The following is a 114,373-nucleotide window of genomic DNA, read 5'->3' on the forward strand; positions in this document are numbered from 1 at the left end:
TTTGCCAATCGATATCGGGCAAGTGCAGGATACATTCCTCAAAGCGCCAGCCGGTGGCATGCACGAAGTTGAAGGGGGGCGATGGCCTGCCCCGTTCGCCAGGTATAGCCACGGGCTATCGGTCTGCTTGCGCCGGCGGACACACTCCATCGGCTCATTGAGCCGATGGTTGCACCAGTTCGGTCCGAGCGGGAATTCGTAGCGCCGCTTGCGCTTTGCCCAGGTCGAGTTCGCGGCCGACACAAGGCACATCGGCACGTCGTTTTGCGACCAGTTGGTCGGTCATGCGCTGCAGACTCTGCCCGAGCTTTTTGCGCCGTCATGGACCAGAAATACGACTAAGTTCTTGGACTTTTCAGTCGCGGCTGCAAACGTTCACCCTCCGGATTCATTCGGAGCAATTGGCGTAATGAGGCCAAGGTCGCGCAACTGTTGCGAGCCGGTAAACTTCACGGATGCACCGGACTGCGGTTTAAGCGTCTTTATTTCAGCGATGACATCAGTGATCTTCGCGTATGCCGGCGTATTGTCGAAATATCGCTCTCTGCCTGCAGCTTCCCTTGTTTCGTTCTCACGATCCGAGAAGAAATCGAAGCGGAGCAAGGCACCCATCATGCTCGCGAAGTTTCTGCGATATGGAAGCGGTTGGTGTATGCTCGGGCCGAAGCGACAGTCATCGTCCCAGTATATCAGGGGGTATTTGATGAGTTCGAGGTCGGCATCGAACTTTCGTTTGCGCGCGCCGCCCTTGATTGAAATCGCCCGGTTGGTTGTAGACAGCGTGTACCCGGAGCTATCGAGGTGATCGGCGATTTCCCAAGGCGCGCGAGAACTCAGCAGGTTGGCGTCCGCCTGCGATAGGCCGACGGGATACATATCGAGCATGGGCGCCGGCAGCCTCAGCGCGCCGACCTTCTCAAGACAGTGTAGAACGGGCCAGAGTGTTTGGGTCTCGAACCCGTCGTAGACCAGGAATTCGTCGGAATCGACATTGACGTACCATCTTTGGCCCCCATAGAGGCTAAAGAGCGTCTCCCGCCATGCTCGACCGCGGCGTGCATCTTTGTACCGTACGGGAGAAACCCATAAATCCACGTCCTCCTGTTCGAGGAGGAATTCCCTTGTCCCGTCCGTGGAGGCGTCGTCTACGCAAATGAAGCGCGTTACACCTAGCTGCCGGTAGTGAGTTAGGAATGCCGGGACCAGCTTTGCGTCATTGCGTGTCAAGAAAACCAGCGGCAGCTCGTCGGGATAGAGTGACGTTTGGCCGTGATGGCTGACGCAACGCAGGCTGACTGAAATTGCTCTGCGACGTTCGCGCCGCTCGACCTTCAAGGTCTCATACCAGGTGAAGAGCTTCTCCAGCACCCCGCGGTCAGCGATTGATATCGCGTCGGTTCGGGCCCTGAAGGGATAGTTGATTTCGGCCATTGCTGCCCCGGTATAACTGTCCATATCATTTGGGCTTAGATCAAAAGCTCCAGCTTCGCAATGTTGCGGTAATGCTTGTGCGCCTGCGGCCCCGTCGGCTTGGCCGAACGGCTGCCCTCTGGTGACGGTGAAGCCGGCTGCTTCTGATCAATCCTAGCTTATGCACCGAGAGGTCGATGCGGATACCGAACACATTTTTGCCTGAGCTGCTGACGCAGGGATCGAAAGTCCTGGGGTGGAACGGGTCTTGGGCTTGTCGCGCTTGTGGCGTCGCGGTCTGCCGGGGACGAACTGCTCCGCGTTGCGGATTTCGGCTCCTCACGGGACAGTCTGGTCGAACTGCAGCCGGCTCGGTGCTTGTCCGTTGACGTCCGTCTAGGCCATTGCCGCAGTGCGTCGTCGTTCGGCAAGCTTCCAGTAGAGCATCTCCGTCCGGTCCAGCATCGCATCGAGCGTGAAGCGCTCCTTGAGGCTGTCGGCTGCCGCTGTAAGCGTCTTGAAAGTGGCCGGTGCTGTGGCCGCGGCCATTGTCTTTGCGAGTTGGGAGATGTCGTCTGTATTCGGCACGATGAAACCGTTGTGACCATCTTCGATCACGGTTCGAGCGCCACCGATATCGCTGGCGATAATCGGCTTGCCGGCTGCTGCCCCTTCCAGCATGACGTAGGACATTGCCTCGTAACGACTCGGCATGACGAGCACATCGAAGGCAGGGGCAGCTTGCGGGCCGGTGAATGCGGATGTCAGGTGCATCCGGTTCTGCAGGCCGCTTTCGGAAATGGCTTGGCGTAGAGAGCCCTCCAACTCGCCGGCGCCGACCATGACGAGGTGGCTGTTTTTCACCGACCCGGCGATATGCCTGAAGGCGGCAATGAGCCGCTCGGGCGCCTTCTGGGCGGTCAGTCGGCCAATGAATCCGAAGACGAATGCGTCCGGCGCAATACCGAAGCTGGCACGGATGGTCGTTGCCATATCGGGCGAGGGCGGGGCGACACCATTGACGATGACCGACATCCGCTCTTCCGGCATGCACAACGATAGGGCGTGGGAATGCTCGTCGTCCGACACGCAGATGAGGTGGTCGGTATAGAACCAGGCGAGGCCCCATTCGATCGCGCCATAGATCAGCCTGCCGCCGCGCCCGAGTGTCGGGTCCAGCGTCCGGAACGCGTGCGGTGTGTAGATGCGCGGTACATGGCGACCGGGTAGGCGCAGGCGCGTCAGTGCCCCGGCCTTGGAGCTGTGGCCGTGAACGATGTCGAACGGATCATGATCGCTCATGATCCGACGCAGCGCCAGGAAGGCTGGGATATCGGAGGGGCCCGGGGCACGCTTCATATCGACAGCATGCACAGCGGGGAGGCCGACGGCCTTCAGTTCGTGAACGAAACTTTCCTCGGCGCGTACCGGCGAGTAGACCGCCTCGACATGATGTCCGCGGAGATGCATGCCGCGGCAGAGATCGATGAAATGCCGGCCCGATCCGCCGCCGCTCGGCTCGAGCACTTCGAGCAAGCGCAGTGGCGTGGGCGCGGAGCGCTGTGGCAAGGGATATTCCATGTTCATTGCTGCCATCCGGCCCGCGCGGTTCGACGATGGCGGTATTCGAGGGCGGCACATCCCCAGATGATGCCGAGAAGCATGTAGAAGTGGCGCCAGTGATCGGTATCGATAACGTTGCCGACGCCGACATGACCGATCAGCGCGACCCAGGCGATCATCAGATAAACCTGCCAGGGGCGCTCAAGCAGCAGGAAGCGGAAACCGAGCGACAGCGTCCAGATGATCAGCGTTGCATAGCTGACGAAACCGAGCCAGCCATAGGACGTCAGCGACTTCAGCCAGACATTATGTTCGTCTTCGGGAAAGATCGTGCTGAAGACCATCGGACCGATACCGAGCGGTTTCTCCATCGACATCAGGAATCCGATGCGGTGACGGTCGAAACGGCCGAGATGGCCGCCGTCATAGTCCTGCACGAGCTGTGAGCGGCTGGAGAAGAGCGTGGCGACCTGCTCCGATTGCAGCGCCGCCAAGAGGGCGCCGACGACAAACACGCCGCCGACCAGCGCTATGACGAGGATGCGCAGGCGGAAGAGGCCGTTGCGTTCCTTGAGCAGCATCACGAAGACGAAGGCAACGACGCAGAAGAGGTTGAGAGCCCAGGCGGCGCGTGAGAACGACAGGAAGACACCGAGCGCCAGCACCAGAAGCGCCGCAATCTTCGGCGGCGCCTTGTGGATCGGTTGCGTCAGCAGTCCGTGGATCAGATAGAGCGCAGGGACCGACAGGAACGGACCGAAGACGTTCGGATCCTGGAAGGCGCCCTTGGCGCGGTCATAGAGCGTGAAGTTTTCAGCGCCCGGTATCGCGCCGAAATAGCCAAGAATGCCGAGAAGCGCGGTCAGGACGGCAGCCGTGACCCAGGCATTGAAGATCAGCCTTAGCCGCTGGTAACGGTCCTCGATGATGGCGGCGTAAAAAACCGCCGACAGCGCCAGAAAGCCGGAGACCGCCATGTACATCGGCCCCTTGGTCAGATCGACCATCGTCATCAGCGACAGGATGCCGCCAATGATGAAAAGGGTCAGCAGAGTAAGCAACGGCGCGACGTAGCGCGAGATCTTCAAGCCGAAGAGTGCCCAGAGACCGATGAGCGCCACCATGAACAGCTCATAGGGCGCCGGTTCGGCAATGACGAAACCCGACAGAAACACAGCAAGCGCGACCAGCCACGAACTGAAGAGAGAAAGCGCGGCGAGCTGGGGTCGAAAGACGATCGGCTGTGATGTGTCGACGGTGCTCAATAGGCATTTTCCGTGTTGAGCAGTCGAAACGGCGTCAGGAACAAGATCCTCAGGTCGAAGAGTAGCGACCAGTTTTCAATGTAATGAAGGTCGAAAGCCGTGCGCAGACGGATCTTTTCGTCATTGTCGATCTCGCCACGCCAGCCGTTGATCTGCGCCCAGCCGGTGACGCCGGGCTTGACGCGGTGGCGGGCGAAATAGCCTTCGACGACGTCGGAATAGGTGCGGTTCTGCGTCTGCGCCGCCACGGCATGCGGGCGCGGGCCGACAAGCGAGAGCTCGCCCTTGAGAACGTTGAAGATCTGCGGCAATTCGTCAATCGAGGACTTGCGGATGAAGCGCCCGACTGGCGTTACGCGCGGGTCGCCCTTGGTCACCGCGTTACGTGCGCTCGGATCGCTCATATGCGTGTACATCGAGCGGAACTTGTAGACCTCGATCGTCTCGTTGTTGAAGCCGTGGCGCTTCTGCTTGAAGATGATCGGGCCGGGCGATGTGACCTTGACCGCGATGGCGGTGCCCAGCATCACCGGCCACAACAACACCAGGGCGACGATGCTGAAGAAGATGTCGAAGCCGCGCTTGGCGACGGAATCCCAATCGGCGATCGGCTTGTCGAAGATATCGAGCATCGGCACGTCGCCGACATGGGAATAGCTGCGCGGCCGGAACCTCAGGTTGTTGGCATGGGCAGCAAGGCGGATATCGACCGGCAGGATCCAGAGCTTCTTGAGCAACTGCAGGATGCGTTTTTCAGCCGTCAACGGCAGCGAGATAATCAACATGTCGATGCGCGCCAGGCGCGCGAATTCGACAAGCTCGTCGACGGTTCCGAGTTTCGGATAGCCGGCAATGACATTCGGCGACCGACGTTCGTCGCGATCGTCGAAGATACCGCAGATGCGAATGTCGTTGTCGGTCTGATGCTCGAGCGTGCGGATCAGGTCCTTGGCCGGCTGGCCGCCGCCGACGACGACGGCGCGGCGTTCCATCGTGCCGTTGCGGGCCCAATGGCGAATGGAATAGGCGATGAAGGCCCGTTCCGCGACGAGGAACACCGCCCCGGAAATGAACCAGCCACCGAACCAGACACGCGAATACTGGTGACCGGACTTGAGAAAGAACAGCGCGATGGCAATGCCGCCGAATGCGATCGCCCAGGAGGCCAGGATCCGTGGGGCGAAGCGCAGCCAGGCGCGCAGGGCGGGGACCTGGTAGGTATCGGCGATCTGCATGGCGGCAACGGCGAGCGCGGAGCCGCCGATGAGGATCGCGAGGTAAAGCGGCAACTGGCCGAAACCCGGCTGCACATAGAGCGCATTGATCGCGTAGCCGATGGCGAAAAGCGCGCAGAATTCGAACAGGCGCATCAGCCCCATGATCATGGCGGGCGAATAGGTGTCGGCGCGAAACTGTTCGGCAATTTGTCGGGCGAGGGGGTTGAGCTCCGTCGACGCTTCGCCGCCGACCTTTTCGTCCGGCGCACGGGTACGGATCTCCGAAATCTTCTTGCGAAACGCTTCGGGGTCGAAGGCTTCCGACCGCTTAAACTCGTTCATGGCTTCCTTCCGGCACTGAAGTCCTCAGCCGGGATAGCAGAAAGCCACTAAGAAACGCTTACGTTGCAGCCTGCGGCCCGGCAGGAGCCGAGTGGTTTCGACACAAATCACGATAGAGCCGCAGCACCTCGGCCGTCATGACCGAGGCGGCAAATCGGGACTTGAATGTCTTCGGGTCCGGCATGACGCGGGCGGACCAGTCCTTCTCGACGATTGCCGAAGCCATGATCGCGGCAAGTGACTGCGCGTCTGCCGGGTCGGCAAGGGCGGCGCTATGCTTGCCGAGGATTTCGGGTATGCCGCCGACCCGACTGGCGATCACCGGCTTCTGCGCTGCCAGCGCTTCGAGAACGATGTAGGGCATGGATTCCGCTCGAGACGGAATGACGATGTTTCGTGCCAGCGCAAAGGCCTCGCGGGCATTCATGGCCGGGCGCATGGTGATCCGGCGCCCGAGGCCTTGCTCAAGCGTGAAGTCGCGGTATTCCTGCTGCTGCGGGCCGTCACCGACCATCAGCGCCGAAAGCGGCCGCCCGACAAGCCGTTCCGTACGAGCAAAGGCATCCACAAACAGATCGGGACCCTTCAGGTCCCGCATCATGCCGATATAGAGGAAATCGACCGCATCTGGCAGCGCCTCCACGGCCTCGAACTCGCGATCGTCGATGCCATTGTAGATCAGCTCGTAACGCTCGCGCGGCTCGCCGACCTTGGTAAAATAGGTTTGGCGTTCGAAGTCGCAGACGAAGACGAGCGCGTCTGTGAGGCGCTCCTGAAGCCGTTCCAAGGGAAAGACGATCCGCCCGATGAACGACTTCGGGCTGTAGTGGAGACTGCCACCGTGAGGGGAGTAGAGGCGGGCTACGCAATACCTGTTGACCCGCAAGGCTGAACCGATGAGGCGAGCTATGGCGCCACCTTTGGCGCCGTGCCCATGCAACACATCCGGTCGCAAACTTCTGATTTCCTTGTAACCGCGCCACAGCGCGGCAAAATCCCTTGGGCTGATCGAGCGATGGATCGGCATGCGCACGAGACCTAGTGCCAGATAGGGCCGGATTTCGTCAAAGAGCGAATCTTCATATAATCCGCCGGTTGTACTGTCGCAAAGAATGCCGACCTGGTGGCCAGCCGCCGCGTGCGCTTCCACCAGATCGCGCACATGGCGGAAAATGCCGCCGACCGGCGATCTGAAGCAGTGAATGATGCGCAAGGGACGCTGCGGCTGCATCGAGATCAGAACAGCCGTTCGCGAATGTAAATCGTATCTCCAGCCAGTACGGCGTCGGTGATCGGCACGCGGCCGGTGATGATCCGGCCATTGATTTTGCGCGTGACGTCGGCGCTGGCCTGATTGGCGCGCGGTGAGAATCCGCCAGCAACCGCGATCGCGTTCTGAACCGTCATTCCCGGCACATAGGCATATTGCCCTGCCTGGCCAACTTCGCCCATGATGAAGACCGAGCGATAGCGGTCGACTTCGATAGTGACGTCCGGATCGCGCAGATAGCCCTGTTTCAATTTTGCGGCGATCATGCCCTCGAGTTCGGGCAGCGTGTGGCCGCGCGAGGCGACGGTGCCGATCAGCGGGAAGGCAACGTAGCCTGCCTGGTCGACCGTATAGGTGCCGCTCAGGCCCGCCTGCTCGAACACGTTGATGCGCAGCCGGTCACCGCTGTCCAGCCGGTAGGGCTGGATCGTTGCTTCACTGAAAGCCTTGGGTGCCGGCTGATAGCTTGTGCAGCCGCCGAGCAAAATCGACAGTGCTGCCACCGTAATAGCGAGACCCGTCTTCATACCTGCGGTTGACATGCTGCTCTTAGGCTCCGGAAACGACCACCTCTTTCGTCGTTATCGATCCGTTAGGGTTAATAGCTGGTAAACTCGCGGTAGAATTTTCAACTGGGTGCCTGGGACGGAGGAGGGGCGAAATCGCGCAGAGGTTGAGCGGCCATTAACCCTTGCGTTACCATGTTCATTTACCTTCCAGCGAGATTTTAGGGTTCGGAGCCAGAAGCATGTCGGGAAACGGCGGCGGACAACAGGATGTGGATATCGATCTCGGCGGGCTGTTCCGCGCCGTGTGGGATCGACGCGTCAAGGTATTGCTCGCCACTGCATGTGTTGCAGCGCTTGCTTTCGGCGCCGCGAGGATGATCGCGCCGGACTATCAGAGCGAGACGCGCGTCCTCATCGAATCGCGAGAGCCTGAATTCAGTGGCTCCAACCAGAATGCGCAGACCGGGTCCGACCGGGTTTTCGACGAATCCGGCATTCTGAGCCAAGTTCAAGTGCTGCGCTCGGCCGACCTGATCAAGCAGGTCGCGCGCAACATGAAGCTATATGAGTTGAAGGAGTTCGATCCTTCGGCGGATCCTTCGGCGGTTTCCGATCTGATGGTCATGCTGGGCCTGAAGAAGAATCCGTTGGAGATGCCCCCCGAGGAGCGCGTGCTGAAGGAGTTCACTTCGAAGCTGCAGGTCTATCAGGTCGAGAAGTCGCGCGTGATCGCGATCGCCTTTACCTCGAAGGATCGACAGCTTGCGGCGGCGATCCCGAACGAAATGGCAAAGGTTTTCCTTTCGCTGCAAAGCGGCGCGAAGCTCGACACCAATTCCGAAGCGAGCCGTTGGCTGGAGCCTGAGATCGCCAATCTGCGCGAGAAGGTGAGGGATGCCGAAGCCAAGGTGGCGGCCTACCGTTCGTCATCCGATTTGCTGCCGACCGGCGAGACAACGAACTTCGCGACGCGGCAACTCACCGACATATCGAGCGAGCTGACACGCGTGCGTGGCGAGCGGGCCAATGCCGAGGCACGCGCCGAGGGTGTGCGCGCGGCGCTGGCCAGCGGCCGCGAGGTGGATACCATCGCCGACGTCGTCGGTTCGCCGATGATCCAGCGCCTCAAGGAGACGGAGGCAAACCTGCAAGGGCAAGTGGCAGACCTTTCGACCACGCTGCTTGACGGCCATCCGCGGCTGAAGGCCCTGAAATCGCAGGTCGAAGGCATCCGGGCGCAGATCCGCTCCGAAACCCGCAAGATCCTCAGCAGTCTTGAAAACGAGGCAAAGGTCGGCGAATTGCGCGAGCAGCAGTTGATACAGCAGTTGAACGCGCTCAAGGCCAAATCGGCCCAGGCCGGCGAGGAAGAGGTGGGCCTGCGTGCGCTCGAGCGCGAAGCGACCGCCCAACGGCAACTGCTCGAGACCTATCTGGCGCGCTACCGCGAGGCAACGTCGCGAACGGTCGAGAATGCAACGCCCGCCGATGCCCGTGTCATTTCGAGCGCGGTCGTTCCGACGGGTGCCAGCTTCCCGAAAGTGATGCCGATTACCATCGTCGCAGCACTCGCGACCTTCCTTCTGAGCTGCATCATCATCATGCTCGGAGAGTTGTTCAGCGGTCGTGCGTTGCGGCCGGTGTCAGTCGGTGCCGAGCGGCCGCCGGTCCGTTCGCGGCCGGCAATCGCCGCTGTTGCGGCTGCTGATGTTCCCGACGAAACGCTCGAGATATCGCCCGCATTGAGCGACGCCATCGCCCTCCCGCCGCTGGCGCCACTGGCGGCAGCCGAAGCGGGCGATGTTAGCGACGATCCGAGCGGTGAGGCAATCGAACCGGATTTCTCGATCGAGGCGGTTGCCGATCACCTGCGTGAAAGCGGAGTGCGGATCGCAATCTCGGTTTCGCCCGGTGGCGACGAGGGATCGACCGCGACGGTCATGCTGGCGCGCCTGATCGCCGAGGAAGATCGCAAGGTCGTGCTGATCGACCTGACTGGCTCTGCCTGCCCGACCCGCCTGATGGCGCGCTCGGCGCAACTGCCTGGTATCACCAACCTGCTGGCAGGTGAGGTGGCATTCACCGAAACCATTCATGCCGATCGTTTTTCCGACGCGCATATCATTCCGCAAGGGGATGCCGATCCGAGGCTCGCGATGCGCGGCATCGAGCGGCTGCAGATGATCATTGATGCTTTGACCAATGCCTATGATCTGGTGTTGGTCGAATGTGGACCGGCAGACGAGGGGGCTGTCGACAAGATCGCCCGTCGCGACGGCGCGGAGATCATCCTGTCGGCGCCGGCAGTCACCGACGAAAGAATCGTTGAGGTCCTGACCGGCTTCGGCGAGGCCGGCTATCGCGATATCGTGCTGATGACTGGCCGCGGTGAACCCGGCCCGGACTATCCCGACCGTCACGCGGCGTGAGCAGAGGCAATACCGTCAGCATGTCGCGCGAAGCGACGCCTGGGCGAGAGTGCTTATTCGACGTCTCCGGTCTTTCTACCGGCGTGCGTCTTACGACTGCGTGCGCGCTGAAAGAAGGAGTAGGCGGCCCTGTTCGCCTTGATCACCACTTTCGCCCGCACCAGTGCCCGGTGATAGCCGGCTGCGAACCGGCCGCGTAACGTTAGCGGCACGACGATGTCTCTCAGCGGTGTCTCGATCGTGCACCATGAGCGCTTGTAGGGCTGGTCGCCGACACCGAAGTCAAACAGCGCCGCACCTTCGCCACAGAGCCTCTCGACCATCCTGTAGAACAAAAGCTCGCCGGGACTGGCATCGCCTGCCAGATCCTCGTCGATAGACCCGAACTGGCAGATGACATGGTCGGCCTTTCGCGAAAGACCGGCGACAGCAACGACCCGCCCGCCATGTTCACCTTTCAGGCGGATGGCATTGAGTTCGAGCAGCGGATTTCCAGCCTCGCCGCAGCGACCGGCGAGCGCGTGAAAGAATGCCCGCGTCTGCGCCTCATGGAAAACGTCGGGAAGACCAAGAGCTGCAAAACGGATTGCCTTCTGTCGCAAGAAGACGTCGAGCAACGCCTGCGCTTCCGCGGGGCTTTGCGCAATGACGTAGTCGTAGCCCCCGAGAGCCTCGAGCCTTCGCTCGGAGATACGCATCTTCTTGCGCCGCCGTTTTGCATTGACCTGTGCCAGCGTGCGTTCGAAGCTCGCTAACAGGGGCAGCTGAAACGAGGCATTCTGGTTCTTGATGCCAGGCAGACCCGTCAACGGGCTTGCGGTTCCGTGCCAGTGATACGGGGTCTTTTCGAGCGTGACGAGATCGACCTTGTGGCCCGGACGGTGATTGAGCTCGCGCGCCAGCAGGTCAGAAACATCGACCTGGGGAAGGGGCAGCGCATCCGCTGCAAACAGGCCGGTATTGAGATTGCTGTGGGGCGCACCGATAAACCGGGCGGTGTTGAATAGGCGGCCAGGCACGAATTCGAGGGGCAGAATGAACTGCAATTCGCCATCAAGGGTGCCGCGAACGATCAGCAACTCGCTGCCATGGGTCTGCGCCCATGCCGCGCACCAGTCGTAGCCATTGTGCAACGAGTTGAAAGGCAGCGCTTCCAGCGATCGCCATTCCTGCTCCAGCGGCGCCATCGTGTCATGGATGGAGATCTCGAACCGGCTCGCGGCAGCATCGGACCGGGACGCAGCTTGTGCATCTCGATGGCCCGATCGGCCGATGGTCAGATCTGTATTCATCATCGGCAAGGCCGTCCGGATGCTGGTTGCGGCTGCCATTGAACGGCAACTCCGCTACAATCCGCTTAACTCCTGAAACACGACCGCCGCCTCCAGGCAATAACCGGCGAAAGCAGTTAGCAAAGCGTGAAGCTCGGACAGCTACGCGCTGAGAAAACCCGTTGCAAGAGCTTCTGCCCACTGCAGCCGGTTTCGCTCCGCCGCCAGCATCGACATCGCCTTATGGTCGTAGGGGATCGTGCGGAACGTGACGCTCCAGTCATTGCCGGCATTTTCGACGACGGCGTAGCGCGCATCCGGCGAGCCGACTTCCACCTTGTGCGCGACCGGGCGGTCGTCGTCATAGCCAGGGCAGCCGACGCTGCCGGGATTGACCACGAGCCGGCCGTCCGCCAGGCGGATCGCTCGGGGAATGTGCGTGTGTCCGCAGAGAATGACCGGTTGTTCGATCCCTGTCGCAAAGGCTTCGATGGCGCTGCGCGCTGCCAGATGGACCACGCCGTCGGCGGTTAACGCTTCGAGCCAGTAGGTCTCGTCGCTTGCAGGCGTGCCGTGGCAAAGAAAGAGTGCATCGCGATAGACGAGGGTGGCCGGTAGTGTCGCGAGCCAATCGAGATGTCGGGGCTGCAATTCCCCATGGGCCGCGCGGTCGGACAGTCCCATGTCGGCCGGATCGATCGTCAACAGATATCGGTCATGATTGCCGGCGATCGCAGGGATGTTGCGCGCCATCAGGATATCGGCGGTGCGGGCGGCATTCAGCGGACCGCTGACATGGTCGCCGAGATTGACAATATCGGTGATCCCCAGCGCGTCGATATCGGCAAGCACCGCCTCGAGCGCGAGGTCGTTGCCATGGATATCGGAAATGATCGCAACCTTCATCGGCGTGTCCCCTTGGGCTCAGCGGTCCTTCGCCGGCTTTTCCATCCACTTGATGATCAGCATGGCCGGCAGCACCCAGAGCAGGCCGGTAAAGAAGAAGTACATGAGATGCACCCACCAGGGTGCAGCGCCCAGCAGCAACGATGCAAAGGTGACGGCGGCGAGCGCATAGACGATGACGAGGATAATGATCAGGATCGTGCCGATCAGCTTTCTGAGACGTACGGGCATTTCATTTCTTTCAAATGGCGCTAGGTCCTGACCCTAGATCTGGCCGCGACGGCATGCCGCAAAGGGTTCGGCCTTGTTTTGCATGCCGCTCTGGTGCAAATCAACGGCTTTCCGGCAGGCGCGGCGATGAACCGCTCGATCTCCCTGCCGCCAACCCCGCGAACCAGAGGGAAAGCCATGGCAGGCGTCGAATTGGCGACAGAACAGATGCTCCGAAGCGAGATCGGCAGGACCGATCGCAACCGCCGGCAGATCCGCGGCTGGCTCGTTGTCGTTCTCTTCACGCTTTTCGCGCTGGTGCTTGTCGGTGGTGCGACGCGCCTGACGGAATCCGGCCTGTCGATCACCGAGTGGAAGCCGATCCACGGTGTCATCCCACCGCTGACGGCCGAGGAATGGGAAGAAGAGTTTCAGCTCTATCAGCGCATCCCGCAATACCAGCAAATCAACAAGGGCATGACGGTCGGCGAATTCAAGACGATCTTCTGGTGGGAATGGGCGCACCGGCTGCTGGCCCGCAGCATCGGCGTGATCTTCGCGGTGCCGCTCGCCTTCTTCTGGCTGACGGGTCGGGTCGAACGCCGGCTGCGCTGGCCGCTTCTCGGCATTCTGGCGCTCGGCGGCTTCCAGGGTTTTATCGGCTGGTGGATGGTTTCGTCCGGTCTGGTTGAGCGGACCAACGTCAGTCAATACAGGCTGGCGACCCACCTCGTCATCGCCTGCCTGATCTTTGCCGCCTGCATGTGGATCCAGCGCGGCCTTTGTCCGCACTCCGACGATGCTGCGCCGACGGATCGCTCACGCAGGATGGCGGCCATCATCGCCATCATGAGCCTGTTCCAGATCTATCTCGGCGCGCTGGTTGCCGGGCTCGATGCGGGTTTCAGCTACAATACCTGGCCGCTGATGGATGGCGCATGGATCCCGTCCGATCTTTTCCTGCAGCACCCCTGGTGGATCAATGTCTTCGAGAACCCGAAGACCGTGCAGTTCATCCACCGGATCGGCGCCTATGTGCTCTTCGCGCTGGCGCTGATGCATGTGATTGCCTCGGTGCGGGCAGCGCCGGAATCCACGCATGCGCGCCGCTCGGTGTTGCTGTTCGTGCTCGTCAGCATTCAGGCGGTCATTGGCATCACCACGCTCGTGCTGCAGGTGCCGGTCGGCTGGGGCGTCCTGCATCAGGGTGGCGCGCTGGTGGTACTCGGCTTTGCCATTGCGCATTGGCGCGGCTTCATCGGCGAGTATCCAAAGCCGGCCGCGATCGAGCTGCGCAGCTAAAGCCGGCAATCGGACATACAGAAAGACCCCGGCGAGCATCTGAACAAACCCCCGAAGTTGGAGGTCCAGCTTTCGGGGGTCAGTTCAGCATCTCTCCGGGGCCTTTCTTGTTCGTTCCGATGGCTGCAAGCGATTAAGCAGACAGCATCAAATCCATGTTCTGGACGGCGGCGCCCGAGGCACCCTTGCCAAGATTGTCGAGCAGGGCGACGAGGTTCACGTGAGTTCCGCCTGGCGTGCCGAACACGAACAGTTTCATCGTATCTTCACCGGCAAGTTCCGTGGCATCGATGCGGCCGAGCTTTTCGCTGGCGGCAAGCGGGACCACTTCGACGATCGACTGGCCGCTATAATGTTCGACGAGCGCCGCATGAATGCTCTCGACCGTCGCGCCGGAGGCGAGATCGTCGAGATAGAGCGGAACCTGCACGATCATGCCCTGCGGGAACTTGCCGACCGAAGGCGCAAACACGGGCGCGCGGTCGAGAAGGCCGTGCATCTTCATTTCGGGCACATGCTTGTGCTTGAGTGTCAGCCCGTAGAGGAAATGCGGCGCACTGATGTGATCCGGGTTTGCCTCGTCCTCCATCTGCGCGATCATCTGCTTGCCGCCACCGGTGTAGCCGGAAACGGCGTTGACCGTTACCGGGTATCCATCGGGTAGGATGCCGGCCTGGCGCAGCGGCCGGATCACGCCGATCGCACCCGTCGGGTAGCAGCCGGGATTGGCGACATGACGCGCATCGCGGATCTTGGCGGGCTGTGCCTTGTCCATCTCGGCAAACCCGTAGGCCCAGTCCGGTGCGATCCGGTGCGCGGTCGAGGTATCGATGATGCGCACCCGGTTGTTGCCGGCAACCATGGAGACAGCCTCGCGCGACGCATCGTCCGGCAGGCAGAGGATTGCGATGTCGGCGTTGTTCAGAAGGTCTTCACGCATCGCGGCGTTGCGTCGCTCGGCTTCCGGTATCGACAGGAGTTCGAGATCGCTGCGGCCGGCCATGCGGGTGCGGATCTGCAGCCCGGTGGTGCCGTGTTCGCCATCGATGAAGATCTTCGGTTTCATGATTTTCCCGTTCTTCCAGAAGGTTACGAGTCATTCCGGAATCAATCTGGCACAGATTTGATTCAGTTTCTCAACGCCCCGTTCGCGCGTGAAGCGCCCGCCCGGTGGCGCGGTCGTATTCATATATAAGCAGCGGCCGCAGCCCGCAACCGGGCAGCCCGCGCTAGCAACGGTTCGGCGACGCGTGACGCCTGCGATGGCCGCTATCACGCGTGCCACTGATCGCGCGCTCGTCGATCAGCATCTGCGCCAGCGTCAGGATGCGGGTCTGCTCAATCTCGATTGATGCCGGCCAGGCGTCAGCGAAGTGTCGAACGCTCCGCCAGCTTTTCGGCGTGCAGGCCCAGCATGTACATGGCGACAGTCGCGCCGGCGATGGCGGTGACGTCGGCGTGGTCATAGGCAGGCGCGACTTCGACGACATCGCTGCCGACGACGGTCAGGGCTCCGAGCTTACGCAGGACCGAAAGTATCTTGGCGCTGGAAGGCCCGCCGGCAACCGGGGTGCCGGTGCCGGGGGCATAGGCCGGATCGAGGCAGTCGATATCGAAAGTCAGATAGGTCTTGCGCTCTCCAACCTGCTGGATGATGACGTCGGCAATGTCTGTGACGCTCATTTCCTCGACATCGTATCCATAGAGAATGCGGATGCCGCAATCCTCCGGCGCGTGGGTGCGTACGCCGATCTGGATCGATGCGTCGGTATCGATCAGGCCAGCGCGCGCCGCACGGCCGACAAAGGAGCCATGGTCGATGCGGCCGCGTTCGTCCGGCCAGGTATCCTGATGCGCATCGAACTGGACGAGTGCGAGGGGGCCGTGGATCGCGGCGTGAGCCTTGAGGATCGGGTAGGTGACGAAATGGTCGCCGCCGAGCGTCTGGAGATAGGCGCCGCTCTTCAGGATCTTTGCGGCTTCGCGCTCGATCGTCGCCGGCGTTTTCGAGTGGTTGCCATAGTCGAGCAGGCAGTCGCCGTAGTCGATCGTTGCCATTTCGGCAAAGAGGTCGCGCTCGAACGGGTATTGCGGATCGTTGTCGAAGATCGCCGACGCGCGGCGGATCGCCTGCGGCCCGAAACGCGCGCCGGGACGATTGGAAGTCGCGGCATCAAAGGGGATGCCCCAGACGACGGCATCGACGTCCCTCAGCTGCTTGGAATATTTGCGCCGCATGAAAGAAAGGATGCCGGCATGCGTCGGGTCCGATGCCGCCGATGTGAGTGTGCGCGCCGTCAGCGCGTGATCGATCGTCCTGTTCGCCATATCCCGCCTCCCGTGTATGGCGGAACGTTGGACAATCGTCGCCGGCAAGGCAAGTCCCTGCCGGCGAATTCTACTGCATAATTCCTTAAATCCGTTCCGATTTAAGGATAAAATTATGCAGCAGATTCAAAGTGTTACAGCGTCCTTTGCGCGTCATATTTGACGCGCGGCGCTGTAATGCTGTCAGGACGCCTTGGCTTCGAAGGTCGGCGCGAAGTCGCCGAGCGCCTTGGCCTCGGTGATGCGCGCGCCGATGTCTTCTTCGATGATGGACTCAAGCTGCGCGAAGCTGTCGATGACGTAGTAGATCGGCTGGACGATATCGATGCGATAGGGGGTGCGCAGCACCGTCATCAGGTCGAAGGGGCGAAACTCGCTGGCCGACGGTTCCATCGCCGTGCGGGTCTCGTTCGGCGACGACACGATGCCGGCACCGAAGCAGCGGCGCCCTTGCGGCGTGTTGATCAGCCCGAACTCGACGGTGAACCAGAAGATCCGGAACATATGCCAGGAATAGCCTTTGCCGAGCGCGACGGCCTTTTCGCCGAAGCGGCGGACGAAGTTGGCGTAGCTTTGGTTGGTCAGGAGCGGGCAGTGGCCGAAGACCTCGTGAAAGATGTCGGGCTCTTCGATATAGTCGATATGTTCACGTCGGCGGATGAAGGTTGCGAGCGGAAACTTGCCCTCTGACAGAAGTTCGTAGAACCGCGATGGCGGGATCAATGCCGGTACGCCTTCGACACCGAAACCGGTGGTCTCCTGCAGGCGGCGGTTGACGTCTCGCAGCTGCGGCACGCGGTCTGGGCCAAGGCCGAGTTTGCGCGCGCCTTCCAGATACTCGTCGCAGGCCTTGTCCGCGAGCAGCTTCATCTGTCGCTGGTAAAGCTCGCCCCAGATCGCATCCTCCTCGGGCGTGTAGTGATAGCTGCCATCCGGCTCGGGCAGTTTCGCGGTGTAGCTGCTTTCCATGGGCATGACGTCTCCTCATTCGTCAAAACATCCAGTTGTTGCAATTGTATCGCGAATGGCGCGAGTATTTGTTTCACAGTTGCCGGTGGAGTGCGCTGTTGCGGGAGGAAATTTCGAAATGTCGTCAGATTTGAAGGAAACTTCCCACCCATTGCGCAAGCTGCTGCGGTTGATCCAGGCCGATAGCGGTCAGTCGCTGTCTGAGCTCGCGGAAAGGGCGGGCATGTCGCAAAGCTCGGCCTGGCGGCGGCTGCAGGAGCTGGAGGCGGACGGCGTGATCCGCAAGCGGGTGGCGCTGCTCGACCCGTCGAAGCTCGATCTGAAACTGTGCATCATCGCCCATGTGACGCTGGAGGATCATCACGACGAGGCGATCGCTGCTTTCTCGGCGGTTGTGCGCGACCGACCGGAGATCATGGAGTGCTATGCGCTGTCGGGAACCTTCGACTACATGCTGAAGATCCGGGCGAACGACGTCGACAGCTACGATGCCTTCATGACGCGTTATCTCATGCGCAATCCGCATGTGCGCACGGTGGTTTCGAGCTTCGTGCTGCGCGAGCTGAAATCGACGACCGAGCTGCCGATCTGACACAAAAAAAGGCCGGGCGAACCCGGCCTTCCAAAATGCAGTGTCTGCCAGCGATTAACGCTTGGAGAACTGGAACGAACGACGGGCCTTGGCCTTGCCGTACTTCTTACGTTCAACGACACGGCTGTCGCGGGTCAGGAAGCCGCCCTTCTTCAGGACCGGGCGCAGGCCCGGTTCGAAGTAGGTGAGCGCCTTGGAGATACCGTGACGAACGGCACCGGCCTGGCCGGAGAGACCGCCACCAGCGACCGTCGCGTCGATGTCGAACTGGCCATCACGGGCAGCTGCGACGATCGGCTGCTGCAGGATCATCTGCAGAACCGGACGAGCGAAGTAGTCGAGGTACGGCTTGCCGTTGATGGTGATCTTGCCCGAGCCGGGCTTGACCCATACGCGGGCGACAGCGTTCTTACGCTTGCCGGTCGCGTAGGAGCGGCCCTGAGCGTCGACCTTCTTGACGTGAACCGGAGCTGCCGGTTCCGCAGTCGTGGCGATTTCCTTGAGAGCGGAAAGGTCGGCCATTAGGCGCTCCTTGTGTTCTTGCTGTTCAGCTTGGCGACGTCGAGGACGGCCGGCTGCTGTGCTTCATGCGGATGGTTCGTGCCTGCGTAAACGCGCAGGTTCTTCATCTGGCGACGGCCGAGCGGGCCGCGGGGAACCATGCGCTCGACGGCCTTCTCGATGACGCGCTCCGGGAAGCGGCCTTCGATGATCTGGCGCGCGGTGCGCTCCTTGATGCCGCCGGGGTAGCCGGTGTGCCAGTAGTACTTCTTGTCGGTGTACTTCTTGCCCGTGAGCACGGCCTTCTCGGCGTTGATCACGATGACGTTGTCGCCATCGTCAACATGCGGCGTGAAGGTGGCTTTGTGCTTGCCGCGCAGGCGGTTCGCGATGATGGAAGCGAGGCGACCAACAACGAGGCCTTCGGCATCGATGATGATCCACTTCTTCTCCACCTCTGCAGGCTTCTGAACGAAGGTTGCCATAACAAAACTCTTTCTTTGGACCCGAACGGCGAACCGCTGGGCGTTTCTTGTTGCTTGGTTTTGGCTGAAATTCAGCCAAAAGAAGAAAGCGGCCCGAGAGGGACCGCGATCTGAGGGTGCTTATACGCAAGCGCTAAACCGGCGTCAACAACGTGAATTTCGCCGACGTGAAATAAAACAATGCAAAAACAATATGTTATCTATGTGGTAGTTTGTTACCCCAATTCAGTGCGGCGGAATCGAATAGGTCGCCGTCGCATGCGCCACGAGATCGTCGCTGCCGACCATGGCAACCGAGGCGTCGAGAACGGCCAATCGCTTGCCGAGCTTGAGGAGGCGGCAGGTGCATTCGAGCGGCTGCGGCTCCGGCTTGCGCAGGAAATTGATGTTGAGATTGGTGGTGACGGCGAGCGCCACCGGGCCGATATGGGCGATCAGCGCGATATAGGCCGAAACATCGGCAAGCGCGAAAAGCGTCGGGCCCGATACGGTGCCGCCCGGCCGGATATGACGCTCGTTCGGATCGAGCCGCATCTTCGCAAATCCGGGGCCGGTGGCAGTGACGTGGAACACCTTGCCGTCCGTGTGGACCTGGGGGAAGTCCGTGTCGAGAAACCGGTTCAGCTCTTCGACCGTCATGATGGGCTGGAATTTCATCGGCAGCTTTTCCTTTGCGCAGGCTTTGGCACACTTAGTGAAGCCGACATGTGCTTTTGCGCAAGGCGGAAAAAGGTCTTAGTCGCTGCGCCCACCACCGACTTGAAAGGTCGCAAGAGGCGGCGTACCACGGATGCCCATTTACTGGGATAGACAAGACAGCAGGAGAAAAGCATGGCGGACGTTGTTTCATTTCGGAAGGAGGAGCCGAGTGGATTGCTGGTACGCGAGCTTTCGGGGCCGGTGCTCCGGCTGACGCTCAACAATCCGCCGGCCAACGTGCTGTCGATTGAGCTGATGGAGGCATTGCACACGGCACTCGACGCCATTGCCCATTCTGGGGATATCAGGGTTGTGGTGCTGGCGGCATCCGGCAAGCTGTTTTCTGCGGGCCATGACCTCAAGGAAATGACGGCGCATCGGGCTGATGCCGATGGGGGCAGGGCGTTCTTCGAAACGACGATCCGTCTTGCTGCAGACCTGATGATGAAAATCACGCGACTGCCCCAGGCGGTCATCGCAGAGATCGACGGTCTCGCGACGGCTGCCGGCTGCCAGCTCGTTGCCAGTTGCGATCTGGCGATCTGCACCGACAGCTCCACCTTCTGTACCCCGGGTGTGAACATTGGCCTGTTCTGCTCGACGCCGATGGTGGCTCTGTCGCGCGCCGCACACCGCAAGCAGGCGATGGAAATGCTTCTGACGGGCGAGACGATCGATGCATCGACCGCCAAGGATTTCGGCCTCGTCAATCGCATCGTGCCCCAGCAATATCTTCGCCAGGTCGTTGACAAATATGCAGCCGTCATCGCCTCGAAGTCGCCGCAGGCGCTGAAGATCGGCAAGGAAGCCTTCTATCGCCAGGCGGAAATGAGCCTTCCCGAGGCTTACGATTACGCGGTCGGCGTCATGGTCGAAAACATGCTGGCCGGCGACGCCGAGAACGGCATCGGCGCCTTCCTCGGCAAGCGCATGCCGGAGTGGACAGAGGAATAGCGGTCAGGTCAGTTTCAGGAGAAGGGCGCCGAGCGCGATCACGCAGGCGGCGGCAATGCGCCAGACGCTGACGCGCTCCTTCAGAAACACGACCGAGATGACGACGGCGAACAGGATCGAGGTCTCACGCAGAGCCGCGACGCTGGCGACCGGCGCCTTCGTCATCGCCCAAAGCGCCAGACCGTAGGCGCCAATGGAGCCAGCACCACCGATGAGGCCGCGCCACCAGTGCTTGTAGACGTGGCGGGCCACCGGCTTGATGCCCCGCCGAGCAAAAGCCCAGGTAAACAGCAACACCGGCGGAAGCAGCGCCATCCACAAAGTGTAGGAGATCGCGTTGCCCGAAACACGGGCGCCGATGCCGTCGACAAAGGTATAGCATGCGATCACGCAGGCATTAAGCAGCGCCAGGATGATCGCATGCTTGCCGCCCTTGCGCGCTTCGAACGCGAGCGTCAGCACGCCGACGCTGATCGTCAGCACGCCCGCCATTGCGCCGGTTGTCAGCTGTTCGCCGATGATGACGCTGCTGGTGGACGCGACGATAAGGGGCGCTACGCCGCGCATCAGGGGATAGACGAGGCCGATATCGCCGGCACGGTAGGAGGCCGCGACCAACTGGAAATAGGCAAACTGGAAGAGTGCCGAAACCAGAATGAACGGCCAGGCTTCCGGCTGCGGCAATGGCAGGAATGGCAGGAAGGGGATGGCGACGACCGCTGCGCCGAGCGCAATCATTGCCGCATCGAGCGATTTCTCCGAACCAGCCTTGACCAGGGCATTCCAGGTCGCGTGCAACAACGCCCCGAAAAGGACGAGCGCAATGACATCAAGGGGCAAGATGAAACCTCGGTGGACGATGGGGCAGGCCGTTGCCAGCGTTGTCGCGCCACTGTACGGGAAAAGCAACCGGAAACTGGCCGGATGATGCCCCATGCAGGGTCACCGCCGAGATCGGGCGTTCGATTGACACGTGCCGTCACCGTGCCAACTATACACGCGTTTAACAGATGAGTTCGGATCAAAACATGAACCACGACGCCTACCCGGATTATTACCTCGCCGACATCCTGCGTTCGACAAAGACGATCGCCCTCGTCGGCGCATCGCCGAACGCCGAGCGGCCGAGCCATCGGGTGATGGCCTTCCTTCTGCGCAAGGGCTATCGCGTCATCCCCATCAATCCGGGTCATGTCGGCAAGACGATCCTCGATCAGCCTGTCGTGGGCCGGCTCGCCGACATCAAGGAGCCGATCGACATGGTCGACGTCTTTCGTGCGGCCGCTGCGCTGCCGGCGCTCGTCGACGAGATCCTGGCGCTCGAGGCCTTGCCGAAGGCGATCTGGGGTCAGCTGTCGGTGAGGCATGACGCCGCCGCCGCCAAGGCGGAGGCAGCCGGCATCAAGGTCGTCATGGATCGCTGTCCGGCGATGGAATATCCACGCCTGATCAGTTGAGGCAGCATCGGGGCGAGCGATGTTTCGCTCAACCGTCAGTTTTGAAAAAATCTTTCTTTGACCATGCGTGGCGGCTCTGGGATAGTGCCGCCGCTCCAGCGCATGAGGCCGAAATCGAAGCTGGTCTTCGACGCGCAAGATGCCTGGAATCAACGCGATAGGGTGCCCTTGGCGCCTCCACGGGAGGTGCGGTGTCCTGGTCATGGGAGGGATGAATGACGAAAGACAATCCTGGTTTCAGCACGCTCGCAATCCACGCCGGAGCGCAACCAGATCCGACGACGGGCGCCCGGGCGACGCCGATCTACCAGACGACCAGCTTCGTCTTCAACGACACCGACCATGCGGCAGCGCTCTTCGGCCTGCAGCAGTTCGGCAATATCTACACCCGCATCATGAACCCGACACAGGCGGTGCTGGGAGAGCGCCTCGCAGCACTGGAAGGCGGCACCGCGGCACTTGCGGTTGCTTCCGGGCATGCGGCCCAGCTTCTCGTTTTCCACACGATCATGAGCCCGGGCGACAACTTCGTCGCCGCCAACCGGCTTTACGGCGGTTCGGTCAATCAGTTCGGCCATGCCTTCAAGTCCTTCGATTGGCAGGTTCGCTGGGCGGACCCGAGCGATCCTTCGAGCTTTGAGGCCAAGATCGACGCGCGGACCAAGGCGATCTTCATCGAAAGCCTGGCCAACCCGGGCGGCACCTTCGTCGATGTCGCCGCGATTGCCGAGGTCGCACACAAGCACGGCCTGCCGCTGATCGTCGACAACACGATGGCGACACCCTACCTCTTGCGTCCGCTGGAACACGGTGCCGATATCGTCGTGCATTCGCTCACCAAATTCATCGGCGGCCACGGCAATTCGATGGGCGGCGTCATTGTCGACGGCGGGACCTTCGACTGGTCGAAGTCAGGCAAGTATCCGATGCTGTCGGAGCCGCGTCCGGAATATGCCGGAGTCGTGCTGCACCAGGTGTTCGGAAATTTCGCCTTTGCGATTGCCGCGCGCGTTCTCGGGCTTCGCGATTTCGGACCGGCGATTTCGCCCTTTAACGCCTTCATGATCCTGACCGGCGTCGAGACGCTGCCGCTGCGCATGCAGCGCCACTGCGACAATGCGCTTGCCGTCGCCAAGTGGCTCAAGGGCCACGACAAAGTGTCCTGGGTCAACTATGCCGGGCTTGAGGACGATCCGAACAATGGGCTGCAAAAGCGCTATGCACCGAAGGGTGCCGGCGCCGTCTTCACCTTCGGTCTCAAGGACGGCTACGAGGCAGGAAAGCGTTTCGTCGAAGGGCTCGAGATGTTCTCTCATCTGGCCAATATCGGCGACACCCGTTCGCTCGTCATCCATCCGGCCTCGACCACCCATCGCCAGTTGACGCCGGAGCAGCAGGTTGCGGCGGGGGCAGGCCCCGACGTCGTGCGTCTGTCTGTCGGTATCGAGGACGTTTCCGACATCATCGCCGATCTCGAGCAGTCGCTCGCAAAGATCTGATGTGTTTCATGGAGGCCGCCGCTGGACGTCTGCGAACGATTGGCCCTGAGGCGATCGACTTTGCGTAAATGTACTGCCGCCATGACAGGAGCCAGGCGAGGTCGCGCCTGGCTCCTGTACCAGCTTGCACTGTGGCCGCTTTGACCGCATTCCAAGACGGCGAAGATGATATCGCCCGGTCGAAGACGGTTTCAGTGGGCAATGAGCAGGGGAATTGTGACATTTGCGAGCAGGGCGCGCGTCACCCCACCAAAGATCGTCTGTCTGGACCGGGAATGGCTGTACGCGCCGACGACGAGCAAATCGCTGTTATTTCGCTTCGCTGCCACCTGAAGCACTTCCGCAACGGGGTGTCCTGACGATTGCACGTGCTCTACGATAACGTTTGCGCCATGCCTGCTAAGATACAGCGCAACATCAGCGCCAGGCTCCTCGCCGTGACGTGGATTGCCGTCGGAATCGACGACGACGACGGAAACCGATTGTGCCGCGGTCAAGAGTGGAAGCGAATCCGCTATCGCCCGGCGTGCCTCGCGACTGGCGTTCCAGCCAAGAAGTATGCGCTCCGCGATCGAATCTGGATTCCATGTATCGGGGACGATGAGCAACGGCACCCCTGTCGCCAGGAGCATATCTTCCGGCGACCAGTTCTCCGGCAGCCCTCCCGGTGCTGGGAAGCCTGCGATGGTGAGATCGGCATGCAACGAATGCAGCTTCGCGTGCTCGTTCGCGTCGCTTTCTCGAATGATGCGGAAGTCGAAGTTTATGTCCTCGCGCTGAGTTGCCGCCTTGAAGCATTGCATCGCTGCATCCGACGCAGTCGCCTCCTCGGACTTACGCTGTTCGATCAATTGCCGGATCGCATCTTGCCCCCGGACATAGCATCCCGCCCGGTCCCCTCGCCATCCAGACGGGGCGACATATACCCCGGTCAAGTGAGCGCCGTGTCGAAGCGACAAATTTACGGCGTAGCGCGTGCGCACTTCACCTGCTGGCGAGAAATCAACAAATACGAGGATCGTTTTGAGAGACATGTTCGGCCCTTGATGCGGTGTAGCAGCGTACCGCCCCACCAGGGGCTAGCGGTGTGTCGGAGGCGGGCGATCAAATGTCATGAGCCTGGTCGACAATTGCCTGGTAGAAAATATTCGCTGCATGCTGAGCGGTTCTTGCCTTGATCCACAATGGTCTCGTGGCTGCATTCGAAAAACGGCGTGAAAGCGGGCGGCTCGGGCGTTTGGCTTCGTATATGGCGCAAGCGCATTTTGACCGCCGGTTCAGGGCAAATTCCATGATCCCCGAGGGCGGAGCCGACGTCTCGTCGAAGATCATCAGCAGGTAGGCCTCGAATGCACGGCTATCCTCGCGCCCTTCGATCTCGTGAAGCAGAGCGGGGTGAAGCTCAAGCTTGTTGATGGGCAGCGGCGAAAATGCCGTTCCTGCCGATCATTTGCGGTCCTCACCTTCATCTCGGCTGGTCCGTTTGACAGCTTTCGGCTATTTCAAGCTTTGCGCGATCTCCAGCGCCAAGCTTTCGATCATGCCTTCAAACTCGGCCCGACGCTCGTCACGCAGGTGGGCTGGGAAGCTGTCCACGGAAGCCAAGGCGCTTTCAGCGGCAGCCAAGTCTGCACAGATTCCCCTGAAATTCTCGTCTCTAAGTACCCGTCTTCTGATTTCCAGCGACTGCATCGGAAAGCGGCGTGTTGCCGCCACCAGGCCCTGCCTCTCCTCTGTTTCGTGGGAATTCTTGTCCATCTCGGTCCTCCGGCCGAAGCGGCGACACGATATATACGTGATATACGTGTATTCTTATATTGTGTTATCTTGCGATGGCGCACGTAGTTTACAGGAGCATACGTGACCCCTGGCGCCTGCGCGCCCATCGGGACATAGGGGGAGGGCATGCCTCTTGCCATAAGAGCGAGTGCCGTTGACGAACCGACAACGCTCCCGAGCGAACACGAGATACGCGCGCAACTCGACCGAATTCGATCCAGTCCCGAGTTCGACACGCCCGAACGCGCTCGCAAGTTTCTAGGTTACGTCATCGAGGAAGCGATCGCAGGCAGGGCCGGGCGAATAAAGGCATACACCATTGCGACCGAAGTCTTCGGCAGAGAAGCGTCCTTCGACGCTCAAGCTGATCCAGCCGTGCGTATTGAGGCCGGGCGGGTGCGCCGAGCCCTCGAACGTTACTATTTGGTCGCTGGGCGCGACGATCCGATCATTATAGCGATACCGAAAGGCGGATATGTTCCTACATTTACGCGGCGGATGCCGGCTGAGAGGATTGGTCACGGCGAGTTTGATGACGCGCGACGACCGCTGCGGCGTGGCTGGCGTTGGCTGACGTTCGGCGTCGCCGCATTGGCGTTGATCGTCTTCATCATGACCATGTTGCCCCAACTGACCGAGTTGCCTGCGGGACGCGAAAACGCGCTTACAAAACAGAACGAAGCCCAGCCGGATATTCCGCGACTACTGGTAGAGCCCTTTGAAGATCTGTCTGATGGTCAGCTTTCGTCCATAATCGCCCGCGGGCTGACCGATGAGGTGATCAGCCAAATCGTCAAATTTAAAGAGATAGCGGTGGTGGCGGGGCGCGCCTCTGACCTGCCTGCTGCGAAGACACTTGGCTTCAAACCGCCGCTCTACGCGTTGCACGGAACCGTCCGCGTCGACAGCACCAAATTGAGACTAAGCGTCCGCCTGGTTCAAAGATCCGATCAGTCCATCATATGGGCAAGCAACTATGACGAGGTTCTCGATGTTCGTAACCTCCTCACAATTGAGGCGGAAGTGGCGAGATCGGTTGCAACGGCGTTGGCCCAGCCTTATGGGATCATTTTTCAGGCCGATGCCACAAACCTAACACAATCGCCGCCTCAGGATTGGGAGGCATACGCATGTACGCTTGCCTACTATGGCTATCGGGCTGACCTCGATCCACAAACGCACGCCTCGGTGCAGACTTGCCTGCAGAAAGCAGTCGCGCGATTCCCGAACTACGCCACCGCGTGGGCACTCCTTTCCCTGACCTATATCGATGAGCTTCGCTTTCGCTATCGTTTCGACGAGGCGGCGCCAGTCTCTCTGGACCGTGCTGTCGAGACCGCAGCGCGTGCTGTTGAACTCGATCCGCAGAACGTGCGGGCGCTTCAGGCGGAAATGCTCGGATTATTCTTTCGTGGGGAAATCGATACGGCGTTGAAGGTTGGCGCACGCGCCATGACGATCAACCCGAACGATACAGAACTTGCGGGTGAGTATGGGTTCCGACTTGCCTTGTCGGGTCAATGGCCGGAAGGCTGCAAACTGGTAAGCGGGGCTGTCGAACGGAACCCTGGACCGCTTGGCTACTTCGAAACGGCCTTGGCGGTCTGTTCCTACATCTCGGGCGATTATCCGGCGGCGGAACGGTGGGCCCGGCTGGCCGATATGCAGGCGAATCCGATCTACCATCTGATACTGCTCGCGATCCTCGGCCGCTCCGGGCAGACCGAGGAGGCCGCGCTGGAGTTGCAATGGCTTCGCACCAATGCGCCCGAACTCGTGCGCAATATCCGTCGTGAAGTTGCCATTCGCGTTTCCCGCCCGGTCGACCAGGCGAAATTTATAGACGGCTTACGTCAGGCAGGCCTCGCGGTATCCGAAGAGTAGGCCGGCGAAAGTTCCGATATGGGTGCGGCCAGGAGCACCCGATACTACACGATGTTACAAGCCCTTTTATTGTTTGAGCGATATATTTGATCGGTTGGCGAGACTCCTCGGTCTTGGCGAAGGTTCGACACCACGCTCCCAAAGTGTTGCCGACTTCATCGAGCGAGAGAGACCTCCTTGGCCGGGAACGCGCACGGGCGCGGGGAGGGGAGTGCGCAATAGACCGAACACATGTCGTTTGACCGGTGAGGGAGTGCGCAATGAGTGATCGCTTTCACCTGCCGGTCTTCTCTGGTTTCGGTGGTTTTCGCGCCGCGTGGCTTCCAAACGATATCTCGGCAGGGTTGGCGATAGCGGCGGTTGGGCTGCCAAGTGCCATTGCCTATCCAGCGATTGCCGGTCTTCCTCCCGAGGTTGGGCTCTATGCCAGTATTGCGGCACCGGTCGCTTATGCTGTCTTTGGTCCGTCGCATCGAATGATCGTCGGACCGGATGCGGCCAGTATGACGGTGCTCGCGGCGGCGATTGCGTTGATCATAGCGGCAATGCCGACGGCTGCCTCGCACGACCGTGTCGCTATCGCGGCGGTCCTGGCCCTGGCCGTTGGCGGGTTTTGTCTTGCCGCGCGTCTCCTGCATCTCGGCGTACTGGCGACATTTCTTTCCCGACCCATCCTGGTCGGCTTCTTCGCCGGGATTTCCCTCTCGATACTTGTCGGTCAGATCGGCCGCTTTACCGGCGTCTCCATCGAGGCTGACGGGCTTTTTGCGCCGCTCTTCGAGCTTCTGCAAAAGAGCGGCGACATCCATTGGCCGTCACTGATGCTCGCGGGCTCGATGTTCGTGCTTTTGCAGATTGCGACGGCGCTACGGCTTCCTGTCCCCGGTCCTGTCATTGCAATTGTCATTTCGGTGGCATTATCGGCTGTGCTTGATCTCAAGGGCATGGGCGTTGCGGTGGTCGGCGATATACCCTCTTCCATCCCCAGCCTTTCACTGCCTCCGATTTGGGCCTTTCCCTTGGACAAGGTGCTGCTCGGTGCCGGGGCGATTTTCCTTGTCAGTTTCGGATCAGGTATCGTGGCGGCGCGCAGCTTTGCAACACGAACCGGCGAACACGTGGACGCAGACCAGGAACTTGTGGGCCTCGGTGCTGCCAACGTGATGGCGGGAATGTTCGGCGCATTCCCGGTCAGTATGTCCGACTCCAGGACCGCCATCAATTTGTCGGCGGGCGGCAAGTCACAACTGGCCGGCCTGGTGTCGGCCGCCGCACTCGTGATCACCCTGCTTTATCTGGGCCGCGCTCTGACCATATTGCCAACGCCAACCCTCGGCGCAATTCTGGCAGCAGCGGCCATCAGTCTCATCGATGTGAGAGAACTTCGACAAATCTGGCGGGTAAGTCGTGCGGAATTCGCATTTGCACTTGTCACCATGTGGGGTGCAATCAGCCTCGGCGTTCTGAACGGGGTTGTCATCGCGATCGCCGCCACCCTCATCTACCTCCTGCTGAAGATGATGTTTCCGCGCGATGCGCTGCTTGGCCGGCTTGCCGGGCGCGATGGGTTCTACAAGCTTCATCGCACGCCCGACGCGCTCCCCGTGCCGGGTTTCGCGGTCTGCCTTATCCAAGGCAGCCTTCTCTTTTTCAATGCCGACTACGTGCAATCACGCATCCGGACAATTTTTGAGGAACTGCCTGCGGACACGCGTTGGTTTGTCCTCGACGCCAGCGCAATTGTTCAGATCGATAGCACTGCCGCCGTGATGCTGGCGGGGGTTCGCGACGATCTCGCCAACCGCGGCACGACGCTGGCGGTCGCAGAACTCCACGCCGAAGTCAAGGAATTGCTGGAACGAGCCGGGGTGCTGCAACAGATCGGCGAGGCATTCGTGTTCGCTGATCTCGATGATGCTTTTCGCGCTTTCCAGGCATGTGATTCAAAGCATTTCCCACAAGAGGCGACCGCCGCGGCAGGCGTGCGGGGCCAGCATCAGGAGGAATGAAAATGGATAAGAAGGTCGATAAGGCGACGCACCAAAACGGTGAAAGCAAGAAACAGAATACGGCACGTTATGAAAAGGAAATGGCGCGCTTGCAGGTCGAACTCGCACATCTTCAAGCCTGGGTGAAAAAGTCGGGCGCACGAGTGGTGATCATCTTTGAGGGGCGCGATGCGGCAGGCAAGGGCGGTGTCATCAAACGTCTCACCGAGCGCGTCAGCCCCCGTGTCTTTCGCGTTGTCGCATTGCCGGCTCCGACCGATCGCGAGAAGACCCAGATATACATGCAGCGCTATATCGCATTGCTACCAGCTGCTGGTGAAGTCCTCATCCTGGATCGCAGCTGGTACAACAGGCCGGGCGTCGAGCGCGTCATGGGGTTTTGCACCGACAAGCAGGCGCGCCGGTTCCTCGAACTCGCCTCAAGTTTCGAGGCTGCGATTGTCGAAAGTGGCGTGACTTTGCTCAAGTATTTTCTGACAGTCAGCGAGGACGAGCAGGAACGTCGTTTTCGCCGCAGGATTGAAGACCCGTTGCGTCAATGGAAACTGAGCCCGATGGACGTTGAATCCTATCAGCGGTGGTGGGACTACACGCGGGCCTACGACGACATGATCCGAATGACGGATAGCCAGCACGCGCCCTGGTGGATGGTTCCGTCGGACAACAAAAAGAGCGCACGGATCAACTGCATCACGCATATTCTGAAGTCGATTCCCTACGAGAAGGTCAAATTCCAGAAACCCGATCTGGGGAAACGGCAGAAAAGGCCTGACGGATGGGTCGACGACACGACGCCACGCAATTACGTGCCCGACGTATTTGGCGCGCGCCAGTGAGCCTGGAGGTGGGGCTTCCCGTCAGCGCCACCTCTGAAGGAACGCTCAGGATCAGGCCGTAGGCCCTTGTTGCTGCGTCTCGCTTCCGGCTCGCAGCCAGACGAGCAGCAGATCGTAGAAGACACTTAGGACGATCGGCCCCAGGAACAGGCCGATGAGGCCATATGACAGTGTGCCGCCAAGCACGCCGATGAGGATAACGAGCATCGGCGTCGAGAGGCCGCGAGCGACCAGAATTGGCTTCATGATGTTGTCGATCAATCCGATGGGGACGAGCAAAAGCGTGAGCGCGAGCGCGCTGCCCGTATCAAGCGCAGACCAACCCCAAATCGCCAATGGCAGCAACACGGGCGCTGGACCGATTTGAACGATACAGAGGATGAGGACTGCAAAGGCGATCAGACCGGGCAAAGGCACGGCGAATATGTGAAGCACAATCGCGCAGAGAAATGTCTGGATGAGGGCAACGCCGATGACGCCTCTCGCCACGTTTCGGATTGTCGAGGTTGTCATCTTGACGAAGCCGAGGCCCCTTTGGCCGGCGATCCGGTCTGCAAACGTCATGATCACGTTGCCGATGCGGGGCCCAGGCTGGAACAGGAAGCCTGCAACAATCACCGACGCCACAAAACTCAACAGCCCGATTCCTATGCTCGCAATAATGCCGACCGCGGAACTGCCCACATGCAGGAGGGACGGTTCGAGTTGTTTGATCAGGGCGTCGAGGTTGCTGGAGGCAAGCACCCAGCTTGCGTAGAGACGTTCGCCAACCAGTGGCCAGTGACGCACGCTTTCGGCAGGCAGTGGAACGGTGATGCCGCCGTCCTTGAATCTTGTGAAAAGCACTTGAGCTGCTTCCGCCGAGCCAAAGACAATGGCGGCCAACGGGCCGATGATGATGCCGAGATTGAGCAGGGTAATAATAAGCGCTGCAAGCCGGCCGCGACCGCCCAACATGAGACGGAGCCGCGCATAGGCGGGATAGAGTGCGACCGTTAGAATGGCGGCCCAGATTGCTATAATGGCAAACGGCGCTACGAGCGTGAGCGACCAATAGGCAAACAACCCAACGATGCCCAGCCTGACAAAATCGGTGATCCGCGTCTCGATCGCTGGGAGTGTACTTTTCGCAGTATCGATGCGCTCGTCATTGCGAGTTCGGTTCTCGTCCATGCTCGCGCTCCCAGCGGCTTTTCATGCACGAACAGAAATCGACCGCAGCACTGAAGGTCGGGCTGCGCGCTGCAACTGCCATCATTGTGCGTTGCGCTAGGCGATCGGCTGCTCCCAGTTCAAGATGAAGCCTATATCACCCGGCACGCCACCGGGAAAATTGATAACCATCGCTTTCAGCCGGTAGCCCTGTGGCTGCGCTACCAGTTTGAAGCGGTCGTAAAGTTCCTTGGCCTTGCCTTGTAGCGTCTCGGGCCAATCGGGTTGGCTGTTGTTGATTGCACGACCGCTATCAGTGCAGAAATCCGATGGGAAACTGTATACAAGCGCCTCCATTTTCCCGTCGGAAACCGCTCTCATCACGACCTTGCGGATAATTGCTCGCTCTTCGTCGCTGACGTGCGACTTGAAGAATTCATCGGCGAACTTGGCACGCTCCTCCCGCTGCCGCGACCTGATCGCGTCTTCACGATCCATCGAGGCCAATTGCTTTTCTAACAGGGCTTTTCGCAAATCTGCCGCGCTTGGAACCGGGGCGTTGGGGTCTGGCTGTTTTACTTCGCTCATGTCACCACTCCCTTGCGAAAACGATCGCCCCGAGGATAGTACCGGTATTGGCGCAGCCAGAGTAAAATACCGTAGTTTACTGAGAGATGGAGAAGATCGCCTTTCGGAAGCCTCCAGGAGCGACGCCCCATCAATTCAAGCCGAACCGGAATGTGATGGCGGACGAAGAGGTTTATCAAGCTATCGCATTGTCTGCCGTGTCGCGACCATGCTCATCGAGGGAAGCGATCCGCGATCAGAAGTCCAGGCCGCCGAAAACGGGTCGGTGCCAAAATGGCCTGCCAGAGTAATGAACGTATTTAGGACATCCAAATGATGGGTAGCTTATTCCCGTCCCCTTCGGAGCTGTTGATCTATGGTGAAGATGCAGAAATTCGACCTCGCGGCGGTCGAGCCCGAAATCGGCGAGCCCGCCGCCGATCGGCTGATCGCCGGCACGCCCCGGTTCCGCACCTGGAACGTCGAAGAGGCCGATGGCGGGCTTTATGCCGGCGTCTGGGAATCCACTCCGGGCAAGTGGCGCATCAGCTATGACGAATGGGAGTATTTCCATATCCTGTCCGGCCACTCGGTCGTCACCGAAGACGGTGGCGCCGAGATGCATCTTCGTGCCGGCGACAGCATGATCCTCAGGCCCGGTTTCAAGGGAACTTGGGAGGTTATCGAGACGACCCGCAAGGATTACGTCATCCGTCTCTGATCGACGTGTTATCCGGTCGCGCCCGGCTCGGTACTGTCCGACGCCCGTGCAAACGCTTCGGCGAACGCGGCTTCCGAGATCCCGTTCAGCGCCCGCCGCAGCGCTTCGGCTTCCTGTTTGCCGAGGGCATTTTCGAAGCGCGCCTGCGCCTTGCGCCAGAGATCGGTCGTTTCCTGCTGTTTCTTGACGCCGAATGGCGTCAGCTGCACGCGCTTCACCCGCCGGTCCGACGCGTCGGGTACCAGCTCGACATAGCCGTCGCGGATAAGCGGCTTCAGCGTGTGGCCAAGCGCCGATAGATCCATCACCAGCAGATCCGCGAGTGTGCGCAGCGACGCATTCCTGCTATGGGCGATCTGGCTGAGCAGCGAATACTGCGTGCCGCGCAATCCGCTCGGCGCGAGCACATCCTCATAGAGCTGTCCCAACTGTCGCGAGGCGCGCTTCAGCGCGCTGTTGGTGCAGAAGTCCCAGATACCCTTCGGTGTGTCGTCCATCGTTTCCTCCACCGGGCTACGGCACCGGTTTTCGACTTTGGTAGCGCCACTCTTGTGCAGCGTCCAGTTTACTGTATATTTAATGGCATATACCACTAAATTGAAATCGGAACAGGAAACCGACAATGAGTGCAGTGGAGAAAAAGGGTAAGGCACTGGTGACGGGCGCTTCTTCGGGTATCGGCGCGACCTATGCGGACCGGTTGGCACAACGCGGCCATGACCTGGTTCTGGTGGCGCGCGACGAAAAGCGTCTTTCCGACCTCGCCGCCAAGCTTTCGGCGCAATATGGCGTCGCCGTCGATGTGCTGAAGGCGGACTTGACGCTACGGGATGACGTAAGGGGCGTTGAGAAGCGCCTGCGTGAAGACGCGGCGATTGAACTCCTCGTCAACAATGCCGGGATCGGCCCGAAGGGCCCGCTGCTCGCCGATGACCTGGATTATCTCGAAGCCATGATCGACCTTAACGTCGTCGCAGTGAACCGGCTGGCGATTGCCGCCGCCCAGACGTTCGCAGCGCGCGGTAAGGGATCGATCATCAACATCGCCTCTGTCGTGGCGCTGGTGCCCGAGCAGTTCAACGGCACATACAACGCCACCAAGGCCTTCGTGCTCAACCTGACCCAGTCGATCAACGCGGAAGCTGCAGGCAAGGGCGTCAAGGTCCAGGCGGTGCTGCCCGGGCTGACCCGCACCGAAATCTTCGATCGGGCCGGCGGCTCGATCGACCGGCTCGATCCATCGATGGTGATGGACGCCACCGATCTCGTCGACGCGGCACTTGCCGGTTTCGACCGGGGAGAACTGGTCACCATCCCATCGCTGCCCGACGCTGCCGACTGGGAAGCCTTCACCGAGGCGCGCCTGGTGCTGGCGCCCAATCTTTCGCATGACAGACCGGCGGCTCGCTACGGTATCGAACCGGCGGCCGCCGCCGTCTGAGGCTCAGGCGCGTTCTCCTCCACAACTGGGATCAAACGGCTTTGGCGGTCGCGTCGAAGCCGTTTTGTTGGCGCAACCGGGCAAAGCGTGCCGTCACCAAACGAGGTCCAGCCGCTCCAGTCCATGGAAATGGAAACTGTCCCTGACCTCCGGCTGGTGTTTCAGCCGCATGCCGGGCAGGCGCTGAAACAGGATCGGCAGCGACAGCTTGAGTTCGAGCCGGGCGAGCGGCGCTCCGATGCAGAAATGCAGGCCGGCACCGAATGAGACGTTGGCGCCTTCGTCGCGCGCGGGCTTGAAGCGGTAAGGGTCGCTGAACTTTCGGGGATCGACATTGGCGGCGCCAAGGAGCAAACCGATCTTGTCGCCCTTGCGAAGCGCGATTCCTTCCTCGAGTTCCACATCCGACAGCGCGTAGCGCTGAAAGATATGCAGCGGGGCCGCAAATCTCAGGCATTCCTCGATCGCAAGCTCGGTCGTCGCCTCGGTTGCGAACAGATCTCCAGGCGCGTGGCCCGACTGCAGGATCGTTCTGACCGCATTGCCGATCTGATGCACGGTCGCCTCGTGGCCGGCGTTGAGAAGCAGGGCGGCCGTGGAGGCCAGCTCTGCCTCTGACAACCGTTCACCGTCCTTCTCCGACGTGATCATATGCGTCAGCAGATCGTCGGCCGGCCTAAGGCGTTTCTCGGCGATGATCGCCTTCAAGTAGTCGGCGAAGTCGGCAGATGCCTGGTTGGCGTCGAGTTCGGTTTCCTGGCTTGGATTGAAGACGTACATTCGCACCATGCGATGCGACCAGTCGAGAAGGTTTGGCGCCGCCTCGACGGGAATGCCGAGCATTTGGGCGATGATCGTCACGGGAATGGTTTCGGCATAGGTCTTGAGCAGCTCGACTTCGCCGTCACGCTCGAAACCATCGATCAACGTATGCGACAGCCGTTCAATGTCCGGCCGCAACTGTTCGATCTGCCTTGAGACGAAGGCGCGGTTGACGAGGGTGCGAAGCCTTGTGTGGGCAGGCGGTTCGAGTTCCAGCAGCGAATGCTCCTCGAGTGCGTCGAAATCCTTCAGATGCGGCTTCGGTGCCGGCATGCCGAGTTCTTCGCGGGTCGCCACGTGCAGGATCTGCCGCCCAAAACGCCGGTCGCGCAGCAACGCATTCACCTGATCATAGCCCGCAAAATACCATTGCTCGCGCTCGCTCCAGTAAAATGCCGGGCAGTGAGCGTGAATCTCTGCGTAGGCCGACGATGGCGAACGATAGAAATCCGGGTTGTGCACGTCGATCGAAACGCGCCGCTCGGCACTGTCGATGGTGATGGCGGGCTTTGGCGGCATGGTGCTGGCTCTTTGCAAGGCGGGTAAGACAGCTATTTCTAAGGGCGTCCGGGTTCGGCCCGCAAGAGCACAAGTTGTGTGGGACTGGCTGATCAGCGGTGCAATCAAGCGGTTCTGGCAACAGGTTTCGGCTTGCGGTGTCAGCGCGTTGACAACATGGCTCTCTGCGAGTCAATGTTTTGACGCTGCGTAGGGCGCATCGGTGCAAGGTCGAAAGGGCAACGCCCACCTACGGTAGATAGACCTTAGTTGCGCCCATGCCGAACCTGGAAAACCTCAAGAAGCAGGCCAAGCAATATCTGAGATGGCATCGCGAAGGATATTTTCCCGTCGCTGCCGAAATCAGGAATGCCTTGCCGCGCTTTCGCGACCTGGATGACCGGGAGATATTGAAGGCGGACTTCAAGCTTGCGGACGCCCAGGAGCTTGTCGCGCGGCAGATGGGGTTTGACGGCTGGCAGCCGCTCAAATCAGGAGCCCTGACAATGAGCATTCAAGCAAAGCAAGCAGCACCTCGCCCTGTTCTGCGATCGACTTCGGCGCAATTGTTCGTCGCCGATATCAAGGCATCTTGCGATTTCTTCACGGATAAGCTCGGTTTTGCCGTCGACTTCGTCTACGGCGATCCGCCCTTCTATGGTCAGGTGATGCGCGACAACGCGCTGCTCGCATTGCGCCTGGTGTGTGAACCCGTATTCGTCGGAGACATCCGGGAACGGGAACACCTGCTTTCCGCTTCGCTGACCGTCGGTACATCGCAGGAGATCAAGCGCCTGTTCCTCGATTATCAAGCCGCCGGCGTGCGTTTCCATCAGACCTTGCGGACCGAGCCGTGGGGTGCGCGGAATTTCATCGTCCTCGATCTCGACGGCAATCTGATCCTGTTTGCCGGCCCGGCGGATTGACGATTGCGCGTGCGATGGCGGGCTGCTGCCCGCCATCGCGTGCTAGCCTGAAACAGTTGGAAATTCTCGGCGGTTGGCTCGTCTTGGAGCGGCGTTGACACACGAAGCCTGAGCGCAAAAGTGCCTGCGTTGTGCCGCACAAAACGCCGCGCCCGTCATTTCAAGCGGAACAACTTTCTGTCCGAAACCTTTTTCAGTGGCGTCCGGCGACCTATTTGCGCATGATGCGGCAGCAAGCAGGGAGCGGCATGGCAAAAAACCAGAGCAGTCTATCGGCGGGCATCGTGGCGGCAATCCGCAAGCGCCGACCCACCGTCGTCAGCCGGGAGGCGGCGGTCAGCCGCGGTGATATCGTCATCGCTTCCTACAACATCCACAAATGCGTCGGCACCGATGGCCGCTTCGATCCGGGTCGTACAGCCCAGGTGATCGGCGAGCTCGGCGCCGATATCGTCGCCCTTCAGGAAGCCGACCAGCGCTTTGGCGAGCGGGCAGGGCTCCTTGACCTGGAACACCTGCGGCGTGAGGCGCATCTCGTATCCGTCCCGATCTCGGGCTTCTCCACCAAGGGCCATGGCTGGCACGGCAATGTGCTTCTTCTGCGCGAGGGGGCGGTTTCCGATGTCCAGCAACTGAAGCTGCCGGGCGTCGAGCCGCGCGGCGCGCTTGTTGTCGATCTGGACCTCAAGATGGGCCCATTGCGGGTGATCGCGGCCCATCTGGGGCTGCTGCGTCATTCCCGCGCCCAGCAGGCCGAGGCGATCATCGAGGCGGCATCCGATGCGGGCGGAAGGCCGACTTTGCTGATCGGCGATCTCAACGAGTGGCGCATGGGCAAACGATCGTCCCTGTCCTTCCTCAGCCCGGTCTTCGATCCGTCGCATGCGACCGTCGCGAGCTTTCCCTCCCGCTTTCCGCTGTTGCCGCTCGACCGCGTTCTCGGCAATCCGCACAGCCTGGTCACGTCGGTGGCCGTGCACGATTCCCCTTTGGCCCGCGTCGCTTCCGATCATTTGCCGGTCAAGGCATCGATCGATCTGAAGGTTGGCAAGCGGGAAGGCCATAACAACCAACGGATTGAAGTGAGCCGGGCCGGATCGGCCTGAGACACTTTCTGGCGGGCAGGTGATGTTGTCCTTTGTCATTGTTGCCGTTGTCGCCATCGGCGGTGCGTTCGGCGCAGCGATCTTCTATGTCTATGGCCGCTTCGGTCGTCGCCCCCACGGAGACCCGTCCTCCGCGCTTCCTGTCGCCGACGCCGATACTGAACTCGATCGAGCCATCGTCCCGCTGCTTCGCACCCATTCCGGAAAGAATGGCATATCGCTGGTCTCTGACAGCATCGAAGCCTTTATCGTCAGGGCGCATGCGGCTCGAACGGCTGGCCGCAGCCTCGACCTGCAATATTACTACTGGAAGGATGACCTGACCGGTTTCCTGCTCACGCGCGAAATCCTGGTGGCAGCGGATCGCGGCGTCCACGTGCGCTTGCTGCTCGACGATATCAATGCCGGCATCCACGACCGGATGTGCATCGCGCTCGATGCCCATCCGAACATCGATGTGCGGCTCTTCAACCCAAGTCGTGCCCGCACCGATCGTATCCGCCGCGGTTTCGAGATGGCCATCCGCGCCTTCAGCGCCACGCGCCGCATGCACAACAAGCTCTGGGTTTCCGATGCGCGGGTGGCCATCGCCGGCGGGCGCAACATCGGCGATGCCTATTTCGACGCGGCGGAGCTTTCAAACTTTCGTGACCTCGATGTCTGGATGATCGGGCCGGTAGTCGATCAGGCCTCGGCAATGTTCGATCGTTACTGGAACAGCACGTCGGTGCTGCCGATCGGGAAGCTGCGCACTCCGCGCAAGCAGTATCTGCCGGCGCTGAGGGAAGCGCTCGATATGCATGCGCGCACGCCTGCCGCCCGCTTCTATCTGGAACGCGTGACCGACGCGGTGGGCGAAGAGACGTTCTATCGCGGTTCGAGAAAGCTGTACTGGATAGACGATGTCCGTCTTGAGGCCGACCCGCCCGAGAAGGCGCTGATGCAGAAGCGGCAGAACTGGCTGCTGCGCGAACTCTTCCCGCTGATCCAGGCTGCCAAGCGGGATTTGCGCATCATTTCGCCCTACTTCATTCCAGGCACAGCCGGGACGCGCGAACTGACGGCCCTGGTGAACAGGGGCGCCCGGGTCTCGGTGCTCACCAATTCACTGGCTGCCACCGACGTGGCGGCCGTTCACGGTTGCTATGTGAAGTATCGTCGAAACCTCGTGCGCGCCGGTGTCGAACTTTTCGAACTGAAAGAGCAGGGCGATGCCGTCGAAAGCCATCGCATGTCGCTGTTCGGCCGCCGCAATGCCAGTCTGCACAGCAAAGCCTTTGTCGTCGATGGGCTGAGCGGCTTCGTCGGTTCGATGAATTTCGACCCACGATCGGCATCGCTGAACACCGAAATGGGCGTCGTGTTTGCGGATGCAGCACTTGCCGGTGAACTCGCCACGATGTTCGAGGAGGAGACGGCCCCGTCCGTCAGCTACCAGCTGAGCCTCGAAGGTGCGCGGCTCGTCTGGCGCGACCGAACCAACGGGACCGAGCGGCTGCTGCGGCGCGAGCCCGACGCCAGCTTACTGAGGCGCGTCATCGCCGGGATCATCCGTATTCTGCCGATCGAATCGCAGCTCTGACGTCAGTGGCGGCGCGCGCCCCGTTTACCGTCCGTTTACCCAGCGGTGGCGAATGCTGTGCGGAAAGCGCAAAAGCCAGGGCGTTGGCAAAGGCGGCGGCGAAAAAATGTTCTATCAGCAATCACGTGTGGAGGACCGATGCTCTTCGGTCGGAAGGGCGCCGCCGATTAAGGTTATCGGATGTTGGCGACTTGAAGTGAAGGGTGTTGACACTCTATGTAGGGGCAGAAGGCTAATCCTGTGATTCCCGGTTCGCAAAGGTATGCGGGCCAGATTGATGAAGGTTCGATATGAGAAATCCAGTTGATACCGCCATGGCGCTGGTGCCGATGGTTGTGGAGCAGACCAACCGCGGCGAACGTTCCTACGATATCTTTTCGCGCCTTCTGAAAGAGCGCATCATCTTCCTGACCGGCCCGGTTGAAGATCAGATGGCAACGCTCGTCTGCGCCCAGCTTCTTTTCCTTGAAGCGGAAAATCCGAAGAAGGAAATCGCGCTCTACATCAACTCGCCGGGTGGCGTGGTTACCGCCGGCATGGCGATCTACGACACCATGCAATTCATCAAGCCGGCGGTTTCGACGCTCTGCATCGGCCAGGCCGCGTCGATGGGGTCGCTCCTGCTGGCAGCCGGTCACAAGGACATGCGTTTCGCCACCCCGAATTCGCGCATCATGGTGCACCAGCCGTCCGGCGGTTTCCAGGGCCAGGCCTCCGACATCGAGCGCCATGCCAAGGACATCCTCAAGATGAAGCGTCGCCTGAACGAGGTTTACGTCAAGCATTGCGGTCGGACCTATGAAGAGGTTGAACAGACGCTCGATCGCGACCATTTCATGAGTTCCGACGAAGCGCTCGACTGGGGTCTGATCGACAAGGTCATCACGTCGCGCGAAGCGATCGAGGCTGCAGAGCAGGCGTGATAACGCGCTTTTGTGTCACGGTAGATGCAATTGTGACACAATTGTAATGGTGAAAGGGCTTTATCGAGGGGGTAAAGCCGCTAAGATGAACCCTTAATGCTATGTTGAGCTGTGAAGGCATAGGGTTCAGAGTTAGGTGGGAGAGTCGTTGCGGCCGAATCTTGGGCAAAATGCCCTGATACGGTGGGTACTCCCGGAAGCCCTCTTAATGCGGCGCAGGTCTTTGCGCGGGGCGAATTGAGTGGACCGTGATATCTTTCCGAAGGTGTCCGGCGTGCTGGAAGGAAATGGAAATGAGCAAGGTCAGCGGTAGCAACGGCGGTGACTCGAAGAATACGCTTTATTGTTCGTTTTGCGGCAAGAGCCAGCACGAAGTCCGCAAACTGATTGCCGGACCGACGGTTTTCATCTGCGATGAATGCGTCGAGCTCTGCATGGACATCATTCGCGAAGAGAACAAGACCTCGATGGTCAAGTCCCGCGATGGTGTTCCGACCCCCCAGGAAATCATCAAGGTCCTCGACGAATACGTCATCGGCCAGCAGCAGGCCAAGCGCATTCTTTCGGTCGCCGTGCACAACCACTACAAGCGCCTGGCTCACGCGGCCAAGGGCAGCGATGTGGAGCTGGCGAAGTCGAACATCATGCTCGTCGGCCCGACCGGCTGCGGCAAGACTTACCTCGCACAGACACTGGCGCGCATCATCGACGTGCCCTTCACGATGGCCGATGCGACGACCCTGACGGAAGCCGGCTATGTCGGTGAAGACGTCGAAAACATCATCCTGAAGCTGCTCCAGGCTGCCGACTACAATGTCGAGCGCGCCCAGCGCGGCATCGTCTACATCGACGAAGTCGACAAGATCTCGCGCAAGTCCGACAACCCGTCGATCACCCGTGACGTTTCGGGTGAGGGCGTGCAGCAGGCGCTCCTGAAGATCATGGAAGGCACCGTCGCTTCGGTACCGCCTCAGGGTGGCCGCAAGCATCCGCAGCAGGAATTCCTGCAGGTGGATACCACCAACATCCTGTTCATCTGCGGTGGCGCCTTCGCCGGCCTCGACAAGATCATCTCCGCCCGCGGCGAGAAGACGTCGATCGGTTTCGGTGCAACGGTTCGCTCCCCGGAAGATCGCCGCGTCGGCGAGGTCCTGCGCGAACTCGAGCCGGAAGATCTGGTCAAGTTCGGCCTCATCCCGGAATTCATCGGCCGTCTGCCGGTTCTGGCGACGCTGGAAGACCTCGATGAAGATGCGCTGATCCAGATCCTGTCCGAGCCGAAGAACGCTCTGATCAAGCAGTACCAGCGCCTGTTCGAGATGGAAGACGTCGAGCTGACCTTCCACGAGGACGCGCTGCGCGAGATCGCCCGTCGTGCCATCGTGCGCAAGACCGGCGCCCGTGGTCTCCGCTCGATCATGGAAAAGATCCTGCTCGACACGATGTTCGAGCTGCCGACGCTCGAAGGCGTTCGCGAAGTCGTGATCTCCGACGAAGTCGTGAAGGGTGCCGCACGGCCGCTCTACATCTATTCCGAGCGCTCGGAAGAGAAGACCAACGTTTCGGCCTGATACGGCCAACAGATCAGACCTGCAAAAGCCCGCCTCGTGCGGGCTTTTTCATGACCCCACACTTAGTTGTTGAGATGACTTCTGCAGGGGACGAATTAACAATTCGGTTGTTGCTAAAGTGTCTTAACAACGCAATGATGTGACGATTCAGTAAAGGGCCTCGGCCGTTGCATACCCTTGAAGCCTCGTTTTCCGTCGCAAGGTACGCAACAGCGATAAAGCGTAGTCAGAAGGACCCGGCCATTGATGGTGGATGTAGCGTCGAGCCTTGAAAAGGCCTCTCTAGCACTCCACTTTCATGTGGAAATATGACAACCGGGAGTGCCGCTGTGGCTCCCGGGAACGGGCCCGAAATCGGGACGGAAAGGAAATGACATGACGAGCAAAACGTCTCCGGCGACTGAAAGCGCGACCTACCCGGTCTTGCCGCTTCGCGACATTGTAGTCTTCCCGCACATGATCGTGCCGCTCTTCGTCGGCCGTGAAAAGTCCATCCGTGCGCTGGAAGAAGTCATGGGGACCGACAAGCAGATCATGCTTGCCACCCAGATCAACGCGACAGATGACGATCCGGAACCCTCCGCGATCTACCAGGTGGGCACGATCGCCAACGTTCTGCAATTGCTGAAGCTGCCCGACGGCACTGTCAAGGTGCTGGTCGAAGGGCGCACGCGCGCCAAGATCGACAGCTACACGTCGCGCGAGGAATTCTACGAAGCGACAGCACAGGCGCTCGACGAGCCGGAAGAAGATCCGGTCGAGATCGAGGCGCTCAGCCGCTCGGTCGTCTCTGAGTTCGAAAGCTACGTGAAGCTCAACAAGAAGATTTCGCCGGAAGTCGTCGGCGTTGCCAGCCAGATCGAAGATTATTCGAAGCTCGCCGACACCGTCGCGTCGCACCTGTCGATCAAGATCGTCGAAAAGCAGGAAATGCTGGAAACCACCAGCGTGAAGATGCGTCTCGAAAAGGCGCTCGGCTTCATGGAAGGTGAAATCTCCGTCCTGCAGGTGGAAAAGCGTATCCGCTCGCGCGTCAAGCGCCAGATGGAGAAGACCCAGCGCGAGTACTACCTCAACGAACAGATGAAGGCGATCCAGAAGGAACTCGGCGACGGCGAAGACGGCCGCGACGAGATGGCCGAAATCGAAGAGCGTATCGCCAAAACCAAGCTTTCCAAGGAAGCGCGCGAAAAGGCTGACGCGGAGCTGAAGAAGCTGCGCCAGATGAGCCCGATGTCGGCGGAAGCAACCGTCGTGCGCAACTATCTGGATTGGCTGCTTGGCATGCCGTGGGGCAAGAAGTCCAAGATCAAGACCGACCTGAACCATGCCGAAGAAGTGCTCAACGTCGATCACTTCGGCCTCGACAAGGTCAAGGAGCGCATCGTCGAATACCTCGCCGTCCAGGCGCGTTCGACCAAGATCAAGGGCCCGATCCTGTGCCTCGTCGGCCCTCCGGGCGTCGGCAAGACCTCGCTCGCCAAGTCGATCGCCAAGGCGACCGGCCGCGAATACGTGCGCATGGCGCTGGGCGGCGTTCGTGACGAAGCGGAAATCCGCGGTCACCGCCGCACCTACATCGGTTCGATGCCCGGCAAGGTCGTCCAGTCGATGAAGAAGGCGAAGAAGTCCAATCCGCTCTTCCTGTTCGACGAGATCGACAAGATGGGCCAGGACTTCCGTGGCGACCCATCTTCGGCTCTGCTGGAGGTGCTGGATCCGGAACAGAACTCGACCTTCATGGATCACTACCTGGAAGTCGAATACGATCTGTCCAACGTCATGTTCATCACCACGGCAAACACGCTGAACATTCCGGCGCCGTTGATGGACCGCATGGAAGTGATCCGCATCGCCGGCTACACGGAAGAGGAAAAGCTGGAAATCGCCAAACGGCACCTGCTGCCGAAGGCGATCCGCGATCACGCGCTGCAGCCGAAAGAGTTTTCGGTCACCGACGGTGCGCTGATGGCGGTCATCCAGACCTACACGCGTGAAGCGGGCGTTCGTAACTTCGAGCGCGAACTGATGAAGCTCGCCCGCAAGGCGGTAACCGAGATCATCAAGGGCAAGGCCAAGTCAGTGGCAGTCACCGCGGAAAACATCCCGGATTACCTGGGTGTACCGCGCTACCGTCACGGCGAAGCCGAGCGCGACGATCAGGTCGGCGTGGTCACAGGGCTTGCCTGGACCGAGGTCGGCGGCGAACTGCTGACGATCGAAGGCGTCATGATGCCCGGCAAGGGCCGCATGACCGTCACCGGCAACCTGCGCGACGTGATGAAGGAATCGATTTCGGCGGCGGCGTCCTACGTCCGCTCGCGGGCGATCGATTTCGGCATCGAGCCGCCGCTGTTCGACAAGCGCGACATCCACGTGCACCTGCCGGAAGGTGCGACGCCCAAGGATGGCCCGTCGGCCGGTGTTGCCATGGCAACGGCGATCGTCTCGGTGATGACCGGCATCCCAATCTCCAAGGACGTGGCGATGACGGGTGAGATCACCCTTCGCGGCCGCGTGCTGCCGATCGGCGGCCTGAAGGAAAAACTGCTGGCGGCCGTTCGCGGCGGCATCAAGAAGGTGCTGATCCCTGAGGAGAATGCCAAGGATCTCGCCGAGATCCCGGACAACGTGAAGAACGTGCTCGAGATCATCCCCGTTTCGCGGATGGGTGAAGTGCTTGAGCACGCTCTCATCCGCGTCCCGGAGCCGATCGAATGGGACCCTGCAAATGAGCCGGCACCAGTCGCCGCAGTTGATTCGCAGGACGAAGCGGGCGCTTCCATCGCCCACTGATCGATAGGCCCGGGCGGGTGCAATTGTGCTCCCCGGCAGGCCCATTTGGTGGAAAAACAAGGAAGACCGGCCTTTGGCCGGTCTTTTTTGTTGTAAAAGCATGCTGCAAGCCTTGCATTCCAAGGGATTAGGCGCAATTGGGAATGGCAAGACGCGGGCGATGCGCAAGCCGCCGCGGCTTAAAAAACACAGTTGTTTCGAACCATTTTGAAAGGGGTGGAAACATGAACAAAAATGAGCTCGTGTCTGCCGTTGCTGAGAAGGCCGGACTTTCCAAGACCGATGCATCTTCCGCAGTTGATGCAGTTTTCGAGACCATTCAGGCTGAACTGAAGAACGGTGGCGACATTCGCCTCGTCGGTTTCGGCAACTTCTCCGTTTCGCGTCGCGAAGCCTCCAAGGGCCGCAACCCGTCCACGGGCGCTGAAGTTGACATCCCGGCACGTAACGTTCCGAAGTTCACGGCCGGCAAGGGCCTGAAGGATGCCGTTAACGGCTGATAAGTTTGCTTGACGGCCGGATACGAGGCCGGCAGTCCAAGTCTTGAAGGGTTCGGCTCACGCCGGACCCTTTTGCTTTTCGGGTGGCCTTGCGGCAGCGCGGTCTTTGGTCTAGGGCTCAGCCTGTTCTCAGGGCGGGGTGAAAGTCCCCACCGGCGGTAAGGGCTCACAGCGCTGCGCGTCAAACATGACGCGCAGCGCTGTGACATTTGAAAGCTGCTGCATAATTTTCTCCTTAAATCGGATTGGATTTAGGGAATTGTGCAGTAGGCCCAAGCCCGCGAGCGCTTCAGGCGTCTGTTCGTCGGAAGGTCAGCAGATCCGGTGCAACTCCGGAGCCGACGGTCACAGTCCGGATGAAAGAGAATGATCGTGGGTGCGAGGGGCAGGGCTGTCCGTTGTCGCGCCTTGCGCTCATGCGTCCTGATTTGTGTTGGTCCCTGTTTGCGGATGAAGGACATGAGTGAGACTACCCAAGCACTTTTCACTTCCCGTGCCATGGCCGGTGCCGCCTGGATGATACTGGCCGGCGTCGCCTTTGCCCTGCTTAATATCGTTACGCAGTGGATGACGATGCAGCTCGGTTTTTCCGCCACGTCGACAGCCTTCTGGCAATATGCATTCGCGCTCGTCTTCTCCCTGCCGTTCCTGTTTCGGGTCGGCCTGTCGGCGATGCGCACCGATTATCCCTGGCGTCACGTCGTTCGCGTTGCCCTTGCGGCGCTGGGTGTGGGGGCCTGGGTTTCGGGGCTGGCTTCCGTTCCGATCTGGCAGGCCATCGCGCTGGTGATGACGTCGCCGTTCTTCATCATTCTCGGTGCGCGCCTCTTTCTCGGCGAACGCGTCGGCGCGGCGCGCTGGGCCGCCGCTGCCGTGGGTTTTGCTGGCGCCACGATCATCCTGCAGCCCTGGTCGGAAAGCTTCGCGTGGGCGGCCTTGCTGCCCATCCTCTCGGCACTGCTCTGGGGCGCGTCGTCGCTGATTACCAAGAGCCTGACGGGCATCGAGCGTCCGGAGACGATAACGGTCTGGTTGCTCGTGCTTCTGACACCGATCAACGGTGTTCTGGCGCTGGCGGCAGGGTTCGTCGTGCCGAGCGGCGCCATCCTTGCGCTATTGGTGCTGGCGGGGCTGCTGACGGTGGTGGCGCAATATCTATTGACGCTGGCCTATACCGTCGCCGACGCCGCCTATGTGCAACCTTTCGACGATCTCAAGCTGCCGCTCAACGTGCTGGCCGGCTGGATCGTTTTCGGTTATGCGCCGAGCGGCTATCTCTGGCTGGGGGCTGTACTGATCCTCGGCGCCTCGCTTTTCATCATGCGCAACGAGATGAAACGCGAGCGCGCGACCGCGTAAGGAAACGCTGCACAACAAAGGCGCGGGATTGTCATGCGCCTGTCATCGCCATCCCGCAGAACCCCCTTGTTTTGAATATTCGTCAAGGGGGATTTCATGACCATTTCATCATGCAGAACGGCGCTCGCCGCCATGCTTCTTGCGTCCGTTGCTTTTCCGGCTGCCGCCGAACCGGTGTTCAATCGTATTGCGTCCTTCGCCGTTGCCGACAACCTGCCGGAGGGCGATGCCCGCAAGGAAGCGACATCCGCGGAAATCATCACCGCAACCGAAGACGGCAGCACGCTGATTTACTCCGATAGCCCGGGCAAGCGCATCGGCCTCATCGACATCACCGAGGCCAACGCGCCGAAGGCCGCCGGCACTGTTTCGTTCGAGGGAGAGCCGACATCGGTGACTGTCGCCGGTGTCAAGGCGCTGGTCGCCGTCAATACGCGCGAGAGCTTCACAAAGCCTTCCGGCTTCCTCGCCACCGTCGACGTTGCCTCGAAGAAGGTCGAGGCGACCTGTGATCTCGGCGGTCAGCCGGACTCCGTCGCGGTCAACAAGAACCGGACGCTTGCGGCGATCGCCATCGAGAACGAGCGCGATGAAGAGGTCAACGACGGCAAGATCCCGCAGATGCCTGCCGGCGATCTCGTGATCCTGTCTCTGAAGGATGGCGTTGCCGATTGCGCGACGATCAACCACGTGACTCTAACGGGTCTTGCCGAAGTTGCTGGCGACGATCCAGAGCCGGAATTCGTTTCCTTCAACGGCAAGGATGAGATCGCGCTGACGCTGCAGGAAAACAACCACATCGTCATCATCGACGCCAAGTCGGCCACGGTAAAGACGCATTTCTCCGCCAGCGCGGTTGACCTCAAGGACATCGACACCAAGCGCGACGGTGCCATCGCCTTCAAGGACGAGCAGCCGAGCCGCAAGCGCGAGCCTGACGCCGTCAAGTGGCTCGACGACGATCGCATCGTCGTTGCCAACGAAGGCGACTATGAGGGCGGTTCGCGCGGCTTCACGATCTTCGACACGGCCGGCAAGGTCCTGTTCGAATCGGGCGCGAGCTTCGAACACGCGATCGCGTCGATCGGCCATTATCCGGAGAAGCGCTCGTCGGCCAAGGGCGTCGAGCCGGAGGGACTCGAGGCCGCCAAGTTCGGCGACGACAATCTGTTCTTCGTGCTTGCTGAACGCGCATCCGTCGTCGGCGTTTACAAGGATACCGGCGCCGAGCCAGAACTGCTGCAATTGCTGCCATCCGGCATCTCGCCGGAAGGTGCCGTCGCGATCCCGTCCCGCAATCTGCTTGCCACCGCCAACGAGGTCGATCTCGGTGAAGACGGCGGCGCCCGCTCGCATGTCATGATCTATGAGCGCGGCGAAGGTGAGGCTGCCTATCCGCAGATCCGCTCTGCCGACAAGGATGGTCTGCCGGTTGGGTTCGGAGCACTTTCCGGCCTGGCAGCCGTTGCCGACAAGCCCGGCTTCCTGCGCGCCACCAGCGATTCGGTCTACGCTTCGCAGCCGACGATTTTTACCATCGACGCGACGCAGAAGCCGGCGCTGATCACCGAAACGTTGCGCATCACCCGCGATGGCGCGCCGGCACAGAAGCTCGACATCGAAGGCATTGCCAATGACGGGGAAGGGGGCTTCTGGCTCGCCTCGGAAGGCAACTCCGACAAGCTCTACAGCCACGCGCTGCTGCGCGTGAACAAGAAGGGCGAGATCAAGAAGGAGATCGCCCTGCCTGAAGCTCTGCGGGCCGGCGAGACTCGCTTCGGCTTTGAAGGCGTAACAGTCGTCGGCGAAGGCGACGACCAGGTGCTCTGGATGGCCGTTCAGCGCGAATGGAAGGATGACGAGAAGGGCTTCGTCAAGCTCGTCTCCTACAAGCCGTCAAGCGAGGAATGGGGCGCGGTCCGCTATCCGCTCGAAAAGGCGGGCGGCGGTTGGGTCGGCCTGTCCGAAATCTCGGTGCACGGCAACTATGCCTACATCATCGAACGCGACAACCTGATCGGCCAGGCCGCCAAGCTGAAGAAGCTCTACCGTGTCGCGCTTGCCGAGTTGAAGCCGGCAGCCCTCGGCGGCGAGCTCCCCGTCGTCAAGAAGGAGGAGGTTCGCGACCTCGTTCCCGATCTGAAGGCTTTGAACGGCTACGTCGTCGATAAGGTCGAAGGCTTTACCGTCGATGCCGCCGGCAACGGTTATGTCGTCACCGACAACGACGGCGTCGACGATTCCTCCGGCGAAACGCTGTTCTTCTCCATCGGTGCCATCGACGCGATGTAAGCGTCGGGGCCAGGAGAAAAACGGAAGAGGCCGGGACATGACGTCCCGGCCTCTTTCTGTTTCAGCTATCGGTAATTGACTGAGCGATCTTTAGCGAGCGACCGTGATCTCGGCCGCTTCGGCCTCGTCCTTGCGCTTGCGGATCTCGTCGGTCTTGTCGACGAGTTTGCCGACGATATCGAAGAGCTGGTCGAGTTCCTTGTCGTCGAGCGCCGAGAAGATTTCCTCGATCAGCTGTTTGCGCGGATGTTCGGCTGCTTCGAGAATGACGCGCCCGGTGTCGGTGATCGAGACGATCTTGGCGCGACGGTCCTCGGGGTCCGGTTTGCGCATGACGAGACGATCGCGCTCGAGGCCGTCGATCGCTTCGGTGACGGTGCGCGGCGCGAAGTTCAGCGCGCAGGCGATATCCGTCGAACGACAGGGGCCGAGCTTGCTCAAGAAGAACAGGAACTTGCTTCGCGCCAGCGAAACGCCTTCCTCGGTCATCGACTCGTTCACCAACCGGTGGACGCGGTGATAAAGCTCAAACAGCCTGTCAGAAACTTCGAATGTCTTCTTCATGATCATCGTTGGAAAATTGTGAGGTGCCATGTCAAATGGCAGCAACATTATTGATAGTTACAATTGCTACATTTGTCGACTAAAACCTCTGCAATTTCACGGGAACTACCTCCACAAGCAAGAAACGGCCCGCGTTTCCGCAGGCCGTTTCACTTGTACGCTCAAGAATTTCGCCCGTTCGGACTATGCCGCCCAGCGCGATGAGCCGGCCGAAGGCGCGTAGCCGTAGCCCGAAGCCTCGGCCAGGGTGAAGCGAGCGATAAGCTCGCGAAGGCGACCGGCCTCCTGTGCCAACGTCGCGCTTGCGGCATTCGCCTCTTCGACCATCGCGGCGTTCTGCTGGGTCACCTGGTCCATCTGGTTGACGGCGGTGTTGACCTCCGAAAGCCCGGCGGACTGTTCCTGCGCCGAAACCGCAATCGCATCCATGTGCTGGTTGATCGTCACGATGAAGCCTTCGATCGTGCGCAGCGCCTCGCCGGTTTCGCGGACGAGCTTGACGCCGCTCTGCACTTCGACGGCCGAATTGCGGATCAGATCCTTGATCTCCTTGGCAGCATTGGCCGAGCGCTGTGCCAGTTCGCGCACTTCCTGGGCAACGACGGCAAAGCCCTTTCCGGCATCACCGGCGCGAGCGGCTTCCACGCCGGCGTTCAGCGCCAGCAGGTTGGTCTGGAAGGCGATTTCGTCGATGACGCCGATGATGTTGGAGATCTGGCTCGACGAATGCTCGATGCGGCCCATGGCGTCGATTGCGCCGGAAACGATGGCGCCGGACTTGTGTGCGCTTTCGTTTGCCTGGCTGGCGATGGCGCGGGCTTCGTTGGTGCGTTTGGACGAGCTGCCCACATTGACCGTGATCTGGTCGAGCGCGGCGGCCGTTTCTTCGAGCGACGCGGCCTGCTGCTCGGTGCGGCGCGACAGATCGTCGGCGCTCTGGCTGACTTCGCGTGCGCCGCTGTCGATACTGCCGGAGCTGGAGGAGACGGCAGCCAGCGTATCGGCCAGCTGGGCAACGGCCTGGTTGAGGTCGTGACGCAGCTGTTCGAAGTCCGGCGCGAAAGGTTCGTTGAGCTGGAACGCAAGGTCGCCTGCGGCCAGACGGCGAAGACCGGTTGCAAGGCCGGCCGTTGCTTCCTGCAGACGAAGCTGTGCGGCGGCTTCGGCCTCTTCGGTCACACGCCGACGCTCGGCCTCTGCCTGAGAGCGCTGTACCTTGGCGTCGTCCTCGAGCTGCAGATTGGAGATAGCCGCCTCACGGAAGACCTCGACGGCGCGCGCCATCTCGCCGATCTCATCTTTGCGCACGCCATAGGGAATGGCGGTGGCGGTATCGCCATTTGCGAGACCTGCCATCGAGTGGGTGATGATCTGGATCGGACGGGCAATGCCGCGGATCGCGTAGAGGATCGCGCCGAGCACGATCAGGGCGGCGACCGCGATGACGCTCATTTCGATGGTGCGGATCTGGTCGTGCGTGCTGGAGCTGGCAGCAACGGCTGCATCGGCGCCGGCTAGGTTGAGGGCGCGCATTTCCTTGATCGCCTGGTCGACCTGCTGTTCCGTCTCGCGCATCTCGACCTTGAACACGCTCTGCGCCTTCATGTTTTCGAGATTGTTGGAGAGCTTGACCATGCCGGCGGAAACCGAGAGGTAGGCCTCGTAGGCGCTCTTGACCTTTTCGAGCGCTGCCTTGTCGGCGTCGCTGATCATCAGAGCGGCGTATTCGTCCGAAAGCTTGTTGAAGCCATCCACGGTTTCGCCGATGACCTTCTCGGCCGCCTTCTTCTCGAAGGGCGTCAGCGAGATCAGGTGCCGGGCAAACGACATGCGCGTGTCCGAAAGCTGGGTTTCAAGTGCGCGCGAGAGCGAGACGCGCGGCAGCCAGGTGGTGGCGATCTCGTTGTTGCGTTCGTTCATCATCTTGATGCCGCCAAGCGAGGCGACCGCCAGCACGGCGACGATGAAGCCAACCATCAGGAAAAGAGCAATAAGGGTGTGCGATATCTTTAGGCGCGACATGAATAACTCCGGAGGAACGGCGTCCGTAAAAGTTTGTGCATGAATAAGTCGTTCCGGCTCTTGATCGTCATGAGGGAGCGGATGCCGAAGCAGGGAGTCATTCCTGTGCTTGGCCGCACGCAGAATGCGGCCGTGCGAAACCTAGCCAACAAGTTATTACAAAAGCGCTAATCGATTAAAGTGAGTATAATCTGATATTTGCACATAGACGTGCGCACATTTTTGGATAATCGTTTCATGCCGAAACTGCAGCCTGCACGTATTAGAACTGCCTTTACTTGGGCGGCCTGAAATAACGGTGAGGGACAGGCGCGTTCGCGTGGATGACGGTGTCCGGCGCATTGACGGGTGCTGCTTTCGCGGGCCATGGTCGGCCATGCCTTTCCGCTTCGTTCACACCGCCGATCTTCATCTTGATTCCCCGCTGCGCAGCCTTGCGCTTCGAAATGCCGATCTCGCCGAAATCGTGCGCGGCGCAACCAGGCAAGCGCTTGTCAGGATCGTCGACCTCTGCCTTGCCGAAGAGGTCGATGCCCTGCTGATCGCCGGCGACCTTTATGATGGCAGCCAGACCTCGATGAACACCGCGCTGTTTCTCGCCGGTGAGCTGCGCCGGCTCGACGAAGCCGGCATCCGCGTTTTCATCATTCGCGGTAATCACGATGCTCAATCGCAGGTGACGAACGAGCTGACGCTGCCGCCGTCGGTGCATGTCTTCAAGGGCCGCAGCAAGGCCGTTCTGGCAAAGACGCTGGAGCGCGGCCGCGACGTCTATATCCACGGTATGAGCTTTGCGAGCCCGCACGCGCCGGAAAGCCTGCTGCCGTCCTTTCAGATGCCCGCTGTCGATGCGATCAATATCGGCATGCTGCACACGAGCCTGGCCGGTTCTGCCGGCCATGACCTCTATGCGCCCTGCAGCGTGGCGGATCTCCAGGCGCACGGTTTCGACTATTGGGCGCTCGGTCACGTTCATCAGCGCCAGGTGCACGCCAGCGAGCCCTTCGTCGTCATGCCGGGCATGCCGCAGGGGCGCGATATCAACGAAGCCGGCAGCAAGGGCGTGACGCTGGTGACGGTCACCGACGAGGGGCGTTTCTCGATCGAGGAACGGGCGATCGGGCTTGCCACCTTCGAGAGGATGAACCTTGACCTCACCGATGTTTCGGACTGGGGTGATATGCTTGATGCGGTCAGGAACGCCTTCCTGCAGTCTCGCGAGACGACCGCTGCCGACAACGTCATCCTCCGTCTGACCTTGACCGGTGCGACGCCGCTTGCCTGGCGCCTGCGCCGCGATGCCGATCTGCTCCAGGCGGAGATCGACAATGTCGCTGCCGGCATCGGTGGCTGCTGGGTCGAGAAAATTGAGCTGGATTGCCGCAGTCCTGATGCCGAGACCGGGACGGCTATCGCCGATCCGGTCGACGAATTGGCGGCCCTTGTCGGCAGCGATGTCCTGCCGGCCCATGGCTTCCGTCAGGAAGTGCGCGCCGCCGTCGAGGAGCTGTTGCAGCAGTTGCCGCCGGACTTGCGCCAGGCTCTGGCGCCGGATGAAGCGGCGGGCGAACGGCTGGCGTTCGATGCTGGCGTTTCCGGCGCGGCAGAGGTGCTCGCACATCTCCATGGCGGTGCGGCCGAGGGTTCACGCTGATGCGGCTGCGCGAACTCGACCTGGTGCGATACGGCAAGTTTACCGAGCGCCGCCTCGACTTCGGTCCCGGGATACCGGGCAGGCCCGACCTGCATATCGTCTACGGACCGAACGAGGCTGGCAAGTCGACGCTGTTTTCCGGCTTCCTCGACCTGTTCTTTGGCATCGAGCACTACAGCTCGTACGGTTTTCTGCACCCATACCAGACCATGCGGGTCGGCGGCACGATCGAGGCGGCCGGCCGCACCCACCAGGCCTTTCGGATAAAACGCAAGACCAACACGCTGGTGGGCGCCGACGACCAGCCGTTGCCGGACAATCTGTTTTCCGCCTCGCTCGGCTCGATCGACCGCGCGACCTATCGCATGATGTTCTCGCTCGACGACGACAGCATCGAGCTGGGAGGAGAGGCGATCCTCAAAAGCGAAGGCGAACTCGGCTCGCTGCTCTTCTCTGCAAGTTCAGGTCTGCCGGACAGTGCCGCGATCCTGACTACCCTGCGCGCCGAGGCGGATAGCTTCTATCGCCCCCAGGCACGCAAGCATCAGCTTTCGGAGCTGAAGGCCGAACTCGATGCGCTGAAAGTCGAGCGCAACGGGTTGGACGTCAATGCTCGCGAATATGCGTCGCTGCGCAAGACGCTTCTTGCCGCCCGCGAGCGCCACGACGCGGCGATGGCCCGGCGTGTCGAGCTGCGGGTGGAGCGTGATCGGCTGAAGGCGCAGATCGATGCCTTGCCGCTCTTCCGTCGCCTTTGTGGCTTGCGCGCCGATCTGGCCAAGACGCCACCCTTGCCGCTTGCTCCAGCCGAGTGGGCAACAGAATTGCCGGCACTGCGTCGGCGCGACGTCGAGATCACAACGAAGCTTCGTCAGCTCGATGACGAAACCCGGCGTCGGCAGGAGGAGCTTGAGGACCTGCCGCGTGACGAGGCGGCACTCCTTCTGATGGAGCGTTTGAACGCGCTGCAGGAGGTGGCGCTCGATGCGCGCTATGTCACGGCGGCGCGCGATATGCCCGCACGGATCGAGGAACTGTCGCGGACGAAAACGGAGATTGCCGCCTGCCTTATCAGGCTCGGCGAGCCCGGCGACCGGGATCCGGCATCGCTGCTGTTGCCGACGGCCACAAACGCCCGGCTGCAGGAACTCTCCCGGCAACATTCGGCGCTGCAGGAGCGCGCGGCATCGGCCCGACAGGAGGCGGATGGGGCAAAACGTGCTGAGCGGGAGACGGCCAGTGAGTTGGCGCGGCTGCAGGCCGAAGGCGGTCCGGGTGTCGATCCGGGTGCGCTTGTCGAGCGGCTGCGACGCCTGCGGCAGGACGATTGTGGGCTGCGCCTGCGGGCCGCCAGACAATCGCTCGAGCGTCTGGATGCGGAGCTGGCCGACAGGCTGGAGGCTTTGAAGCCCTATTCCGGCAGCGCCGATGATCTGCTTGGCCTGCCGGTGCCCGCTGCCGGCATGATCGAGACCTGGCGTCGTGACTTGGCAACACAGGACGAAAAGCGTCTGCGCCTTGCCGATCGTCTCGCCAGCGAGACCGAGCAACTCGCCGGAGAGGAGGCTCGGCTGGCCGCCCTGGTTGCCTCGGGCGGCGCCATTGACGACAGGGCATCCACTGAGCTTCGCCAGCACCGGCAGCACGCCTGGGAGCAACACAGGGCTCGGTTGGACACGACGACTGCGGCGCTCTTTGAAGACGCACTGAGTCGGGACGATGATGCCACGGCGTTGCGGCTTGCCGAGGTGGCAAAGGTCGCGGATATGCGGTCGCTCGCTTTGTCGATCGCCGAGCGCCGGGCGCGCCTTGATGCGCTTCGAAAACAGCAGCTCTCCCTTGCCGAGGAATCGTCCGCACTGTCAGAGGCTGTTAAGACGGTCGCCACAGCCTGTGGATTACCGAACGTTATGCAGTTGACGCAACTGGAGGCATGGCTGGCGGGCCGGCTTCTCGCGCTCGATATCCGCACACAGCAGCGTTCTACGCAGCTGGACCTCGACCGTGCCCGAGCAGACGAGAACGATGCCCGCGAAACTCTCAAGGAATCACTTGCCGAGATCGGTGTGATCGAACGTTTGCCGCATCGGCTCGATGATCTCCTGACGTTTGCCGAAAATGCTGTCGCGCAGGCGCAGGCGGCCTTCTCTGCCGGCAAGGCGGCGCGCGAGGCGGTCCGGCGAGCCGGCGATATGATGGAGCAGCGGCAGTCGACCTTGGCGCAAGCCGAAGATGCCCTGTCCTCTTGGCAGGCGCAGTGGGATAATTTGCTGTCAGCCACCTGGCTTGCCGACAGGCAGGTGCGGCCTTTGCCGGATCAGGTCGCCCCCATGCTCGCGGTCTTGCAGGATCTCGACAAATTGGTGCAGCGCAAGGCCGATCTCGATCACCGCGTCGCCGGCATGCGCAAGGACCAAGTGGCCTTTGAGACGGCGGTCGCAGACCTTGCTGGTATGCCGGGCATCGAAGACACGCTTGCGACCTTCGCCGCCATGAAGGCACGTGTCGCTGACGCGGAGAAACAAGAGGATCGGCGAGCGGCGCTGTTGGCGGAACTCGTCCGCGTTGAAGATGAGAAACGCACCATCGCTGCCGAGCAGGATCTCCACACCGCTCGCAAACGTCTCGTGCTCGATTTCTTCGACTGCGAGACATTGGACGATGCGGGGTTGCGGCTCGACGCTGCCCGCGAACAGGAGCAGCTGCGCCAGCGCATCGCCGAATCGGAGGCTGATCTCGCGTCCCGCCTCGGTGTCGCCGGCAGCGAAGACGCCGAGGCGCTGCTGGCCACGCTTGATGACGAAACGGTGCGGCTGGAGCTGGCTCGCGTCGAGGCGCTCCTTGAAGAGAGCGACCGCGACGTCAGCGAATTGCATGCGGATGTGCGGACGAAGCAGGCAGCACTCGCCAATATCGCCGGCGACGACACCGTTGCAGCGCTCGACCAGCGCCGCCGCACGCTGCTTCTGGAGATCGAGGCCAAGGCGCTCGGCTATCTCAAGCTGAAGGCCGGCGTCATCGCCGCCGAGCAGGCGCTCCGGCTCTTTCGCGAGCGCCATCGCAGTGCCATGATGCGGCGCGCCTCGGAGACCTTCAGCCGCATCAGCGGCGGGGAATATTCCAGCCTGTCGGCGCAGGCCGACAAGGGTCAGGAGTTCCTGATAGCCAACGCCGCGGCTGGTGGCTCCAAGTTGGCGCGCGATCTTTCCAAGGGGACGCGCTTCCAGCTCTATCTGTCGCTGCGCATCGCGGGCTATCACGAGGTTGCTGCGGCGCGCGAAACCTTGCCCTTCATCGCCGACGATATCATGGAGACGTTTGACGACGGCCGCGCCGGCCGCGCCTTCGAGCTGATGGCGGACATGGCCCGCGTCGGGCAGGTGATCTACCTGACGCACCACGAGCATCTTTGCGACATTGCCAGAACGGCATGTCCGGACGTGATTATCCACAGACTATGACGCGCTTGCGCAGTTGGTATGCTGTTGGCGAATTATCGCGACGGAAACCTGGAGGAACGGCAGATGGAGATCATACCCAGCGGATCGCGAGCGTCGACACGACCCTCGACCGAGTACTTTACCGGGGCGGTCCGGCAGGACCCCGTCATCGAGGCGGCAGAGCCGGCCCGTGTGCGCGCCGTGAACGTGACGTTCGAGCCCGGCGCTCGAACCGCATGGCATACGCACCCGCTTGGGCAGACGCTGGTGGTGACATCAGGCCGGGGCCTGGCGCAGGTCTGGGGCGGGCCGGTGCGTGAAATAAACACAGGAGACGTGGTCTGGTTTCCGCCTGGCGAAAAACATTGGCACGGTGCCGCGCCGGATACCGCCATGGTTCACCTTGCCATTCAGGAAGCGCTCGACTGCAAGGCGGTCGACTGGCTGGAGCATGTCAGCGACGAACAATATCGCGGCGCCTAGTCGATTCTCATGCGCATCGACCGCAGTTTGGCGATTGGACGACGAATCGGTCTTCCGGCGCGTGTTCGCAGCGCGCCACGGCAGTAAGGATCACTTTCAACAGGTTCGGCTGCATCACGCGGAAGGCGCTTACACGCTCGATTGTCGCATGCCGCGGCGCAAATTTGCCTTGGGCCACGGTGCTGACGGTTCGATGTTTTGATTTGCTGATGACATGGAGCGCCGAACTTGGCTGGCCATTGTTTGGAAGCGAACGTGCAGGAACAAGCGTTGCTGTCGGGGTGGGCGTCGATAATTCTAGGGAAGAAAATGGTGGGCGATGAGAGACTCGAACTCCCGACATCCTCGGTGTAAACGAGGCGCTCTACCAACTGAGCTAATCGCCCTTCAGCGTTCGGACCGGATGTGTCCGCCGCGTCGGTGGCCGTGATCTAGGCGTAACCGAAAAAAACCGCAAGAGCATTTCCGTCGTTTTTTCGATTTTTTTTGCACGGGGCGACAGAAGTGCAGGAGTTGCCGGGTTTTCGCGTTGTGGAAAAAAACGGAGAACGGCGACTGTGGAAAACGACGATTGGTCTCACGGCGACTTTCGCTCGAATCCGTCGATCGGTGGCTAACATCTGCGCATCGGCTTTCCTCATGCCGGAGCGTCCCGCCGTACAAAGGGAAGCGAGCTTCCTATTATTTGGGGAGGGAGGAGCCGGCTTTGATCTTGCCTGTGGATCAAAATTGGCTCCGTCATGGATTTGTCTCCAAACACGCTTGACACCCAAATGCGAACCGCTTAGTTAGCCGCTCATCGAACGGGCAAGCCCGCTCGGTGCCGGGGCGGAAACGCTCCAGCCACTTCAAGATGATGCGGGTGTAGCTCAGTCGGTTAGAGTGCCGGCCTGTCACGCCGGAGGTCGCGGGTTCGAGCCCCGTCACTCGCGCCATTCTTGATATGGTTTAACCTAGGCATTCTCATGAAGCGCCGATGGTGGTAATACTGACCCTTGGGTCATATGCGCGGGTGTAGCTCAGTCGGTTAGAGTGCCGGCCTGTCACGCCGGAGGTCGCGGGTTCGAGCCCCGTCACTCGCGCCATTTACCCCTTGACCCCTCCGATATAACATGACTGCAAACGGCGTCTCTTGCAGTGCGGCAATCTGTCCTGCAGGCTTCGCTTTTACGGTAAAGTCTCCTCGTGCCTGCAAATCAGCGCTTTGCCGTGGCACGTCGTCCAATCCTGTGTCGCGAACCGGTTTAAATGGCCCTCGAAGGCTTGCGCGCAGGCGCGGGCTGCGCTAACCACTCTGGCGTTGCAACATATTTTTCGGCCTGCGAGATTTGTTGTTTTGGCGCTTCCCGGGTGCCCTCCCGCAGGCAGGGACGGATAACAATGACTGAACTTCTCGGTTCCTACGTTCCGATCGCGATTTTCATTGGAATCGCACTTGTGATCGGCCTGGCACTTTTGATTGCTCCCTTCGCCGTCGCGTTCAAGGCGCCTGATTCGGAAAAGCTGTCGGCCTACGAATGCGGCTTCAATGCGTTCGACGATGCGCGCATGAAGTTCGACATTCGTTTCTATCTTGTGTCGATCCTTTTCATCATCTTCGACCTGGAAGTCGCATTCCTCTTTCCGTGGGCCGTCTCGTTCCACCAGCTGGGCTGGTTCGGATTCTGGTCCATGATGGTCTTCCTTGGTGTGCTGACGATCGGCTTTATCTATGAATGGAAGAAGGGAGCGCTGGAATGGAACTAGCATCCGGCACCACGCTCGTTGCGCCCAAGCCGAAGGGGATCATCGATCCCTCGACCGGCAAGCCGATCGGCAGCAATGATGCATTCTTCGGCGAGATCAACAATGAGCTCGCCGACAAGGGTTTTCTGGTCACGTCGACCGACGAGCTCATCAACTGGGCGCGCACCGGCTCGCTGATGTGGATGACCTTCGGTCTTGCTTGCTGCGCCGTCGAGATGATGCAGATGTCGATGCCGCGTTACGACGCCGAGCGTTTCGGCTTTGCGCCGCGCGCTTCACCGCGCCAGTCCGACGTGATGATCGTCGCCGGCACCCTGACCAACAAGATGGCGCCCGCGCTCCGCAAGGTCTACGACCAGATGCCGGAGCCGCGTTACGTGATCTCGATGGGTTCGTGCGCCAATGGCGGCGGCTACTATCACTATTCCTATTCCGTCGTGCGTGGCTGCGACCGTGTCGTGCCCGTTGATATCTATGTGCCAGGCTGTCCTCCCACGGCAGAAGCGCTGCTTTACGGCGTGCTTCTGCTGCAGAAGAAGATCCGCCGGACCGGCACGATCGAACGCTAAGGGTAGGGGGTTCTTAACATGAGTGAAGCCCTGAACGAGCTTGCCTCCTATCTGCGCGAGACGCGCAGCCAACTGATTTCGGATGCCGCCATCAACTACGGTGAACTGACGCTGACGACGACGGCTGCTAACCTGATCGAGCTGCTGACGTTCCTGCGAGACGACGTGCAGTGCGCCTTCATCAACTTCGTCGATGTTTGCGGTGTCGACTGGCCCCAGCGGCCGGATCGTTTCGACGTCGTCTACCACTTACTGTCGCCGCGCCAGAACCTGCGCGTTCGCATCAAGGTTGCGACCGGCGAAGGCGAGCCAGTGCCGTCGGCCACCAGCGTCTATCCGGGCGCCGACTGGTTCGAGCGTGAAGCCTACGACATGTATGGCATTCTGTTTACCGGCCATCCGGACCTGCGTCGCATCCTGACGGACTACGGTTTCGAAGGGCATCCGCTGCGCAAGGACTTCCCGGTTACCGGGTTTGTCGAGGTTCGTTATGATGACGAAGCCAAGCGCGTCGTCTATGAGCCCGTCGAACTGAAGCAGGAATTCCGTAACTTCGACTTCCTCTCCCCGTGGGAAGGGACGGAATACGTCCTGCCCGGCGACGAGAAGGCGAAAGCACGGTGAGACTAAGTCGGCCCGCGGCGACCCTTTGAGGGCGCCGTCCGGCCTGGAGCAATCGGTATGACCGAACATAACGTCCGTAATTTCAACATCAACTTTGGTCCGCAGCATCCGGCGGCGCACGGCGTTCTTCGTCTGGTGCTCGAGCTTGATGGCGAAATCGTCGAACGCGTCGATCCGCACATCGGGCTGCTGCACCGCGGCACCGAGAAGCTGATCGAAACCAAGACCTACCTGCAGGCCATTCCCTATTTCGATCGCCTCGACTACGTCGCGCCGATGAACCAGGAGCACGCCTTCGCGCTTGCCGTGGAAAGGCTGACCGGGACCGAAGTTCCGATCCGCGGCCAGTTGATCCGGGTTCTCTATTCGGAAATCGGCCGTATCCTGTCGCATCTTCTGAACGTGACCACGCAGGCCATGGACGTCGGCGCGCTGACGCCGCCGCTCTGGGGCTTCGAGGAGCGCGAGAAGCTGATGGTGTTCTATGAGCGCGCCTGCGGCGCGCGCATGCACTCAGCCTATTTCCGCCCCGGCGGCGTGCATCAGGACCTGCCGCACGAGCTGGTCGAGGACATCGGCAAGTGGATCGACCCGTTCCTGAAGACCGTCGACGATATCGACGAACTTCTGACCGGCAACCGCATCTTCAAGCAGCGCAACGTCGACATCGGCGTCGTCAAGCTGGACGATGCCTGGGCCTGGGGCTTCTCGGGCGTGATGGTTCGCGGTTCCGGCGCTGCCTGGGACCTGCGTCGCGCGCAGCCCTACGAATGCTATTCGGACATGGAATTCGACATTCCGATCGGCAAGAACGGCGACTGTTTCGACCGTTACCTGATCCGCATGATCGAAATGCGCCAGTCGGCCAAGATCATGCGTCAATGCGTGAACCGCCTGCTCGGCGATGCCAAGGTTGGCCCGGTCTCGTCGATGGACGGCAAGATCGTTCCGCCAAAGCGCGGCGAGATGAAGCGCTCGATGGAAGCGCTGATCCACCACTTCAAGCTCTACACCGAAGGCTACCACGTGCCGGCCGGCGAGGTTTATGCAGCCGTCGAAGCGCCCAAGGGCGAATTCGGCGTCTACCTCGTCTCCGACGGTAGCAACAAGCCCTATCGCTGCAAGATCCGCGCCCCGGGCTACGCGCATCTGCAGGCGATGGACTTCCTTTGTCGCGGACACCAGCTCGCCGACGTCTCGGCCGTGCTGGGCTCCATCGATATCGTGTTCGGTGAGGTGGATCGCTGATGCGTTTCGCGCCCCTGGCTATGGCAGGACTTCTTATGCTGGCAACGGCGGCATCCGCACAGGATTCCGTCAACAGCGAAGCGTCCGCCGCGATGCGCGGGGGCTCGATGGCCGATCTCGTGGCCAAGGGTTACGAGATCAAGGCAGCCGTGGCCAACGGCACGCGCTACATCGTATTTTTACAAAAAGACCAGTCAGCCTATGCCTGCGAATTCGTTTCGGTGACGAAGTCGCGGTGCGGGTCGATTAACTGATAAGGTGTCGTGAAGAATGTCTGTTCGTCGACTAGCCGAAGACAATGTCCAGCCGGCCGCATTCGCGTTCAATCGCGAAAACGCCGCTTGGGCACAAAAGACAATCCAGAAGTATCCGAAAGGCCGCGAGCAGTCCGCGGTCATTCCGCTGTTGATGCGGGCGCAGGAGCAGGACGGCTGGGTAACGAAGGCCGCGATCGAATCGATCGCCGACATGCTCGGCATGGCCTATATCCGCGTGCTCGAGGTTGCGACTTTCTATACCCAGTTCCAGCTGAAGCCGGTCGGAACGCGCGCCCACGTCCAGGTCTGCGGCACGACGCCGTGCATGCTGCGCGGCGCCGAAGACCTGATCCGGGTCTGCAAGAGCAAGATCGCCCACGACCCCTTTACCCTCAACGAGAGCGGCACGCTTTCCTGGGAAGAAGTGGAATGTCAGGGCGCCTGCGTGAATGCGCCGATGGTCATGATCTTCAAGGACACCTATGAAGACCTGACGCCCGAGCAGCTCGAGCAGATCATCGACCGCTTCGATGCAGGCAAGGGCGCCGAAGTTGCCACCGGTCCGCAGATCGACCGTGTCTTCTCCGCGCCGGAAGGTGGCCCGACCACGCTGACGACGCCGGAGGCACCGGCCAAGAAGGCTCCCGCGAGCGCAAAGAAGATCAACGATGCGCCGGCCGTCAGCGTGCCGCCGTCGAATGCCGCACGGGCAAAGACCGATGCCAGCGAAACCAACGCGGCCGTGAAGACGCCGGCGACGGCGAAGAAGGAAGCGGCAGCGAACGCCAAGGTCGAAGGCGACACCGCCGACAAGTCGAAGTCCGCCAAGGCGGCCGATGTTTCCGGCAAGCCTTCGCTCGAAGACAAGAACCGGCCGGCAGGTATTGCCAAGCCGGCGACTGTCGACGACCTGAAGCTGATCTCCGGCGTCGGCCCGAAGATCGAGGATACGCTGCACGAACTCGGCATCTACACGTACGCGCAAGTCGCGTCGTGGAAGAAGGCCGAGCGCGAATGGGTCGACGGCTATCTCAATTTCAAGGGCCGGATCGAACGCGACGATTGGGTCAAGCAGGCCAAGGCGCTCGCCAAGGGTGGCGAAGCCGAATACATCAAAGTTTTCGGCAAGAAGCCGCGGTAAAGAGGTGAACCATGCTCAGAGATGAAGATCGCATCTTTACCAATATCTACGGCCTCAAGGACAAGTCTCTGAAGGGCGCGATGAGCCGCGGCCATTGGGATGGCACCAAGCAGATCCTTGAAAAGGGTCGCGACTGGATCGTCAACGAGATGAAGGCTTCGGGTCTTCGTGGCCGTGGCGGCGCAGGCTTCCCGACCGGTCTTAAGTGGTCCTTCATGCCGAAGGAAAGCGACGGACGTCCGCACTATCTGGTTGTCAACGCCGACGAATCCGAACCGGGCACCTGCAAGGACCGTGACATCATGCGTCACGATCCGCACACCCTGATCGAAGGCTGCGTCATCGCCAGCTTCGCCATGGGTGCGCACACCGCCTACATCTATGTGCGCGGCGAATATATCCGCGAGCGCGAAGCGCTGCAGGCGGCGATCGACGAATGTTACGACGCCGGCCTGCTGGGCAAAAACAACAAGCTCGGCTGGGACATGGACATTTTTGTCCACCACGGCGCCGGCGCCTACATCTGCGGCGAAGAAACCGCGCTGCTCGAAAGCCTTGAAGGCAAGAAGGGCCAGCCGCGCCTGAAGCCGCCGTTCCCGGCGAATATGGGTCTCTACGGCTGCCCGACCACCGTCAACAACGTCGAGTCGATCGCCGTTGCCCCGACGATCCTGCGCCGCGGCGCCGGCTGGTTCTCGTCGATCGGCCGCCCGAACAACGTCGGCACCAAGCTGTTCATGCTGTCCGGCCACGTCAACAAGCCGTGCACGGTCGAAGAAGCGATGGGCATCACCTTCCGCGAACTCGTCGACAAGCACGCCGGCGGCATTCGCGGCGGCTGGGACAACCTCCTTGCCGTCATCCCCGGCGGCGCATCGTGCCCGGTGGTCAAGGCCGAAGACATCATCGACTGCCCGATGGATTTCGACGGGCTTCGCGAAGTCAAGTCGTCCTTCGGCACCGCTGCTGCCATCGTCATGGACCGCTCCACCGACATCATCAAGGCGATCGCCCGCATCTCCGCTTTCTTCAAGCACGAGAGCTGTGGCCAGTGCACGCCGTGCCGCGAAGGCACCGGCTGGATGTGGCGCGTGATGGAACGCATGGTGCAGGGCCGCGCCCAGAAGCGCGAGATCGATATGCTGTTCGACGTTACCAAGCAGATCGAAGGTCACACGATCTGTGCTCTGGGTGATGCGGCCGCCTGGCCGATCCAGGGCCTGATCCGCAATTTCCGTCCCGAGATCGAAAAGCGCATCGACGAATATACCCGCAATGCGACGTCGCACGGCGCGGTGCTGGAAGCGGCGGAGTAACGGGCCATGGCCGGCGCACGCAAGGATGGACAGGTGAGGGGAGAGGCCGAAAGCGGCATTTCGTCCGCGCGTCCGATTGGCGGCGATCCGGCCGATCCGTTCGGCATGGCCGAATGGATGAAGAGCATGCCGCAGGTTCCGCTGCATCCGCTGATGGCGCATCCGGCAGGGGCCGTTGCTGCTGCGACGGCACTTGGCTTCGGTCTGTCGAGCCATATCGCCGGCGTCATGCTCGGTGCGATGCAGGGCGCCGTCGAAGCGTTGCAGAAGGGTTCGGCTTTGGCTGGCCAGATGCAGACAGGCGTTCCGGCTGAGGTCGTTCCGGCCAAGGCTGTTCCGGTTCAGGCGGAAGCAAAGCAAGAAACCGTCAAGCCTGTTGTTACGAACAGGAGTACGGCATCTAAGCCGGAGGCTGAGAAGAAACCGGCAGAGCCTGCAAAGGCGCCGGCCGCTTCGAAGGCCAAGGCCCGTGCCCCCGACGACCTCAAGCGGATTTCCGGCATCGGCCCGAAGCTCGAGCAGGTTCTGAACGGTAAGGGCATTCTCCGCTTTGCCGATATCGCCGCCTGGAGCGACGCCGACGTAGCCCGCTTCGACGACGAACTGGGCTTTGGCGGACGTATCCTACGCGATGACTGGGTAAAGCAGGCAAAGGCGCTGAAAGGCGCAAAAGAATAAGAGGCGGTGACCGGCAGAGGTCGCCACCGGCAAGCAGCATGGCTGTGTTGGAATTGTCCGTCGCCTCAAAGGTGGACGGATGGAAGACAGGATTGAGTACGAAGATGGCAAAGCTGAAAGTCGACGGAAAAGAGATCGAGGTCCCGGATCATTTCACGCTGCTTCAGGCGTGTGAAGAAGCCGGCGCCGAGGTTCCGCGCTTCTGTTTCCATGAGCGGCTGTCGGTCGCCGGTAACTGCCGCATGTGTCTGATCGAGGTGAAGGGAGGGCCACCCAAGCCTGCCGCCTCCTGCGCCATGGGCGTGCGCGACCTTCGTCCCGGCCCGAACGGCGAGACGCCGGAAGTCTTCACGACCACGCCGATGGTCAAGAAGGCGCGCGAAGGCGTCATGGAATTCCTGCTGATCAACCATCCGCTCGATTGCCCGATCTGCGACCAGGGCGGCGAATGCGACCTGCAGGACCAGGCGATGGCGTTCGGCATCGACAGTTCGCGCTACCAGGAAAACAAACGCGCCGTCGAAGACAAGTACATCGGCCCGCTGGTCAAGACGGTGATGAACCGCTGCATCCACTGCACGCGCTGCGTTCGTTTCACCACGGAAGTTGCCGGCATTGCCGAGCTCGGCCTCATCGGCCGGGGCGAGGATGCCGAGATCACCACCTACCTCGAGCAGGCGATGACCTCCGAGCTGCAGGGCAACGTCGTCGACCTCTGCCCGGTCGGCGCGCTGACCTCCAAGCCGTTCGCATTCACGGCGCGTCCGTGGGAACTGAACAAGACCGAATCCATCGACGTGATGGACGCACTTGGTTCGGCCATCCGCGTCGATACCCGTGGCCGCGAAGTGATGCGCATTATGCCGCGCGTCAACGAGGACATCAACGAAGAGTGGATTTCCGACAAGAGCCGCTTCATCTGGGATGGCCTGAAGACGCAGCGTCTCGATCGCCCTTATGTCAAGAAGGATGGCCGTCTGCAGGCAGCAAGCTGGGGCGAGGCTTTCCAGGCGGTCAAGGCTGCCGTTGCGGCGACCTCCGGCGACAAGATCGGCGCCATCGCCGGTGACCTTGCTTCCGTCGAAGAAATGTACGCGCTGAAGGAGCTGCTCGCTTCGCTCGGTTCCGAAAACATCGACTGCCGCCAGGATGGTGCAGCGCTCGATCCGTCGCTCGGCCGCGCCAGCTATATCTTCAATCCGACCATTCAAGGCATCGAAAGCGCCGACGCGCTGCTGATCATCGGCTCCAACCCGCGCTTCGAAGCATCCGTACTCAACGCACGCATCCGCAAGCGTTACCGGATGGGCAATTTCCCGATCGCCGTCATCGGCGAGCAGGGTGAGCTGCGCTACGAATACGAATATCTCGGTGCTGGCACCGACACGCTCGCCGAACTCGTGTCCGGCAAGGGTAAGTTCGCCGCGACCTTGACGAAGGCGCAGCGTCCGATGATCATCATCGGCCAGGGCGCCGTCGCAGGGGAGGGCGGTGCTGCCGTTCTCGCTGCCGCTGCCAAGCTCGCAGGCGCAGTCGGTGCGGTGACCGCGGACTGGAACGGCTTTGCCGTTCTGCACACCGCAGCGTCCCGCGTCGGTGGTCTCGACCTCGGCTTCGTCCCGGGCAAAAACGGCAAGACGGCTGCCGAAATGGTTTCGGCCTCCGACGTTCTCTTCCTGCTCGGCGCAGACGAGATCGATCTTGCTGGCCGCAAGTCCGGCTTTACCGTCTATATCGGTTCGCACGGCGACAACGGCGCACACGCTGCCGACGTCATCCTGCCGGCCGCCACCTACACCGAAAAGTCCGGCACCTGGGTCAACACCGAAGGCCGCGTTCAGATCGGCAACCGCGCCGGCTTCGCTCCGGGCGACGCCCGCGAAGACTGGGCGATCATCCGCGCGCTTTCCGACGTTCTCGGCAAGAAGCTGCCCTTTGATTCGCTTGGCGAATTGCGCTCGAAGCTCTATGCCGTGCACCCGCATTTCGCCGATGTCGACGCGATTGCCGTCGGCAGTGGCGACGAAATTGCCGCACTTGCCCAAAAAGCCGGTGAGATGGGCAAATCCGTGTTTGCGTCTCCGGTCAAAGACTTCTATTTGACGAACCCGATAGCGCGCGCATCCGCCGTCATGGCCGAATGCTCGGCTTTGGCACGCAACAACTTCAAAGCTGCGGCGGAATGAGCGCGAGGGAATAGAGTATCATGGACGCTTTCGTTTCGACCTATGTCTGGCCTGCGATCATCATGGTCGCCCAGTCGCTGCTGCTGCTGGTCGCGCTGCTGCTTTTCATCGCCTACATTCTGCTGGCCGACCGCAAGATCTGGGCGGCAGTCCAGCTTCGCCGTGGTCCGAATGTGGTGGGCCCCTGGGGTCTTTTCCAGTCCTTCGCCGACCTTTTGAAGTTCGTCTTCAAGGAGCCGGTGATTCCAGCTGGCGCCAACAAGGCGATCTTCCTCTTGGCACCGCTCGTCTCCGTGACGCTGGCTTTGGCTGCCTGGGCGGTTATCCCGCTTAACGCCGGCTGGGTGATCGCCAATATCAACGTCGGCATCCTCTTCGTGTTCGCCATATCTTCTCTTGAAGTTTATGGCATCATCATGGGTGGCTGGGCTTCGAACTCGAAGTACCCCTTCCTCGGCGCGCTTCGTTCCGCAGCGCAGATGGTGTCCTACGAAGTCTCGATCGGTTTCGTCATCGTCACCGTCCTGTTGTGCGTCGGTTCGCTCAATCTCACGGATATCGTCAACGCGCAGAGCAACGGCATCGGTACGAACCTGGGCCTGCCGGCATCGTTCCTCGACTGGCACTGGCTGGCGCTGTTCCCGATGTTCATCGTGTTCTTCATTTCGGCACTGGCTGAGACCAACCGTCCGCCCTTCGATCTGCCGGAAGCGGAATCGGAACTCGTCGCCGGCTTCATGGTCGAATACGGCTCCACGCCTTACATGATGTTCATGCTGGGCGAGTATGCCGCCATCTGCCTGATGTGTGCGCTGACGACGATTCTCTTCCTTGGCGGCTGGCTGCCTCCGGTCGACGTCTGGTTCCTGAACTGGGTCCCGGGCATCATCTGGTTCGTTCTCAAGGCATCCTTCGTGTTCTTCATGTTCGCGATGGTGAAGGCTTTCGTTCCGCGTTACCGCTACGACCAGTTGATGCGTCTCGGCTGGAAGGTCTTCCTGCCGATCTCTCTCGCAATGGTCGTGATCACTGCATTCGTTCTCAAGCTGACGGGAGCCGCATGATGTTGGCTTTCGCTCGGTTGCATACCGCTGGCCGCTCCCAGGCCGGCAAGTCTGGAGGTAAATGATGGCCGGTCTTTCGCAAGCCGTCAGCTCGCTGTTCCTCAAGGAATTCGTCGGCGCGTTCTTTCTGTCGATGCGCTACTTCTTCAAGCCGAAGGCGACGTTGAACTATCCCTTCGAAAAGGGCCCGGTCAGCCCGCGCTTCCGCGGCGAACACGCCCTGCGTCGTTATCCGAACGGCGAAGAGCGTTGCATCGCCTGCAAGCTCTGCGAGGCGATCTGTCCTGCCCAGGCCATCACCATCGAGGCTGGCCCGCGTCGCAACGACGGCACCCGCCGCACGGTGCGCTACGACATCGACATGGTGAAGTGCATCTATTGCGGTTTCTGCCAGGAAGCCTGTCCGGTTGACGCCATCGTCGAGGGACCGAACTTCGAATTCGCCACCGAGACGCGTGAAGAGCTGTACTACGACAAGGACAAGCTCCTCGCCAATGGCGACCGTTGGGAACGGGAAATCGCACGCAACATCGCAATGGACTCGCCCTATCGCTGAGACCAATGCGTGGTGCCGCCCTTAAGGCGGCACATGTGAAACAGTTTGGGGCAAAGGCCGGACACGCGTCCGGCTTTGCCAGTGGAGTGGGGCTGCAAGAGCCTCACGCCGTGCAAGACGAAAAAGGCACCGATCATGGGTCTGCAGGTTCTTTTTTTCTATCTCTTTGCCTTCATCGCGGTGGCATCGGCATTTATGGTCATTGCGGCCAGGAACCCCGTTTATTCGGTGCTGTTCCTGATCCTGACCTTCTTCAATTCGGCGGGCCTGTTCCTGCTGGCTGGCGCCGAGTTCCTGGCGATGATCCTGCTCGTGGTCTACGTCGGCGCGGTTGCAGTGCTCTTCCTGTTCGTCGTCATGATGCTCGATATCGACTTCGCGGAACTGCGCGCGGGCGTGCTTGAATACGCGCCGGTTGGTGCGCTGATCGGTCTGATCCTGGCTGCCGAACTCATCATCGTTGTAGGCGGAGCGACCTTCTCTCCGGAGATCGCCAAGGGTATCTCGATGCCGATCCCAGCGGTTGCCGACCGGACGAACACGGCCGCCCTCGGCGACGTTCTCTATACCCACTATGTCTACTTCTTCCAGATCGCGGGCCTCGTGCTGCTGGTTGCCATGATCGGCGCCATCGTCCTCACGCTGCGTCACCGCGTGAACATCAAGCGCCAGAGCATTCCGCAGCAGGTTGCCCGCACGCCCGAGACCGCCGTCGAGGTGATCACGGTCAAGCCCGGGCAGGGCATTTAATTCGGACGCGAGGTCGAGGAACTAAAAATGGAAATCGGAATTTCCCACTATCTCACCGTCAGCGCCATCCTGTTCACGCTTGGTGTCTTCGGCATCTTCCTGAACCGGAAGAACGTCATCATCATCCTGATGTCGGTCGAGCTGATCCTGCTTGCGGTCAATATCAACATGGTCGCCTTCTCGTCGTTCCTGAACGACATTACGGGCCAGGTCTTCGCTCTGTTCATTCTGACCGTCGCGGCCGCGGAAGCCGCCATCGGGCTTGCAATTCTCGTCGTCTTCTACCGCAACCGCGGCTCGATCGCTGTTGAAGACGTCAACATGATGAAGGGCTGATTGGGCTATGGATACCATCATCAAGGCTATCGTCTTCCTGCCTTTGATCGGCTTTCTGGTCGCCGGCCTTTTCGGCACTTCGATCGGCGCCAAGGCTTCTGAATACGTCACCTGCGGACTGATGATCATCGCCGCCGCATTGTCGGGGTACGTCTTCTTCGACGTCGCGATGGGCGAGCAGGAACTGATCAAGGTGTCGGTGCTGCGCTGGATCCAGTCCGGCAGCTTCGATGTCGAATGGGCGTTCCGCGTCGACACGCTGACAGCAGTCATGTTCGTGGTCGTCAACACGGTGTCGACGCTCGTGCATGTCTATTCGATCGGCTACATGCACCACGATCCGCATCGTCCGCGCTTCTTTGCCTATCTGTCGCTGTTCACCTTTGCGATGTTGATGCTGATCACGTCCGACAACCTGCTGCAGATGTTCTTCGGCTGGGAAGGCGTGGGTCTCGCATCCTACCTGCTGATCGGCTTCTGGTATAAGAAGCCGTCGGCGAACGCCGCCGCGATAAAGGCGTTCATCGTCAACCGCGTTGGCGACTTCGGTTTCTCGCTTGGCATCTTCCTCGTCTTCGTGCTGTTCGGTTCGGTCAGTTTCGAAACAATCTTCGCTGCGGCCCAGACCTACCTGCCGGCAGAAGGTGCAGCAGCAGGGGAGGCGGTCGTCACGCTGTTTGGCATGCACCTCGACAAGGCTGATGCCATCACGGCAGCCTGTCTCTTGCTCTTCATGGGCGCGATGGGCAAGTCGGCGCAGTTCCTGCTGCACACCTGGCTTCCGGACGCGATGGAAGGCCCGACCCCTGTTTCGGCCCTCATTCACGCCGCAACCATGGTTACCGCCGGCGTCTTCCTGGTCGCCCGCATGTCGCCGCTGTTTGAACTGTCACCGAGCGCTTTGACCGTCGTCACGCTGATTGGTGCGATCACGGCCTTCTTTGCCGCGACCGTCGGTCTGGTCCAGAACGACATCAAGCGCGTCATCGCCTATTCGACCTGTTCGCAGCTCGGCTACATGTTCGTCGCACTCGGCGTCGGCGCCTATGGCGCGGCCATCTTCCACCTGTTCACGCATGCCTTCTTCAAGGCTCTCTTGTTCTTGGGTGCAGGCTCGGTCATCCACGCCGTCGATGGCGAACAGGACATGCGTTACATGGGTGGTCTTCGGAAGCACATTCCGCTCACCTACTGGATGATGTTCATCGGCACGATTGCGCTGACCGGCGTCGGCATTCCCGGCACCGTCATTGGTACCGCCGGCTTCTTCTCGAAGGATGCCATCATCGAATCGACGTTCGCTTCGCACAGCGTCGTCTCGGGCTTCGCCTTCGCGATGCTGGTCATCGCCGCACTGTTCACGAGCTTCTATTCCTGGCGTCTGACCTTCATGACCTTCCACGGCAAGCCGCGCGCTTCCTCGGATGTCATGCATCACGTCCATGAATCGCCCCAGGTCATGCTGGTGCCGCTCTACATCCTGGCGGCCGGCGCACTGGTGGCAGGCTTCCTGTTCCACGACTACTTCTTCGGCCACCACTATGCCGAGTTCTGGCAGGGTGCATTGTTCACGTCCGCCGAGAACGAAATCCTCGAGGAATACCACCATGTTCCGCTGTGGGTTAAGTGGAGCCCGTTCTGCGCCATGGCGCTCGGTCTCTACACGGCCTGGTACATGTACATCCGCCGGCCTGAGGTGCCCAAGTACCTGGCGGAGCAGCATCGCGGCCTCTACCAGTTCCTGCTCAACAAGTGGTACTTCGACGAGCTGTACGACTTCCTATTCGTGCGCTCCGCCAAGCGCCTCGGCACCTTCCTGTGGAAGGAAGGCGACGGCCGGGTCATCGACGGCCTCGGTCCGAACGGGATTGCGGCACGCGTGCTTGATGTCACCGATCGTGTTGTCCGGCTGCAGACCGGTTACCTCTATCACTACGCGTTCGCCATGCTGATCGGCATCGCAGCGCTCGTTACATGGATGATGCTCGGGAGTTCCTTCTGATGACCGATTGGCCCGTACTTTCCGCGGTCACCTTCATGCCGCTCGTCGGCGTTCTGCTTCTCTTGCTGACAAGAGAAGACAGCGCCTACGGCCGCCGCAACATCCTGAACGTATCGCTGCTGACCACGATCTTCACCTTCGCCGTGTCGGTCTATATCTGGTACCAGTTCGACAGCTCGAACCCGGGCTTCCAGATGACCGAGAAGCACGAATGGCTCGGCACCGGGATTTCCTATCATCTCGGCATCGACGGCATCTCCGTGCTCTTCGTCGTTCTTTCCGCCTTCCTGATGCCGTTCTGCGTGCTCGCGAGCTGGCTGTCGGTCGAAAAGCGGCTGAAGGAATACATGATCGCGTTCCTGATCCTGGAAACGTTCATGATCGGCGTGTTCGTGTCGCTCGACATCGTGCTGTTCTACGTGTTCTTCGAGGCCGGCCTCATTCCGATGTTCCTCATCATCGGTGTCTGGGGCGGCAAGGATCGCGTCTACGCGAGCTACAAGTTCTTCCTCTACACGCTGCTCGGCTCGGTGCTGATGCTGCTCGCCATCATGGCGATGTACTGGCAGGCCGGTACCACCGACATCACCGAACTGCTTGGCTACAACTTCCCGCGTGAGATGCAGACGTGGTTATGGCTTGCCTTCTTCGCGTCCTTCGCGGTGAAGATGCCGATGTGGCCGGTGCACACCTGGCTTCCCGACGCGCACGTTCAGGCGCCGACGGCGGGTTCGGTCATCCTGGCCGCCATCCTCCTGAAGCTTGGCGGCTACGGTTTCGTGCGCTTCTCGCTGCCGATGTTCCCGCTGGCTTCCGACTATTTCGCGCCCTTCGTCTTCACGCTGTCGGTCATTGCAATCATCTACACCTCGCTGGTGGCGATGATGCAGTCCGACATCAAGAAACTGATTGCGTATTCGTCCGTCGCACACATGGGCTACGTGACGATGGGTATCTTCGCGGCCAACACGCAGGGCGTTCAGGGTGCGATTTTCCAGATGCTGTCGCACGGCATTGTCTCCGGCGCGCTGTTCCTTTGCGTCGGCGTTGTCTATGACCGTCTGCATACCCGCGAGATCTCGGCCTATGGCGGTCTCGTCAACATCATGCCGAAATATGCCGTCGCCTTCATGGTTTTCACCATGGCCAACGTCGGTCTTCCCGGTACATCAGGCTTCGTCGGCGAAGTGCTGACCCTCGTCGGCGTCTTCCGCGTCAATACCTGGGTTGCGTTCTTTGCAACGAGCGGCGTTATTCTCTCGGCTGCCTACGCGCTCTGGCTCTACCGCCGAGTGATCTTCGGCGCGCTGGAAAAGGAAAGCCTGAAGGCTCTGCTCGATCTTTCGGGACGTGAGAAGGCGATCCTCTACCCGCTGGTGATCCTGACGATCTTCTTCGGTGTCTATCCGGCGCCGATCTTCGATGCGACTGCAGCCTCCGTGGATCTGCTCGTCAACAACTACTCCGCAGCCCTGCAGGCAGCGCAAAACGTTGCGCTTTCGGTGCAATGACCACAGGACGTGATTGGACATGACTGCTGAAACCCTCCTCGCTAGCCTGCAGCTCTCGATCCCCGAGTTGATCCTCGCGGTCGGCGCGATGGCGCTCTTGATGATCGGCGTGTTTGCTGGTGAAAAGTCGACCTCGACCGTCACCGGCCTTGCGGTTGCCGTTCTCATCATCGCCGGTCTCTGGCTCGTCCTGAAGACGGGCGAGGGCGAAGCTTATGGCGGCGCCTTCCTGTCCGATCCCTTCGCCAAGTTCATGAAGGTGCTGGCTCTGATCGGCTCCATCACCGCCATGGTGATGACGGTGGGCCATGCCCGTTCCGCGCAGATCGACCGTTTCGAGTTCCCGGTGCTCTTGGTCCTCGCCACCCTCGGCATGCTGCTGATGATCTCGGCCAACGACCTGATGTCGCTGTACCTGTCGCTCGAGCTGCAGTCTCTGGCGCTTTACGTCGTTGCCGCTATCAACCGTGACAGCATCCGCTCGACGGAAGCCGGCCTGAAGTACTTCGTCCTCGGCGCGCTATCCTCGGGCATGCTGCTCTATGGCATGTCGCTCGTCTATGGCTTCACCGGCCACACCGGCTTTGACGAGATTGCCGCTTCCCTGACGACGACGGGCACGCCGTCGCTCGGCCTCATCTTCGGCCTGGTCTTCATTCTTGCCGGTCTCGCTTTCAAGATCTCTGCCGTGCCGTTCCACATGTGGACGCCTGATGTCTATGAAGGTGCGCCGACGCCGGTAACGGCGTTCTTTGCCGCTGCTCCGAAGGTTGCCGCCATGGCCATCTTCGTTCGCGTCGTCATCAACGCGTTCGAGCCGGTCGTTGTCCAGTGGCAGCAGATCGTCGTCTTCATCTCGATCGCTTCGATGCTGCTCGGCGCCTTCGCTGCGATCGGCCAGAAGAACATCAAGCGCCTGATGGCCTATTCCTCGATCGGCCACATGGGCTACGCGCTCGTCGGTCTCGCTGCCGGCTCGATGGCAGGCGTGCGCGGCGTTCTGCTCTACATGCTCATCTACATGGTCATGACGCTCGGCACCTTCGCCTGCATCCTCGCCATGCGCCGCAAGGACGGCGAGAACGTCGAAAGCGTCGACGACCTCGCGGGCCTGTCACAGACCAACCCCTTCATGGCCACGGTCCTCACCATCCTGATGTTCTCGCTCGCCGGCATTCCGCCGATGGCCGGCTTCTTCGCGAAGTACTTCGTGTTCATGGCGGCGATCGAAGCGCATCTGTACGCGCTCGCCATCGTCGGTGTGCTCGCATCGGTCGTCGGTGCCTACTATTACCTGCGCGTCATCAAGGTGATGTGGTTCGACGACGCCAAGGGTGAGTTTGCCCGCACGGCCGGCGAGCTTCGGCTGGTCTTCGGTCTCTCGGGCCTGTTTGTGGTCGGATATGTCCTGATCGGCGGTCCGCTCGGCAACGCCGCTGAAGTCGCGGCGCGGACCTTCTTTTGATCGGCCTTGAAGGCGGCGGCCGGGTTTCGCTCGACGATTTCCGGCACATCGCTCTCAATGAGGTCGGTTCCACCAACAGCGAATGCCTGATGCGGGCGCGCGAGGGAGACAGGGGAAATCTCTGGATCACCGCCGCCCGCCAGACAGGCGGACGCGGCCGACGTGGCCGGGCCTGGTTTTCAGAGCCCGGCAATCTCTATGCCTCGCTCCTGTTGATCGAGCCGGCCCCGATTGAGCTACTGCACTCGCTGCCGCTGGCCGTGGCCGTCGCGGTTCACAGGGCCATCCGGCAGGTGATGCCGCTTGCCGGCGCTCCGGTCGAGATCAAATGGCCGAACGATATTCTCATCGACGGTAAGAAGACCTGCGGCATCCTGCTTGAAGGCGAGAGCCTGGCGGACGGCCGCCGCGCTCTGGTCATCGGCTGCGGCATCAATATTGCCGTCAAGCCCGACGAGGCGCTCTACCCGGTGACTTCGCTTCGCAACGAAGGGGCGTCGGTATCGCCGGACGAACTGTTTGCCCATCTGTTCCTGACCATGGCCGAAACGCTTTCCGTTTGGGACCGCGGCAGGGGTGTGGCACACATCATAGACCAATGGCGGGCGGCAGCGCGCGGCATCGGTGAGACCATTACGGTGAACCTGCCGGATCGGTCGCTTTCCGGCCGCTTTGCCGGTATTGATCAGGACGGCCGGTTGATGCTCGACACGGGCTCGAACACGATGCAGACGATTGCCGCCGGCGACGTATTTTTCGGATAATCAAAACAAGGGCGCATCAAAACATGGCGCAAGAAGAAGAACTGGTGTTCTTGCCGCTCGGCGGCGTCGGCGAAATCGGGATGAACCTTGGCCTCTATGGCTACGGCAAACCCGGTCAGCGACAGTGGATAATGGTCGATTGCGGAGTCACCTTCCCGGGGCCCGAACTTCCCGGGGTGGATCTGGTTCTGGCCGATATCAGCTTCCTGGCGGAAGAGCGCCGCAATCTCAAGGGCATCATCATCACCCATGCCCACGAGGACCACTACGGTGGCCTCAACGATCTTTGGCCGGGGCTGAACGTGCCGGTTTACGCCTCGCCGTTTACGGCGGGCATGCTGGAGGCCAAGCGCGACTTCGAAAAGAGCCGCGGCGAAATTCCGGTGACGATCTTCAAACAGGGTGATCGCATCAATGTCGGCCCGTTCGAAATCGAAGCGGTCGGCGTCAACCACTCGATCCCCGAGCCGATGTCGCTGATCATCCGCACGCCGCTTGGCGCGGTCGTGCACACCGGCGACTGGAAGATCGATCTTCAGCCGTCGCTCGGGCCGCTGACCGACGAGCAGCGCTTCCGCAAGATCGGCGACGAAGGCGTGCTGGCGCTTGTCTGCGATTCGACCAATGCCCTGCGCGACGGCGTCTCGCCGTCGGAGCAGGAGGTTTCCGCGAGCCTGACTGAGATCATATCCAAGGCTGAAGGTCGCGTGGCGATCACCACCTTCTCCTCGAATGTCGGGCGTATCCGATCGATCGCGGAGGCTGCCGATGAGGCGGGCAGGGACGTGCTGCTTCTCGGCAGCTCGATGAAGCGCGTCGTGGCCGTCGCCCGCGACCTCGGCCTGATGGAAGGCATCAAGCCCTTCCTCGCCGAAGACGAATTCGGCTATGTGCCGCGCGACAAGGTCGTCGTGATCCTCACCGGCAGCCAGGGCGAGCCGCGCGCAGCGCTTGCCAAGATCGCCCGCGACGAGATGCGCAACGTCGCCTTCTCCGCCGGCGACACGGTCGTCTTTTCGTCGCGCACCATTCCCGGCAACGAGAAGGCGATCAACGACATCAAGAACGGCCTGATCGAACAGGGCATTCACATCATCACCGACGGTGAAGCGCTGGTACATGTGTCAGGGCACCCGCGGCGCAGCGAACTGCAGCAGATGTACCAATGGGTCCGTCCGCAGATCCTCGTTCCGGTGCATGGTGAAGCGGCGCACCTGACGGCGCATGCCGAGCTTGGCCTGCAGTCGGGTATCGCCAGCGTCCCGCGTCTTCGCAACGGCCAGATGCTGCGGCTGGCGCCGGGGCCGGCGGAGGTCATCGACACGGCGCCGCATGGCCGCATCTACAAGGATGGCTCGCTGATCGGCGACTTCGAGGAGATGGGTATCGGCGAGCGGCGCAAGCTCTCCTTTGCCGGGCATGTCTCCGTCAACGTCGTGCTCGACAATCGCTACGACTTCCTCGGCGATCCGGACCTCGTTGCCATCGGCTTGCCTGAGTTCGACGACGAGGGCGAGGACATGGAAGACACGCTCTACGACGCCGTGCTCGGCGCGGTGGAGAGCATTCCGCGCGCCAAACGCAAGGATCTGGCCATGCTGCAGGAGGCGGTGCGCCGCGCCGTGCGCAGCACCGTAAACCAGATCTGGGGCAAGAAGCCTGTGGTGACCGTGTTCGTCACCAAAGTCTGATTTCCTTCATGCCCCCGGCGTTGTAGACGTCCGGGGGCATGAAATCGGCAGGAAGGTTGGAGGATCGCGATGCTCGGACGTGTGAACCATGTGGCAATTGCCGTACCGAATCTGGCATCCGCGGCGGAGAGTTACCGGGTGACACTCGGCGCTTCCGTTACCGAGCCGCAGGTCTTGCCCGAGCACGGTGTTACCGTGGTTTTCGTTACGCTTCCCAACACCAAGGTCGAACTACTGGAGCCACTCGGCGACACCTCGCCGATTGCAGCGTTTCTTGCCAGGAATCCCTCCGGCGGCATGCATCACATCTGCTACGAGGTCGAGGACATCGTCGCAGCCCGTGACACCTTGAAGGCGTCCGGTGCACGCGTTCTCGGCGACGGCGAGCCGAAGATCGGCGCCCACGGCAAGCCGGTGCTCTTTCTGCACCCGAAGGATTTTCAAGGTACGTTGATCGAGCTTGAACAGGTGTGACAGTTGATCGCGCGATGCGGATTTGTGTGATCGCGCCCGTGGCGTTATAAGCGGGCCAGAATGTCGCGAGGATCGTTCCGTCGATGGCCAGGGGCCACTTCGGAAAAGGTCCTCATTGGGAGCCTGAAATGCCGCTTTTTTCCACCTTTGCCATCTATTTCATTATCTGGTGGCTGACGCTGTTTGCCGTTCTGCCGCTCGGCGTGCGCACGCAGGCGGAGGAAAACGAGGTTGTGCCTGGCACCGTCGAAAGTGCGCCGGCGCGCTTCCGTGCCAAGCGCGTCATCCTGCTGACGACGGCGATCGCGGCGGTCATCCAGCTCGCCTGGTACATTGTATCGGTGCGGCTCGGCTACGGCATCGACAGCATTCCGCGCTTCTATCCGAAGTTCTATTGAGATTGCGAAGGTTGCGGCGAGGCATTTGCTTGCCAAGCGCTGATGATATTGGGCGAAGAAACACGCCGGCGAACAAAATCCCCAGTTATGTATGTCCGACTTTTTGTGACGATGGCCCTTCATGCGGGACGTTAGCGGCTGCTGGTGTGAAACCAGGGCAATCTTACGATTGACCGCCCAGAAATTGACACAGTTCCAGAATCTTTGGGTGCTTCGCGGCGCATAGGTCGGCGAAAGGCAAAAAAAAACAAGGCTAAAAGCCTTGTTTTTCAAGTATCGCGTGATCTTTAATCCGTTTCCGGCGGCAGCGACGAAGCGCGCCTAAGATCTTATCCTCCCAAGACTTGACCGCGAAAGTCGGCAAGAATTTAGACTTCTTGCCTGTTTTGTGAGCCGAAATTAGCCCAAACATTGGGCGATGTCACTCTATTTTTTTGCATTTTTGCTACAGTTGGATAAAATTTCTCCGTTGACAAGCATCGTCGCAATCCTGTTACTAGCGTGCTCTTTTGACGCAGGTTTCGGCCCGCGGTTTCTCCTCCGAATCTCTCGATCCGCTCTGTGCTGTTCCCGCCGCAAGCAGGGTTTTCATCCGGGCGCGAAGCGGCTATGAACGCAGGGCTCGGAAAGGTTCCCGCCGATTTGTCGGTGGCGGAAATTTGAGAGCCGACCCCAAGAAGCAATGGTCGCCTTTGCCAGTTTTCGGTGAGACCGGCGTGCCTGAGCTCAACGTCATTTCGCCCGAATCCGTCGATAGTGCGACGTTCATCAAGTTCTGGAACCCGTCATGCGCCTGTCCCGCTTTTTCATGCCCATCTTGAAGGAAAATCCGAAGGAAGCGGAAATCGTTTCCCACCGCCTTATGCTCCGGACGGGCATGATCCGGCAGCAGTCCTCGGGGATCTATACCTGGCTGCCGCTTGGAAAGCGGGTTCTCGACAAGGTCAATGCGATCGTTCGCGAAGAGCAGAACCGCTCCGGCGCCATCGAGCTGCTGATGCCGACGCTGCAATCCGCAGAACTCTGGCAGGAAAGCGGTCGTTATGATGCTTATGGCAAGGAAATGCTGCGCATCAAGGATCGCCAGGATCGGCCGATGCTTTACGGTCCGACCAATGAGGAAATGATCACGGACGTCTTCCGTTCCTACGTGAAGTCCTATCGTGATCTGCCGCTTAATCTCTATCATATCCAGCTGAAGTTTCGCGACGAGATCCGTCCGCGCTTCGGCACCATGCGCTCGCGCGAGTTCCTGATGAAGGATGCCTACTCCTTCGATCTCGACCGAGAAGGCGCCGAGCACGCCTATAACAAGATGTTCGCCGCCTACCTGCGCACCTTCTCGCGCATGGGGCTGCGCGCCATTCCGATGCGTGCCGACACCGGCCCGATCGGCGGCAATCTCAGCCATGAATTCATCATTCTTGCCGAAACCGGCGAATCCGAAGTCTTCTGCCACAAGGACTTCCTCGGTTTCGACATTCCCGGCGAAGACACCAATTTCGACGATGTCGCGGGTCTGAAGACGATCTTTGACAAGTGGACGTCGCGCTACGCCGCCACCTCCGAAATGCACGACGAGGCTGCCTTCAACGAAGTTGCAGAAGGCGATCGTCTTTCGGCTCGCGGCATCGAAGTCGGCCATATCTTCTACTTCGGTACCAAGTATTCCGAGGCAATGGGCGCGAAGGTTCTCGGCCCGGACGGCAAGGAACATACGGTCCATATGGGCTCCTACGGCATCGGCCCGACGCGGCTGGTCCCGGCGATCATCGAGGCGTCGCATGACGACAACGGCATCATCTGGCCGAAGTCGATCTCGCCGTTCGATGGCGTGATCATCAACATGAAAACCGGCGACGCAGCTTGCGACGCAGCCTGCGAGACGCTCTATTCGAAGCTGGGCACGGCGGGATTCGACGCACTGCTCGACGATACGGACGACCGCGCCGGCGCCAAGTTCGCGTCCGCCGATCTCATCGGTGTGCCGGTCCAGATCATCGTCGGGCCACGTTCGATCGCCAACGGCGAAGTCGAGCTCAAGGATCGCAAGACCGGTGAGCGCGAGACCATGACTGTCGAGGCGGCCCTCAACAAGCTGATCGCGACGAAGTAAGTGAGGCAAGGGGAGGCAGGATGACCGCCGTGACGGAAGATCAGGTGCAGGCTGCTGGCCAGTCTGCAAAGTCCGCCAGCCGCCCCTTTTCCGCCTTTGAGCGCATGGTCGCCTGGCGTTATCTGCGTTCGCGGCGCAAGGAGGCCTTCATTTCGGTGATCGCCGGCTTCTCCTTCGTGGGCATCATGCTCGGCGTCGCGACGCTGATCATCGTCATGGCGGTGATGAACGGTTTTCGCACCGAACTGATCTCGCGCATTCTCGGCATCAACGGCCATATGATCGTGCAACCGATCGACGGTCCGCTCAACAACTACGCTGATCTCGCCACGCGCTTTTCCGGCGTGAAGGGCGTGACCATGGCGATCCCGCTGGTTGAGGGACAGGTCCTGGCGCAGGGCGTTGGCGATGCCTCGACCGGCGCTCTCGTGCGCGGCATCCGCGCCGACGACCTCGGCAAGATGAAGTCGGTCTCCGACCATATTCAATCCGGCGATCTCGTCGGCTTCGCCTCCGGCAGCGGCGTGGCGATCGGCTCACGCATGGCCGAGCAGCTCGGCATCCAGGTGGGCGGCACCATCACGCTGACATCGCCGAACGGCGACGTGACGCCCATGGGCATGAACCCACGGGTCAAGGCCTATACGGTCTCGGCAATCTTCGAGATCGGCATGTCGGAATACGACGCGTCCATCATCTTCATGCCGCTCGAGGAATCGCAGCTCTTCTTCAATGCGGAAGGTTTGGCGCAGCAAATCGAGATCTTCGTCGAACACCCTGATATGGTCGACGAGCTGCGCAAACCGGTCGAGGACGCCGCGGAACGGCAGATCTTCATCACCGACTGGCGCGACCGCAACAAGACGTTCTTTTCCGCGCTCGAAGTCGAGCGCAACGTGATGTTCATGATCTTGACGCTGATCGTTCTGGTCGCGGCGCTGAATATCATCTCCGGGCTGATCATGCTGGTGAAGGACAAGGGCAGCGACATCGCCATCCTTCGCACCATGGGCGCGACCTCCGGATCGGTCATGCGCATCTTCTTCATGACCGGGGCCGCGATCGGCGTGGCGGGAACCGTTGCCGGCGTGCTGCTCGGTGTCGTCGTTTGCCTGAACATCGAGTCCATTCGCCAGTTCTTCTCCTGGATATCAGGTACGACGCTGTTCAGCCCCGAACTCTATTTCCTGAGCCAGCTGCCGGCGGACATGAACGCCGACGAGACGATCCTCGTCATCGTCATGGCCCTCAGCCTGTCGTTCCTTGCCACGATCTTTCCGGCATGGCGCGCCTCGCGTCTCGATCCCGTGCAGGCCCTGCGGTACGAATGACAAGGACAACATCTGAATGAATGCGCGCGTGGCACTGCAGCTTTCGGGCATCGAGCGTAATTACGGGCAGGGGGACACCTTTCTCTCGATCCTCAAGGGTGCGGACTTCACGCTGAAAAGCGGCGAGACCGTTGCGCTTGTGGCGCCGTCCGGCACTGGCAAGTCGACGCTTCTGCATGTCGCGGGCTTGCTCGAGCGCCCGGATGCCGGAAAGGTCGTGGTCAACGGCGTGACCTGCGAAGGTCTCAATGACGACAGGCGCACCGCGATCCGTCGCAACGAGATCGGCTTTGTCTACCAGTTCCATCATCTGCTTCCGGAGTTCACCGCTCTCGAAAACATCATGATGCCGCAGTTGATCGCCGGTCTCGGCAAGGCTGAGGCCGCAGAGCGGGCGAGGGCACTGCTCGATTACATGCGCATCGGCCACCGAGCCGACCATCGCCCGTCGGAGCTATCGGGCGGAGAACAGCAGCGGGTGGCTATCGCCCGCGCCGTTGCCAATGCACCACTGGTGTTGTTGGCCGATGAACCGACCGGTAACCTCGATCCGGAAACAGCAGGCTACGTCTTCGAGGCGCTTGAAGCACTGGCCCGCCAGTCGGGGCTCGCAGCCCTGATCGCCACGCACAACCACGAGCTGGCATCGCTGATGGACCGGCGGGTGACGATCGAAGATGGCAAGGTCGTCGAACTGAAGTAACGCTCGTGACAACGCCCGTCGCCGATGGAGCCGGGCGATATCGATGCGACGCGAGACCTCTTGGCTCAGGGTACGATGAGACCGCCGCGATAGTCGAGTTCGTAGGCCTCGTCGCCGTCGACAAAAATAACCTCACGTCCGGAAAAGTGCCCTGTGTCGCCACGGCTGCTGTCGATGTAATAGCCATAGGCGTGCCGATATTCCATTCCGCCGAGGAAGTGCTGCTTCTCCCGATACATGGTCTCGAGCGCGGCCTTGATGACGATGCCGGCGCGTTCCGCATCGATCAGGTCGGGTCGGATAACGCGGCCGAAGTAATTCATGGCCCAACGGGTATCGTCCTCGAGCCAGACGGTCTCCTGCCCGGCGAAATCGGTTCCACCGAAATAACTGTCGAGATACCGCCACTGACCGCGCTCATAGCCGATATCGCGCGATCCCACGCGCGAAGGAGCACGCGCTCTACCACCGCCGACATACGTCTTCGATTTGGCTTCCACGATGAAGTCTTTGAGTTGCTCGATGCTGGCCATGAGAACACCCTGTTTGTTCCCCGGCAGCATGCCGCGACATCGCATCGATGTAAAGAACAAAAAGGGAACAAGAGACTCAATTAGTAGATGCCGCAGGCGTGCTGGCCGCGGTCGTCGGTCCAATCCTTGAGAAGCACAAGTTCGCCTTTGACGCTGACGGGCTTGTCGTTCGATTTGCCCTTACCGGTCAGGACATTCAGATCGCATTGCGAGGTGTTGTTGGGATCGAGCGTGTCGTAGGACGAGTAGGTGTAGCCGGCGACGACAAAGTCGAAATTGCGATAGGCGACGGTCAGCTTCTGTTCCCAGCGGTCGCGGCCGACCGAATCGTTGTGGGTGGTAATCAGCAGCGAGCCATTCGGGAGCGCGGTGATAGACGGGGCCTGGCCGACAAGGCCGTATTGGCCCCAGACCTTGTTCGGAATGGCTGACTTGACCGCTAGCGGGCCGTCTTCGCCGGCGAGGTAGATGTAGACGGCATTGTCCTCGTCCGTCCCGTCGCCAGGTTTCACCAGCAGCGCCAGATCGCTTGCGCCGTCTTTGTTCCAGTCGCCGGTCGCGGCCGAAACGATGCGGCCGGGGTCGATCGCCTCGGCGGCAAAGGCGAGGGAAGGAAGCAGGAAGACGAGGGGCAGGGTTAGGCGTGCATGCATGTCGCTGTTGCTCCGTGTGGTTGCTCTAGTCATAGGCGCGATGGGCGGAGCACTCAAGGTTTCGGTTAATGGTCTCGAGCGGTCATTGTCGACGCAGTTAACCATGCGCGGTGGAAAGCGGGCGCTGTGTCCGACAGCGGTTGACGCGTGAACAAAAATAGAACAAAGTAAAAACATAACGGAAAAGGAGCCATGTTATGACTGATTTTGTTCGTGACCTCGCCGCCTTCACATCGATGGGCCTGTTCGTCGCCAGCGTTGCCTTCATCGCTCTCGGGCTTTGATCTGAGGGCATATTTTCGAAGAGGCGCGATCCCGATGCGGGGTCGCTCGATACCATCCCGGCACCGCACCGTTGAAAAGAACGCCGGCCCACGATGCAAAACTGGACATGGCGGGTGATAAGCGGGATATCCTGACACCCTGACAGGAATCAGGGTGTAGAAATGGCGGATCAAGGCAGCGTGGAACGGAACGATCAGACGGCTGCGAACCCGCAGTTCGTGCATCTGCGTGTTCACTCGGCTTTTTCGCTGCTCGAAGGGGCGTTGCCTCTGAAGAAGGTGATCGGCAAGGCCGTGGCCGACGCCCAGCCGGCGATCGGCATCGCCGACACCAACAATCTTTTCGCAGCCCTCGAATTTTCCCAGAAGGCGGCCGAAGACGGCCTGCAGCCGCTGACCGGTTGTCAACTGTCGATCGACATGGAAGACGAGGCCGACGGCGATCGTCGCGGCCACGCCCAGCAGCTTGCCAAGCTGCCAGCCATCGTCCTGATCGCAGCGACGGACGACGGCTATACGCGATTGGTCGATCTGGTGAGCCGCGCCTATCTCGGTGGGGAAGGCAGCCAGGTCACGCGGATTACGCGTTCGTGGCTTGCAGAGGCTGGTACCGATGGGTTGATCGCACTTTCGGGTGCCGGCGGCGGCCCGATCGATATGGCGGTGAAATCCGGCTCGACGGCCCTGGCCGAGGCGCGTCTGGAGGCCCTGAAGGATCTCTTCGGCGATCGGCTCTATATCGAATTGCAGCGGCACGGCAACTTCGACCGCCGACACGAAAGCCGGATGATCGATCTGGCGTACAAGTTCGATGTGCCGCTGGTGGCGACCAACGAGGCGTTCTTTCCCTCGCCATCCGACTACGACGCGCACGACGCGTTGATGGCGGTTGCGCATAACGCCATGGTTTCCGACGACAGCCGCTTCCGCTTGACGCCGGATCATTACCTCAAGAGCCGGAAGGAGATGGCGGCGCTTTTCGCCGATCTGCCCGAAGCGCTCGAAAACACCATCGAGATCGCGCGACGGTGCTCGTTCATGCTGAAGACGCGCGGGCCCATTCTGCCGCGGTTCACCGGCGCCTCCGACGATCCGGAGGAGGCCGAGCGCGCCGAGTCCAGCGAGTTGCGCCGACAGGCGGAAGAGGGGCTCGACGACCGCTTGCGCAAGCTCGGCATGGCGCCCGGCTATACCGAGGAAGAGTACCGCGAACGGTTAGCGTTCGAACTCAGCGTCATCGAGCGCATGAAGTTCCCCGGCTACTTCCTGATCGTTGCCGACTTCATCAAATGGGCCAAGCAGCACGACATTCCCGTCGGCCCGGGCCGCGGTTCCGGCGCGGGCTCGCTCGTCGCCTATGCGCTGACGATCACCGACGTCGATCCGATGCGGTTCTCGCTGCTGTTCGAACGCTTCCTCAATCCTGAACGCGTGTCGATGCCCGACTTCGACATCGACTTCTGCCAGGATCGGCGCGAAGAAGTCATTCGCTACGTCCAGGCGAAGTACGGCCGCGAGCAAGTCGCGCAGATCATCACCTTCGGTTCGCTCCAGGCGCGCGCAGCGCTGCGCGATGTCGGCCGTGTGCTCGAAATGCCCTACGGCCAGGTCGACAAGATCTGCAAGCTCGTGCCCAACAACCCGGCCAACCCGACGCCGCTGTCGAAGGCGATCGAGGAAGAGCCGCGTCTGCAGGAGGAGGCGGAAAAGGAACCGGTCGTCGCCCGTCTTCTCGACATTGCCCAGAAGATCGAAGGCCTTTATCGCCACGCCTCGACCCACGCCGCCGGCATCGTGATCGGTGATCGGCCGCTGTCGAAGCTGGTGCCGATGTATCGAGATCCGCGCTCCGACATGCCGGTCACCCAGTTCAACATGAAGTGGGTCGAGCAGGCTGGCCTCGTGAAGTTCGACTTCCTCGGCCTGAAGACGCTGACAGTGCTGAAGGTGGCCGTCGATTTCGTCAAGGCGCGCGGCATCGAGGTCGATCTCGCCAGCATTCCGCTCGACGACGAGAAGACCTACGAGATGCTGTCGCGCGGCGAAACGGTCGGCGTGTTCCAGGTGGAAAGTGCCGGCATGCGCAAGGCGCTGATCGGCATGCGGCCCGACTGCATCGAGGACATCATCGCTCTGGTGGCGCTCTATCGCCCGGGCCCGATGGAGAACATCCCGGTCTACAACGCCCGCAAGCACGGCGAAGAAGAGATCGAATCGATCCATCCCAAGATCGACCATCTGCTCAAGGAAACCCAGGGCGTTATCGTCTACCAGGAACAGGTGATGCAGATCGCCCAGGTTCTGTCGGGCTATTCGCTCGGCGAAGCCGACCTTCTGCGCCGCGCCATGGGTAAGAAGATCAAGGAGGAGATGGACAAGCAGCGCGCCCGCTTCGTCGACGGCGCGGTCAAGAACGAGGTGTCGAAGCCGCAGGCCGACCTGATCTTCGATCTTCTTGCCAAGTTCGCCAACTACGGCTTCAACAAGTCGCACGCTGCTGCCTACGCCATCGTTTCCTACCAGACGGCCTATATGAAGGCCCACTATCCGGTCGAGTTCCTGGCGGCGTCGATGACACTCGACATGGCCAACACGGAGAAGGTCAACGACTTCCGTCAAGATGCTGGGCGCCTCGGCATCCAGGTGATTGCCCCGTCGGTCCAGTCTTCCTTCCGGCATTTCCAGACCGGCGACAAGCGCATCTATTATTCATTGGCGGCCATCAAGGGCGTCGGCGAATCGGCGGTCGAGCACATCGTTGCCGTTCGCGGCGACCGCGAGTTCGCGAGCCTTGAGGATTTTTGCCTGAGGATCGACCCGAAGCTGCTCAACCGGCGTGTGTTCGAAAGCCTGATCGCCGCCGGCGCCTTCGATTGCTTCGGTTACGATCGGGCCGAGCTGGTCGGCGGTCTCGATCGCATCCTGGGCTTTGCCCAGCGCGCGCAGGAAAACAAGACGAGCGGACAGAGCGATATGTTCGGCGCAGGGGCGGCCACCGGACCGGAACGGATCGCGCTTCCCACCTACACGCCTTGGCTCGCCTCGGAAAAGCTGCATCGCGAATTCCAGGTTCTGGGCTTTTATCTCTCGGCCCATCCGCTCGACACCTATAATCCTCTGCTTGCCAAGATGCGCGTCCAGACCTTCGGCGATTTTGCCGGTGCGGTGAAGAAGGGGGCAACGGCCGGACGGCTCGCCGGCACCGTTACCTCCAAGCAGGAGCGCAAGACCCGGACCGGCAACAAGATGGGCATCATCGCCTTCTCGGATTCATCCGGCCAGTTCGAGGCCGTGCTGTTCTCTGAAATGCTGCACCAGTACCGCGACCTGCTCGAGCCCGGTAAATCGCTGGTGATGACCGTACAGGCGGAGGAACGGCCGGAAGGCATCGGCCTTCGCATCCAGACCCTGCGCTCGCTCGAGGAAGAATCGCTGCAGATGCAGAAGGCATTGCGCGTCTATGTGCGCGATTCAGGACCGCTGAAGTCCATCGCCGCCCATTTGAACGCCAGGGGCGAGGGCCTCGTTTCCTTCATCGTCATCAAGGACAACGGGCAGCGCGAGATCGAGGTCGAACTCAGCGAGAAGTTTCGGATTTCGCCGGAGATCGCAGCAGCACTTCGCTCGGCCCCGGGTGTGGTCGACGTCGAGCTCGTCTGACCGCGCTTACATGATTGCTTGAACAAACGTCGCTTCACGGACGGTACGGCACGTTAGCCGCGATCGCAGCATTGTTTTGCGTGTCGTATCGGTTAAGCGGGGCGTTAGCCCCGAGGTGATGCGCGGGTGACAGTGATGAAATCGGTACCGTCGCCGGTTTCAAGGCCGCTTTCCATATCGGAAATAGACAGCGACGAGCCGTCGGCGAGCAGTTCGCCGATCCGTTTGCGGACATCATCGGATACTGTCAGGCGACCAAGCGTTCGCTGCACGGCGTTGAAGGCGGACGGGTCGGCATCAATGGTGATGCCGAGGCGCTTTTTCGTCGCTGACGGCAGATGGTTTTCGAGCGAAACGCCGTACCATTTGCCATCGGTTTTTCCGCCGTCAGTCTCCTGAAATTGCAGGAAATGTGTGCCGAGCGCCTGCTCTGGGCTGTCGATTGTGATGCCTGCCTCGAAAATCGGCTTGAAACCCTGGCGAACGAGGATCACGCCATTTGGCGGAGTGTCACGCCCCGCCTTCTTGAAGATGGCTTCGGTCAGTTCCGGCGTCAGCTTGCCGTCGACGGGCGATCCCTCGGCGGTCTGGAACGCGCTGATGGCGGCGACTGTGTCCGGGCCGATGTGGCCGTCCGGCACGCCGGCGACATAGCCGAGCTCGTTCAGCGCCGACTGGACCGCACGCCTGATATCGCGCTCGCCGCGTCTGGTAATCAGCAAGCGGATCGGCTCGCGATCTTCTGCAGCAATGGCTGACGTCGCGGTGGATGCCTCGGTCATCGCCACTTCGACCGGCATATTCTCGGCCTGGCTGATCGCCGGGCGCAGGGGCACATCCGACAGCGGCGCAGGGTTTTCGCCTGGTGCCGGCTCGCGCTGAAAGAGCATGGCGCTTGACACCTCGGTGGGGCTGACCTGCCGGTCCGTAATCAGGACATGCATGCCGCGCGACGTCATCTTGAACAGGCTGGCGGCAAACTTGCTCGGCAGGCGCACGCAGCCGTGCGAAGCGGGATAGGCCGGCACGTGATTGGAGCCATGCAGCGCGATGCCCGACCAGGTCAGCCGCTGCATGAAGGGCATCGGCGCGTTCGAATAAATGTTGGATTTGTGGTGACGGCGTTTCTCCAGGATCGAGAAGATGCCCGTCGGTGTCGAGTGGCCGGCCTTGCCGGTAGAGACCGCCGAGGTCGCGATCACAGCATCGCCATCATAGACGACGAGCGATTGCTGGTTCTTGGAAACGATGATCTGCAGCGGTGCGCCGCTTCCGGCAAAGCCGGCCGAAGGCGAAAACAAGAAGACGACGACGCTGGCCGTGAGAGCGAAACGCGATACCATACACTCATCCCAACACGTAAACTGGCCGACGAGCTTAGGCTGTAATCTTTAAAGAATTCGTCCGGACCCGATGGGCGAAACGTCAAGGTGCCGCCGATAACGCACTATTGATCGCGCTTGCGGCTGCCGAAGGTGTAGCCGGTTTCGACGCTTGCCTTGCCGAACTTGTCACGCAGCTTGTTGATGGCGTCTTCGGCGGCAGCGCGGCGGGTCGCGGCTGGGTCGACAAGATCCGGCGGGTCGGCGAGATCGGGGCTGGAAAGATCGCTGACGCCGATGCCGATCAGCCGGTACTTCGTGCCGTCGACTTCCTTTTCGAGAAGCTGGAGTCCGGTGCGGAAGATGCGATCGGCGAGCCGGGTCGGGCTATCGAGACGGCGGTTGCGGGTCCTGATCTTGAAGGCGGCAGTCTTTAGTTTGAGAACGCCGGTCTGGCCGGCGAGTTCGGGTTTGCGCAGGCGGTGCGCGACCTGTTCGCTCCGCCGGCGCAGATGTGTGACGAGATCGTCGTAGCGGGCGAGATCGTCGTTGAACGTCGTCTCGGACGACACGCTTTTCGCCTCGCCGTCAATCTCGACGGTCCTCTCATCAAGACCACGCGACAGGCGGTAGAGCCTCTGGCCCATGGTGCCGTAGCGGCGCATCAGGTCGGCTTCCTCCATCGTCTGAAGCTGGCCGATCGTGCGAATGCCGTCGCGCTCCAGCGTGGCGGCGAACGCTTTACCGACACCCCAGATCAAGGTCACCGGTCGTTCTCTAAGGAATTCGAGCGCTTCGGCCTGGCCGATCACCGAGAAGCCGCGAGGCTTCTGCAGGTCCGATGCAACCTTGGCGAGGAACTTGCAGTAGGAAAGCCCGACGGAGACGGTGATGCCGATCTCCTGTTCGATGCGGCGGGCAAAGCGGGCGAGCGTGCGGGCAGGGGGATCGTGGTGCAGCCGCTGGGTGCCGTTCAGTTCCAGGAAAGCTTCGTCGATCGAGAGCGGCTGCACCAGCGGTGTCAACTCCTGCATCAGCGCGCGAACCTCGCGGCCGACGCGAACGTATTTTTCCATATCGGGCTTGATGACGACCGCTTGCGGGCAGGCTTCGAGCGCCTTGAACATCGGCATGGCCGAGCGCACGCCGTGGATGCGGGCGACGTAGCATGCTGTCGAAACGACGCCGCGCTTGCCGCCGCCGATAATCACCGGCTTGTCGGCAAGCTCCGGATTGTCCCGCTTCTCGACGGAAGCATAAAACGCGTCGCAATCGATATGGGCGAGGGTCAGATCGTAAAGCTCGGCATGACGCAGGAGACGCGGACTGCCGCAGCCAAGGCAGCGTCGCGCCGTCGCGGTCTGTTCCCTGAGGCAATCACGGCAGAAGCCTGGAGTTTGAGAACCACTGTCGAGCATATCTGGAACAAATGTTGAACATCGCGACTTTACGCTCTACGCTGGCGAGTCTCAAGGGAGGCTGCGTTGGAAATTGCCTTGCACGTCAGATTGCCGACGCCAAGCCGCAGGTCGGATTTTGAGCGACGTCGCGCGGATCTCGCCTCGTCGGATCGGACGGCGCTACCGTTGGAAATGCGCGCGAATGGCGCTGGCGGCATCGGTCCAGTCGGCGGCAATGTGAACACATCCATCCGGCGCAGGCGCGAGCGCGCGAAACTCGGCGTTCGCCATCAGGTTGATCAGCAGGCAGGACGGCGCGTGCGCCTGCACCGATTGCAGGTTGCGCGCGATGTCGTCGATGAAAACAACGGGAAGTGCCCGTCCGGCATGCAGGCGTTGAACGATTGGGCCTTTGGGGTCCTCGGAGGCGAGCAGCGGATAGGGAAGATCGAGCCGGTCGAGCAGAGCGCGACGCGCGGCCGCATGCCGCGGCGGCATGGCCGTCAGGAAGACGATGTCTGCCAGAGCGGACAGTTCGTGAAGAGCCTCGACAACGCCGACAGCCGGCGTCTGCCAGCGATCCTGCGCGGCGTAGAAAGCATCGAGCATGTCTTTGACGTCGGCCTCGGTCGCCGGCTGTTCCGTCGCGCGATGGATGATGTTGCCGGTCAGCCGGAACGAGCGCGGCAGGAGGACATGGTCGCGGCTTTCGAGAAAGGCCCGGAAGGGATCCAGGAATTCGAGCACGACTTCGTCGATGTCGCTGACGATCAGCGGACGGTTGCTGAGGCGGATTTCATCGTTAAGGACAGTATTGCTCAAGTTCAGCTGTCCTGCAGGTCGGCGGCGCCGGAAAGCTTCTCGTGCGCGCGCACGACATCCCGGGGGGCCGTCCCCGTCGCCTCGCAGAAAGCGATCAGCGTCGGTTCGTGGTCCATGAGAAAGGCGACGAGCCCGCCCATGAAGCCCGGCTCGCCGATCGCATTGCGCAGGGAGGACGGATCCGTCCCCGTCAGCGCCAGAAATCGGGACAGCAGGTCCGGCTCGCCGGCAAGCCAGGAAAGAATGTCGATGGCGATTTCGTCGGCGCTCTTCAATGTCTTGGCCTCCTACTGTTTTTACGCCCGGAATTACCTATTTTTCAACCAAATAGGATTATCGTTGAACTCGAGGAAATGGGTCGAGTCGTTGGCTTTGCAACTTAGATGTCTTGAGAAGACTTGCAAGAAGACGACGGACAGCAAGGGATCGACATGCCCAAACAGGTAATGATTGTTGAGGATAACGAGCTGAACATGAAGCTCTTCCGAGACCTGATTGAGGCTTCCGGCTACGCAACGATCCAGACGCGCAACGGTATGGAGGCGCTCGAATTGGCGCGCAAGTATCGTCCCGATCTGATTTTGATGGACATTCAGCTGCCGGAGGTTTCCGGGCTCGAGGTCACGAAGTGGCTGAAGGAAGACGATGAATTGCACGTGATCCCGGTCATCGCGGTGACCGCTTTCGCGATGAAGGGCGACGAGGAACGTATCCGCCAGGGTGGATGCGAAGCCTATGTTTCAAAACCGATTTCTGTGCCAAAGTTCATTGAGACGATCAAAACCTACCTTGGCGATGCCTGAACGGCGGGAAAATTGATATGACTGCGCGCATTCTTGTTGTCGATGACGTGCCTGCCAACGTTAAGCTTCTCGAAGCGCGCCTGCTGGCCGAGTATTTCGATGTGCTGACTGCGGGCGATGGTCATACGGCCCTGTCGCTCTGTGAGACGACGCCGGTCGACCTGGTGTTGCTCGACATCATGATGCCCGGCATCGACGGCTTCGAGGTCTGCGAGCGGCTGAAGGCCAATCCCCGCACCGCACATATTCCGGTGGTCATGGTGACTGCACTTGACCAGCCTTCCGACCGGGTTCGTGGATTGAAGGCCGGCGCCGACGATTTCCTGACGAAGCCGGTCAACGATCTGCAGTTGATGTCGCGGGTGAAAAGCCTCGTGCGCCTGAAGAATGTCAGCGACGAGTTGCGGCTGCGTGCCCAGACGGCCCAGACCATCGGACTTCAGGAACTGGCCCGCCAGGATCGTCCGGACGAGCCGGGCAACATCCTTCTGGTCGATGGCCGCGGCTCCTCCCAGGAGCGGCTGCAGCGGACGCTCAAGCCGATTGCCGATGTCTCTGTTATCTCCGACCCGCAGGCGGCGCTGTTCGAAGCGGCCGAGAACAATTTCGATCTCGTCATCGTCAACGCCAATTTCGACGACTACGATCCCTTGCGGCTTTGCTCGCAGCTGCGGTCGCTGGAGCGCACGCGCTTCATTCCGATCCTGCTGATTACCGAGCAGGGCAACGATGAGATGATCGTGCGTGCGCTCGACCTTGGCGTTACCGACTACATCATCCGGCCGGTTGATCCCAATGAGCTTGTTGCCCGCTCGTTGACGCAGATCAGGCGTAAGCACTGCAACGACATGCTGAGGAAGAGCGTGCAGCAGACGATCGAGCTGGCGGTCACAGATGGCCTCACAGGGCTGCACAATCGCCGCTACCTCGACAATCACCTGAAGCTGCTGATGGATCGCGCCGCAGCGCGCGGACGCCCGTTGTCGATCTGTATGACCGATATCGACCGGTTCAAACACGTTAACGACACCTACGGCCATGACGTCGGCGACGAGGTGCTGCGCGAGTTTGCCAGCCGCATCCGCTCGACCGTGCGCGGTGCCGATCTTGCCTGCCGCTTCGGCGGCGAAGAGTTCGTCGTGGTCATGCCCGACACGCCGCCGGAGATGGCCGCCGCCGTTGCTGAACGGCTGCGCCACATCATCGAGAGTCAGCCGTTTTCCATACCGCATGCGGATGGCGCGCTGGTCATCACCGCGTCGATGGGCATTGCCGGCATGAAGCTGGAAGGCGACACGGCGGAAGCTCTGTTGAAGCGCGCAGATATGGCGCTCTATCAGGCGAAGAACGAAGGCCGCAACAGAGTGGTGGCGGCTGCGGCCTGACGGGAGGATCTGGGCTACGTCATCCGCTGGCGGTTTGACGAAAATCCAGGCCCTCTCTTGCGACATGCCCTTAAAGTTGTATTCTTCGCCGCGTCGATGCTACCGAGGGGTTTGGTGGCCGCGATGGCCATGCGTTTCCATGTCCTAGGACGATACAGAATTAACCATGCGCCGAGCAACACCGCTTCGCGCATTAAGAATTCGTTGATTTTTTTCTATTTTCAGGTGATGCTGATAAACACGGGGAGATAGTCTCCACCAATTTCGGTTACCCCATGATGCTCAGGTCCGCCGCATCTCCTGGGTCGTGGGGTCGGTCGGTTGGCTTTTGACACCTGCGGAATCCTCGTGCCGCGGTTAGAAGCCAGCCGACCCCCATTCAAAGCGCTGTTCCGGAAGGGGCGGCGCTTTTTGATTCGTGCCTGTGCGCATGCACGGTCGCGGGAGGCATGAAAAGGGGGCGGGGCCGCCGAATTGGCTTCGGCCGCTTCATGGCGCATCAACGGAAAGGGGCGCCAAACCTTGCGGTTGGCGCCCCCTGATCCCACGAAACGTCAGATCTTACTTGATCTTGGTTTCCTTGAATTCGACGTGCTTCTTGGCGACCGGGTCATACTTGGTCTTGGTCATCTTGTCCGTCATCGTACGGCTGTTCTTGGTCGTGACGTAGAAGAAACCCGTGTCGGCTGTCGACAGCAACTTGATCTTGATGGTGGTGGCTTTTGCCATGGTCGTCCTGCCTTTATGAAATTGAAAGCCGTGGACAACCGGTTGCGGGCCACGGGCAAGGTTGGCGCGAAACTACAAATCGCGGCCGAAAAGTCAAGGCCGTTTTGGATTCAAAACGATCCTTACAACCGAAAGCGCGACGTAGAGACCGAAAAACCCGGCAATCGCCCAGGCAAAACCGTTGTTGCCAGCCACATCCATCGACGCACCGATGACCTGTGGTCCGGCAACGGTGCCGACCGCATAGGAGAAGACGAACGCGGCATTGGCAGCAGCTAGGTCGGCGCCTTGCAGTCGCGAGCCGAGATGGCTGAGGCCGACCGTATAGAGGCCGGAGACGCAGCCGCCCCAGAACAATAACACGACCGCCATCAGGAACCAGCTTTCCGCCAGCATCGGCAGACAGAGGGCTCCGATAAGGCCGATGACGGTCATGGCGGACAGCAATGTGCGCTTGTCCTTGACGCGGTCGGATAGCATGCCGAGCGGGATCTGGAAGATGAAGTTGCCGATGCCCATCACCGTAAGCAGCAGCGCCGCCTGTGATTCGGTGAACCCCGATCGTGTCCCGTAGATCGGAAAGAGCGACAACCCGCCCGATTCGACCGCGCCGAAGATGAAGACCGCGGCCGTGGCGGTCGGGACCAGGAAGATATAGCGCATGAAATGGCGATCGGGCTTTTCGTCGATTACCGGGCTTTCGTCGCGCGCGATGAAGATCGGCACGGCGGCCAGCAGAATGACACCCGCGCCGACCACGAACGGCAGGACGCCCTCGCTGCCGAGGATGGAAAACAACAGCGGGCCGGTCAGGAAGCCCAGGGATAGAACGGTGCCATAGATGCCGAGCACGAAGCCGCGTCTCGCCGGTGGGGCGGTGGCGTTGATCCAGAACTCCGAAAGGATGAAGAGCACGGTTATGGCGCCGTGGAAGACGACACGCAGCGGAAACCAGAGCCAGAAGTTGGTGATGTAGTAGAAGCCGAAGGAACTGATCGCTGCCAGCAGGACGGCCCAGAGCATGGTCGGTGCAACGCCGTGACGATGGGCGAATTTGGTCGTGAAAGACGCCGCGACCATGGAGGCAAGGCCGGCCATGGCCGAGTTGAGGCCGATCAGCGTCGACGAGATGCCGCGCTTTTCCATGATGATCGAAAGCAGCGGCAGGCCAAGGCCGATCGCGATGCCGACGGCGCTGATGGCGGAGACCGCCGCGATCAGCGATGGCCAGTGAATTTCCTCAACCGGTGCGGGGCACCCGGGCGTCGGCTGTGACATGCGACTGTGGTCCTTAGAGAAGCGTGCGGATGAGCCGCCCACGGCGCGTGAAATAGAAAGGCACGGAGCGCTCGTAAGGGAGCGATGGGTCCGCGTTAAGGCCGCTTCTCAGATCCGAAAGGATGATGGCGGTTATCTCCGGTATCCGGAGCGAGGGGAGGTCGTTGACATCGATCCACTGCAAATCCTGGAGCTCCCGGCTTTCCAGAACCCGCGATGTATCGACTTCGGCTTCGTCCGCGAAGATCGCGAAGAAGCGCGTATCGAACCGCCTCGAGTGTCCCGGAGGAGTAATGGCCCGAGCCATATAGCGCAAGTTTGCGAGATCTGGAAGAAAGGGCAGCGGCGCTTCCGCCTCGGCGTGGGGCGTGCCCAGCGGAACGCCCGCTTCTTCATAGAGCTCCCTCAGTGCCGCCAGGGCCAGCGCCCTGGCGCGAGCATCGCTGACCGGCTGGCCCTCGACGATCTTCAGCGCCTGGAGAACGGCAGGGTTGAGGTCGCTGGAGAAGGCAAGGCGATGGTCCGTCGGATCTCGGCGCCCACCGGGAAAGACATAGAGATCGGGCATGAAGACATGTGCACTGCTGCGCCGGCCCATCAGCACGCGCACGTGGCCGCCCGAACGGTCAAGCAGCATGACCGACGCTGCGTCACGCGGTCTTGCGCGCCCCAGGGGGGTGCCCGAGGCCCGGGCGACGCTCTCGCGCCCTGACATCATGCGGAGGGGTCTCGCGCAGGCAGAACGTCCTCGGGCGTGTCCTCATGGCCGCCGAAGCCGTGCATCTTCAGCGCCCATTGCAGGCCGATGACCGCGCCCTTGATTGGCTGCAGCAGCGCAAGCGAGCTCACCAACGTGATTGGCGTCCAGATGGCGAGGTGCTGCCAGGTCGTCAAGGGCAGGATCATATCGGTCATCATGTAGCCGCCGAGCACCAGGTGGCCGACGATGGTGACGACGATATAGGGCGGGAAGTCATCGGCACGCTGATGGTCCATGCGCTCGCCGCACGCCGCACAGGCATCGACAGATTTGACGTAGCTGCGGAACAGCTTGCCGCTGCCGCAGGCCGGACAGGTGCCGAGAAAGCCGCGGCGCATGGATCGACCGACCGGACGTTCGTCGGCGGCATGACCACCGAGGTGAAGCGTTTCCTTGTCCGTTGCCGTCATGTGCATTCTCTCCTTGTCGAAGCCGCCGGCCGCTGCTTGTGGCCTAGCGCTTTCCGCGCGGCGGTCGTGTTCCCGGCTTCTTGCGCGGGCCCGAGCGATCACGACGCCCCGACTTGTGGAAGGAGCGCGTGGCGGTCGGCATCTTACGCCCTTCGCTGATCATCTCGAAGCGAAGCGCGCCGGCAAGCGGCACGGCTTCGACCAATTTGACCTGCACCGAATCGCCGAGACGAAAGCCAAGGCCGGTCTTTTCGCCGGAAAGGGCCTGATGCGCTTCATCATAGATGAAGTAGTCTCGTCCGAGCGTAGATATAGGCACGAAGCCGTTGGCGCCATAGGCCGGCAGGGTGACAAAAAGTCCCGCCTTGGTGACGCCGGCAACGCGGCCTTCGAATTCTTCGCCGATGCGGCCGTTCAGGTGATGGGCGATCAGTCGGTCGACGGTGTCGCGCTCGGCGGCCATCGCCCGGCGCTCGAAGGTCGAGATTTCCGCGGCGATATCGTCGAGCACGCCCTCTTCCGGCGGCGTGAGCCCGCCTTCGCCAAGCCCCAGCGAACCGACCAGCGCCCGGTGGACGATCAAGTCGGCGTAACGCCGGATCGGCGAGGTGAAGTGCGCATATTTCAAGAGGTTCAGACCAAAATGGCCGATGTTCTCGGGGCTATAGATTGCCTGGCTCTGGGAGCGCAACACCATCTCGTTGACCATTGTTTCGAAGGGCTTGCCTTCGGCCTTGGCCAGGACGCCGTTGAAGTGGTTCGAGCGCATGTTGCCGCCCTTGACGAGCGCGATGTCGAGCGTGGCGAGGAACTCGCGCAGGCTCTCCTGCTTGGCCAGCGACGGCTGGTCGTGCACGCGGTAGATCAGCACTTGGCGTTTCTGCTCGAGCGTCTCTGCGGCAGCGACGTTCGCCTGGATCATCATCTCTTCGATCAGCTTGTGGGCGTCGAGGCGGTCCGGCACGAAAACGCGATCGACGGTGCCATCGGACTTCAGGATGATCTTGCGCTCGGGCATGTTCAGCTCGAGCGGCTGGCGGCGGTCTCGACCGCGCGTCAAGATGCGATAGGCCTCCCAGAGCGGCTTCAGGATCGTGTCGAGGATCGGGCCGGTCTTGTCATCGGGATTGCCGTCGATGGCGGCCTGAGCCTGCTGGTAGGAAAGCTTGGCCGCGCTCTTCATCATGATGCGATGGAAGGTGTGGCCCGCCTTGCGGCCCTCCTTGGAGAAACGCATGCGCACGGCGAGCGCCGGCCGATCGACGCCTTCCTTGAGAGAGCAGAGGTCGTTGGAAATCCGCTCCGGCAGCATCGGCACGACGCGATCCGGGAAATAGACCGAGTTGCCGCGCTTCAACGCTTCCAGGTCGAGTGCCGATTTCGGCCGGACATACCAGGAGACGTCGGCGATTGCGACGGTGACGATGACGCCGCCGGGGTTGTCTTCCGATGGGTCCGGCTCCGCGTGGACCGCGTCGTCGTGGTCCTTCGCATCGGCCGGATCGATGGTGATCAGCGGCAGCGAGCGCCAGTCTTCCCTATGCGCCATGGTAGCCGGGCCGGCGTCTTGCGCTTCCTTCAGCACGGGTTCCGGAAAGACGTGCGGTATGCCGTGGGCATAGATGGCGATCATCGAGATCGCCTTTTCCGAGGCGACCGAACCGACGACGTTTTGAACCTGAGCGCGCGGCAGGCCGTAGCGGCCAAGGCGCGTGAGCTGGACCTCGATGAGATCGCCATCCTTGGCGTCGCCGACGAAGTCCGGATCGACCAGAATTTCCTCGCCGCGCTTTTCGATCGGCATCAGGCGCCCGCCGCCGCCCGGCGTGGCGCGGAAGACGCCGAGGACGGCGTCCCTGCGCTTGTCGAGCACCTTGATGATGCGTGCGGTATAGGCCGGACCGCCACGGTCCTTGGCCGGGAAGATCTTGGCAAGCACACGGTCGCCGAGGCCGGCGACCGGCGTCTTGCCTTTGTCCTTGCCGACAGACGACTGCTTGATCAGCACCGCTGGTGCGACGCCGTCATCGTCCAGCCACTCGGCCGGGCGGCCGATCAGTTCGCCATCGACATCGCGCACGGTGATATCGAGCACGGTAACCGGGGGAAGGGCGCCCGGACGCACGAGCGACTTGCGCTTCTTCTCGACCAGACCGTCTGCTTCCAGCGAACGCAGCAAGGCTTTGAGCTCGACGCGCGTATCGCCCTTGAGGCCGAAGGCCTTGACAATTTCACGCTTGGAGGCGCGGTCCGGGTTCTCGGCGATGAAGCGCATCAGCACGTCGCGCGGGGGAACCGCACCGTGGATGATCGAGGTTTTCTCCGGTGCCGGCGCGGCCCTTGCCGCGCGGCCCTCTTTCCTGCCGGAACCTTTTCCGGATCGTTCGGTCGGGTCGCGCGGTATTCTGGTCAAGGTCAGTCCTTCTTGGCCTTCGCGGCCGTCTTTGGTTTTGTCTTGGCGGGCGCCTTTGCCTTTGTCGTCGTCTTGGCCTTGGCTGCACCGTCAGCCGCCGCCTTGGACGACTTCGTCACCTTTGCCTTCGTCGCCTTGCCCTTGCCCGTGCCGCTCTTGGCGGCGCGCTCGGCAACGAGTGCGAGCGCCTCTTCGACTGTGACGGACTGCGGATCCTTGCCCTGCGGCAAGGTCGCGTTGACCTTACCCCAGTTGACATAGGGGCCGTAACGTCCGTCGCGAACGGTAATTGCGCCACCTTCGGGGTGATCGCCCAGCTCCTTCAGCGCAACCGCCGCGGTGCGGCCGCGGCCGGCACCGGCCTTGGATTGCTTGTCGGCGATCACCGAAACGGCACGGTTCAGGCCGATCGAGAAGACGTCCTCGATCGATTCGAGGTTCGCATAGGTGCCGTCATGCAGCACGAAGGGGCCGTAGCGGCCAAGACCGGACGAGATCATCTTGCCTGATTCGGGATGCGCGCCGATATCGCGCGGCAGCGAGAGCAGGGCGACAGCCTTCTCGTGGTCGATCGACGATGGCGTCCAGCCCTTGGGCAGGCTCGAGCGCTTGGCTTCCTTGCCGTCGCCACGCTGGACATAGGGGCCGAAGCGGCCGCTGCGCAGCGTGATTTCCTCGCCGGTATGCGGATCCTTGCCGAGTGCCTGCGGCTCGTTCGAGACCGAAGCTTCGGCGTCGCCGTTGCCGTCAGAGGAAAGCTGGCGGGTGAAGTTGCATTCGGGGTAGTTCGAGCAGCCGACAAAGGCGCCGTACTTGCCGAGTTTCAGCGACAGCTTGCCGGTGCCGCAGACCTGGCAGATGCGTGGATCGCCACCGTCTTCGCGCTTGGGGAAGACCAGCGGTGCCAGTTCCTCGTTCAGGGCGTCGAGCACGTTGGTAACGCGCAGTTCCTTGGTTTCCTCGATCTGCGCAAAGAAATCCTTCCAGAAGTCGCGAAGAACGTCCTTCCAGTTGACCTCGCCCGCCGAGACCTGGTCGAGCTTTTCTTCGAGCGATGCCGTGAAGTCGTAGCCGACATAGCGTGTGAAGAAGCTTTCCAGAAACGCCGTGACGAGCCGCCCCTTGGCTTGGGGCACGAGCTTGCGCTTGTCGTTGGTGATGTAGTCGCGATCGAGAAGGGTCGTCACCGTCGCGGCATAGGTGGAAGGACGGCCGATGCCGAGCTCTTCCATCTTCTTGATCAATGTTGCTTCCGAGTAGCGTGGCGGCGGCTCGGTGAAATGCTGCGAGGCATTGATCTTCTGCTTTGCCAGGCTTTCGCGCGCATTGATCTCCGGCAGGCGACCATCTTCGTCGTCGTCGGCCTGCTCGCCGTCTTCCTTGGCGTCGGTATAGGCTGCAATGAAGCCGTCGAAGCGAATGACGGAACCGGTGGCACGCAGGCCGGCCTTGTTGCCAGCGTTGTCGGCGGTAATCTCGGCAGTCGTGCGTTCGATCTCGGCGGAAGCCATCTGGCTGGCGATGCCGCGCTTCCAGACGAGATCGTAAAGCTTCAGCATGTCGCCGTCGAGGAAGCGGCGGACCTGATCCGGCGTGCGGTTGAAGTCGGTCGGGCGAATGGCCTCGTGCGCTTCCTGGGCGTTTTTCGCCTTGGTGGAGTAGAAGCGTGGCTTTTCCGGCAAATAGCGGGCGCCGAACTGGCTGCCGATCGCTTCACGCGCGGCCTCGATCGATTCTGGCGCCATCTGCACGCCGTCGGTACGCATATAGGTGATGAGACCGACGGTTTCGCCGCCGATGTCCACACCTTCATAAAGCTTCTGGGCGACCTGCATGGTGCGCGATGCGGAGAAGCCGAGCTTCGACGAGGCGGCCTGCTGCAGGGTCGATGTCGTGAACGGCGGCGAGGGGTTCCGCTTGACCGGCTTGGCTTCGATGCTGTCGACGACATAGGTCGCACCGTCGAGCAGGGTCTTCAGCCGGTTGGCTTCTTCGCCGTTGCCGACGGCGCGCGGTGCCAGCCGCTTTCCGTCGGCCGAAACGAGCCGTGCCTCGAATTCATCGCCGCGCGGCGTCTTCAGAAGCGCCGACAGGTTCCAGTATTCTTCCGAAATGAAGCGCTCGATTTCCGCTTCACGATCGCAAACCAGCCGCAGCGTGACCGACTGGACGCGGCCGGCAGAGCGGGCGCCGGGCAGCTTGCGCCAAAGCACCGGCGACAGGTTGAAGCCAACGAGGTAGTCGAGCGCGCGGCGGGCCAGGTAGGCGTCGACCAGGGGAATGTCGAGGTCGCGCGGATGGGCGATAGCGTCAAGCACGGCCTTCTTGGTGATGGCATTGAAGGCGACGCGTTTGACGGGCTTGTCGCCCAGCACCTTCTTCTTCCGGAGAAGATCGAGCACGTGCCAGGAAATCGCTTCGCCTTCGCGATCCGGGTCGGTCGCGAGGATGAGGCCGTCCGATGCCTTCACGGCATCGGCAATATCCTTCATGCGTTTGGCCGACGCGGCGTCGACCTCCCAGGACATCTCAAAATCTTCGTCAGGACGGACCGAGCCGTCCTTGGCAGGCAGATCCCGCACATGGCCGAACGATGCAAGAACCTTGTAGCCGGGGCCGAGGTACTTGTTGATCGTCTTTGCCTTCGAAGGCGATTCCACCACTACAACATTCATCGTCATTTTTCTGAGACAACCGGGTTTGGTCTTGCATCAGCGCTGTTTGCACTGAGCATCGCCGAATATCGATGCCCCGAAATGGACAGGGATTCGAGCGCGGTCAAGGGGTTTCATTCAAAATAACGACAGCGCTGCGTTATGCAGCCATTGCGAGAATAGATAATTATATCTCTTATGGGTTGAGTAAGTCATGTTTTCTTCGTATCTGCGAATGTGCTTTTGTGTCGTCGGTTGCCGACTGGACAGTGCACAAACAAGAAGTTTTATTGGTCCGCATTGAGCGACACCAGTCCGCCGGCATGGCGGCTAAGACGTCCGGCAAGGTCAAGCTCGAGCAGCGCGAGATAGACCTCAGCCGCGGGCAGCCCCGTGTGGCGAATGACATCGTCGACCTCGGCCGGTGTCGGGCCGAGTGCATCGATGATCGCTGCCCGGTCGCCGTCACCGAGCGGCGCCGACTGTCTCGACGGGGTTTCAAAGCCCGGCTCCTCGGCTCCTGCCGACAAGGGCAGCTTGTATTGGCTGAGAGGCGCAAGCTCGTCGATTACATCGTCCGATGTCGTCGTGACGATGGCGCCCTGTTTGAGCAGGTCGTTGGTTCCGTGACAGCGCGGATCGAGTGGAGAGCCGGGAACGGCAAACACCAGGCGGCCGAAATCGGCGGCATAACGGGCAGTGATCAGGGAGCCCGACCGGTTCGCCGCCTCGACGATCGTGACGCCGAGACTGATACCGGCAATCAGTCGGTTGCGCCTGGGAAAATCGCGAGCGCGCGGCTCCCAGCCGAACGGCATCTCGCTGACCGCCAGGCCTTGGCCCGCCATGATGTCGTTGAGCAGTCCGACATTCTCCGGCGGATATGGCCGGTCGATACCGCCTGCAAGCACCGCGATTGTTCCGCTCTCCAGGCTTGCCCGGTGGGCGGCGGTGTCGATGCCGCGCGCAAGTCCTGAAGTGATCACATAGCCGGCTCGCCCGGCATCGCGCGCGATCATCGCAGCGAATTTGGCGCCGCTGACCGAGGCGTTGCGCGAGCCGACGATACCGAGAGACGATCGCGTCGCGGCGTTGAGGTTGCCCTTGACGGCGAGAAGCGGAGGGGCGCCATCGATCTGGCGAAGGGCGAAGGGGTAGTTCGGTTCGCCGACGCCGACGAAGGTCGCGCCGAAACGATGAGCGATTTCGAGTTCGCGCTCTGCTTCCGCCACCGTGGCGACGCGGGACGTCCGCGCTCCGGCGCCGCGCCGGGATAGTTCGGGCAAGGCGTCAAGCGCAGCTTCGGCGGTGCCGAAGTGATTGATGAGATCGCGGAATGTCGCGGGGCCGACATTGTCGCTGCGGATCAGTCGCAGCCAGGAAATCTTCTGTCGTTCGGTCAGCGCAACTCCGGTTCGTCGGGCACTGACGTCCAACATTATCCCTTTTCTCCGATCTTGCTTTCGGTGCCTGCAAGCAGCCGCTGGATGTTGGCGCGATGTTTCACCCACGTGATCAGGGTCATGACCGCAAACAGCAGGGCGACTTTCTCCTGTCCCGTGACGTAGAGTACAACCGGAATGACTACGGTTGCAACCAGTGCCGACAGGGAGGAGTAACGGCTGATTTTCGCCATAGCCAACCAGACCGCGATGAAGACAAGAACCATCAGCGGCGCGAGGCCGAGCAGCACACCGATATAGGTGGCGACGCCCTTGCCGCCCTTGAAGCCGAGCCAGACGGGGAAGAGGTGGCCGAGGAAGGCGGCAAGGCCCGCGGCGATGCCGGCTTCGACGCCCCACAGAGACGCGATCGCGGCAGCGGCCGTGCCTTTCAGGGCATCAAGCAGCAGGGTGGCGGCGGCAAGCTTCTTGTTGCCGGTCCGCAGAACGTTGGTGGCGCCGATATTGCCTGAACCGATCTTGCGAACGTCACCGAGCCCGGCCATGCGCGTCAGGATCAGCCCGAAGGGGATCGAGCCGAGCAGGTAGCCGAAAGCAAGGCTCAAGACCGTTAAGGGCAGTCCGAGCTGCCAGGAAAAAAGATCCACCGATTCCTCCCGCGCGACCGCTGTCGTCTATGCCGAATGCACAAGCTTGCCGGCAACATAGGTTTGCACAACCCGTCCGGTAAAGCGCGCATTTTCGAATGGCGTGTTCTTCGACCGCGAAACGATCGCTTCCTTGTAGAGGACCCAGGGCTCTTCGAGATCGATGACCGTGATGTCGGCCCTTGCCCCCGGCTTCAGGGTGCCGGCGTCAAGCTCGAAGATCGCAGCCGGACGCGTGGACATTGCATCGATGAGGCGCATTAGCGGAACCTGGCCGCTGTTATGCAGGCGCAGCGCTGCGGCAAGCATCGTCTCGAGCCCGATCGCGCCGTTCTCCGCATCGGAGAAGGGCAGGCGCTTGGTGTCGACGTCCTGCGGATCATGCGAGGAAACGATGATGTCGATCCTGCCGTTGGCAAGCGCTTCCGCCATCGCGACGCGGTCGTCCTCGCGGCGCAGCGGCGGCGAGAGCTTGAAGAAGGTCCGGTACTCGCCGATGTCGTTCTCGTTGAGCGTCAGATGATTGATCGAGATGCCGCAGGTGACGTTGGCGCCGCGGTTGCGGGCGGTCAGGACGGCGTCGGCAGATTCGGGCACCGAGATGTTGGCGGCGTGGTAGGCGGCCTTGGTAAGGCCGGCGATACGCAGGTCACGCTCGAGGGGGATGATTTCCGCTTCGCGCGGCACACCGGCCAGGCCGAGCCAGCTTGCAAGCAGCCCTTCGTTCATCACGCCGTTGGCGCCGAGATATTTGTCGCGCGTTTCAAGCGCGATCACCGCGCCGAACTCGCGGGCATAGGTCATGGCGCGGCGCAGCATCAGCGTGTCGTGGATCGCCTTGCGACCGTTGGAAAAGCAGGCGGCGCCCGCCTCTCGCAGCAGGCCGAACTCGGTCATCTCTTCGCCGGCAAGACCCTTGGTCATCGCGGCTGCCGGATAGACATTGACGAGCGCCTTGTCGCGGGCCGTCTTCTGCATGAACTCGACAAGCGCGATGTCGTCGATCACAGGATCCGTGTCCGGCATTGAAATGAAGGAGGTGACGCCGCCGACGGCTGCTGCGCGCGATGCCGATTCGATCGTTTCGCGGTGCTCGGCACCTGGCTCGCCGACAAACACGCGCGCGTCGACGAGGCCCGGGACGGCTGTCAGCCCGTCGCAGTCCTTGACGAAGGCGCCATCCGGCGTGCCCTGATTGAGCGCATCCTTGCCTGCGGCCAGGATACGGCCATCGTCGCCGACGATGATCGTGCCTGTTTCGTCGAGGTTGCGGGACGGATCGACGATGCGAAGGTTTGTAAGAACGAGCGGTCTGGTCATACGCGCGGCCCCTGGTTCTGGGAAAGAAGAAGCGTTTCCATTACCGCCATCCGCACGGCGACACCCATCTCGACCTGCTGCTCGATCACGCTCTGCGGCCCATCGGCGATTTCGGACGCGATCTCGACGCCGCGGTTCATCGGTCCGGGATGCATGACGAGCGCGTCGTCCTTGGCGGCTTTCAGTTTTTCGGCATCGAGGCCGTAGTAGTGGAAGTACTCGCGCACCGACGGCACGAAGGAGCCGGCCATGCGCTCGCGCTGCAGGCGCAGCATCATCACCACGTCAGCACCCTTCAGTCCCTCGGTCATCGAGTGGTAGACCTCGACGCCCATGTCGGCGATCCCGGAGGGCAGCAAGGTCGCTGGTGCTACCACGCGCACCCGTGCGCCCATCTGGTTGAGCAGAAGGATGTTGGAGCGGGCGACACGCGAATGCAGCACGTCGCCGCAGATCGCCACGATGATGCGCGAGAGCTTGCCCTTGATGCGGCGGATCGTCAGCGCGTCGAGCAGGGCCTGGGTCGGGTGTTCGTGCTGGCCGTCGCCGGCATTGACCACCGAGCAGGAAACCTTCTGCGCCAGAAGTGCTGCGGCACCCGCCGAGGAATGGCGCACGACCAGCACGTCGGGGTGCATGGCGTTCAGCGTCATCGCCGTATCGATCAGCGTTTCGCCCTTCTTCACCGACGAGTTGCCGACCGACATGTTCATCACGTCGGCGCCAAGCCGTTTGCCGGCAAGTTCGAAGGAGGATTGCGTCCTCGTGGACGCTTCGAAGAAGAGATTGATCTGCGTCAGCCCTCGAAGGGTGGACGTCTTCTTCTCTCTCTGACGGGAGATCTTGACGGCTTCATCGGCGCGATCGAGCAGGTAGGTGATGTCCTGCTCCGTGAGACCTTTGATGCCGAGCAGGTGGCGATGCGGGAAAATGGTCATGGGCCGCCCTTGCGCTCTGGAATGTGGCTCGCTCTATAAGACTTGACCCCCGGTACGGCAAGCGGTGCGCGAGCCCTTCCGCAGAAAACTTGGCTGCGGCATCCTATCTTTTCCTGGCCCCGTTTCGTGGTCGGCAAACTTGCGCTAGAACCGGCCCATGAATCAGATGAACCGGACCGAACAGAAACTCGCCGAGCTGAACCAGCCCAAGCCCTGGTCCGGCATCAATGCCTATCGTTCCGATCCGCTGATCGTGGACATCACATCGGGCATGGCGAAGGCCCTGCGCGACGAGTTCGATACGCTCGGCCGTTATGTGACCTCGCCGGAGGCGCAGGAACTTGCGCGCATGGCCAACGAAGGCGTGCCGAAGCTGAAGACGCACGGACCGCGCGGCGAGCGCCTCGATGTCGTCGAGTTCCATCCGGCCTGGCATGCCCTGATACGCCGCTCGATGACCTCGGGCCTGCATGCATCCGCCTGGGAAAACCTGCCTGACGAGCGCAACCAGTCGCACAAGACCAGAGCGATCCGTTTCTATCTGACGGCTCAGCTGGAATGCGGCCATCTTTGCCCGCTGACGATGACGAGCGCTTCGCTTGCCGCAATTACCGCGTCGCCCGCCGTACAGAAGGAATGGGCGCCGAAGATCCTGTCGCGCAAATATGATTCGTCGAACAAGCCGTGGATGCAGAAGTCTGCGGTCACCGTCGGCATGGGCATGACGGAAAAGCAGGGCGGTACCGATGTGCGCGCCAACACCTCGACCGCCGAGCGGGTGGGCGAAGGTATCTACCGTCTGAACGGCCACAAGTGGTTCATGTCGGCGCCGATGAGCGACGCTTTCGTGATGCTGGCGCAGACCCGCGACGGGCTCGGCTGCTTCCTCGTGCCGCGGCTTCTGGAAGACGGTGCCGCCAACGGCCTGCGCTTCCAGCGTCTGAAGGACAAACTCGGCAACCGCTCCAACGCATCCTCCGAGGTGGAGTTTTCCGACACGTTCGGTTTCGTGCTCGGCGCGCCCGATGCCGGTATCCGCACCATTCTCGACATGGTGACGCTGACGCGTCTCGATTGCGCGCTGGCGTCCGCCGGCATCATGCGGGCGTCGCTCGCCGAGGCCGTCCACCACACGCGTGGCCGCAAGGTCTTCGGCAAGCCGCTCGTCGGCCAGCCTATGATGACCCGCGTTCTCGCCGACATGGCGCTCGATGTCGCTGCCGCCAGTGCCTTGTCGTTCCGCCTCGCCGATGCCTTCGACAAGGCCCACGGCAGTGCCGACGAGGCCGCCTATGCGCGCATCATGACGCCGGTTGCGAAATACTGGTGCTGCAAGATCGCCCCGGCACTGATTTACGAGGCAATGGAATGCCTCGGCGGCAACGGCTATGTCGAAGAGCGGGCGCTGGCGCGGCACTATCGCGAGGCGCCGGTCAATGCCATCTGGGAAGGCTCCGGCAACGTCATGGCGCTGGATGTCCTGCGTGTGCTGCTCAAGCGCAAGGATCTTTTCGAACAGCTGTTTGCCGTCCTCAGCCGCGATCTCGGGCCTGCCGGACGCAAGACGATCGACGTGCTGCGCGCGGCGATGTCACTTTGCGAGCGCGACGAGGGCGCCGCCCGCATGCTCGTCGAGCAATTGGCGCTGGCCGCCGCTGCAGCCGAACTCTATCGCCTTGGCGCCGGCCGTATCGCCGATGCCTTCCTCGAATCGCGCCTTGCCGCCGGATGGCGGTCGACCTACGGCATGCTCGATTCGCGCTTCGACTCCGCTTACATCCTTGATCTGCTCTATCCGGCCGCCACGTAGGCGGTCACGGATAGCACGAGCGGTATCGTGAAGAAGGAGACGACGGTCTGGACCGTCGCCACCGCCGCATAAAGCTCGGCGTCGCCTCCCATCTGTTTGGCCAGGAGATAACCGTTCATCGCGGTCGGAACAGCAGCGCCAAGTGCAATGACGCACAGCGCGTCGCCGCGGATGCCGAGCAGGAAGCTGGCGCCCACCATGAACACCGGCATGACGATCAGCTTCAGGAAGACGGCCAGCATTGCCGACCCGCTCGGCTTCAACGCGTCGGACACCCGCAATCCGGCGCCGACCATCACCAGCCCGAGGCTGAGCGAGGCGCTTGCCAGCATGTCGATGGTCGTCATCACCGGCCCGTAGACGGTTATGCCCGCCAGGTTGAACAGAATGCCCAGCACCGATGCGACGATTAACGGATTGGTGACGATCTTGGCAAAGAAACGCCGGAAATCCCGGTTGCCGCCGCCGAACCAAACCAGCACGCCGACGTTGTAGAGATTGATCGGGATGATCACGAGCGTCATCACCAGTGCCGTCAGCGTCAGTCCGATCGGTCCGTAGAGCTTTTGGGCGATCGCCAGCGCCATGAACCCGTTCCACCGTGTCGCCGTCTGGAAGACGGAAGTGAAGGAGGCGCCCGAAACCTCTCTGTTGCGAAACAGCGGCCAGAGGAAGAGGACGAAGATCGACATCAGGCTGACACTGCCGATCGTGGCGATCGCCGTGGCGTCCGCCTTCATGCCGGAAAAATCGGCCTGGACCAGCGTCGAAAACAACAGGGCGGGGAAGAGGATGTAATAGCCGAACTGTTCGAGGCCCAACCAGAGATTCTGATCGACCAGCGTTGTGCGTTTCAGCCATGCGCCGAGCAGCACCAAAAGGAAGATGGGAAGGATACTTTCAAAGACGATGATCATGGCGGGGCCTGCGCGGGAAGAGGGCCCACCGTTACTGCATAATCCGTCAAACCGGAATCGATTTAAGACGAAATCATGCCGCGAGTTTCAAGCTTTGCGGCGTCCTTCGCCCATCAGGTTTGACGGGCGCGCATTAGAGGGAGGCCGCGTCGACCGCAGCCGGGCAGGAGCCTGTGAAAATTAACCTTAACAAATGGTTTACATTGCGCGATCGCCGGCGAGTGTGGACAGTGGCTGGGTAACGCAAAGAAATCCGGAACGGAGCGGTTCGGTGAGAACTGGTCTTATGATCATCATGATGATGTTTTTCGCCGGACTGGCGCTCGATATCGTGGTCCCCGCGATCGTGCTGCTTGCCTTGATATTGGCAGATCGCGCGATCTATCCATTGTTCTATCGACGCATATCGGAAAGGGGGGCCGCATGAAGTGGTTTCTGATCCTGTGGGCATGCCCCGTCATGCTTTTGGCCGGCTGGTACGGCCTTTCCTATTACGACATGAGCTTCGGCTTCTTCATGCTGACGCGCGAGACCCATGACCTGGTCTTCCAGATCTATGGCAACGTGCTCGGCATTCCGCCGGAAAGCATCCCACCGCTCGTCGCGCGCGCCATGATAGTGGACAGCTTCATCGTCCTCGGCATCGTCGCCTTCCGCAAGCGTCGCGAGCTTGCTGCCTGGTATCGCCGCCGTTTCGGCGCAGGCGCCGTTCAGTCGGTTGATGCGCGGTCTCTGCCAAGAGACGCCAGCCTGTCGAGCGCGCCTTGAAGAATGAAGGATGCGGCGGCCGAGTCGATGCGCTCGGCCCGCTTCTTGCGTGACACGTCCATCTCGATCAGCACCCGCTCGGCCGCGACCGTCGAGAGCCGCTCATCCCAGTAAACGAAGGGAAGGGGCGTCTTCTCGACCATGTTTCGCACGAAGGCGCGGGTCGCCTGACACCGCGGTCCTTCGCTGCCGTCCATGTTGACAGGCAGGCCGATGACGAAGGCTGCGACCCTTTCCTTCTCGGCTGCCGCCAGAAGCGCCACCGCATCAATGCCGAACTTGACCCGTCGGATCACCTCGCGCGGTGTCGCGATCCGGCGTCCAAGGTCGGATACCGAGATGCCGATCGTCTTGGTGCCAAGATCGAGGCCGGCGATGGCCTGGTTGGGCTGAAGCTGGCTCGCGAGCTCTTCGATGGTCAGAATTGTCATTTGATTTGCCGATTCGATCTTTGCAGGTGTTCGTTTCGTTCCATATAGCTGCTCCAAAGCACAAATCATCTGGGAGAATGTCATGAAGATCAAATGGCTCGGCCATTCGGCTTTCCACATCGAAACGGCAACGTCGAAGATCCTGATCGATCCCTTCTTTACCGGCAACCCGGCTTTTCCCGGCAGCGAACGCAAGCAGGTGACGGCCGGGCTCACCCACATTCTTCTGACGCACGGTCATGGCGATCACGTCGGCGATACCGTGGCCATCGCCAAGGAAACGGGAGCGGTGGTCGTGGCCAACTTCGATCTCTGCATGTGGCTCGGCCGTCAGGGCGTCTCAGTGATGGAGCCCGGCAATACCGGCGGTACCATTCATCTCTCCGGCTTTTCCGCCACTTTCGTCAACGCGCTGCATTCTTCGGCGCAGATTACCGAAGACGGCGTTTCGCATTCGCTCGGCAATGCCAACGGCCTAGTCCTGCATTTCGAGGACGAGCCGACGCTCTACCATATGGGCGACACGGACATCTTCTCGGACATGGCATTGATCGAAGAGCTGCACCAGCCCGAGATCGGCCTTGTTCCGATCGGCGACCGCTTCACCATGGGCGGCGCCGTGGCCGCGCTCGCCTGCCAGCGCTACTTCAAGTTCTCGACCGCCATTCCCTGCCACTACGGATCCTTCCCGATCATCGACCAGACGCCGGAAAACTTCGTCGTGGGCATGGATAGCGCCTCGACCAAGGTCGCGACACCGGCCGTCGGCGGCGTCATAAGCGTCTGACGCCGAAGACCGTCAGCACTGCGGCAGGCGAGTGATCCGGCGATTCCCCCGTTGCGCGCCTCGCCGCGCACCATTATAGCGGGGGAAAGTTCCAGATACCGGAGACGACCATGTCCGTAGACCTTGCCACCGTGAAGCGCGTTGCGCGCCTCGCCCGCATCGCCGTCAGTGAAGATGAAGCCACGCGGATGGTGGGCGAAATCAACGGCATCCTTGGTTTCGTCGAGCAGCTCTCCGAAGTGAATGTCGATGGCGTCGAGCCCATGACGTCGGTGACGCCGATGGAAATGAAGAAGCGCCTGGACGTCGTTTCCGATGGCAGCAAGGCCGACGATATCGTCGCCAACGCTCCCAATACCGATCGCAACTTCTTCCTCGTCCCGAAGGTTGTCGAATAATCCGACCGCCTGCCGCCCCGACGTACCCGATTTGCGAAAGCCCGATTTCACCATGACCGAACTCACCAGCCTGACGATCGCCGAAGCCCGCACCAAGCTTGCGGCCAAGGAAATCACCGCCGTTGAACTGACCGACGCCTATATCGCGGCGATCGATAGCGCCAACGACGCGATCAACGCCTATATCGCCGTCACGCCCGACAAGGCGCGCGAGATGGCCAAGGCATCGGACGCCCGCATCGCTGCCGGCAAGGCCGGCGCGCTTGAAGGCATTCCGCTCGGCATCAAGGATCTCTTCGGCACCGAAGGCGTGCACACGCAGGCCTGCAGCCACATACTCGATGGTTTCGCGCCGCCCTACGAATCGACCGTGACCCAGAACTTGTGGAACGACGGTGCCGTGATGCTCGGCAAGCTGAACATGGACGAGTTCGCCATGGGCTCCTCCAACGAGACGTCCTACTACGGTGCCGTGAAGAACCCCTGGCGCGCCAAGGGATCCAACCTCGATCTGGTCCCGGGCGGTTCGTCGGGCGGTTCGGCCGCTGCCGTAGCTGCGCATCTGTGCGCTGGTGCTACGGCAACCGACACCGGTGGCTCCATCCGTCAGCCGGCGGCATTCACCGGCACCGTTGGCATCAAGCCGACCTATGGCCGCTGCTCGCGCTGGGGCGTCGTCGCCTTCGCGTCGTCGCTGGACCAAGCCGGGCCGATCGCTCGTGACGTGCGCGACGCCGCGATCCTTCTGAAGTCGATGGCAAGCGTCGATGTGAAGGACACCACCTCCGTCGATCTGCCGGTGCCGAACTACGAAGCTTCGATCGGCCAGTCGATCAAGGGCATGAAGATCGGCATTCCCCGGGAATACCGGGTTGAAGGCATGCCGGAAGAGATCGAAACCCTGTGGCAGCAGGGCATCGCCTGGCTCAAGGACGCTGGCGCCGAGATCGTCGACATCACGCTTCCGCACACCAAATACGCGCTGCCGGCTTACTACATCGTCGCGCCGGCCGAAGCGTCCTCGAACCTTGCCCGCTACGATGGCGTCCGCTACGGCCTGCGCGTCGACGGCAAGGATATCGCCGACATGTACGAGAAGACCCGTGCTGCCGGCTTCGGCCAGGAGGTCAAGCGCCGCATCATGATCGGCACCTACGTGCTTTCCGCCGGCTATTACGACGCCTACTACCTGCGCGCCCAGAAGGTTCGCACGCTGATCAAGCGCGACTTCGAGCTGGCCTTCCACGCCGGTGTCGACGCGATCCTGACGCCGGCCACGCCATCCTCCGCCTTCGGTATCGCCGACGAGGATCTCGCATCCGATCCGGTCAAGATGTACCTGAACGACATCTTCACGGTGACGGTCAACATGGCCGGTCTGCCGGGCATCGCCGTTCCCGGCGGCGTTGATCACAAGGGCCTGCCGCTTGGTCTGCAGTTGATCGGCAAGCCGTTCGAGGAAGAGACCCTCTTCAAGACCGCCCATGTGATCGAACAGGCGGCCGGTCGTTTCACGCCCACCAAGTGGTGGTAAAGCACTGAGGGCGTAGCACTACACGTGTGCTACGCCGCCTTAAAGTGTTACAGCGCCGCGCGTCACGCATGACGCGCGGCGCTGTCGTGATGCGGAGACGAGAGCCGTACTTTGCCTTTGATCCGTCATGCTCAAATTCGCTGGAGGTCTCGGACGAGATGCCGAGCGTGCGCCCGGCATCTCCACGGGTTTCTCCGATTAGCGATTGTTGAGTTCCGATCGGACCAGATGCAGGCCCCGCTCGGTGATGCGATAGGGCTTGCCGGCCGATGACGAGATCGCTTTCTTGCGCTTCAGTTTGCGGAAGAGTCCGAGGTCGAAGCCTGGATAGACCCATCCGTCGCGTGTGAAGCATCGGATTTCGCTGATCGCCTTGCCGTCACGGATGATTTCGATACGGCCGCCTTGGGCCAAATGATGAAGAATGCGCTGCTCAGCGCGTGAGATATCCATTTCTGAATGTTCCGGAATAGCGTTCGTGAGAACGCAAAAAAACGTTCCGCAAATCTTGGGAAAAGCGGGGTTACGTTTCCGGCCCGTGCGCGCAATCTTTTAGGAGAAAGCGGGCAAGGGCCCTTACCGGGACTCAGAAGAAGAGAACATCAAAACTCCATTCGAACGAACGCTTCCTAGAAGAGACCGGCGAAGGCGTCAAGATATCCGCCGGCAACGAATGTGCAGGCGATGACCGCGATCGTCTGAAACAGGACGATCAGGATGAGTTGTGTTCGAAACGGCTCCTTGCGCGTCTTGTGCCTGAAGACCTGGCGGCCGGCCATCGCACCGATGCTGCCGCCAAAGAACGCCGACGACAGCAATGTCCGCTCACGAATGCGGCGCCAGCCTGATCGCGCCGCATGCTTGTCGTACCAAAAGAGACAGAAGGTTGTGGCGTTGATCGCGACAAGGAAGCACAGGAGGGCGGCGGCGGTGACGGGCATATCCGCCTTTTGCCATGGGAGGCGCTAAGCGGCGGTTAAACCGTGCGCCCCGTCATCGCGGGATGGCTGATCGCGCCTAACAACTTGCACCATTGCGGCAATTGCTCTACCGAGAAACCAAGAATTCAGGCTTCAAAGAAGAGCATGATATGAGCATTGTCGACGTCCGCACTCCCGATTCCAAACGCTTCATCCCTGGCGCCACCGGCGACTGGGAGGTCATCATCGGCATGGAGGTCCATGCCCAGGTGCTTTCCAATTCGAAGCTCTTTTCGGGTGCATCGACCGAATTCGGCAAGCCGGCGAACGCCAATGTGTCGCTGGTCGACGCGGCCATGCCTGGCATGTTGCCCGTCATCAACGAGGAATGCGTCAAGCAGGCGGTGCGCACCGGCCTCGGCCTCAAGGCCGTGATCAACAATCGCTCGATCTTCGACCGTAAGAACTATTTCTACCCCGACCTGCCGCAGGGCTATCAGATCTCGCAGTTCAAGGACCCGATCGTCGGCGAAGGCAAGATCATCATTTCCGTCGGGCCCGATCGCCAGGGGCAGTTCGAAGACGTCGAGATCGGCATCGAGCGCCTGCATCTCGAGCAGGACGCGGGCAAGTCCATGCACGACCAGCATCCGTCGATGTCCTATGTCGACCTCAACCGCTCTGGCGTCGCGCTGATGGAAATCGTCTCCAAGCCCGACATGCGGTCGTCCGACGAGGCCAAGGCCTATATGACCAAGCTGCGTTCGATCGTGCGCTATCTCGGCACCTGCGATGGCAACATGGACGAAGGCTCGATGCGCGCCGACGTCAACGTCTCTGTCCGCCGCCCCGGTGAAGGCTTTGGCACGCGCTGCGAAATCAAGAATGTCAACTCCATCCGCTTCATCGGTCAGGCGATCGAGTACGAAGCGCGACGCCAGATCGGCATTCTCGAAGATGGTGGTTCCATCGACCAGGAAACGCGTCTGTTTGACCCGAACAAGGGCGAGACGCGCTCGATGCGCTCGAAGGAAGATGCGCACGACTACCGCTACTTCCCGGATCCGGATCTGCTGCCGCTCGAGTTCGACCAGGCCTTCGTCGATGCGCTAAAGGCCGACCTGCCGGAACTGCCTGACGACAAGAAGGAACGCTTTGTCAGCGACATGGGCCTGTCGGTCTATGACGCCTCGGTGCTCGTATCCGAAAAGTCGATTGCCGATTATTTCGAGGCCGTGGCCGAGGGCCGTGACGGCAAGATCGCCGCAAACTGGGTTATCAACGACCTGCTCGGCGCCTTGAACAAAGCCGGCAAAGCCATTGAAGAGACTCCGGTTTCCCCCGCTCAGCTCGGCGGCATCATCGATCTCATCAAGGCCGAGACGATTTCCGGCAAAATTGCCAAGGATCTCTTCGAAATAGTCTGGAACGAAGGCGGAAATCCCGCGGAGATCGTCGAAGCGCGCGGCATGAAGCAGGTGACGGACACCGGCGCCATCGAGAAGGCAGTCGACGAGATCATCGCCGCCAACCCGGATCAGGTCGCCAAGGTTCAGGCAAAGCCGTCGCTGGCCGGCTGGTTCGTCGGCCAGGTGATGAAGTCGACCGGTGGCAAGGCCAACCCGCAGGCCGTCCAGGCTCTGGTCAAGGCCAAGCTCGGCATCGAGGAATAAACGATGTTCTTCGTCCGCACGGCGAGCGAGCGCGATCTGGAAAAGGTTCGCGCGCTGCTCGTCGAGACGTGGCATGCGACCTATGACACCTTCTATGGCGTGGAGAAGGTCAACGAACTGACAGGGCGCTGGCATTCGCTGCCGGCGCTCAAAGCCCGGCTGGAGCGCAAGAACGCGGAGTTCCTCGTCGCCGACGACGGTCGCAGCATCGGTGGCATGGGCTATGCGGCCATGTCCGATACGTTGAAGAAGACCGTTGTGCTCCACCAGCTTTACGTTCTGCCGAAACTCCAGAGGCAGGGCATCGGACGCGACATTTTCGCCGAACTCGAAACCTGCTTCCCCGACGCCGAACGTATGCGGGTCGAAGTCGAAGCGCAAAACCTTCATGCCCTCGCATTCTACCAGGCTCACGGCTTTTCCGAAGTCGGTCAAACCAGCAATTGCGGCGACGATCAATCGGGACTTCCGGCACTCATCCTCGAAAAGCCGCTGGTTTGACACGCCCTTCCTTCTGACGTTGGGGCTATAGATTTACGGCCGTGGCTTTGTTCCGTGGAAAAAAGCGCGGAGCAATGTCGCTGTCACGAACCTGTTGCCTTGTGATGATTGACGCTTGGCGCTCATTGCCAAGCCTCGAGAGGCTACATGGACCCGACAACTGACTTCGAGATCCGCAAGGCCGAACTG

At 61.1% G+C, this 114,373-nt stretch carries 103 protein-coding genes, 3 tRNA genes and 1 riboswitch (1 of these 107 running past the window's edge); of the genes, 60 read left to right on the forward strand and 46 right to left on the reverse strand.

The annotated features are described in order from the left end of the window. Positions 1-154: 154 nt before the first annotated feature. The 7 genes from AC244_RS38555 to AC244_RS01075 form a co-directional block, all read right to left on the reverse strand. On the reverse strand, positions 155-286 hold the full coding sequence (locus tag AC244_RS38555; protein ID WP_268750753.1) for a hypothetical protein: 132 nt from the start codon (positions 284-286) through the stop codon (positions 155-157). Between the two features lie 89 nt (positions 287-375). Next, entirely contained in the window at positions 376-1,290 is a 915-nt protein-coding gene (locus tag AC244_RS01050; RefSeq protein ID WP_414735879.1) for a glycosyltransferase family 2 protein, read from the reverse strand. 516 nt (positions 1,291-1,806) lie between these two features. Continuing rightward, entirely contained in the window at positions 1,807-2,997 is a 1,191-nt protein-coding gene (locus AC244_RS01055) for a glycosyltransferase (protein ID WP_234716827.1), read from the reverse strand. Continuing rightward, a complete protein-coding gene (locus tag AC244_RS01060) occupies positions 2,994-4,238 on the reverse strand; it encodes an O-antigen ligase family protein (RefSeq protein ID WP_053247002.1) in 1,245 nt (414 codons plus the stop codon). Before AC244_RS01060 ends, AC244_RS01055 begins: the two co-directional genes overlap by 4 nt. Next, the gene (locus AC244_RS01065; protein WP_053247003.1) at positions 4,235-5,797 is read right to left on the reverse strand and encodes an undecaprenyl-phosphate glucose phosphotransferase; all 1,563 of its coding nucleotides are present in this window, start codon (positions 5,795-5,797) and stop codon (positions 4,235-4,237) included. The genes AC244_RS01060 and AC244_RS01065 overlap by 4 nt, the downstream gene beginning before the upstream one ends. Positions 5,798-5,855: 58 nt before the next feature. Then, positions 5,856-7,028 (reverse strand): glycosyltransferase family 4 protein, encoded by a 1,173-nt coding sequence (locus AC244_RS01070; RefSeq protein ID WP_053247004.1) that lies wholly within the window; start codon positions 7,026-7,028, stop codon positions 5,856-5,858. A gap of 5 nt (positions 7,029-7,033) precedes the next feature. Beyond that, entirely contained in the window at positions 7,034-7,609 is a 576-nt protein-coding gene (locus AC244_RS01075) for a polysaccharide biosynthesis/export family protein (RefSeq protein ID WP_053247005.1), read from the reverse strand. A gap of 206 nt (positions 7,610-7,815) precedes the next feature. Between AC244_RS01075 and AC244_RS01080 the strand changes: the two genes are divergently transcribed. Further along, positions 7,816-10,005, forward strand: a complete 2,190-nt coding sequence (locus tag AC244_RS01080) for a GumC family protein (RefSeq protein ID WP_053247006.1) — start codon at positions 7,816-7,818, stop codon at positions 10,003-10,005. Between the two features lie 53 nt (positions 10,006-10,058). Here AC244_RS01080 and AC244_RS01085 read toward each other — a convergent pair whose 3' ends face one another. The 3 genes from AC244_RS01085 to AC244_RS01095 form a co-directional block, all read right to left on the reverse strand. Then, complete coding sequence (locus tag AC244_RS01085) at positions 10,059-11,336, reverse strand: GNAT family N-acetyltransferase (protein ID WP_414735867.1); 1,278 nt, start codon at positions 11,334-11,336, stop codon at positions 10,059-10,061. A gap of 102 nt (positions 11,337-11,438) precedes the next feature. Then, positions 11,439-12,182, reverse strand: coding sequence for a metallophosphoesterase family protein (locus AC244_RS01090; RefSeq protein WP_053247007.1), 744 nt, complete (start codon positions 12,180-12,182; stop codon positions 11,439-11,441). A gap of 18 nt (positions 12,183-12,200) precedes the next feature. Next, positions 12,201-12,413, reverse strand: a complete 213-nt coding sequence (locus tag AC244_RS01095) for a DUF2842 domain-containing protein (protein ID WP_025426549.1) — start codon at positions 12,411-12,413, stop codon at positions 12,201-12,203. 177 nt (positions 12,414-12,590) lie between these two features. Between AC244_RS01095 and AC244_RS01100 the strand changes: the two genes are divergently transcribed. After that, entirely contained in the window at positions 12,591-13,694 is a 1,104-nt protein-coding gene (locus AC244_RS01100) for a COX15/CtaA family protein (protein WP_053247008.1), read from the forward strand. 133 nt (positions 13,695-13,827) lie between these two features. On the opposite strand, the gene argC is transcribed toward AC244_RS01100, so the two are convergent. From argC to AC244_RS01115, 3 genes are all read right to left on the reverse strand, one after another. Continuing rightward, complete coding sequence (gene argC, locus AC244_RS01105; RefSeq protein ID WP_053247009.1) at positions 13,828-14,760, reverse strand: N-acetyl-gamma-glutamyl-phosphate reductase; 933 nt, start codon at positions 14,758-14,760, stop codon at positions 13,828-13,830. A gap of 299 nt (positions 14,761-15,059) precedes the next feature. Further along, positions 15,060-16,022 (reverse strand): agmatinase, encoded by a 963-nt coding sequence (speB, locus tag AC244_RS01110; protein WP_053247010.1) that lies wholly within the window; start codon positions 16,020-16,022, stop codon positions 15,060-15,062. A 183-nt stretch (positions 16,023-16,205) separates the two neighbouring features. Continuing rightward, entirely contained in the window at positions 16,206-16,997 is a 792-nt protein-coding gene (locus AC244_RS01115) for a phenylalanine 4-monooxygenase (RefSeq protein WP_053247011.1), read from the reverse strand. Between the two features lie 112 nt (positions 16,998-17,109). On the opposite strand from AC244_RS01115, the gene AC244_RS01120 reads away from it, so the two are divergent. Next, a complete protein-coding gene (locus AC244_RS01120; protein WP_414735868.1) occupies positions 17,110-17,583 on the forward strand; it encodes an Lrp/AsnC family transcriptional regulator in 474 nt (157 codons plus the stop codon). Positions 17,584-17,637: 54 nt separating this feature from the next. Here the strand turns inward: AC244_RS01120 and rpsI are convergent, their stop codons facing one another. The 3 genes from rpsI to AC244_RS01135 form a co-directional block, all read right to left on the reverse strand. Next, positions 17,638-18,105: a 30S ribosomal protein S9 gene (rpsI, locus tag AC244_RS01125; protein ID WP_053247012.1), complete on the reverse strand. Its 468-nt coding sequence runs from the start codon at positions 18,103-18,105 to the stop codon at positions 17,638-17,640. Next, a complete protein-coding gene (gene rplM, locus AC244_RS01130) occupies positions 18,105-18,569 on the reverse strand; it encodes a 50S ribosomal protein L13 (protein WP_025426557.1) in 465 nt (154 codons plus the stop codon). The genes rpsI and rplM overlap by 1 nt, the downstream gene beginning before the upstream one ends. 225 nt (positions 18,570-18,794) lie before the next feature. Then, positions 18,795-19,226, reverse strand: a complete 432-nt coding sequence (locus tag AC244_RS01135) for a PaaI family thioesterase (RefSeq protein WP_053247013.1) — start codon at positions 19,224-19,226, stop codon at positions 18,795-18,797. 174 nt (positions 19,227-19,400) lie between these two features. Here AC244_RS01135 and AC244_RS01140 point away from each other — a divergent pair, with 174 nt between their 5' ends. Then, positions 19,401-20,222 carry an enoyl-CoA hydratase gene (locus AC244_RS01140; RefSeq protein WP_053247014.1) on the forward strand — a complete coding sequence of 274 codons (822 nt, stop codon included), beginning with the start codon at positions 19,401-19,403 and terminating at the stop codon, positions 20,220-20,222. A 3-nt stretch (positions 20,223-20,225) separates the two neighbouring features. Here the strand turns inward: AC244_RS01140 and AC244_RS01145 are convergent, their stop codons facing one another. Continuing rightward, on the reverse strand, positions 20,226-21,062 hold the full coding sequence (locus tag AC244_RS01145) for an EamA family transporter (protein ID WP_053247633.1): 837 nt from the start codon (positions 21,060-21,062) through the stop codon (positions 20,226-20,228). 188 nt (positions 21,063-21,250) lie between these two features. Between AC244_RS01145 and AC244_RS01150 the strand changes: the two genes are divergently transcribed. Next, the gene (locus AC244_RS01150; protein WP_053247015.1) at positions 21,251-21,679 is read left to right on the forward strand and encodes a CoA-binding protein; all 429 of its coding nucleotides are present in this window, start codon (positions 21,251-21,253) and stop codon (positions 21,677-21,679) included. A 215-nt stretch (positions 21,680-21,894) separates the two neighbouring features. Further along, entirely contained in the window at positions 21,895-23,178 is a 1,284-nt protein-coding gene (locus AC244_RS01155; RefSeq protein ID WP_053247016.1) for an O-acetylhomoserine aminocarboxypropyltransferase, read from the forward strand. 191 nt (positions 23,179-23,369) lie between these two features. On the opposite strand, the gene AC244_RS01160 is transcribed toward AC244_RS01155, so the two are convergent. Both AC244_RS01160 and AC244_RS01170 read right to left on the reverse strand, forming a co-directional pair. Then, positions 23,370-24,212: a universal stress protein gene (locus AC244_RS01160; RefSeq protein ID WP_053247017.1), complete on the reverse strand. Its 843-nt coding sequence runs from the start codon at positions 24,210-24,212 to the stop codon at positions 23,370-23,372. A gap of 463 nt (positions 24,213-24,675) precedes the next feature. Beyond that, positions 24,676-24,936, reverse strand: coding sequence for a hypothetical protein (locus tag AC244_RS01170; protein ID WP_053247019.1), 261 nt, complete (start codon positions 24,934-24,936; stop codon positions 24,676-24,678). Positions 24,937-25,083: 147 nt separating this feature from the next. Here AC244_RS01170 and AC244_RS01175 point away from each other — a divergent pair, with 147 nt between their 5' ends. From AC244_RS01175 to ppk2, 3 genes are all read left to right on the forward strand, one after another. Then, positions 25,084-26,841 carry a hypothetical protein gene (locus tag AC244_RS01175; RefSeq protein WP_053247020.1) on the forward strand — a complete coding sequence of 586 codons (1,758 nt, stop codon included), beginning with the start codon at positions 25,084-25,086 and terminating at the stop codon, positions 26,839-26,841. A 260-nt stretch (positions 26,842-27,101) separates the two neighbouring features. Continuing rightward, a complete protein-coding gene (locus AC244_RS01180; RefSeq protein ID WP_063934063.1) occupies positions 27,102-28,850 on the forward strand; it encodes a SulP family inorganic anion transporter in 1,749 nt (582 codons plus the stop codon). 2 nt (positions 28,851-28,852) lie between these two features. Then, positions 28,853-29,686: a polyphosphate kinase 2 gene (ppk2, locus tag AC244_RS01185; RefSeq protein ID WP_053247021.1), complete on the forward strand. Its 834-nt coding sequence runs from the start codon at positions 28,853-28,855 to the stop codon at positions 29,684-29,686. 51 nt (positions 29,687-29,737) lie between these two features. Here ppk2 and AC244_RS01190 read toward each other — a convergent pair whose 3' ends face one another. Both AC244_RS01190 and AC244_RS01195 read right to left on the reverse strand, forming a co-directional pair. Then, on the reverse strand, positions 29,738-30,859 hold the full coding sequence (locus AC244_RS01190; protein WP_053247022.1) for an AI-2E family transporter: 1,122 nt from the start codon (positions 30,857-30,859) through the stop codon (positions 29,738-29,740). Between the two features lie 96 nt (positions 30,860-30,955). Next, on the reverse strand, positions 30,956-31,426 hold the full coding sequence (locus AC244_RS01195; protein ID WP_053247023.1) for a hypothetical protein: 471 nt from the start codon (positions 31,424-31,426) through the stop codon (positions 30,956-30,958). A 355-nt stretch (positions 31,427-31,781) separates the two neighbouring features. On the opposite strand from AC244_RS01195, the gene AC244_RS01200 reads away from it, so the two are divergent. Then, entirely contained in the window at positions 31,782-32,126 is a 345-nt protein-coding gene (locus AC244_RS01200; protein ID WP_053247024.1) for a cupin domain-containing protein, read from the forward strand. 8 nt (positions 32,127-32,134) lie between these two features. Here AC244_RS01200 and AC244_RS01205 read toward each other — a convergent pair whose 3' ends face one another. After that, a complete protein-coding gene (locus tag AC244_RS01205) occupies positions 32,135-32,623 on the reverse strand; it encodes a MarR family winged helix-turn-helix transcriptional regulator (protein ID WP_053247025.1) in 489 nt (162 codons plus the stop codon). Between the two features lie 125 nt (positions 32,624-32,748). Between AC244_RS01205 and AC244_RS01210 the strand changes: the two genes are divergently transcribed. Then, positions 32,749-33,567 (forward strand): SDR family NAD(P)-dependent oxidoreductase, encoded by an 819-nt coding sequence (locus AC244_RS01210; protein ID WP_053247026.1) that lies wholly within the window; start codon positions 32,749-32,751, stop codon positions 33,565-33,567. A gap of 93 nt (positions 33,568-33,660) precedes the next feature. Here AC244_RS01210 and AC244_RS01215 read toward each other — a convergent pair whose 3' ends face one another. Beyond that, positions 33,661-34,908 carry a cytochrome P450 gene (locus AC244_RS01215; RefSeq protein ID WP_053247027.1) on the reverse strand — a complete coding sequence of 416 codons (1,248 nt, stop codon included), beginning with the start codon at positions 34,906-34,908 and terminating at the stop codon, positions 33,661-33,663. 257 nt (positions 34,909-35,165) lie between these two features. Here AC244_RS01215 and AC244_RS01220 point away from each other — a divergent pair, with 257 nt between their 5' ends. The 9 genes from AC244_RS01220 (at position 35,166) to AC244_RS01260 (ending at position 47,942) form a co-directional block, all read left to right on the forward strand. Then, entirely contained in the window at positions 35,166-35,813 is a 648-nt protein-coding gene (locus AC244_RS01220; RefSeq protein WP_053247028.1) for a VOC family protein, read from the forward strand. Between the two features lie 248 nt (positions 35,814-36,061). Next, positions 36,062-36,919, forward strand: coding sequence for an endonuclease/exonuclease/phosphatase family protein (locus AC244_RS01225; RefSeq protein ID WP_053247029.1), 858 nt, complete (start codon positions 36,062-36,064; stop codon positions 36,917-36,919). Between the two features lie 22 nt (positions 36,920-36,941). Next, positions 36,942-38,501 carry a phospholipase D family protein gene (locus AC244_RS01230; protein ID WP_053247030.1) on the forward strand — a complete coding sequence of 520 codons (1,560 nt, stop codon included), beginning with the start codon at positions 36,942-36,944 and terminating at the stop codon, positions 38,499-38,501. Positions 38,502-38,791: 290 nt separating this feature from the next. Further along, the gene (gene clpP / locus AC244_RS01235; RefSeq protein ID WP_025426569.1) at positions 38,792-39,424 is read left to right on the forward strand and encodes an ATP-dependent Clp endopeptidase proteolytic subunit ClpP; all 633 of its coding nucleotides are present in this window, start codon (positions 38,792-38,794) and stop codon (positions 39,422-39,424) included. 293 nt (positions 39,425-39,717) lie between these two features. After that, the gene (clpX, locus tag AC244_RS01240) at positions 39,718-40,995 is read left to right on the forward strand and encodes an ATP-dependent Clp protease ATP-binding subunit ClpX (protein ID WP_053247031.1); all 1,278 of its coding nucleotides are present in this window, start codon (positions 39,718-39,720) and stop codon (positions 40,993-40,995) included. 375 nt (positions 40,996-41,370) lie between these two features. Next, positions 41,371-43,791, forward strand: coding sequence for an endopeptidase La (lon, locus tag AC244_RS01245; protein ID WP_053247032.1), 2,421 nt, complete (start codon positions 41,371-41,373; stop codon positions 43,789-43,791). Positions 43,792-44,015: 224 nt separating this feature from the next. Further along, the gene (hupB, locus tag AC244_RS01250) at positions 44,016-44,291 is read left to right on the forward strand and encodes a DNA-binding protein HupB (protein WP_034803616.1); all 276 of its coding nucleotides are present in this window, start codon (positions 44,016-44,018) and stop codon (positions 44,289-44,291) included. 121 nt (positions 44,292-44,412) lie between these two features. Further along, positions 44,413-44,663, forward strand: a riboswitch (FMN riboswitch). A 78-nt stretch (positions 44,664-44,741) separates the two neighbouring features. Next, positions 44,742-45,650, forward strand: coding sequence for a DMT family transporter (locus tag AC244_RS01255; RefSeq protein WP_414735869.1), 909 nt, complete (start codon positions 44,742-44,744; stop codon positions 45,648-45,650). 96 nt (positions 45,651-45,746) lie between these two features. Then, positions 45,747-47,942 carry an esterase-like activity of phytase family protein gene (locus tag AC244_RS01260; RefSeq protein ID WP_053247034.1) on the forward strand — a complete coding sequence of 732 codons (2,196 nt, stop codon included), beginning with the start codon at positions 45,747-45,749 and terminating at the stop codon, positions 47,940-47,942. Between the two features lie 90 nt (positions 47,943-48,032). On the opposite strand, the gene AC244_RS01265 is transcribed toward AC244_RS01260, so the two are convergent. After that, entirely contained in the window at positions 48,033-48,506 is a 474-nt protein-coding gene (locus tag AC244_RS01265) for a MarR family winged helix-turn-helix transcriptional regulator (protein ID WP_053247634.1), read from the reverse strand. Between the two features lie 183 nt (positions 48,507-48,689). Further along, positions 48,690-50,528, reverse strand: coding sequence for a methyl-accepting chemotaxis protein (locus AC244_RS01270; protein WP_053247035.1), 1,839 nt, complete (start codon positions 50,526-50,528; stop codon positions 48,690-48,692). Positions 50,529-50,904: 376 nt separating this feature from the next. Between AC244_RS01270 and AC244_RS01275 the strand changes: the two genes are divergently transcribed. The 3 genes from AC244_RS01275 (at position 50,905) to AC244_RS01285 (ending at position 56,105) form a co-directional block, all read left to right on the forward strand. Then, positions 50,905-52,182, forward strand: coding sequence for a metallophosphoesterase family protein (locus AC244_RS01275; RefSeq protein ID WP_053247036.1), 1,278 nt, complete (start codon positions 50,905-50,907; stop codon positions 52,180-52,182). Beyond that, positions 52,182-55,643: an AAA family ATPase gene (locus AC244_RS01280; protein WP_053247037.1), complete on the forward strand. Its 3,462-nt coding sequence runs from the start codon at positions 52,182-52,184 to the stop codon at positions 55,641-55,643. Before AC244_RS01275 ends, AC244_RS01280 begins: the two co-directional genes overlap by 1 nt. A gap of 63 nt (positions 55,644-55,706) precedes the next feature. After that, positions 55,707-56,105 (forward strand): cupin domain-containing protein, encoded by a 399-nt coding sequence (locus tag AC244_RS01285; protein ID WP_053247635.1) that lies wholly within the window; start codon positions 55,707-55,709, stop codon positions 56,103-56,105. 310 nt (positions 56,106-56,415) lie between these two features. Here the strand turns inward: AC244_RS01285 and AC244_RS01290 are convergent. Next, positions 56,416-56,491: transfer RNA gene (locus AC244_RS01290), tRNA-Val, on the reverse strand. Between the two features lie 472 nt (positions 56,492-56,963). Here AC244_RS01290 and AC244_RS01295 point away from each other — a divergent pair. The 25 genes from AC244_RS01295 to AC244_RS01415 all read left to right on the forward strand — a co-directional run bounded on the left by AC244_RS01295 (position 56,964) and on the right by AC244_RS01415 (position 81,031). Then, positions 56,964-57,040 (forward strand) — tRNA-Asp (locus AC244_RS01295). Positions 57,041-57,113: 73 nt separating this feature from the next. After that, positions 57,114-57,190, forward strand: a tRNA-Asp gene (locus AC244_RS01300). Between the two features lie 295 nt (positions 57,191-57,485). After that, positions 57,486-57,851 (forward strand): NADH-quinone oxidoreductase subunit A, encoded by a 366-nt coding sequence (locus tag AC244_RS01305; RefSeq protein WP_053247038.1) that lies wholly within the window; start codon positions 57,486-57,488, stop codon positions 57,849-57,851. Further along, the gene (locus AC244_RS01310) at positions 57,842-58,420 is read left to right on the forward strand and encodes a NuoB/complex I 20 kDa subunit family protein (protein ID WP_025426581.1); all 579 of its coding nucleotides are present in this window, start codon (positions 57,842-57,844) and stop codon (positions 58,418-58,420) included. The genes AC244_RS01305 and AC244_RS01310 overlap by 10 nt, the downstream gene beginning before the upstream one ends. Before the next feature lie 18 nt (positions 58,421-58,438). Then, complete coding sequence (locus AC244_RS01315; RefSeq protein WP_053247039.1) at positions 58,439-59,044, forward strand: NADH-quinone oxidoreductase subunit C; 606 nt, start codon at positions 58,439-58,441, stop codon at positions 59,042-59,044. A 57-nt stretch (positions 59,045-59,101) separates the two neighbouring features. Further along, positions 59,102-60,292 (forward strand): NADH-quinone oxidoreductase subunit D, encoded by a 1,191-nt coding sequence (locus AC244_RS01320; RefSeq protein WP_053247040.1) that lies wholly within the window; start codon positions 59,102-59,104, stop codon positions 60,290-60,292. Next, positions 60,292-60,546, forward strand: a complete 255-nt coding sequence (locus AC244_RS01325; RefSeq protein WP_053247041.1) for a hypothetical protein — start codon at positions 60,292-60,294, stop codon at positions 60,544-60,546. The genes AC244_RS01320 and AC244_RS01325 overlap by 1 nt, the downstream gene beginning before the upstream one ends. 16 nt (positions 60,547-60,562) lie before the next feature. Next, positions 60,563-61,690 carry an NADH-quinone oxidoreductase subunit E gene (locus AC244_RS01330; RefSeq protein ID WP_053247042.1) on the forward strand — a complete coding sequence of 376 codons (1,128 nt, stop codon included), beginning with the start codon at positions 60,563-60,565 and terminating at the stop codon, positions 61,688-61,690. A gap of 11 nt (positions 61,691-61,701) precedes the next feature. Beyond that, on the forward strand, positions 61,702-63,006 hold the full coding sequence (gene nuoF / locus AC244_RS01335) for an NADH-quinone oxidoreductase subunit NuoF (RefSeq protein ID WP_053247043.1): 1,305 nt from the start codon (positions 61,702-61,704) through the stop codon (positions 63,004-63,006). 6 nt (positions 63,007-63,012) lie between these two features. Continuing rightward, positions 63,013-63,684 carry an NADH:ubiquinone oxidoreductase gene (locus tag AC244_RS01340; protein ID WP_053247044.1) on the forward strand — a complete coding sequence of 224 codons (672 nt, stop codon included), beginning with the start codon at positions 63,013-63,015 and terminating at the stop codon, positions 63,682-63,684. Positions 63,685-63,788: 104 nt separating this feature from the next. Next, positions 63,789-65,870, forward strand: a complete 2,082-nt coding sequence (gene nuoG, locus AC244_RS01345) for an NADH-quinone oxidoreductase subunit NuoG (RefSeq protein ID WP_053247045.1) — start codon at positions 63,789-63,791, stop codon at positions 65,868-65,870. A gap of 20 nt (positions 65,871-65,890) precedes the next feature. Further along, positions 65,891-66,934 carry an NADH-quinone oxidoreductase subunit NuoH gene (nuoH, locus tag AC244_RS01350; RefSeq protein WP_053247046.1) on the forward strand — a complete coding sequence of 348 codons (1,044 nt, stop codon included), beginning with the start codon at positions 65,891-65,893 and terminating at the stop codon, positions 66,932-66,934. 64 nt (positions 66,935-66,998) lie between these two features. After that, positions 66,999-67,490 carry an NADH-quinone oxidoreductase subunit NuoI gene (nuoI, locus tag AC244_RS01355; RefSeq protein WP_025426590.1) on the forward strand — a complete coding sequence of 164 codons (492 nt, stop codon included), beginning with the start codon at positions 66,999-67,001 and terminating at the stop codon, positions 67,488-67,490. A gap of 135 nt (positions 67,491-67,625) precedes the next feature. Further along, a complete protein-coding gene (locus AC244_RS01360; protein WP_053247047.1) occupies positions 67,626-68,240 on the forward strand; it encodes an NADH-quinone oxidoreductase subunit J in 615 nt (204 codons plus the stop codon). A gap of 27 nt (positions 68,241-68,267) precedes the next feature. Then, the gene (nuoK, locus tag AC244_RS01365) at positions 68,268-68,576 is read left to right on the forward strand and encodes an NADH-quinone oxidoreductase subunit NuoK (RefSeq protein WP_037169335.1); all 309 of its coding nucleotides are present in this window, start codon (positions 68,268-68,270) and stop codon (positions 68,574-68,576) included. A 7-nt stretch (positions 68,577-68,583) separates the two neighbouring features. Next, the gene (nuoL, locus tag AC244_RS01370; RefSeq protein WP_053247048.1) at positions 68,584-70,578 is read left to right on the forward strand and encodes an NADH-quinone oxidoreductase subunit L; all 1,995 of its coding nucleotides are present in this window, start codon (positions 68,584-68,586) and stop codon (positions 70,576-70,578) included. Beyond that, entirely contained in the window at positions 70,578-72,089 is a 1,512-nt protein-coding gene (locus AC244_RS01375; RefSeq protein WP_053247049.1) for an NADH-quinone oxidoreductase subunit M, read from the forward strand. Before nuoL ends, AC244_RS01375 begins: the two co-directional genes overlap by 1 nt. A gap of 19 nt (positions 72,090-72,108) precedes the next feature. After that, the gene (gene nuoN, locus AC244_RS01380; protein ID WP_053247050.1) at positions 72,109-73,554 is read left to right on the forward strand and encodes an NADH-quinone oxidoreductase subunit NuoN; all 1,446 of its coding nucleotides are present in this window, start codon (positions 72,109-72,111) and stop codon (positions 73,552-73,554) included. Further along, positions 73,554-74,318 carry a biotin--[acetyl-CoA-carboxylase] ligase gene (locus tag AC244_RS01385; protein ID WP_161807837.1) on the forward strand — a complete coding sequence of 255 codons (765 nt, stop codon included), beginning with the start codon at positions 73,554-73,556 and terminating at the stop codon, positions 74,316-74,318. The genes nuoN and AC244_RS01385 overlap by 1 nt, the downstream gene beginning before the upstream one ends. A 23-nt stretch (positions 74,319-74,341) precedes the next feature. Further along, positions 74,342-76,009, forward strand: coding sequence for a ribonuclease J (locus AC244_RS01390; protein ID WP_053247052.1), 1,668 nt, complete (start codon positions 74,342-74,344; stop codon positions 76,007-76,009). A 69-nt stretch (positions 76,010-76,078) separates the two neighbouring features. Further along, complete coding sequence (mce, locus tag AC244_RS01395; RefSeq protein ID WP_053247053.1) at positions 76,079-76,483, forward strand: methylmalonyl-CoA epimerase; 405 nt, start codon at positions 76,079-76,081, stop codon at positions 76,481-76,483. A 128-nt stretch (positions 76,484-76,611) separates the two neighbouring features. Beyond that, complete coding sequence (locus AC244_RS01400; RefSeq protein ID WP_025426599.1) at positions 76,612-76,881, forward strand: DUF1467 family protein; 270 nt, start codon at positions 76,612-76,614, stop codon at positions 76,879-76,881. Positions 76,882-77,668: 787 nt separating this feature from the next. Then, positions 77,669-78,997 (forward strand): proline--tRNA ligase, encoded by a 1,329-nt coding sequence (gene proS, locus AC244_RS01405; RefSeq protein ID WP_053247054.1) that lies wholly within the window; start codon positions 77,669-77,671, stop codon positions 78,995-78,997. A 20-nt stretch (positions 78,998-79,017) separates the two neighbouring features. After that, positions 79,018-80,328, forward strand: a complete 1,311-nt coding sequence (locus AC244_RS01410; protein WP_053247055.1) for a lipoprotein-releasing ABC transporter permease subunit — start codon at positions 79,018-79,020, stop codon at positions 80,326-80,328. A gap of 16 nt (positions 80,329-80,344) precedes the next feature. Continuing rightward, positions 80,345-81,031, forward strand: coding sequence for an ABC transporter ATP-binding protein (locus tag AC244_RS01415; protein ID WP_053247056.1), 687 nt, complete (start codon positions 80,345-80,347; stop codon positions 81,029-81,031). Positions 81,032-81,096: 65 nt separating this feature from the next. Here the strand turns inward: AC244_RS01415 and AC244_RS01420 are convergent, their stop codons facing one another. Together AC244_RS01420 and AC244_RS01425 are read right to left on the reverse strand one after the other, a co-directional pair. Then, entirely contained in the window at positions 81,097-81,564 is a 468-nt protein-coding gene (locus AC244_RS01420; protein ID WP_053247057.1) for a DUF5680 domain-containing protein, read from the reverse strand. A gap of 80 nt (positions 81,565-81,644) precedes the next feature. Beyond that, positions 81,645-82,217, reverse strand: a complete 573-nt coding sequence (locus tag AC244_RS01425) for a hypothetical protein (RefSeq protein ID WP_053247058.1) — start codon at positions 82,215-82,217, stop codon at positions 81,645-81,647. A 446-nt stretch (positions 82,218-82,663) separates the two neighbouring features. Between AC244_RS01425 and dnaE the strand changes: the two genes are divergently transcribed. Then, a complete protein-coding gene (gene dnaE, locus AC244_RS01430) occupies positions 82,664-86,161 on the forward strand; it encodes a DNA polymerase III subunit alpha (protein ID WP_053247059.1) in 3,498 nt (1,165 codons plus the stop codon). A 104-nt stretch (positions 86,162-86,265) separates the two neighbouring features. Here dnaE and AC244_RS01435 read toward each other — a convergent pair whose 3' ends face one another. From AC244_RS01435 to AC244_RS01450, 4 genes are all read right to left on the reverse strand, one after another. Then, positions 86,266-87,504 carry a L,D-transpeptidase family protein gene (locus tag AC244_RS01435; protein ID WP_053247060.1) on the reverse strand — a complete coding sequence of 413 codons (1,239 nt, stop codon included), beginning with the start codon at positions 87,502-87,504 and terminating at the stop codon, positions 86,266-86,268. Positions 87,505-87,608: 104 nt separating this feature from the next. Then, on the reverse strand, positions 87,609-88,901 hold the full coding sequence (locus AC244_RS01440; protein ID WP_053247061.1) for a DNA polymerase IV: 1,293 nt from the start codon (positions 88,899-88,901) through the stop codon (positions 87,609-87,611). A gap of 162 nt (positions 88,902-89,063) precedes the next feature. Further along, complete coding sequence (locus AC244_RS01445; protein ID WP_053247062.1) at positions 89,064-89,705, reverse strand: hypothetical protein; 642 nt, start codon at positions 89,703-89,705, stop codon at positions 89,064-89,066. Between the two features lie 2 nt (positions 89,706-89,707). Next, positions 89,708-89,980 (reverse strand): DUF3572 domain-containing protein, encoded by a 273-nt coding sequence (locus tag AC244_RS01450; protein ID WP_053247063.1) that lies wholly within the window; start codon positions 89,978-89,980, stop codon positions 89,708-89,710. 156 nt (positions 89,981-90,136) lie between these two features. On the opposite strand from AC244_RS01450, the gene AC244_RS01455 reads away from it, so the two are divergent. Together AC244_RS01455 and AC244_RS01460 are read left to right on the forward strand one after the other, a co-directional pair. Further along, positions 90,137-90,508 carry a response regulator gene (locus AC244_RS01455; protein WP_025426610.1) on the forward strand — a complete coding sequence of 124 codons (372 nt, stop codon included), beginning with the start codon at positions 90,137-90,139 and terminating at the stop codon, positions 90,506-90,508. Positions 90,509-90,525: 17 nt separating this feature from the next. After that, positions 90,526-91,893 carry a PleD family two-component system response regulator gene (locus AC244_RS01460; RefSeq protein ID WP_053247064.1) on the forward strand — a complete coding sequence of 456 codons (1,368 nt, stop codon included), beginning with the start codon at positions 90,526-90,528 and terminating at the stop codon, positions 91,891-91,893. 561 nt (positions 91,894-92,454) lie between these two features. Here the strand turns inward: AC244_RS01460 and rpmG are convergent. The 10 genes from rpmG to AC244_RS01510 form a co-directional block, all read right to left on the reverse strand. Further along, positions 92,455-92,622 (reverse strand): 50S ribosomal protein L33, encoded by a 168-nt coding sequence (gene rpmG, locus AC244_RS01465; protein WP_003547442.1) that lies wholly within the window; start codon positions 92,620-92,622, stop codon positions 92,455-92,457. A gap of 93 nt (positions 92,623-92,715) precedes the next feature. Next, entirely contained in the window at positions 92,716-93,900 is a 1,185-nt protein-coding gene (locus AC244_RS01470; protein ID WP_053247065.1) for an MFS transporter, read from the reverse strand. Positions 93,901-93,913: 13 nt separating this feature from the next. Next, a complete protein-coding gene (locus AC244_RS01475; RefSeq protein WP_082366725.1) occupies positions 93,914-94,615 on the reverse strand; it encodes an NUDIX hydrolase in 702 nt (233 codons plus the stop codon). Next, complete coding sequence (locus tag AC244_RS01480; RefSeq protein ID WP_152975809.1) at positions 94,615-95,076, reverse strand: DUF983 domain-containing protein; 462 nt, start codon at positions 95,074-95,076, stop codon at positions 94,615-94,617. Before AC244_RS01480 ends, AC244_RS01475 begins: the two co-directional genes overlap by 1 nt. A gap of 37 nt (positions 95,077-95,113) precedes the next feature. Continuing rightward, complete coding sequence (gene rnr / locus AC244_RS01485; RefSeq protein ID WP_053247068.1) at positions 95,114-97,483, reverse strand: ribonuclease R; 2,370 nt, start codon at positions 97,481-97,483, stop codon at positions 95,114-95,116. Positions 97,484-97,485: 2 nt separating this feature from the next. Beyond that, positions 97,486-100,158 (reverse strand): type I DNA topoisomerase, encoded by a 2,673-nt coding sequence (gene topA / locus AC244_RS01490; RefSeq protein ID WP_053247069.1) that lies wholly within the window; start codon positions 100,156-100,158, stop codon positions 97,486-97,488. A 266-nt stretch (positions 100,159-100,424) separates the two neighbouring features. Continuing rightward, positions 100,425-101,576, reverse strand: coding sequence for a DNA-processing protein DprA (dprA, locus tag AC244_RS01495; protein ID WP_053247070.1), 1,152 nt, complete (start codon positions 101,574-101,576; stop codon positions 100,425-100,427). Beyond that, positions 101,576-102,187, reverse strand: coding sequence for a glycerol-3-phosphate 1-O-acyltransferase PlsY (gene plsY, locus AC244_RS01500; protein ID WP_053247071.1), 612 nt, complete (start codon positions 102,185-102,187; stop codon positions 101,576-101,578). The genes dprA and plsY overlap by 1 nt, the downstream gene beginning before the upstream one ends. Before the next feature lie 27 nt (positions 102,188-102,214). Continuing rightward, positions 102,215-103,507, reverse strand: coding sequence for a dihydroorotase (locus AC244_RS01505; RefSeq protein ID WP_053247072.1), 1,293 nt, complete (start codon positions 103,505-103,507; stop codon positions 102,215-102,217). Next, positions 103,504-104,445 carry an aspartate carbamoyltransferase catalytic subunit gene (locus AC244_RS01510; protein ID WP_053247073.1) on the reverse strand — a complete coding sequence of 314 codons (942 nt, stop codon included), beginning with the start codon at positions 104,443-104,445 and terminating at the stop codon, positions 103,504-103,506. Before AC244_RS01510 ends, AC244_RS01505 begins: the two co-directional genes overlap by 4 nt. A 157-nt stretch (positions 104,446-104,602) precedes the next feature. Between AC244_RS01510 and AC244_RS01515 the strand changes: the two genes are divergently transcribed. Continuing rightward, a complete protein-coding gene (locus AC244_RS01515; RefSeq protein ID WP_053247074.1) occupies positions 104,603-106,255 on the forward strand; it encodes an acyl-CoA dehydrogenase family protein in 1,653 nt (550 codons plus the stop codon). Here AC244_RS01515 and AC244_RS01520 read toward each other — a convergent pair. After that, complete coding sequence (locus AC244_RS01520) at positions 106,237-107,172, reverse strand: AEC family transporter (protein WP_053247075.1); 936 nt, start codon at positions 107,170-107,172, stop codon at positions 106,237-106,239. The two genes, AC244_RS01515 and AC244_RS01520, sit on opposite strands and share 19 nt — an antisense overlap. Positions 107,173-107,443: 271 nt before the next feature. On the opposite strand from AC244_RS01520, the gene AC244_RS37380 reads away from it, so the two are divergent. Next, on the forward strand, positions 107,444-107,599 hold the full coding sequence (locus tag AC244_RS37380) for a hypothetical protein (RefSeq protein WP_202596043.1): 156 nt from the start codon (positions 107,444-107,446) through the stop codon (positions 107,597-107,599). Further along, complete coding sequence (locus AC244_RS01530) at positions 107,596-107,940, forward strand: DUF6105 family protein (RefSeq protein ID WP_053247077.1); 345 nt, start codon at positions 107,596-107,598, stop codon at positions 107,938-107,940. Before AC244_RS37380 ends, AC244_RS01530 begins: the two co-directional genes overlap by 4 nt. On the opposite strand, the gene ruvX is transcribed toward AC244_RS01530, so the two are convergent. Beyond that, a complete protein-coding gene (gene ruvX / locus AC244_RS01535) occupies positions 107,883-108,371 on the reverse strand; it encodes a Holliday junction resolvase RuvX (RefSeq protein WP_053247078.1) in 489 nt (162 codons plus the stop codon). The two genes, AC244_RS01530 and ruvX, sit on opposite strands and share 58 nt — an antisense overlap. A gap of 82 nt (positions 108,372-108,453) precedes the next feature. On the opposite strand from ruvX, the gene AC244_RS01540 reads away from it, so the two are divergent. The 3 genes from AC244_RS01540 (at position 108,454) to gatA (ending at position 111,090) form a co-directional block, all read left to right on the forward strand. Further along, positions 108,454-109,158 carry a metal-dependent hydrolase gene (locus AC244_RS01540; protein ID WP_053247079.1) on the forward strand — a complete coding sequence of 235 codons (705 nt, stop codon included), beginning with the start codon at positions 108,454-108,456 and terminating at the stop codon, positions 109,156-109,158. A 110-nt stretch (positions 109,159-109,268) separates the two neighbouring features. Further along, entirely contained in the window at positions 109,269-109,556 is a 288-nt protein-coding gene (gatC, locus tag AC244_RS01545) for an Asp-tRNA(Asn)/Glu-tRNA(Gln) amidotransferase subunit GatC (RefSeq protein WP_053247080.1), read from the forward strand. 52 nt (positions 109,557-109,608) lie between these two features. After that, positions 109,609-111,090 (forward strand): Asp-tRNA(Asn)/Glu-tRNA(Gln) amidotransferase subunit GatA, encoded by a 1,482-nt coding sequence (gene gatA, locus AC244_RS01550; protein WP_053247081.1) that lies wholly within the window; start codon positions 109,609-109,611, stop codon positions 111,088-111,090. A 198-nt stretch (positions 111,091-111,288) separates the two neighbouring features. Here gatA and AC244_RS01555 read toward each other — a convergent pair whose 3' ends face one another. Together AC244_RS01555 and AC244_RS01560 are read right to left on the reverse strand one after the other, a co-directional pair. Then, positions 111,289-111,543, reverse strand: a complete 255-nt coding sequence (locus tag AC244_RS01555; RefSeq protein ID WP_053247082.1) for a YjhX family toxin — start codon at positions 111,541-111,543, stop codon at positions 111,289-111,291. A 176-nt stretch (positions 111,544-111,719) separates the two neighbouring features. Then, positions 111,720-112,031: a DUF1294 domain-containing protein gene (locus AC244_RS01560; protein WP_053247083.1), complete on the reverse strand. Its 312-nt coding sequence runs from the start codon at positions 112,029-112,031 to the stop codon at positions 111,720-111,722. A gap of 149 nt (positions 112,032-112,180) precedes the next feature. Between AC244_RS01560 and gatB the strand changes: the two genes are divergently transcribed. The 3 genes from gatB to AC244_RS01575 form a co-directional block, all read left to right on the forward strand. Then, the gene (gatB, locus tag AC244_RS01565; protein WP_053247084.1) at positions 112,181-113,683 is read left to right on the forward strand and encodes an Asp-tRNA(Asn)/Glu-tRNA(Gln) amidotransferase subunit GatB; all 1,503 of its coding nucleotides are present in this window, start codon (positions 112,181-112,183) and stop codon (positions 113,681-113,683) included. A gap of 3 nt (positions 113,684-113,686) precedes the next feature. Continuing rightward, positions 113,687-114,184: a GNAT family N-acetyltransferase gene (locus AC244_RS01570; protein ID WP_053247085.1), complete on the forward strand. Its 498-nt coding sequence runs from the start codon at positions 113,687-113,689 to the stop codon at positions 114,182-114,184. A gap of 147 nt (positions 114,185-114,331) precedes the next feature. After that, positions 114,332-114,373 carry the beginning of a GNAT family N-acetyltransferase gene (locus AC244_RS01575; RefSeq protein WP_053247086.1) on the forward strand. Its footprint extends 429 nt past the window's final position, so only the first 42 of its 471 coding nucleotides appear in the window; the start codon lies at positions 114,332-114,334; its stop codon lies off the right edge, out of view.

It is taken from the genome of Ensifer adhaerens (genome assembly GCF_001270265.1).
Lineage (GTDB): Bacteria > Pseudomonadota > Alphaproteobacteria > Rhizobiales > Rhizobiaceae > Ensifer > Ensifer adhaerens_B.

Bases quoted from the DNA above. Each gene is read 5' to 3' on its own strand.
- AC244_RS01305 (WP_053247038.1), top strand. From the start codon at position 57,486: ATGACTGAACTTCTCGGTTCCTACGTTCCGATCGCGATTTTCATTGGA.
- AC244_RS01260 (WP_053247034.1), top strand. From the start codon at position 45,747: ATGACCATTTCATCATGCAGAACGGCGCTCGCCGCCATGCTTCTTGCG.
- clpP (WP_025426569.1), top strand. From the start codon at position 38,792: ATGAGAAATCCAGTTGATACCGCCATGGCGCTGGTGCCGATGGTTGTG.
- nuoG (WP_053247045.1), top strand. From the start codon at position 63,789: ATGGCAAAGCTGAAAGTCGACGGAAAAGAGATCGAGGTCCCGGATCAT.
- AC244_RS01420 (WP_053247057.1), bottom strand. From the start codon at position 81,564: ATGGCCAGCATCGAGCAACTCAAAGACTTCATCGTGGAAGCCAAATCG.
- AC244_RS38555 (WP_268750753.1), bottom strand. From the start codon at position 286: ATGACCGACCAACTGGTCGCAAAACGACGTGCCGATGTGCCTTGTGTC.
- nuoH (WP_053247046.1), top strand. From the start codon at position 65,891: ATGGACGCTTTCGTTTCGACCTATGTCTGGCCTGCGATCATCATGGTC.
- AC244_RS01325 (WP_053247041.1), top strand. From the start codon at position 60,292: ATGCGTTTCGCGCCCCTGGCTATGGCAGGACTTCTTATGCTGGCAACG.
- AC244_RS01075 (WP_053247005.1), bottom strand. From the start codon at position 7,609: ATGTCAACCGCAGGTATGAAGACGGGTCTCGCTATTACGGTGGCAGCA.
- AC244_RS01190 (WP_053247022.1), bottom strand. From the start codon at position 30,859: ATGGACGAGAACCGAACTCGCAATGACGAGCGCATCGATACTGCGAAA.
- AC244_RS01090 (WP_053247007.1), bottom strand. From the start codon at position 12,182: ATGAAGGTTGCGATCATTTCCGATATCCATGGCAACGACCTCGCGCTC.
- AC244_RS01480 (WP_152975809.1), bottom strand. From the start codon at position 95,076: ATGCACATGACGGCAACGGACAAGGAAACGCTTCACCTCGGTGGTCAT.
- AC244_RS01425 (WP_053247058.1), bottom strand. From the start codon at position 82,217: ATGCATGCACGCCTAACCCTGCCCCTCGTCTTCCTGCTTCCTTCCCTC.
- AC244_RS01375 (WP_053247049.1), top strand. From the start codon at position 70,578: ATGACCGATTGGCCCGTACTTTCCGCGGTCACCTTCATGCCGCTCGTC.
- AC244_RS01095 (WP_025426549.1), bottom strand. From the start codon at position 12,413: ATGCCCGTACGTCTCAGAAAGCTGATCGGCACGATCCTGATCATTATC.
- mce (WP_053247053.1), top strand. From the start codon at position 76,079: ATGCTCGGACGTGTGAACCATGTGGCAATTGCCGTACCGAATCTGGCA.
- clpX (WP_053247031.1), top strand. From the start codon at position 39,718: ATGAGCAAGGTCAGCGGTAGCAACGGCGGTGACTCGAAGAATACGCTT.
- AC244_RS01435 (WP_053247060.1), bottom strand. From the start codon at position 87,504: ATGGTATCGCGTTTCGCTCTCACGGCCAGCGTCGTCGTCTTCTTGTTT.
- AC244_RS01560 (WP_053247083.1), bottom strand. From the start codon at position 112,031: ATGCCCGTCACCGCCGCCGCCCTCCTGTGCTTCCTTGTCGCGATCAAC.
- AC244_RS01340 (WP_053247044.1), top strand. From the start codon at position 63,013: ATGGCCGGCGCACGCAAGGATGGACAGGTGAGGGGAGAGGCCGAAAGC.
- AC244_RS01570 (WP_053247085.1), top strand. From the start codon at position 113,687: ATGTTCTTCGTCCGCACGGCGAGCGAGCGCGATCTGGAAAAGGTTCGC.
- AC244_RS01265 (WP_053247634.1), bottom strand. From the start codon at position 48,506: ATGAAGAAGACATTCGAAGTTTCTGACAGGCTGTTTGAGCTTTATCAC.
- gatC (WP_053247080.1), top strand. From the start codon at position 109,269: ATGTCCGTAGACCTTGCCACCGTGAAGCGCGTTGCGCGCCTCGCCCGC.
- AC244_RS01200 (WP_053247024.1), top strand. From the start codon at position 31,782: ATGGTGAAGATGCAGAAATTCGACCTCGCGGCGGTCGAGCCCGAAATC.
- AC244_RS01510 (WP_053247073.1), bottom strand. From the start codon at position 104,445: ATGACCATTTTCCCGCATCGCCACCTGCTCGGCATCAAAGGTCTCACG.
- AC244_RS01285 (WP_053247635.1), top strand. From the start codon at position 55,707: ATGGAGATCATACCCAGCGGATCGCGAGCGTCGACACGACCCTCGACC.
- AC244_RS01515 (WP_053247074.1), top strand. From the start codon at position 104,603: ATGAATCAGATGAACCGGACCGAACAGAAACTCGCCGAGCTGAACCAG.
- nuoI (WP_025426590.1), top strand. From the start codon at position 66,999: ATGGCCGGTCTTTCGCAAGCCGTCAGCTCGCTGTTCCTCAAGGAATTC.
- AC244_RS01205 (WP_053247025.1), bottom strand. From the start codon at position 32,623: ATGGACGACACACCGAAGGGTATCTGGGACTTCTGCACCAACAGCGCG.
- AC244_RS01280 (WP_053247037.1), top strand. From the start codon at position 52,182: ATGCGGCTGCGCGAACTCGACCTGGTGCGATACGGCAAGTTTACCGAG.
- AC244_RS01475 (WP_082366725.1), bottom strand. From the start codon at position 94,615: ATGTCAGGGCGCGAGAGCGTCGCCCGGGCCTCGGGCACCCCCCTGGGG.
- AC244_RS01415 (WP_053247056.1), top strand. From the start codon at position 80,345: ATGAATGCGCGCGTGGCACTGCAGCTTTCGGGCATCGAGCGTAATTAC.
- AC244_RS01215 (WP_053247027.1), bottom strand. From the start codon at position 34,908: ATGCCGCCAAAGCCCGCCATCACCATCGACAGTGCCGAGCGGCGCGTT.
- AC244_RS01540 (WP_053247079.1), top strand. From the start codon at position 108,454: ATGAAGATCAAATGGCTCGGCCATTCGGCTTTCCACATCGAAACGGCA.
- gatB (WP_053247084.1), top strand. From the start codon at position 112,181: ATGAGCATTGTCGACGTCCGCACTCCCGATTCCAAACGCTTCATCCCT.
- AC244_RS01555 (WP_053247082.1), bottom strand. From the start codon at position 111,543: ATGGATATCTCACGCGCTGAGCAGCGCATTCTTCATCATTTGGCCCAA.
- AC244_RS01255 (WP_414735869.1), top strand. From the start codon at position 44,742: ATGAAGGACATGAGTGAGACTACCCAAGCACTTTTCACTTCCCGTGCC.
- nuoK (WP_037169335.1), top strand. From the start codon at position 68,268: ATGGAAATCGGAATTTCCCACTATCTCACCGTCAGCGCCATCCTGTTC.
- AC244_RS01225 (WP_053247029.1), top strand. From the start codon at position 36,062: ATGGCAAAAAACCAGAGCAGTCTATCGGCGGGCATCGTGGCGGCAATC.
- AC244_RS01440 (WP_053247061.1), bottom strand. From the start codon at position 88,901: ATGCTCGACAGTGGTTCTCAAACTCCAGGCTTCTGCCGTGATTGCCTC.
- AC244_RS01170 (WP_053247019.1), bottom strand. From the start codon at position 24,936: ATGGACAAGAATTCCCACGAAACAGAGGAGAGGCAGGGCCTGGTGGCG.
- gatA (WP_053247081.1), top strand. From the start codon at position 109,609: ATGACCGAACTCACCAGCCTGACGATCGCCGAAGCCCGCACCAAGCTT.
- AC244_RS01270 (WP_053247035.1), bottom strand. From the start codon at position 50,528: ATGTCGCGCCTAAAGATATCGCACACCCTTATTGCTCTTTTCCTGATG.
- AC244_RS01175 (WP_053247020.1), top strand. From the start codon at position 25,084: ATGCCTCTTGCCATAAGAGCGAGTGCCGTTGACGAACCGACAACGCTC.
- AC244_RS01530 (WP_053247077.1), top strand. From the start codon at position 107,596: ATGAAGTGGTTTCTGATCCTGTGGGCATGCCCCGTCATGCTTTTGGCC.
- AC244_RS01150 (WP_053247015.1), top strand. From the start codon at position 21,251: ATGAACCACGACGCCTACCCGGATTATTACCTCGCCGACATCCTGCGT.
- AC244_RS01505 (WP_053247072.1), bottom strand. From the start codon at position 103,507: ATGACCAGACCGCTCGTTCTTACAAACCTTCGCATCGTCGATCCGTCC.
- speB (WP_053247010.1), bottom strand. From the start codon at position 16,022: ATGGCGAACAGGACGATCGATCACGCGCTGACGGCGCGCACACTCACA.
- AC244_RS01055 (WP_234716827.1), bottom strand. From the start codon at position 2,997: ATGAACATGGAATATCCCTTGCCACAGCGCTCCGCGCCCACGCCACTG.
- nuoN (WP_053247050.1), top strand. From the start codon at position 72,109: ATGACTGCTGAAACCCTCCTCGCTAGCCTGCAGCTCTCGATCCCCGAG.
- AC244_RS01220 (WP_053247028.1), top strand. From the start codon at position 35,166: ATGCCGAACCTGGAAAACCTCAAGAAGCAGGCCAAGCAATATCTGAGA.
- AC244_RS01135 (WP_053247013.1), bottom strand. From the start codon at position 19,226: ATGAAATTCCAGCCCATCATGACGGTCGAAGAGCTGAACCGGTTTCTC.
- AC244_RS01065 (WP_053247003.1), bottom strand. From the start codon at position 5,797: ATGAACGAGTTTAAGCGGTCGGAAGCCTTCGACCCCGAAGCGTTTCGC.
- proS (WP_053247054.1), top strand. From the start codon at position 77,669: ATGCGCCTGTCCCGCTTTTTCATGCCCATCTTGAAGGAAAATCCGAAG.
- dnaE (WP_053247059.1), top strand. From the start codon at position 82,664: ATGGCGGATCAAGGCAGCGTGGAACGGAACGATCAGACGGCTGCGAAC.
- AC244_RS01195 (WP_053247023.1), bottom strand. From the start codon at position 31,426: ATGAGCGAAGTAAAACAGCCAGACCCCAACGCCCCGGTTCCAAGCGCG.
- AC244_RS01310 (WP_025426581.1), top strand. From the start codon at position 57,842: ATGGAACTAGCATCCGGCACCACGCTCGTTGCGCCCAAGCCGAAGGGG.
- AC244_RS01360 (WP_053247047.1), top strand. From the start codon at position 67,626: ATGGGTCTGCAGGTTCTTTTTTTCTATCTCTTTGCCTTCATCGCGGTG.
- lon (WP_053247032.1), top strand. From the start codon at position 41,371: ATGACGAGCAAAACGTCTCCGGCGACTGAAAGCGCGACCTACCCGGTC.
- dprA (WP_053247070.1), bottom strand. From the start codon at position 101,576: ATGTTGGACGTCAGTGCCCGACGAACCGGAGTTGCGCTGACCGAACGA.
- AC244_RS01120 (WP_414735868.1), top strand. From the start codon at position 17,110: ATGTCGTCAGATTTGAAGGAAACTTCCCACCCATTGCGCAAGCTGCTG.
- nuoL (WP_053247048.1), top strand. From the start codon at position 68,584: ATGGATACCATCATCAAGGCTATCGTCTTCCTGCCTTTGATCGGCTTT.
- AC244_RS01080 (WP_053247006.1), top strand. From the start codon at position 7,816: ATGTCGGGAAACGGCGGCGGACAACAGGATGTGGATATCGATCTCGGC.
- rplM (WP_025426557.1), bottom strand. From the start codon at position 18,569: ATGGCAACCTTCGTTCAGAAGCCTGCAGAGGTGGAGAAGAAGTGGATC.
- AC244_RS01140 (WP_053247014.1), top strand. From the start codon at position 19,401: ATGGCGGACGTTGTTTCATTTCGGAAGGAGGAGCCGAGTGGATTGCTG.
- AC244_RS01320 (WP_053247040.1), top strand. From the start codon at position 59,102: ATGACCGAACATAACGTCCGTAATTTCAACATCAACTTTGGTCCGCAG.
- argC (WP_053247009.1), bottom strand. From the start codon at position 14,760: ATGAAACCGAAGATCTTCATCGATGGCGAACACGGCACCACCGGGCTG.
- AC244_RS01100 (WP_053247008.1), top strand. From the start codon at position 12,591: ATGGCAGGCGTCGAATTGGCGACAGAACAGATGCTCCGAAGCGAGATC.
- topA (WP_053247069.1), bottom strand. From the start codon at position 100,158: ATGAATGTTGTAGTGGTGGAATCGCCTTCGAAGGCAAAGACGATCAAC.
- rpmG (WP_003547442.1), bottom strand. From the start codon at position 92,622: ATGGCAAAAGCCACCACCATCAAGATCAAGTTGCTGTCGACAGCCGAC.
- AC244_RS01085 (WP_414735867.1), bottom strand. From the start codon at position 11,336: ATGGCAGCCGCAACCAGCATCCGGACGGCCTTGCCGATGATGAATACA.
- AC244_RS01115 (WP_053247011.1), bottom strand. From the start codon at position 16,997: ATGCCCATGGAAAGCAGCTACACCGCGAAACTGCCCGAGCCGGATGGC.
- AC244_RS01275 (WP_053247036.1), top strand. From the start codon at position 50,905: ATGCCTTTCCGCTTCGTTCACACCGCCGATCTTCATCTTGATTCCCCG.
- AC244_RS01520 (WP_053247075.1), bottom strand. From the start codon at position 107,172: ATGATCATCGTCTTTGAAAGTATCCTTCCCATCTTCCTTTTGGTGCTG.
- AC244_RS01410 (WP_053247055.1), top strand. From the start codon at position 79,018: ATGACCGCCGTGACGGAAGATCAGGTGCAGGCTGCTGGCCAGTCTGCA.
- AC244_RS01470 (WP_053247065.1), bottom strand. From the start codon at position 93,900: ATGTCACAGCCGACGCCCGGGTGCCCCGCACCGGTTGAGGAAATTCAC.
- ruvX (WP_053247078.1), bottom strand. From the start codon at position 108,371: ATGACAATTCTGACCATCGAAGAGCTCGCGAGCCAGCTTCAGCCCAAC.
- AC244_RS01180 (WP_063934063.1), top strand. From the start codon at position 27,102: ATGAGTGATCGCTTTCACCTGCCGGTCTTCTCTGGTTTCGGTGGTTTT.
- AC244_RS01315 (WP_053247039.1), top strand. From the start codon at position 58,439: ATGAGTGAAGCCCTGAACGAGCTTGCCTCCTATCTGCGCGAGACGCGC.
- AC244_RS01400 (WP_025426599.1), top strand. From the start codon at position 76,612: ATGCCGCTTTTTTCCACCTTTGCCATCTATTTCATTATCTGGTGGCTG.
- AC244_RS01390 (WP_053247052.1), top strand. From the start codon at position 74,342: ATGGCGCAAGAAGAAGAACTGGTGTTCTTGCCGCTCGGCGGCGTCGGC.
- AC244_RS01070 (WP_053247004.1), bottom strand. From the start codon at position 7,028: ATGCAGCCGCAGCGTCCCTTGCGCATCATTCACTGCTTCAGATCGCCG.
- AC244_RS01460 (WP_053247064.1), top strand. From the start codon at position 90,526: ATGACTGCGCGCATTCTTGTTGTCGATGACGTGCCTGCCAACGTTAAG.
- rpsI (WP_053247012.1), bottom strand. From the start codon at position 18,105: ATGGCCGACCTTTCCGCTCTCAAGGAAATCGCCACGACTGCGGAACCG.
- nuoF (WP_053247043.1), top strand. From the start codon at position 61,702: ATGCTCAGAGATGAAGATCGCATCTTTACCAATATCTACGGCCTCAAG.
- AC244_RS01330 (WP_053247042.1), top strand. From the start codon at position 60,563: ATGTCTGTTCGTCGACTAGCCGAAGACAATGTCCAGCCGGCCGCATTC.
- AC244_RS01155 (WP_053247016.1), top strand. From the start codon at position 21,895: ATGACGAAAGACAATCCTGGTTTCAGCACGCTCGCAATCCACGCCGGA.
- AC244_RS01210 (WP_053247026.1), top strand. From the start codon at position 32,749: ATGAGTGCAGTGGAGAAAAAGGGTAAGGCACTGGTGACGGGCGCTTCT.
- AC244_RS01455 (WP_025426610.1), top strand. From the start codon at position 90,137: ATGCCCAAACAGGTAATGATTGTTGAGGATAACGAGCTGAACATGAAG.
- ppk2 (WP_053247021.1), top strand. From the start codon at position 28,853: ATGGATAAGAAGGTCGATAAGGCGACGCACCAAAACGGTGAAAGCAAG.
- hupB (WP_034803616.1), top strand. From the start codon at position 44,016: ATGAACAAAAATGAGCTCGTGTCTGCCGTTGCTGAGAAGGCCGGACTT.
- AC244_RS01230 (WP_053247030.1), top strand. From the start codon at position 36,942: ATGTTGTCCTTTGTCATTGTTGCCGTTGTCGCCATCGGCGGTGCGTTC.
- AC244_RS01160 (WP_053247017.1), bottom strand. From the start codon at position 24,212: ATGTCTCTCAAAACGATCCTCGTATTTGTTGATTTCTCGCCAGCAGGT.